Below are 83,793 nucleotides of genomic sequence, written 5' to 3'. Positions count from 1 at the left end.
GGCGCTCGGCTCGTCCATCTCGGAAGAGGTCGACAAGATGACCTGGTCGATCCGCTGGGGCGGCGACACGGTGATGGATCTGTCGACGGGCAAGAACATTCACGAAACCCGCGAGTGGATCATCCGCAATTCGCCGGTGCCGATTGGCACGGTGCCGATCTATCAGGCGCTGGAGAAGGTCGACGGCAAGGCCGAGGATCTGACCTGGGAGATCTTCCGCGACACGCTGATCGAGCAGGCCGAGCAAGGCGTCGATTACTTCACCATCCACGCGGGCGTGCTGCTGCGTTATGTGCCGCTGACCGCCAACCGCATGACGGGCATCGTCTCGCGCGGCGGTTCGATCATGGCCAAGTGGTGTCTGGCGCATCACAAGGAGAGCTTCCTCTACACACACTTTGAGGAAATCTGCGAAATCATGAAGGCCTATGACGTGGCCTTCAGCCTCGGCGATGGGCTGCGCCCCGGTTCGATCTATGACGCCAATGATGAAGCCCAGCTGGGCGAATTGAAGACGCTCGGCGAGCTGACCCAGATTGCCTGGAAGCACGATGTGCAGGTGATGATCGAAGGCCCGGGCCATGTGCCGCTGCACCTGATCCGCGAGAACATGGATCTGCAGCTCGAGCAGTGTCACGAGGCGCCTTTCTACACCCTGGGGCCCCTGACCACCGACATCGCCCCGGGTTACGACCACATCACCAGCGGCATCGGCGCGGCCACCATCGGCTGGTATGGCACGGCCATGCTTTGTTATGTCACGCCCAAAGAGCACCTCGGGCTGCCGAACAAGAACGATGTGAAGGAAGGGATCATCACCTACAAGCTGGCGGCGCATGCGGCCGACTTGGGCAAGGGGCATCCGGGCGCGCAGATCCGCGACAACGCGCTCTCAAAGGCGCGCTTCGAATTCCGCTGGGCCGACCAGTTCAACCTCGGCCTCGATCCGGACAAGGCGCGCGAGTTCCATGACGAGACGCTGCCGAAAGAGTCGGCGAAAGTCGCCCACTTCTGCTCCATGTGCGGGCCGCACTTCTGCTCGATGAAGATCACCCAGGATGTGCGCGACTACGCCGCCAAGCAAGGCATCGGCGAAGTCGAAGCACTCAAGCGCGGTATGGAAACCAAGGCGGTCGAATTTGTGAAGCAAGGCGCCGAGATCTACCGGAAACAGTGACATGAACGCGATCCAGATCGAACTCAACGGCCGGCCGCACCCGGCCGACGCGACCTACACCCTGGCCGACCTCGTGGCCAAACTCGGGCTGGCCGGCAAGAGCCTGGCCATCTCGATCAACCGCGAGGTGGTCAAGCGCGGCGACTGGCCGACGCGCCGCATCGAAGCGGCCGACCGTATCGAAATCGTCCACGCCATTGGCGGCGGCTGAACCGGAGACTCCAGCATGAATCTGAACGACCTGCCCGCGGGCGCTGACACCGACCACCAGCTGACCGTTGCCGGCAAGACCTACAACTCCAAGCTGCTGGTTGGCACCGGCAAGTACAAGGATTTTCAGGAAACCCGCGACGCGGTCGTGGCCAGCGACACCGACATCGTCACCGTGACGGTGCGCCGGGTGAACATCGGCCAGCACCAGAACGAGCCGAATCTGCTCGACTTCGTACCGCCGGGCGAATTCACCATTCTGCCCAACACCGGCGGCTGCTATAACGCCGCCGACGCGGTCTACACGCTGCAGATGGCGCGCGAGATGCTGGGCGGCCATTCGCTGTGCAAGCTCGAAGTGCTGGGCGACGAGAAGACGCTGTTCCCCAACATGCCTGAAACCCTGAAAGCGGCCGAGACGCTGATCAAGGACGGTTTCGACGTGATGGTTTACTGCAGCGACGACCCCATCCAGGCCAAGATGCTCGAAGACATGGGCTGCGTGGCGATCATGCCGCTGGCCAGTCTGATCGGCTCGGGCATGGGCATTCTCAACCCCTGGAACCTGTCGCTGATCATCGAGCAGACGCAGGTGCCCGTGATTGTCGACGCCGGCGTCGGCACCGCGTCTGACGCGGCGATTGCCATGGAGCTGGGCTGCGACGGCGTGCTCATGAACACCGCCATCGCCAAGGCGAACGACCCGATCCGCATGGCACTTGCCATGCGCGACGCGGTGCGTGCCGGCCGCAACGCTTACTTGGCCGGGCGCATGCCCAAGCGCTTTGCCGCCTCGCCCTCCTCGCCGATGGCCGGGCTGATGACCTGAGAACTGCGCTGCGCCTCGCACAAGGGTTTGCCGGCGCAGCGCAAAGCATTACTCTCGGGGCCTGCCCCCACGGAACCGCAAGTCCGAGCCAATGCCATGTCCTTGAAGCCGCACACCACGCAATGGAGCCAGTTCTTTCAGCACTGGGCCAATACCGGCCTCAGCCTGCAAGGGCAGATTCGCCAGATGCTGGTGTCGGTCATTCTCGACGAACAGCATCCGGTGGATGCACCGATTCCCTCCAGTCGCGACATGGCCGTGCAACTCGGCGTCGCGCGCAACACGGTGGTCATCGCTTACCAGCAACTGGTCGATGAAGGCTATCTGGTGTCGCGCGAGCGCAAGGGCTACTTCATCAATACCAATATCCTGGCCGGCCGGGTCGAGCGCACCGCCGGCCCGCGCGAGACGCCGCTGGCGCCGCCGGAGTGGTCGCGCCGCTTCCGTTTTCGCCCCACCGAACAGCGCAACATCCAGAAGCGCGCCGACTGGCAGCGCTTCCCCTACCCCTTTCTGTACGGCCAGTTCGACAGCTCGCTCTTCCCCATCGCCGACTGGCGCGAGTGCTGCATGAAGACCCTGAGCGTGCTCGAAATCAACGAGTGGGCGCAGGACATGATCTTCCGCGACGACGCCTCGCTGGTCGAACAGATCCGCACCCGCGTGCTGCCGCGCCGCGGCGTCTGGGCCACCAACGAAGAGATCATCATCACCGTCGGCGCACAACAGGCGCTGTATCTGCTGGCCGACCTGCTGGTCAGCAGCGATACCCCGGTGGGGCTGGAGTCGCCGGGCTACCCCGACGCGCGCAATATTTTCAGCAGCCGCAGCAAACGCATCGTCAATCTGCCGGTCGACGATGGCGGGCTGCAGGTGAGCGATGCGCTCTACGCCTGCGACTACATTTATGTGACGCCCAGCCATCAGTGCCCAACCACGGTCACCATGCCGATCGAGCGTCGCCACGCCTTGCTGGAGATGGCCGAGAAGGCCGACTTCATCCTGATCGAGGACGACTACGAAAGCGAAAACCGCCTGCATGGCGACCCGCTGCCCACGCTCAAGAGCCTGGATCGCAACGACCGGGTGATCTACGTCGGCAGCCTGTCCAAGAGCATCGCGCCGGGTCTGCGTCTGGGCTATGTGGTTGGCCCGGCGGAGCTGATCACCGAGCTGCGCGGCATCCGCCGGCTCAACCTGCGCCACCCCACCGTTTATATGCAGCGCGCCTTTGCGCTGTTCCTGTCGCTAGGCCACCACGACGCGCTGCTGCGCCGGCTCTCGGCCGCCTACCGTCAACGTGCGCAGCGACTGCTCGACGCGTTGAAGGCGCATCTGCCCGAGGTGAAAGCCACGCCGGTGTCGGGTGGTGCCTCCTGCTGGGTGCGCGGCCCCGACTGGCTGGACGCGGCCGAACTGGCCCGTGCAGCCGCCGAACTCGGTGTGCTGATCGAGCCCGGCAGCGTGTTTTTCAACCAGGACACCCCGCCGACCAACTACTTCCGGCTCGGCTTTTCGTCGATTGATGACGAGCAGGTCGACCCCGGCATTGCCTTGCTGGCCCAAGCGCTTCGCACCCTGGCACCACCCCCAAAAACCTGAAGCGGCGACGCCTACGGCCTTTATCTGTCAATGATTTAGCACAGATCGGCGTAGCGCACGCCGGCCCCCAAAGCGGTGATCGCACCGTATACCGCCATTTGCGGCCATGTCGACCAATCCGCTGGACCAAACGATTCTATCCAACTGGCTCTAAGTGATTGGACCAGCCCCCCGTAGTCTGAACTCCACAACATTTCGGCGATGTCGCCAGAGCGCCCACACAGAAGCGCCCGGCCCATCGCCGCAGCCCAAGGAGACTCAGATGTCGAACCAAGCCCAACCCACCGCCGAATTTCTCGCCGCCTTTGCCGAAGCCTGGAACCGTCACGACCTCGACGCGCTGATGAGCTTCATGGCCGACGACTGCGCCTTCCACGCCACCGCCGGCCCCGACGAACTCGGCCGTAGCTTTGTTGGCCGCGACGCCGTCCGTCAGGGCTTCGAGCTGGCCTGGCAGACCTTCCCTGACGCGGCCTGGCTCGACGGCGACCATTTCGTGGTCGGCGACCGCGGCGTGTCGGAGTCGACCTTCTGCGGCACCAAGGCCGACGGCACCCGCATCGAAGCGCGCATGGTGGATATCTTCACCTTCCGCGACGGCAAGATCGCGGTCAAGAACGCCTTCCGCAAAGACCGTCCGGCAGTCGCCACGGCCAGCCGCTAAGCCTCGCCCTCGACGCACCGCCAAGGACACCACCATGGATGCCACCGCCGTATTGCGCGACGCTGCCACCGGCAACGCCACCGCGCCGTCCCGCCCCTATGACCCGGCCTACGATCCGCTGGTCAGCCCGACGCCGGGCCAGGGCCGCGACTACGCCCCCACCTACTGGATCGGCACCGCCGGCGAGCCGCCGGCCGACGACGGCCCGATCACGCACGACATCGATGTGGATGTCGCGATCATCGGCTCCGGCTTCACCGGCCTGACCACCGCCATCCATCTGGCGCAGGCATACGGCATCAAGGCCACCGTGCTGGAAGCCAACCGCTCCGCCTGGGGCTGCAGCACCCGCAATGGCGGTCAGGCGCAGTGCGCCTCGGGGCGCCTCAAGCGCTCGCAATGGATCGAACGCTACGGTATGGAAGATGCGCTGGCGCTGCACCGCGAATGTGTCGATGGCATGGAGACCTTCAAGGCGCTGATCGCTGACATCGACTGCGATCCGCAGCCCGGCGGCCACCTGTACGTGGCGCACCGCCCGCGCATCATGCCGATTCTCGAAAAAGAAGCGAAGCTGCTTCGCGAGACTTTCAAGTACGATGCGCGCATTTTTGATGCGGCCACGGTCAAGAACGAATGGATTGGCGACACCGAGGCCTGCGGCGCCATGCACGAGCCGGAAGGCATCGGCATCCACGCCGGCAAACTGGCTTTCGGCTATCTCAAGAAAGCCCGCGCGCTCGGCGCCACGGTACACCCCGCCAGCCCGGTGCAAGGCTGGGAGACCCGCAACGGCGTGCATTACCTGAAAACGCCGGGCGGCATCGTCCGGGCCCGTGCGGTCGGCGTATGCACCGGCGGATACACCTCGAACAGCCTGCACCGCGAGCTTAAAAACCGGCTGCTGCCGATCCTCTCCAACTCGATCGTGACCCGTCCGCTGACGGCGGCCGAGATCGAGGCCTGCGGCCTGCGCACCACCCAGGTGATCACCGACACGCGCATCCTGCGCCACTACTACCGCCTGATGCCGGACAACCGGCTGCAGATCGGCAGCCGCAGCGCCATCACCGGCCGCGACGCACCGCAAAAGCAGTATGAGCAGCGCCTGATCGGCGACATGGAGCGCAAGTTCCCGGCGCTCAAAGGCATCCAGATCGACTACTCATGGTGGGGCTGGGTGGATGTCAGCCACGACATGATGCCGCGCATCCATCAGCCGGACCCGAAGGAAACGATCTATTACGCGCTCGGTTACGGCGGCAACGGCGTGATGTATTCGGCCCAGGCCGGCAAGCGCCTGGCGCAATGGATCGCCGGTAAGGGACAAGAGCTGACCCTGCCGATCTTCACCTCGCGCCTGCCCTTCCCGAACGTGCGCGAGATGGTCGAATCGCAGGCCTTTGCGCCTTTCCGCCGCTTCGGCCAGCGTTTTTTGTACCGCTGGTACGCCTACAACGACGAGCGGCCATAAGCCGCCGCGCGCCGGACGGCCGGTTTGCATGGCCGTCCCCGACGCCCCCTCACAAGGAGATCCTGGCACCACCCGAACAAAACTACACCGCGCGGCCACCGCAGCGGAAAAGGCATTCAGACCCCGTAGCGAAGCAACACAAGCACAACGCAACAGACAATACTCAGACCCTTGCAGGAGACAAACATGAACATCAAGAAAACCGTATTGCTGCCCCTGATCACCGCCGGCCTGCTGGCCGCCGCACCGGGCGTGATGGCCGCAAAGTTCAAGATGGCCCTCGGCGATGCCGCGGGCGGCACGCAGTGGGAACTGGGCCAGACCTTCAAAACCCTGTTCGAGAAGAAGGCCGCCGGCAAGCACACCGTAGATCTGTTCCCCAACGGCCAGTTGGGCGATGAGCAGAACACCGTCAACAACGCCGCGCTCGGTACGCTGGATTTCTCGGTGCTGGCCATCAACAACGTCACCCCGTTCTCGCCGACCGTTGGCGTGCTGACCCTGCCCTATGTGATCCAGAGCGCAGAAGACGCGAAGAAACTGACCCAGGGCCCGCTCGGCAAAGAACTGACCGAAAACACCATCCGCGACGCCGGTGTGCGTATCGTTGGCTGGGCGTACTCGGGCTTCCGCGTGCTGACCAACTCGAAGAAGCCGGTGACCACCGTCGCCGACCTGAAAGGCATGGTCATTCGCGTCCCGAAGAACGAGATCATGATCGCCACCTATCAGGCCTGGGGCATCAACCCGACGCCGATGGCCTGGTCCGAAACCTTCACCGCCCTGCAGCAAGGCGTAGTCGATGGTCAGGACAACCCCTACATCACCGTGTCTGCGATGAAGTTCAACGAGGTGCAGAAGTACATCACCAACGTGCGCTACCTGTTCTCGCTCGAGCCGCTGATCGTGAGTGAGTCGGTGTTCCAGGACCAGAAGCCGGAAGTGCAGAAAGCCATTCTGGAAGCCGGCATGGAAGCGACCGAGCACAGCTACAAGTACCTGCTTGAGACCGAAGACAAGATCAAGAAGGACCTGGCCGCCAAAGGCATGCAGATCAGCGATGCCGCCGATGGCGAAAAAGAGTTCATCGAAAAGGCCACCAAGGCCGTCTGGCCGAAGTTCTATGAGAGCATCGGCGGTAAGGCAAAACTCGACCAGGCACTGAAGAGCCTCGGCCGATAAGCATCGATCGCCGGGGCGCCCGCCCCGGCCTGGTTGCCCGCCGGGAGCCAACGCCCCGGCGGCGCCACCGACCGAATCGATCGACGCATTCGCGTATTCACGACCCCGTGGAGCCTGCCATGTCCATCAAGAAATTCATCCTCAATCTGCTTGGCAACATCGAGGAGTATCTGGCAGAAGCCCTGCTGGCTTGCTTCGTGGTCCTGCTGTTCGTGCAGATTCTGCTGCGTCAGTTCTTTCAGTATTCCCTGCCCTGGGGCGAAGAGTTGGCCACCTATATGTTTGTCTGGTTCGCCTACCTGGGCGCCACCGTGGCGGCCAAGATGTCGGCCCACAACCGGGTGACCTTCCAGTTCAACTTCACCCCGCCCATCGTGCGCAAGGTGTGCATGGCCCTGGCCGACCTGCTGTGGGTGTGCTTCAACCTGTACTTCGTCTATCTGAGCTACATCTTCGTGTTCAAGAAGATGAACCTGTTCTGGAAGTCGCAGACCCTCGGGCTGCCGATGAAGTACTTCTACATGATCCTGCCGATCGCTTTCACGCTGATGTCGATCCGCATTCTCTGGAACAACTACCTCACCCTGGTCAAGGGCGTGAATCTGGTGGATCCGGAGACTGAAGAGATCGAGAAGCTCAAGCACAGCGCCACAGCACAACAATAAAGCGGCCCACCGCAGAGAGACAGTCATGGAAGCCTATATCGTAGAGATCCTGTTCGGCAGCTTCTTCTTCCTGATGCTGCTGGGCGCGCCGATCACCATCGCACTCGGCGGCGCAGCGCTGGCCACCTTCATGGTGGTGGAAAAGAACCCGATCGCCTTTGTGCAGATCGCCTTTACCTCGGTCGGCAGCTTTCCGCTCATGGCGCTACCGGCCTTTGTGCTGGCGGGCGCCTTGATGGAAGCGGCCGGCATTTCGAAACGCCTGGTCGACATCGCCGAAAACCTCGCCGGCCCGATCACCGGCGGCCTGGGCGCGGCCACCGTGCTGGCCTGCCTGTTCTTCGGTGCCATCTCGGGCTCGGGACCGGCCACCACCGCCGCGGTCGGCATGCTGATGATCCCGGCCATGACCAAGCGCGGCTATGACCGGCCCTATGCCTCGGCCGTCACAGCCGCCTCGGGCGGCTTGGGCATCATCATCCCGCCCTCGATTCCGATGGTGATTTTCGGCATCGCGGCACTCGGCCTGGCGCCGCCGCCGGAAGCCATCGCCAAGCATGGTGAATTTGCCTCGATCTCGATTCCGAAGCTGTTCATCGCAGGCGTGATTCCGGGCATCGTCATGGCCGGCAGCCTGCTGATCGTCAATTACATGACCTCTAAGAAGCACGGCTACGTCGGGCTGACCGACAAATGGAATTTTGGCGAAGTCCGCACATCGCTTCGTCGAGGCTTCTGGTCTGTGCTTGCACCAATCATCATTCTGGGCGGCATCTACACCGGCATGTTCACACCGACCGAGTCGGCCATCGTCGCCATTTTCTACACGCTGTTCGTCGGCATCGCCCTGCACCGGGAGTTGAAATTCCCGGCGCTGCTCAATTCGCTGAGAACCACCACCTGGATTACCGGCCGCGTGCTGCTGATCCTGTTCACCGCCACGGTGTTCGGCCGGCTGCTGGTCGAGCAACGCATCCCGGCGATCATCGCCGAGTCCATGCTCAGCTTCACCGACAACCTCTACCTGATCTGGGCCATGATCATCGTCTTCCTGATGTTCGTCGGCATGTTCATGGAAACGCTGGCCGCCATCATGATCCTGGTGCCCGTGCTGCTGCCGGTGATGTACACCATTGGCGTCGACCCGACGCATGTGGGCATCGTCGTCATCTGCACCCTGTCGGTCGGCTTCATGACGCCGCCGCTGGGCGAGAACCTGTTTGTCGCGTCCGGCATCGGCGGCTCCAGCATCGAGTCCATTGTCTCGCGCATTCACCCCTTCGTCTTCGTCTCGGTGATCGCGATCTTCCTCATCGCCTATGTCCCGCAGCTGTCCCTCTGGCTACCGAGCCTGGTGGGATATTGACCCGCGTGGCGCGGCCGGGCCTTACCCAGACCTGACCGCGCCATGCACTTATTTCAGTGCGCTCCGGGGGCCCCGCGAGCGCACGTTCAGGGAGAAACACCATGCTCTCAATCGTGCGCCAGTCCCTTCATTCAGCGCTGATGGCCATTAGCTGCGCACTCGCGCTGGGCGCCTCCGCGGCCATGGCCGACACGCCGACACGCGAGGTGCTGCACGGCACCAGCGTCGAGCGACGCGCCATGGCGCTCCTCGACCGCGCCGTCGCCCATATCGAAGCCACCGGCGCAGCCGGCACGGCCGCCTTCAATCACGGGCCGGCATTCATCGACCGTGATCTCTACGCCTATGCGCTGAAAACCGACGGCAGCTTCCTGGCCAGCGGTGGCGGCTCGGCGGCCCTGGTGGGGCAGAATGTGCTGAACGAGGTCGACCTGAACGGCAAACCCTTTTTTCGCGAAATCATCGAACAGGCCAAGGCTTTTGGCGCAGGCCGGGTGGAGTACCGCTGGTTCAATCCGGCCGACGCCCGAGGCGAGCCCAAGGTGGCCGTGTTCCGGGCGGTTGGCGATGTCATCGTCGCCGCGGGCTACTATCCGCCGCGCGCCACCGCCATGCAGGCCAAAGTACTCCTGCGCGACGCGGTGACCGCCATGGCCGCCAATCCGGCGGCCGCGCTGGAACACTTCCAGCGTCTGAACGGCCCCTTCATCCGCGACGACCTGTATGTCTTTGTCGTGCGCCTGGCCGACGGCATCTTTCTCGCCCACGGCGCCACGCCCTCGCTGGTGGGCACCAACAGCTATGAACTGACCGGCCCGGACGGGCATCACATCGTGCGTCGGATGGCCGAGATCGCCAGAAAGGCGCAGGACGGCGAAACGGAATACGCCTGGCGCAACCCGGTCAGTGGCAAGGTGGAAACCAAGCACACCTACTTCAAGACGGTGGGCGACACACTGGTGGCGGTGGGCTACTACCGCCGCTGAGCACCAGGGGCCTCAGCAGGCTCAGTAAAGCAAGTCGTTCAGATACCGGACCGGGATCGCATAGCTGATCCCGGACGGCTTGCTCAACACGTTTTCCTTGGTGTCCTTCACGAAAACCATGTTGAGCACACCCAGCACCGCGCCCGACACGGGGTCGAACAAGGGGCTGCCACTGTTACCCGGATACGCGGTCGCATCCAGTTGATAGACCGAAAACGGATCATTGCCCAGGCTGCGGATCTGCCGCGCGTTGAGCTCGCGGGCATTGCCCCGCGGAATGCTGATCGGCGTGATCGCCGATACAATGCCGCGGTGCGTAGCCGGCTTGAGCCCCAGGGCGCTGCCAATCGGAAAACCGGTAAACGCCACCGACTGCCCCTCTTCGGCCTCGCCCGACGACAGCACCAGCACCGGCAAGGCCGGGCCGACGATCCGCAAGGTCGCCAGATCATGCGCGGGGTCAGAGCGCAGCTTCTCCGCCGAGCGCACGTTCACCTTGTCACCCAGCGGAATAGCCACCGCCAGGGTTTCTCGCCGGTTGGCGTCAACACTCGCGGGCAACACATGCGCATTGGTGGCCACGGTCAGTCCGTCACCGACGACAAAGCCCGTGCCCAAAAAACGGAAGGCCGGACTACGGGTCGGTTCATACGTACCAACAGCAACAATGGACGGCTTGACGCGCGAGACGGTCGCCGGCAAATCGGCGCGTACCGACACGCTGACGAGCATCATCAGCGCCGAAACGGCAAAACAGAGCCAGCGGCTCATGGGCGTGCTCCCTTATCGATCAGCCATGAACAAGGGCGCCATGACTGCAGACGATTCAACCACACTCGCGTCGTATGGGTGCGTCTGTTCGCTGAAATAGGCTTGAATTCGCGTCACGTAAGCCTGAGTCTCAGGGAACGGCGGTACGCCTTGATAGCGCTCGACGGCGCCCTCACCCGCGTTGTAGGCGGCGGCGACCAAGCGCACCTCGCCCCGAAAATAAGCCAGCAACCAACGCAGATAGGCCAGCCCGCCGCGGATGTTCTGTGCCGGATCATAGGCGTTGCGCACATTGAAACGCGCAGCCGTATCGGGGATCAGCTGCATCACGCCCATGGCATTGCGCGGTGACAAGGCCAGTGGATTGAACGCCGACTCGGTCGAAGCAATGGCCAGCGCAAAACGGGCATCCACGCCGAACTCCGGCGCGGTACGCGCGACCTGCAAGATGATGGCGTGGCGGTCAGCAGGCAGGCGGGCCATCAATCGGCCGACCAAGCCCTCGTCCTGCTCCCAGGCGGGGGCATGCAGACACTCGGGTACCGCCCCGGTATAAGGGCCGGTGTAACGCAACATGCGCTCGGCTTGGGGGTGGGACAGCATCGAGGCCATGGCGAACAAGGTGCCGGCATAGGCGTCGTCACGCGCCACACCTCGCCCGTTGGCATACATCCAGCCCAAGGCATACATGCCCTCGGGGTTGCCCTGGCGGGCCGATTCGCAATAACACGCCGCGGCGCGCTCAGGCTCCCGCGGCACGCCTTCGCCATGCTCAAACGCCAGGCCGGCCTCGTGGAGATAGCCCGCGTGCTGACTGAGTGCCGCCAGCTGCGCCGGCGTCAGTGGCGGCTCGCCCGTGGCCGCCTGCACCGCGCTGCTCAGCGATAGCAGGGAACCACACAGAACGAGAGCGCGCCACATCGCCACATGCCTCAGAGGCGCCAGACGCGCAGGCCGGCATCGGCCAGCGCCTTGCGATCGAAGGCCGACTTGACGTCGATGAACACGCCCTTGTCTTCAAGCACGCCGGTCAACGTCGACAGCGGCATCTCCGAGTACTCGCGGTGCGAGACCGTGGCCACCATGGCCTGCGCACGGGGCAGGTCGGCCCAGTCCACCAGCGTGACGCCGTATTCATGCATGGCTTCGGCGGCCTCGGCCACCGGGTCGTGCACCACCACATCGCAGCCAAAACTCTGCAGCTCGCGGATCACGTCGATGACCTTGCTGTTGCGCAGATCGGGGCAGTTCTCCTTGAAGGTCAGCCCCAGCACGATCACCTTGCAACCCTTGATCGAGTGGCCGGCCTGGATCATCTGCTTGACGGCCTGCTCGGCCACATACTTGCCCATACCATCGTTGATGCGCCGCCCGGCCCGGATCACCTCGGGGTGCAGACCGAGCATTTCCGCCTTGTGGGTCAGGTAGTAGGGATCCACGCCAATGCAGTGCCCCCCCACCAGACCGGGACGGAAAGGCAGGAAGTTCCACTTGGTGCCGGCTGCTTCAAGCACGTCGAGCGTGTCGATACCGACCTCATGGAAAATCACGGCCAGTTCGTTGATCAAGGCAATGTTCAGGTCGCGCTGGGTGTTCTCGATGACCTTGGCGGCTTCGGCCACCTTGATGGTGGCGGCCGGATAGACGCCGGCGGTAATCACCGCACCGTAAATTTCCTTCACCTTTTCGAGCGTCTCGGGCGTATCGCCCGACACCACCTTGACGATCTTGGTGACCGTGCGTTCCTTGTCACCCGGGTTGATCCGCTCCGGCGAGTAGCCGACGAAAAAGTCCTGCTTCCACTTGAGCCCCGAGGTCTGCTCGAGAATGGGAATGCAGACCTCTTCGGTGGCGCCCGGATAGACCGTGCTTTCATACACCACGATCGCACCTTTCTTGAGGTACTTGCCGACCGACGCCGATGACTTCTCGAGCGGCGTGAGATCCGGCTGGCGTGCGGCATCGACCGGGGTCGGCACGGCCACGACGATGAAGTCGGCCTCGGCGATCACGGACGGATCAGAATGGCAGCTCAGCTGACTGGCAGCACGCAGATCCTCGGTGCTGACCTCGCCGGTCGGATCGCGGAAGTCGCGATACGCCGCGACTTTCTCCTTGGACAGGTCAAAACCCAGCGTCTTGAACTTCTTGCCAAACTCAACGGCCAGCGGCAATCCGACATAGCCCAGCCCAATCACGGCAACGGTGGTCACGAATGTATTCCTTCAATAGCAAGTATTAAATTATGGCTCAAAGTGTTTTCCGAAGCGTATTCGCCTCTTCGTAGAATCGATTGCCGACCGGGAACTCTCCCGTCAATGCGTTCAACACGGTACGCGCATCTTCCTTGCGCCCCGCCTTGATATACGCTTTGGCGAGATTCAAGGAAATCATCGCCGCCTTCGGCGCGAGCTTGCTGGCCTTCTCAAGCTTCTTGACGCCGGCCTCGACGCTGCCGCTCTCTACTTCGATCATCCCGACGGTATCCAGAATCGCTGGATTCTCCGGTGCCAACTCAAGCGCGCGTCGGCCAAACTCCATCGCTTTCGGGTCTTTGTTCTGACTCGCGATCCACGCCAGATTGTTCAGCACCAAGGGCTTGTCCGGCGCCATCTCGTTGAGTTTTTTGTATAGCGCGTAGGCCGTTACCAAGCGCCCTTGCGTCAGGTCGTGCTCGGCAACATACGCGGTCATCGGCGTATCGTTGGGATTCGCCTTGAGCCAGCTATCGGCCAGCTTGTCGGCCTCCTTGCCGTTCTCTGTGCGCACCAGTGCAGCGTGCAATTTGACGGCCGTCTGCGAATTGGGCGTCAGCGCATGCGCCTTGCGGAACAGCGGCAGAGACGCCTTCCAGTCATTCCTGGAGACGTGAACATCGCCCTCGAAGATGTACCCCAGGCCCGACGCCGGCAGTTGCTTCTGAAGATCGCGCGACATGCTCAGCGCCTCGTCGAAGCGCTTGTCGTCAATCAGAATGGAAATCAGGACGCGCTGCACTTCGTACAAATCCTGGCGCAAGGCCAGTGAGCGCCGCAAGTTCGCTTCAGCACTCTTGGGGTCCTGGTTCATGAACTGCGCGCGCCCGAGATCCATGAACGCCTCGGCATTTTCCGGCTCAAGCGACGCGCGTTTCTGGAATGCCGACACCGCCTGCTGGACGTCGCCATTGGCGATCTGGGTATGTCCGAGCAGCTTGAGCACCGTCGGGTGTTCAGGCGAAAGCGTCGCGGCTTCACGCGCAACAACCAGCGCTTCCGTCTTGCGCTGACTGCGCAGCAGAAAATCGGCAAGTTGCAGTTTGGGCACCAACAAGGTCGGCGCATTGCTCACGGCTTTGCGCAGCAGCGCTTCGATGGTCTCGAAGCTGCCGCCAGCGGCCTTCTCCAGTTCCGCCGACGCGAGGTAAACATCAGCACGTGTCGGTGACTTTTCGATAATCCGCTTGTAAATGGCACGCGCGGCATCGATCTTGCCGTCACGGAAATCGAGCCGCGCCAAGTTGGTGGCGGCTGGCAAAAAGTCCGGCTGAATCGCGAGCGCTTCTTCAAACGCCTTGCGCGCGCCGGGGAGATCGCCCTTGCCCAGCAAAATGCCACCGCGGAGGTTCTTTGCCAGCGGATTGTCCGGCATCTTTTTTTCAAGCGTTGCCTGCGCACTCAAGGCCTCGTCGAACTTGCGCTCACGCAACAGCGCGGTGACGCGTGCGAAGTCGGCATACCCGCCGGTGCTGTCCAGGTCGCTGGCCTTGCCCAGGTCCTTCAAACCTTCCTGCACTTCGCCGCCGGCAAGCCGGCTGATCCCGAGCCGGGTGCGTGCGCGGGCGTCGTCCGGTTGTTTGTCCACCTGTTTGGCGAAATAAGCGGATGAGCGTTCGAAATCGCCGGCGAGCAGGTAGGCCTGCCCGGCCAGGGTCAACACTTCAGAAACATGTCCGTGTGACTCAAGCAAGGGCTGCAAGGCTTCGATGGCCCGCGTGCCATCGCGTTGTGCCAGATAGGACATCACCAGCAGACGCCGGGCGACCGGGTTGGCGTGGTTGGCCGCGAGCACTTTGTTGAGGTTCACCTGGGCCAGGAGCTGATCGTCCAGCCGGTAGAAGATGGAGCCGGCGAGCAGGCGGCCCGGCAGATACTCCGGCGCCAACTTGATCACCTCCTGAATGCCGTCCCGAGCCGCGGGGAGGCGGTCTTCCAGAAAATCGACATAGGCCTGCAGGTAGGTCACCACCGGTGACGCACCGATGGCCGTCTTCATCTCGGCCAGTTGCGCCTTGCCCTCATCTACGCGCTGCGTCTGGAGCAGCGTATTCACCAGGGCGAAGCGATAGTTGGCGTCTTTGGGCTTGAGCGCGATGGCCTTTTTCAGTGCCGCCAGACCCTCATCGAGTTGCCGGCGCGCAAACAGAATCTCGGCCTGTGTCGCATGCGCCTCGGGCACCTCCGGCGCCTTGGCCAGCACGGCTTCGATGGCCTTGAGTGCCTCGTCATACTTGGCGTCCAGGGCGAGCACCCGGACCAGGCCGACGCTGGCCAGCGCGTTATCCGGATTGGCCTTCAGCGCTTCGTTGTAGTCGCGTGCGGCCTCGTCGCGGTTGACGCCAATCCGCGCATCCCCCAAGACCGTCAGCAGATCCGACAGCGCCTTGGGATCTTTCAGCGCCGTGCCGGTGTAGGTTCGGATCACTTCCTCACGCTGCCCCTGGCGCACCAGCGCCCGCGCCAGCATGGGCGCCACCTGTGATTCGTCGTAGCCCAGGCGGAGGGCAAGCTGCAGCTCCTTGACCGCCCCCGCCATGTCGTCCTGCGCGTAGTAGACCTTACCCAGCAAATAGCGCGCCTCGGGAAAATCCGGCTTTTCCTGCAAGGCATTCTTGAGCTGGATGACGGCCGCGCTGGCATCGTTTTTCTCAAGGTAGTCACGCGCCGAAGCGACCATTTCATCGGGATTGCTTCCGCACCCGGCCAACAAGGCAGCGGTCAGCAACAAGGTCATCAACCGGCTGGGCCGGACACGGCGAGACTGGTTAAGCGCTAAAGGCACGATCAGGCCTCCTTCTTGATTCCGTATCGGTTCATCAGGTCGTACAGCGTCGGCCGGCTGACGCCGAGCACCTCTGCTGCACGTGCAATATTTCCATTGACGCGCGACAACACCTTGGTGACCGCCGAACGCTCGGCCGCTTCGCGCACCTGGCGCAAATTCAACACATTCAGGTCATCTTCGACCGCCTCCAGCCCCAGATCATCGGCGGCCACACGATTGCCGTCCGCCATGATCACGGCCCGCTTCACGCAGTTTTCCAGTTCGCGCACATTGCCCGGCCACGGTTGCGCTTCAATCGCTGCGATCGCGTCATCGGTCAGACGCATGCTGCCCCGACCATTTTCTTCGGCAAAGCGCTGGACAAAAGCATGCGCCAGCAAGCTCGCATCGCCCGGACGATCACGCAGCGGCGGAATGTCGATCACGATCTCGGCCAGTCGATAATAGAGATCCTCGCGGAACCGGCCCGCTTCGATCAAGCGTTTGAGGTCCTGGTGCGTCGCACACACAACGCGCACATCCACCGGAATTTCGCTACGCCCGCCGATTCGCTCGATGACGCGCTCCTGCAAGAAACGCAACAACTTTGCCTGCAAGGGCATCGGCAGATCGCCGATTTCATCGAGGAACAGCGTCCCCTTGTCGGCCGTTTCGATCTTGCCCTGCGTTTGCTTGATCGCCCCCGTGAAGGCGCCTTTCTCGTGGCCAAACAACTCGGCTTCGAGCAGGGCATCCGGAATCGCAGCGCAATTGATGGCAACGAAACGCTGCTTGGCGCGCGACGACAAGGCATGCAGGCCCCGGGCAATGACCTCCTTGCCGGTGCCGCTTTCGCCGAACAAGGCCACCGTCACGTTGTTGGCCGACGCCACCTTTTCGACGGTACGGCAAACTTTCAGCATACCGGGGTCGCGTGTGAGCATGCCGCTCAATGCCGAGCCCAGTTCTTCTTGCAGGCGAACATTCTCGCGCTGCAGATCGTAAAGCCGGAACGCCCGATCGATCGTCAGCGTAAGAAACTCCGGCTCAAACGGTTTGGCAAAAAAATCGTAGGCGCCCATGCCAATCGCGCGGACCGCATTTTCGCGGTCATGCTGCCCGGTGAGCACAACAACTTTGGTGTCCGGCGCCAGGGTCAGCATTTCCTGCAGCAACTGAAACCCCTCACTCACGCCGTCCGGATCCGGCGGCAATCCCAGGTCCATGGTCACGACGGGCGGCTCATACCGCCGCAACTGCGCAAGGGCACTTTCACGGTCACTGGCCAGTACGGTTTCATAATCGCCAAACGCCCAGCGCATCTGCTTTTGCAGCGCCGGGTCATCTTCAACCACCATCAGGGTGCGTTGTTTCTCGGTCATGGTTCAGAGTCTGAGTGAGCAAGCGCCACAGCGTCGGCATCTGGCCGCGGCTGTGTCGGGAGTGTGAGTTGCATCGTGGTACCAACGCCGGGCGTACTTTCAACACGGATGTCGCCGCCCAGCTCTCGCACGTATTGTCGCGCCTCGAAAACGCCGATGCCCATGCCGCTCGCCTTGGTGGTCTGGAATGGCCGAAACAGCTGGTCGCGCATGAACTCAGGCGACATGCCGCATCCGGTATCCCTGACCTCGATCAGTGCCTGGGTCTCGTCGAGACGACGAAGACATGCCGTTACCATACCATCGTCGCCGGTCGCGTCGAGGGCATTTTGCACGATATGCCCCACGACACGCTCAAGCCGTTCGGCATTCGCGCGCACCTGAATGGCGGGCGCTTCGACACGGACCGACACGGCCGGCTGAAGATGCGCTCTCTGCTTCCGGATCCGCTCCAGCAGCTGCCCCAGATCAACTTGCCGGTCGCGTTCGATTGCGGTCTTTTTCTGAAGTTGCTGCATCAAGTCGCGCATCTTCTGCTCAACGTGCGCCACGGTTTCGAGCATGTCGGCCTGAAATTCAGGGTTGTCCTTGTGACGCTCGGCGTTCTTGAGCATCAACGACATCTGGGCGACCAGGTTTTTCAGGTCATGCACCACAAACGCCGACATCCGATTGAAGGCATCGAACTTACGCGCCTCGATCAAGGCTTCGGCCGCCTGCATCCGGGCCAGATAGCTCGCCGCCTGACGCTGGGCACTCTTGAGCAAATCGAGCACTTCCCAGTTGATGTCGACGGGCGTACGCGGAGCCAGCAACACAACAAACCCGATCAATGTTTCGCCCGCGGTCAGTGGCACCACAAGCCAGCCGTCATCCAGCTCTGACAGCCAGCGTGGCGGGGTCAGCTCGCCGTAGGTCTTGGGACGCATTCGATACTCTTCGAGATTGAAGACCCAGCCCTCGTCAGCCAGGAAGCGGCACAGCGGCCCGTCGGCCGACTCCTCAATCGAAGACTCACCCATATTGAGCCGGGCCCGCATCACGAACCGCCCCTGCCCGTCGTCAAGCCACAAGCCCCCGCCCGAACTCTCCACCAGATCCGCCAACGCACGAATCGTCGTCTGGCCAAGATCCTGGTGGTCCCCGTGGGTCGATAGGGCACGGGTGAATTTCAGCCACTCAATCCGATAGTCGTAGCGATAGGGAAACAAATGCTTGTTGAGCCAGACCCGCAGCCGTGCGCGCTGCGTGCCCGACACGGCGACGACACCCAACAGCAGCAAGGCGGCAAAAAAGAGCGTGACCTGAAGTGCCCGCCCCCAGTCGCCGCCAAAATAGCGCACGTAGTAGCCCGCCGCGGCCACCAGCAGCAGATACAGACCGGACGCCGCCAGGGCCGTCGAATGAAACACCATCTCCCGCGACACCGACAGCCGGATCGCCCAACCCGGCACCCGCGATGCCGAAATGGCAATCAGTGGCAAGACCAGCGCATGGGCCAGGCCGCGAATACTCCAGATGTCGCGATCAATGGCGCCAAACAGGAAGGCATCGGCATACAGATAGAGGTCGAAGACCGCGGACGCGGCCATGGCCAGGCAAAATGGCTTGAGCCCCCAGCGCGACGCTGACGGCAACAAGCGATAGAGCTGCTCGACCAACACCAGCGCATACACCGCCGCGACAAGGTGGAGGAAAATCAGGGCGCGCTGAGGGTCAATCGGCCAAGACAGGTCCAGCACGGTCATCAGTGCTGTCAGCAGACGCAGCGCGATCACGGCAATGGCCACCCGCGCGGGCCAGGCGCGGCGACTGCCATCGATCTGATGGATCAGCCCGACCACGAACGCGAGCCAGGCGGCGTCGCGTGCCACCGCCAGCAACACGGCGGCGGCGCCCGCAAAGGCGAGGCCGGAAATCATGGCGGCATTGGCAACACACCAGAGCGCACTGACCCCGACCGCCAGCAACAAGCGACCACCCGCCCCCTGCCCACGCCAGGCCGCCGCGAGATACACGCCGAACAGCCCGAACGCCGCGGCAGCGAGGGCATAGCCCCAGACTGCCACGCTCGTCAGTTCAAGCATCTCGAATCACCTTGGCCACAGATCCGGCCGGAAGAGTCAGATGCGCCCTACTGCGCACCTTCGCCGGTAAGCACCACACGCACCGTTTCGGCCAGCACAACAATGTCCAGCAACAGGGTGTGGTTTTTGACGTAATACAGATCGTACTGGAGTTTTTGCACGGCATCATCCACCGATGCGCCGTACTGATAGCGAACCTGGGCCCAGCCGGTCACCCCAGGCTTTACGCAGTGACGCACGGCGTAAAACGGGATCTCTGCGGTGAGCTGATCGACAAAGAACGGCCGCTCGGGGCGGGGTCCGACCAGGCTCATTTCACCCAGAAAAACGTTGAACAACTGCGGCAACTCATCGATACGCAGCTTGCGGATCAGACGGCCGACGCGGGTCACCCGATTGTCGTTCGACTGCGCCCAGCGCGGCTTGCCATCCTTTTCAGCGTCGGTGCCCATGCTGCGAAACTTGATCACCTTGAACTGGCGGCCATTCTGCCCGACGCGCAGCTGGCGATAGAACACCGGCCCGCCGTCTTCGAGCAAAATAAGCAAGGCGGTCAGCAGCATCACCGGCACAGCCAGGATCAACAACACCAGGGATGCGGCCAGATCAAAGCACCGCTTGACCAGCGAGCGAAAAAAGCCCTGACGAAAGCCGTCGCCAAAAATCAGCCAGCTGGCTTTGAGCGCGTCGATACGCACCTGACCGCGCACGCGCTCATAGAAGGTCGACAAGTCGTAGACCTTGACGCCACGCATCTTGCAGTCGAGCAGCTCACGCAGGGGCAGCACGCCGCCGCGACGCTCACGCACCGCAACAATGACCTCATTCACCCCAAGCTGATCAACCACATCGACCACCGCGCCACGATTGCTCAGAATCAGGTCAGGCGCGACCGCCCGATCATCATCATCACCGGTGGGCAAGAAACCCACGAATTTGAGTCCTCGGGACGCCGGATCGCGCAGCACCCGCTCGACCGACTCGGCCTCGCTTCCGGTCCCCAGGACCAACACCCGACGCGACATGAAAGCACCAAGACGCCCACGATTGGCAAACCCGCGCATCACCAAGATCAACCCCAGCAAGAGGATCACAGACACTTCGGCGGCCTCGGAAGCGAATTCGCCCCACGGCAACACGCGAAACACGCCATAGGCCACAGGAATACTCACGATCACGCCGACCAGAACGCGCGCCAACACATCCTTCAACTGCCGACCCGCGACAGGCCGGTAGAAACCGGTGATGGTGTTAAGCACGATCATGGTGATCGCAAAGAGCAGCGCCGACGGCAGAATCATACGCCACGACTCGATGCCGACATCGGGTTGCAACACAATGGCAACAACGACGCCCGCAAACAGCAGGAACGCATCGAAGATGATTTGGTACAAGGTCGTCGCGGGAAAATAGTGGCTGAACACTTTGAGCATGATTCGTCCTCTCCGGTCCACCCTGCCCTCGCATGAGGCGAGGCGCGGAAGAAACCTGATACGGACTGAACAATACCCGAGCCCTGAAAAACAAGGCGTGAATCACATCACACAAGACAGCGCCATGCGAGAATGCCGGCGGGCCAAAGACCGCCGGCAAACCTCAAAAACCTTTTAGCACAAAGACTTGCAAACCATCTCGCTCAGTGGCTTGTCCCTGACGAACGTGTGATTTTGTTGTGGAGGTTGTACTTGCCCACCGGCCGACGGGCCGGCAGCCGCTTGACCTCCTTAAGCGTGACAGCGTCATAGACAATCAAGGCGCCATCGTCTTCCCACAAACTGGCAATGGCGTAACGCCCGTCGCGGGTGAACTCGATGTGCGCCAGCGTCTTGCCGGGTTCCGGCTTGAGTTGCGCGACCACCTCGAGGGTTTCCTTGTCGATCACCTGCAAGGTGTCACGCGCGGTCGGGCTCATCATCGAATCCGTCCAGGCATAGCGCGAATTTTCATGGCTGCGCATGAAGAACCCGGGGCCGAGCGTCTTGATCTCCTTGACCACCGACCAGTCCTTCACGTCGATCACCGTGATCTTCCCGTCCTCCAGGTTGGGAGAGGCCATCACCGTGCGCCCCTGCCACTCCCAGGTGATGCCAGAGCCCAGATGCGGCATGCCCCCCAGATCCAGGTCGGCAATTTTCTTGCGCACGTCGAGATGAACCACCTGCCCCTTTTTGCCCACGCGGGTGGCGCCAATCAGCTCGGAGTAATCCTGCGTGAAGAAAAAGTCGTCCAGGATGTCGGCCAGCGGTGTGCGGCGCGGATTCAGATAGCCGCGCAGGAAAGCGCCTTCCTTGTATTTGAAGTCATGAATCAGGCCGACGGGGATGTCCTCGACGGTCGGGTCGTAGCTGATCTCCCACACCTCGGGCACATCCTTGAGCGCGGCCACGAAGCTCTTGCGCGGCGCGGCGTCATAGACGGCCGACACGCGGGACGACGTCTTTCCTTCCCTGTCGGTCACGTCCATCACCTTGATCATGTTCAGGTCGCTATCGAGCAAGACCAGCGAGTGCGGCAGATAGTTGGCCACCGCCACCACCTTGCCGTCGGACGAGACAGCCAGGTTGCGCGTATTGATCCCGGCGCGCACTTCGGCCACCAGCGTCAGGTTCCAGATGTCGTACTTCGACACCCAGCCATCACGCGAGGCGAAATACACAAACCGCCCCTCGGGGCTGAACTTGGGTCCGCCGTGCAAGGCGAAACGCGAGGGGAAGCGGTGGATGCGCTCGAGCTTGTCGCCATCCAGAATCGACACATGATGGTCGCCCGCCTCGACGACGATGAACAGATTCATCAGGTCGGCGTCGAACTTCGCCTTGGCCGGCAATGCGGCGGCATCGGTGTGCACGATGCGCGAGGCCACGATCTGTTCGACGCCCCACTTGGGCGGGGTCGGGGTCGGCTGGTAGATCAAGGCCACCAGGGCGTCGATCTGTGCATCGTCGAGCGCCGCGCCAAAAGCCGGCATTTGCGTCGCGGTGCGGCCATTGACCACCACCTCGCGCGCCGCCTTCTTGCGCAAGCGCGAGAGATTGTCCGGCAGCAGCGCCGGCCCCATCGCACCGAGGCGGTCCACACCATGACAGCTGGCGCAATGCTGGGCAAACAGGGCCGTCGCATCGGCGGGCGCCGCCGATGCATGGCTGACGAATAGCGACACCCCGAGCAGGATGATTACGTGAATCAAGGTATGCATGGCGAACTCAGGCGCGACGGCGCTCAAAGGGCGTAACGGTCAGCCGCGGGCGAACGGCATCATCCGGATTCACACCGATTTCGGCGTCGTCCAGATAGCAGGCGGGATCCTCTTCCCACGGATCGCCACTCGTTTGCTGGGCGCGCACGCGGGTATTGCCGCCGCAGATATCGAAATGCGTACAGGCGCCGCAACGCCCCTTGACCTGCCGCGGGCGGGCCTTGAGGCCGGCCATGAGCGGGTCGGAGGTGTCGGACCAGATCTCCGAAAACGGCCGCTTGCGCACATTGCCAATGGTGTGGTGCCACCACATGGTGTCGGGGTGCACATTGCCGAGGTTGTCAATGTTGGCCACATTGACGCCACTGGCATTGCCGCCCCACTGCACCAGCTTGGCACGAATGTGCTCGGCCTTGTCGGGGAAGCGACGCGCCACCCATTGGTAAAAGTACACGCCGTCGGCATCGTTGTTGCCCGTAGTGAACTCGCGCACGCGGCCGGTTTTGACGTCGTCCAGGCAGGTCTCGAACAACAGATCCATCGCCCAGCGGGTGAGCTGATGCTGGGCGTCGTCCTTGCGGTTCTTGTTGCCGCGCCCCGCGTAGTTCAGATGGGAAAAATAGAATCGATCGATGCCCTCGTCGGCCACCAGTTGCAGCAAGGCGGGCAGATCGGCCGCATTGTCCTGTGTCATGGTGAAGCGCACGCCAACTTTAAGACCGCGATCGCGGCACAGGCGGATACCCGCCAGCGACGCCTCGAACGCGCCTTTCATGCGGCGGAATTCGTCGTGAGTATCGCGGATGCCATCCAGGCTGACGCCAACGTAGTCGTAATCGATCTCGGCGATCTGATCGATGTTCTCATCCGTAATCAAGGTGCCGTTCGACGACAGCGCGGTATAAAAACCCATCGCCTTGGATCGGCGCGAGATCTCGAAAATATCGGGCCGCAGCAAGGGCTCGCCGCCCGACAAGATCAGCACCGGCACCCGGTAGGCCTTGAGGTTGTCCATGACCGAAAAGACGTCCTGGGTGTTGAGCTCGCCCGGAAAATTGGTGTCGGCGGAGATCGAGTAGCAGTGCTTGCAGGTCAGGTTGCAGCGCCGGATCAGGTTCCAGATCACCACCGGACCGGGCAGGTCACGACGCGGCCCCACGGGCGTGGGGTGCTCAAGTTCATGCATGTATTGCGACAGTCGGAACATCGGTGGGACTCCAATTTCGGGCTTCGGCCATTCTTGCCCGCCCCCCATTCGCCTGCGTTGATTGCGGTCAACCGCATGGTCAGAAGCCCGCATTGGTGCTACCGTGCTGAAAACTCAACAAGACGTATTCGCAACACGGGACTCCCCCCCATCATGGATTCACGGCGCCTGTCGCCCATCGACCACATCGATAGCACGCTGCTTGACGCCTTCGTCCAGAACGCGCTCCCCGATCTGCTCGTGCCGCTGCAGCGCACACTGGTCGAACGCCTGCCTCATCCATGCCGGCTGGCGGTGATCTGGTTGGGCGACAACGCAACCCGCATTACCGCCAGCGTCGACTCGATGGGCCGGCGTAAAACGCCGGGCGAGAACGAGCTCTCGCATGTCATCGACAGCCCCACGCTACACCAGTGCCTGAGCCGCAATGCCCTTGTGCGCTCGCCGGCGATGACCGACCCGCTGGTCCGCTGGATCGCCGAAGACACCTGCAAACCCCTGCTCTGCCTGCCACTGATCCGAAACGCCGAACGCCTTGGCGCGCTGATGATCATGCAGCGCGCGGGCTTCGAGACCCCCGAAGCCAAACTGACCGAGCTGGCCAGCTGGGCGCCTTTGATGGCCAGTTTGCTGGTGCACGAAATCGACGCCATTCACGGCCTCTTTGGCGCCGTGCGTTTCGCGCGCGATTTCACCCTGATGCGAGACACCGAAACCGGCCAGCACCAGCTTCGCATCGGCGGCTACGCCGGCCTGCTGGCCCAAGTGATGGGCAGCGCCAACGGACTGGACGACGGCTTCGCCCAGGAGATCGCGCTTTACGCGCCGCTGCACGACATCGGCAAGATCGGCATCCCGGACGAAATCCTGCTCAAGCCCGGAAAATTTGACGATGCCGAGCGCGAGCGCATGAAAGCGCATGTCACCAATGGCGCGGCACTGATCGACCGACTGGTCGAAGACTTCCGGCTAGAGGGCAACCCACGCGTCAACGCGCTGCGGGCCGTGGTGGCCTGGCATCACGAATACATCGACGGCAGCGGCTACCCGGAGGGCCGCGCGGGCGACCAGATTCCGCTGGAGACGCGGATCATCACGGTGGCCGATATTTTTGACGCGCTCACCAATGTGCGTGCCTACAAGCAGCGCTGGTCGCTCGACGAAGCTTTCGAGCTGCTCCAGTCGATGGCAGGCAAGCAATTGGACAAAGAATGCGTTCAGGCCTTTGTCAGCGAACGCAAGCAAATCACCGAAATATGGGGGCATTACGCCGCTAACGGCGCGTAATGCCCTGCCGTCTCAACCGACGAGACGCAGGCCGGTCTTCTTCAGAATCTTCGAACTGAACAACACGTCCCGCGCGCGCACGGCCGCGCCGAGTCGCTCGGCGATCTGCTCGGCCTGCGCCAGCACCTCGGCCCGATCATGGCCATGCACCATGGCGAACAGGTTGTACGGCCAGTCCGGCATATGACGCGGCCGTTTGTAGCAGTGCGTCACGCATGCCATCTGACCAACGGCCTCGCCCAGCGCATCGATCTGTGCGTCGTCGACATCCCACACCGTCATGCCATTGGCTACATAGCCCAGCGCGTAGTGATTGGGCACGGCGCCCATGCGGCGAATCACGCCGGTCTCGAGCAAGCGCGCCATCCGCGCCTGCACCTCGCTGGCCGGCAAGCCAAGTGTTTCGCCGAGTGCGTCATAGGGGCGACTCACCAGCGGCAAGCCGCCTTGGGTGGCCACAATCAGCGCGCGGTCGATCGAATCAATGACTTCCATTCTCAGGCCTTGAGCTTCATTTCGACGAAGTATTCCTTCAGCTTCGGGAAGGGGTACACCGGCAGTTCGGTCTCGGCCTCGATCCGCGCAATGGCCGCGTCGATGCCGCCGGGCGTTTCAGTTGCCAGCACAAACCACATGTTGAAGGCGTGATCCCGGCGGTAGTTGTGCGCCACCTCGGGCAAGGCATTGACCTGCGCATTGACGGCTTCAAAGCGCGACTCGGGCACTGCCATGGCGGCCAGGACAAAGCGGCCGCCCATGCGCTCGACCTGAAACATCGGGCCGAAACGGGTCAGTACCCGCGTCTCGAGCATCTCCTTCAATCGATCGAGAAGCGCCGCTTCTGAAATACCCAGGGTCGCCGCGACATCCGCATACGGCGTATCGGTCAGCGGAAAGCCGCCCTGCAAGGCGTTGATGATGTTGCGATCCAGATCGGACAGGGCGACAGGAGCCTGGCGTTCAGTCATTCGTCGACTTCTCCGCAACATATCGCGCCCCACACTGCTTGAAGCGGCGGGTCGAAAACAAGACTTCGGACGGGAAATCGGCCAGCTCACATTGCGCGACGATTTTCGCCAACTGCTCGCGCACCTCGGCCTGATCATGGCCGTGAATCATGCAATACAGGTTGAACGGCCAGCCCTCCGCGCGCGCCCGGCGGTAGCACAGATTGACGCCATCGGCGGCCGCCAGGCGTTCGCCCAGTGCATTGGTCTGATCATCCGGCACATCCCAGACGCACATCGCGTTCGCCCGATAGCCCAGTTCGTGGTGGCGCACCACCACGCCAAATCGCTTGACGATGCCACGGGCAACCCAGTCACGCACCGTGCTCAGCACCTCCGACTCGCTCACCCCGGCCGAATTGCCCACACTGGCAAACGGCCGGCTGATCAGCGGCAGCCCGGACTGCAAGACCTGCATGATCGCCACTTCGGAGGGGGTCAGCACCTCCGGCGTCACGGGCCCGTAGCTCACCTGGGTGGTGGTTCGCCCCTTTCCTGCCAGATCGAAGCCGAGGTCGATGTGGTACTCCTCGCGCAGCGGCAGCGCGATGACCGGGCAGCCGGTTTCACGGCGAATCTCACGAAGGACACGGGCCAGCGCGACCGCATCAGGCGCCGCCACCACAAACCACAGGTTCCACTCGTGCTCACGCGCATAGTTGTGGTTGATTTCGGGGTGGGCACTGACGACCGCCGCCGTTTCTTCGAGATGTTCGGGGGGCGCTTTGAGCGCCGCCAGCGTGCTCGCGCCAATGCGTCGCGGCGAAAACACCGGGCCGACCCGGCTCACGGTGCCGCCCTCACGCAGGCTGGTGAGCCGCGACAGCACGCCGGCCTCGGTCACGCCGAGATCATTCGCGATCCGGGCGAATGGCCGGGTCATCAGCGGAAAATCGCGCTGAAAATCGTTCAGCAAGCGGAAGTCGGCCTCATCGGAGAAGACCGGCTTCAAGCTCATGATCGGCGCACGAGGATCTAGCAGCATGGCGGCCCCCCTTAGAACCCGATCCGCGCAGCACGATGGCTGAAGAAGATCCCGGAAGGTGCCGTCGCCGGCAAGGTCTTGCGCACTTCAAACGTATCGGTGTCGAACACCGTCACGCGATTGTCGTCACGCGCCGACACCCAGACGTTGTCACCACGCGGCGTAAACTCCATGTGCAGCACCGCCTTGCCCGGCGCCAGCGTCTTGATCACCTCGCGCGTCGGGGTATCAATCACCTGCACCCAGCCATTGTCGGGGAAGGCGAAATTCACCCACACCTGGCGACCATCCGGCCGCGCCATCACAAACACCGGTTGCCCCTTGACCGGCACGCGCGCGGCCTCGGTCCAGGTCTTGGTATCGACCACCAGCACCTCATGACGCCCGATCGCCGGCAAAAAGGCAAAGCCCCCCGCCATCGCCCAGCCGCGCAGGTGCGGCATTTTGTACACCGGCAGCTTTTCTTCGCCACGGCCGTAGCCATCGAGAATCTTCCGCGCGCCCTTCTCCAGGTGCCACAGATCCAGCAACGCGATGCCATCCTCACCGAACAGCCCGGCCATGAAGTAGCGCCCATCTGGCGTCACCAGGCCGTCGTAGGGTTGCTGTCCGGCCGGAAAGCGCGTGGTCTTGGGGTGCTTGGGATCGGAAAAATCCGTCACCCAGATTTCACCCGCATCGAACAACGCATAAACAAACTTCTGTCCAGGCACATCCGCCAGACCCACCACCTTGGAAAACTTCCCCGGCGCGTACTCTGCGGGCACTTCGGACACCAGTTCCAGCGTATCGGCATCAAAGGCCTTGATGCCGCCCGGCTGATAGTTCTGAGCGACCACCAGGCGGCCATCCTGCGACACCGAGCCGCCAATCGAATTGCCGGCCTGGATGACCCGCTTGACGATGGTCCGGGTCAGCAGATCAACCTTGGTCAGCCCACCGTCCCGGCCAAACACAAAGGCGTAGCGCGCATCGCGCGAGTAGGTCACATGGGCATGCGACAAATCGCCCAGACCCGGCACCGAACCGAGGCTCGTGCGCCCCGAATGCTCAACCACCTGCACCGATCCCGTTGCCCGCTCGATCACCACACCCAGGTCACCCGTGCCGCGCAGCACCGGCGTTTGCGCACATCCTGCCAGCAGCCCCAAAGACAGCAAACTGGCGCCCAACATCCGAACCGTCATTTCGACAACTCCATCTGTGCAGCAACCGGCGGGAAACCCTGCATCAAACGCTGCACGATCCACGCTGCTTCGCTTTCATTCATAAACGGCGCCCAGCCCGGCATCGCCGTGCCTGGGCGTCCCATCATTACCGTGGCAACCAGCGCGTCGGCCGGCTTGTCGCGCAGCGTCTCCGGCAACAAAGCCGGCCCGAGGCCGCCCTTGAGCGTCAGCCCGTGGCAGGACCCACAGTCCTGCCGCACCATATTGACCAGCTCGCGCTGCCGTTCGGTGGCGGGCTCGGCCTGCGCGGACGCGGCCACGGCAGCCACCCCGAGCAACACCAGCACATGCACCCACAGCGATCGATCAAAGCGCATTGACGACTCCTCTCCTTCAATGTCCGCCACCTTAGGCCATGCCCCACCGGCCGCCCTTGACAGTTGTCAAAGCCCCCTCTTTTGCCATGGATATCTGCCACCAAGACCCTGATTGCACAATAAAAAAGGCGCCCGAAGGCGCCTTTTCAACACACTACAGACAGATCGCTCACTGCTTCGCAGCGACGATATCTGCCTTGGCATCAATCCCCAGGGTGTAACCCATCGACACCTGGTGGAAACGACCCTTGGCGTGGTCGTCATGCACCGCGAAGCCGAAGTTGTAGGTCTTGCCCGTGGCCAGGGCGATATCCCCTTCGCCACCACCGGCCAGCTTGCGGGTGAATACCACGGTCCAGGTGTCGCCGTCCTTCTTGCCCTCGGCTTTCACCAGTCCCTTGCCACCGTCCTCAACGCGCTTGTCGGCGACGTAACCGTCGTGGCCTTCGCCCTTGCCGCTGCGCCACTGAATCAGGTCGTAGTACTTGCCGCTGGCCAGATCGCCACCTTTGACATACTTGGTTTTCTTGTCGTCGGCGCCCGGCATGGTGCGGGCATCAGAGTGGCAGGTCTCCCAGCAGCCGGACTGATCTGCACGCTCCACCTTGTTGCCCTCAAGCATGAAGGCCACCTTCACCTGGTTGTCGGCATCCATCTTGGCGGCGCCAGAGGCCTTCGGCTCTTTCCAGTTAAAGCGCAGATAGAGATTTTCACCGTCATGCGCTGCCTGCACGCTGACCGGAATGGATGGGGCCTTGCCGGCGATCGGTGTCGGTTCGATCTTGCTGCCGCTAGCCATTTTCTGGCCCATATCGGCGAGTTCTTCTTCGTGACAGCCGACACAGGTCTCGCCCTTCTTCAACAGGCGGGCACCACCGTGGTCGCTGCCCTTGGTGATCCACTCGATCGGCGACACACCCGGATAGAACACGGTGATCTTCTTGGCAGCGACCTTACTCCAGTCGGCAGGCTCGGCGGCATTGGCCACGCCGGCACCAAAAGACAGTGCGACGCCCAGTGCGATTGCGGAAAACTTCATGCTCATGTTTTGTCCCCTGTAGGTCATTGGGTTTGCTACAAGTCAGCGGTTGCCCGCCATTTAACCTTCATCCTCTTCGGTCATGCCTTCAGGTTTGTTGTGCGCAATCCCTTTATGGCAGTCGATGCAGGTCATGTTGTCTTCGATGGCGAACGTGTGGCTCTTCTGCGCACGCTTGGCCTGCGCTTCCGGATTCATGCCATCAAAACTGTGACAGTTGCGACACTCGCGCGAGTCGGAGGCTTTCATCCGGGCCCACTCGTTACGCGCCAGACGCAAACGATTCTCTTCGAATTTTTCCTTGGTGTCGATGACGCCGGTGATCTTGCCCCATACTTCCTTGGAGGCCTGGATCTTGCGGATCATCTTGTGTGTCCAGTCCTTGGGCACATGACAGTCGGAGCACACGGCACGCACGCCGGTGCGGTTCGAGTAGTGAATGGTCTGTTTGTATTCTTGATACACGTTGTCCTTCATCTCGTGGCACGAGATGCAGAACTCCAGCGTATTGGTTGCTTCCATGGCCGTATTGAATCCGCCCCAGAAGAAGACACCCGAGAAAAACCCGACGACGAGGAGTGTCAGGAGGGAATACTTGGCACTCGGACGGCGCAAGCTCGCCAGAAAGCCCGTTTTCCGGCCCGAGTTGTCGCTGGATTGATCCGTCATTTTCTATCCTTCTTGGGCTGCCCGGAACGGCAACCGTTGCAATCGCTATCAGTGATAAACCGGGGGCCGAAGCCCCCGGGGTCAAACGTCTACCCGATGTTGCTTAGTAGATGTCGTGCTGCGTGTTGTGCAGGTTGAACTTGCCGGTCGGGGTGATGATCTTCGGATCGGTGATCACTTTCTTGAGCTTCAGTGTCACGTCGTCATACACCACGATGGCGGACTGGTCAGCCTTGCCGCCCCACAGGGAGATCCACACCTCGTTACCGTCAGCGTTGTACTCAGGCTGCACGGCACGCTTGATGGCCGAGGTTTCCGGCAGGCCCGAATCCTTGGCAACGTTCAGCATGACCGGCGGCTTGGACAAGTCGGAGATCAGATAAACGGCGACCGATTCAGCCAGTGCCTTCTCCGGGTTCTGCGGCGCATCGGCCCACAGGTGCTTGGACTTCGGGTGGGTCTTGACGAACAGGTTGCCAGCACCAACGTGCTTGATTTCCTGAACGACTTTCCACGCGTTGTCCTTGTGCTTCTCCGGATCGGTACCGATCAGGGTGATCACGTCGGCACCCAGGTGACCGGTGGTCCACACGGGACCATAGGTCGGATGCACGAAGTTGGCGCCACGACCCGGATGGGGGATCTTGGCGGTATCAACCAGTGCGGCCAGCTTGCGCTCGACGGTGTCGACCACGGCGATCTTGTTGGAGGCGTTAGCAGCCACCAGGAAGTAACGCTGAGTGGAGTCCCAACCGCCGTCATGCAGGAACTTGGCGGATTCGAAGGTGGTTTCCTTCAGGTTCTTCAGGTCAGAGTAATCCACCAGACGGATCTGGCCGGTTTCCTTGATGTTGACAACCCATTCCGGCTTGGTCTGCGAAGCCACGATAGAGGCCACGCGCGGCTCGGGGTGGTATTCGCCATCAACGGTCATGCCGCGGGTGCTGACGATCTTGAGCGGCTCAAGCGTTGCGCCGTCCATGATCGAGTACTGCGGCGGCCAGTAACCACCGGCGATCGCGTAGGTGTCCTCGTAGCCCTTGAACTTGGAGGTATCCACCGAACGTGCGTCGAAAGCCACCTTGACTTCAGCCACAACGGCAGGCTGCTCAAGCCACAGGTCGATCAGCGACAGACGACCGTCACGGCCGATCACGTACACATAGCGGCCAGAAGCCGAGATACGCGAAATGTGAACCGCGTAGCCGGTCTTGACGACGCTGACGATGCCTTTGGTGTCGCCATCAATCAGTGCCACTTCGCCGGTATCACGCAGGGTGACCGAGAAGATGTTCTTCAGATTGATCTTGTTCATCTGCTTGGTCGGACGCTTGTCGACCGGCATCATGACTTTCCAGGTGGCCTTCATTTCGGCCATCGAGAACTCAGGCGGGACATCGGGCACGTTCTGGATATAACGGGCCATCAGGTTGATTTCATCCTTGGTCAGGATGTCGTCGAAGTTCACCATGCCGCCTTCGGTACCGTAGGCGATGATCTTCTCAAGACGATTCTGACCCAGCTTCAGCGTACCGCCTTCCAGCTTGGAGCCATCCTTCAGGGTCTTTTCCCAGTGCGGCTCGAGGTTCTTGCCGGTTGCGCCTTTACGCAACACACCGTGACAGCCGGCGCAACGCTCAAAGTAAATTTTCTTGGCGGTTGCCTTCTCGGCATCCGTCATGCTCGGTGCATCAGCTGCAAAGGCACTGCTGATGGCAAACGGCATTGCCGCCATCGCCAGCGCGCTCGCCAGCCAGGTTCCACGGGTCTTCATGCTCGGTCTCCCTTCTAAGAAAACGCAGTTGCGGGTCATTCCGCTGGAGACGAAGGTTGAACCTCACGAACCGCTGCGTCTTTGACTCCAATCAATCTTGATCCGATAGAAGGGTTGTTACAGTCATACCCCATCGAACCCGAGGATGACGAACATGGCCGGCCAAGACACCAGTTTGACCTGTAACAATGGATTGACCGCCCCGGCCCTGTCGTCGCTACTCCAACGCATCGTCGACCGACTCGAAGCCCGCGGCATCAGCGGCCGACCGATTCCGCCGCGAAGCCGAAGCCTCACACCGCCAGACGGCGCCCCGGCACGACAAGGCAAGACGCCCGACGGCGTCGTCAGTCTGGTGGGTGCGGGTCCCGGCGACCCCGAACTGCTGACGCTACGCGCCGCCCGGCTGATCGCGGCAGCCGATGCGGTGGTCTATGATCACCTGGTCGGCGAACACATCCTGACCCTGATCCGCGACGACGCTGAACGCGTCTATGTAGGCAAGGAAGCCGGCAATCACACCCTGCCACAAGGTGAGATCAACACCCTGTTGGTACGCATGGCGCAGGCCGGCAAGCATGTCGTCCGTCTCAAGGGCGGTGACCCGTTCATTTTTGGACGTGGCGGCGAAGAAATTGAAGAGCTGGTGCAATCCGGCGTGCGCTTCGAAGTGGTACCCGGCATCACCGCGGCCTCCGGGGTGTCGGCCTACGCCGGCATTCCGCTCACGCACCGCGACTACGCCCAGTCCTGTACCTTCGCCACCGGTCATCTCCAGGACGGCACCGCCGACCTGGACTGGGCCGCGCTGGCGCGACCGCATCAAACCGTGGTGATCTACATGGGGATCGGCGCGCTGCCGCAGATCTCAAAGCAGCTGATCGCGCATGGTGTACCGGCCGACACGCCGGCGGCCGCGGTACAAAACGGCACCACCGATCATCAGCGCACGGTGGTGGCCACGCTCGGCACGCTGGCCGACGCGCTGGCCGAGGCAGGCCTGCGCCCGCCGGCACTGCTCATCGTCGGGCAGGTGGTCAAGCTGCATCACCGCCTGGACTGGTATCAGCACGCGCTGGCCGAAGAAACCGCTTGATTCGGACGAAACATTCAAGCATTCACGCCGCATCGATGTACGGCGTTTTTAGGTGAGCGACAGCGCCTCGGCCAGATCGGCGGCCACTTGCGCCACCGCGACATTGGCTTGCGGGAAGTAGCCGCCCAGCGTGAAGAAGCCGTGCACCATGCCGTCGTAAGCATGATGGCGCACCGTGACGCCCTCCGCCTGCGCCCGCTCGGCAAACGCGAGACAGTCGTCAGTCAATGGGTCGCAGCCTGCCGTCACCAGCGTCATCGGCGGCAAACCGGCCAAGGACGAGGCGCGCATCGGCGACGCGCGCCAGTCTTCGGACTCGCCATTGGGTAAGTAGCGCTCAAAGAACCACTGCAGGGTTGCGCGATCCAGAAAATAGCCGTCGGCATAGGTCTCGCGACTGGGCCGACTGCTGTGGATTTCGGTGCACGGATAGATCGCAGCCAGATAGCGCAGCGGCGGCACGCCAGCACGGTCGCGCCAGGCCAGTGCCGCGCCCAGCAGCAAGTTGCCACCGGCACTGTCGCCGCCCAAGGCGACGCGGTCAGGATCGATTTCCAGCAAATCGGCCTGCTCGATGGCCCAGTCCGGCGCCAGCAAGGCATCGTCAAAAGCCGCGGGGAAGGGGTGCTCGGGCGCCAGGCGGTACTCCACCGACAACACCGCACAACCTGCGCCATTGGCCAGTTCGCGGCACACCACGTCGTAGGACGGCACATCGCCCACGCACCAGCCGCCGCCGTGATAGAAAACCAACAGGGGCAGCACCTGACCGGACTTAGCCTGCAAAGGGCGGTACAGCCGGGCCATCAACACCGATCCGTCGCGACGGCCGATCGGCACCTCGGTGACCGAAGCGACCGGCGGCGCATCAGGCCGGAAGGCAAACAGCAATTTTTCAGAGGCGCGGCGCGCCTGAGGAACATCCAGCTCGTGAAAGCGCGGCACACCCACACGCTGAACCATGTCGAGCAGTCCCCGGGCTTTGGGGTCGAGCGCCATGAAAGCATTCTCCGCTGGATTCCGTCAGGGCCTGTGCCGCTGTACTTGGCAAGGCCGTCGTGTGACGGATAAGATTCGGGGCTTTTCGCCCACGATTGAAGCGCTGGTGCCGGGAGGGGGACTCGAACCCCCACAGTGTCACCACCGGCGGATTTTGAATCCGCTGCGTCTACCGATTCCGCCATCCCGGCTGGCTAGCCGCGCATTATCACCAAAACATGATCCCGTATCAAGCACATGACACTCACTCTCGACGATTTTGATTACGCGCTGCCCGACGCGCTGATTGCTCAGGCCCCGCTCGCCGAGCGCAGTGCCAGCCGCTTGCTGGTGGTCGGCAGCGACGCGCTCAGCGATCACGGCATCACCGATTTGCCGGAACTGCTCGGCGCCGATGACCTGCTCGTTTTCAACGACACCCGCGTCATTCACGCCCGCCTGTTCGGCCAGAAAGCCACCGGCGGCCAGGTCGAAGTGCTGATCGAGCGCCCGGTGGGCGAGCACGAAGCCATTGCCCAGGTACGCGCCAGCAAGTCGCCCAAGGCAGGCAGCACGCTGCGACTGGCCGATGCCTTCGACGTCGAGGTGCTCGGCCGGGTGGGTGATTTCTTTCATCTGCGCTTTCCGGCCGACGCCACGGTCATCGACTACACCGAGCGCTACGGCGCCCTGCCGCTGCCGCCCTACATTACCCGCGCCGCCGGCGAGGCGGACGAGGCGCGCTACCAGACCGTCTTCGCCCGCCACCCCGGCTCGGTCGCCGCACCGACCGCCGGCCTGCACTTTGACGAGGCCCTGCTGGCGCGCATTCGCGAACGCGGCGTGCGCACCGCGGCGGTGACGCTGCATGTGGGCGCCGGCACTTACCAGCCGGTGCGGGTACAGAATCTGGCCGAACACCAGATGCACCGCGAACAGTACATTGTGCCGGCCGAAACCGTGGCCGCCATCGAAGCCACCCGCGCGCGCGGCGGCCGCGTGGTCGCGGTGGGCACCACCAGCCTGCGCGCACTCGAATCCGCCGCGCAGTCCGGCCTGCTGGTGGCCGGCTCGGGCGAAACCGAGCTGTTCATCATGCCGGGCTACCGATTCCATGTGGTTGATGCGCTGGTCACCAATTTTCATCTGCCCAAATCCACGCTGCTGATGCTGGTGTCGGCGCTGGCGGGCATGGACAGCATCCGCGCCGCCTACGCCCACGCGGTCGCGCAGCAGTACCGTTTCTTCAGCTATGGCGACGCCATGTTTCTTTCCCGGAGGGCGTCATGAGCCTGAATTTTGAATTGCTGGCCACCGATGGCGCCGCGCGGCGCGGCCGGCTCACGCTGAACCACGGCGTGGTCGAAACCCCCGTGTTCATGCCCGTCGGCACCTACGGCACGGTCAAGGCGATGACGCCCCAAGCGCTGAACGACATCGGCGCGCAGATCTGCCTGGGCAACACTTTCCACCTGTGGCTGCGCCCCGGCACCGAGGTGCTCGACACTTTCGGCGGCCTGCACGGCTTTATGGGCTGGAACAAACCGATCCTGACCGACTCGGGCGGTTTTCAGGTCTTCAGTCTGGGCGCGCTGCGCAAGATTACCGAAGAAGGCGTCAAGTTCGCCTCGCCCATCGATGGCAGCAAGCTCTTTCTCACGCCCGAAGAGTCGATGCGCATCCAGCGCTCGCTCAATTCCGACATCGTGATGATTTTCGACGAGTGCACGCCCTACCCGGCCACACTCGACGAAGCCGCCAAGTCCATGCAGCTGTCGATGCGCTGGGCCAAGCGCTCACGTGACGCCTTCGACGCGCAGGAGAACCCCAACGCGCTGTTCGGCATCGTGCAAGGCGGCATGCACGAAACCCTGCGCGACGACTCGCTGGCCGGACTGATGGACATCGGCTTCCACGGCTTCGCCATCGGCGGGCTGTCGGTTGGCGAACCCAAAGAAGATATGCAGCGCATCCTCGCCCACACGGCGCCGCGCCTGCCGCAAGACAAACCGCGCTACCTGATGGGCGTGGGCACCCCCGAAGACCTGGTCGAATCAGTCGCCGCCGGCATCGACATGTTCGACTGCGTCATGCCGACCCGCAACGCCCGCAACGGCTGGCTGTTCACCCGCTTTGGCGATCTGAAAATCAAGAACGCCAAGCATCGCAACGACACCCGCCCGCTCGACCCCAGCTGCAGCTGCTACACCTGCCAGAACTTTTCGCGCGCCTACCTGCACCATTTGCACCGCACCGGCGAGATCCTCGGCGCCATGCTCAACACCACCCACAACCTGCATTACTACCAGGCGCTGATGGCGCAAATGCGCAAAGCACTGGAGGCCGGCAGCTTCGCCGAATTCGTGCGCCGCTTCCAGGATGAGCGCGGGCGCGGTGCCGAGGTGTGAGTTGCCTGCAACTGCTATACTTGCCGCCTTTTCAATGAAATGTGATCGGAGTCCAACGTGCTGATTTCCAATGCCTACGCTCAAGCCGCCGGAGCGGCAGATCCCAGCGGCGGTCTGATGGGCCTGCTGCCCCTGCTGCTGATGTTTGCAGTGCTGTACTTCGTCATGATCCGTCCGCAGATGAAGCGCGCCAAAGAGCACAAGGGCATGGTCGAAGCGCTGGCCAAGGGCGACGAAGTCATCTTCGCCGGCGTCATCGGTCGCATCACCAGCGTGGGTGACACCTACTGCGAGGTCGAGGTCGCTGAAAACGTGAATCTCAAGATTCAGAAACTCGCCGTTGCCAATGTGCTGCCAAAAGGCACCATCAAGAGCATCTAAGTCTTTGTATCGTACGGGCGGCCTGGCCGCCCGCTCCGTTTCTGATTCACGCCAGACCAGGCGACTCGCCCATGAACCGTTATCCCCTCTGGAAAAACCTGCTGATCGCCCTCGTGCTGATCTTCGGGTTCATCTACACCCTGCCCAACTTCTACGGCGAAGTGCCTGCCGTTCAGGTGTCCAGCGGCAAGGCAACCCTCAAGCTCGAACCGGCGCAGGTCGAAGCGCGCGTGGCCGAGATCCTGAGCGCGGCGAAGCTCCCGCACACAGGCATCTTCTCCGACGCCAACAGCGTCCGCGCCCGTTTTGAAACGACCGATCTGCAGTTGCAGGGCAAGGACGCCATTGAGCGCGGCCTGAACCCGAACGCCGCCGACCCGAGCTATGTGGTGGCGCTCAACCTGCTCTCGGCCTCGCCGAACTGGCTGACCTCCATCGGCGCCCTGCCCATGTACCTCGGCCTCGACCTGCGCGGCGGCGTGCACTTCCTGCTCGAAGTCGACATGGACGGCGCGCTCACCAAACGCATGGACGCCACCGCCGGCGACCTGCGCACCCTGCTGCGCGACAAAGACGTGCGCCACTCGGGCATCCGTCGTATCAGCAACGCGGTTGAAATCCGCTTCCGCGATACCGACGTCCGCGAAGCCGGTCGCAAAGCCATTCTGGCCAGCACCGCCGATCTGCTCCTGGTCGATCGCGACGAAGACGGACAGGCCAGTCTGACCGCCACGCTGACCCCGCAAGCGGCCAAGACGCTGCAGGAATTCGCGATCAAGCAAAACATCACCACCTTGCACAACCGGATCAACGAACTCGGCGTGGCCGAACCGGTGATTCAGCAGCAAGGCGCCAACCGTATCGTGGTGCAACTGCCCGGCGTACAGGACGTGGCCAAAGCCAAGGACATCCTCGGCCGTACCGCCACCCTCGAAGTGCGCATGGTCGACGACACCGCCGGCCGCCTCGAAGAAGCCATGGCCGGTCGCGTGCCTTTCGGCACCGAGCTGTACACCGAACGCGGTGGCAGCCCCCTGCTGGTCAAGAAGCAAGTGGTGCTCACCGGCGAGCGCCTCACCGACGCACAGCCCGGCTTTGATGGCCAGACCCAGGAGCCGGCGGTCCACCTGACGCTCGACTCGGCCGGCGCCCGCATCTTCCGCGACGTCACGCGCGAGAACGTCAACAAGCGCATGGCCATCCTGCTGATCGAAAAGGGCAAGGGCGAAGTCATCACCGCGCCGGTCATCCGCGGCGAAATCGCCGGCGGCCGGGTCCAGATTTCGGGCCGCATGAGCACCCAGGAAGCCACCGACGTGGCCCTGCTGCTGCGCGCCGGCTCGCTGGCCGCGCCGATGGAGATCATCGAAGAGCGCACCGTCGGCCCAAGCCTGGGTGCCGAAAACATCGAAAAAGGCTTCAACTCCACCCTGTGGGGCTTCGTCGCCATCGCGGTGTTCATGATCGCCTACTACGCCCTCTTCGGCCTGGTGTCGGTGCTGGCGCTGTCGGCCAACCTGTTGCTGCTGGTCGCGCTGCTGTCACTGCTGCAGGCCACGCTCACCCTGCCGGGCATCGCCGCCATCGCGCTGACCCTGGGCATGGCGATTGACGCCAACGTGCTGATCAACGAGCGCATCCGCGAAGAACTGCGCAATGGCTCCAGCCCGCAAGCGGCCATTACCGCCGGCTACGACCGCGCCTTCGACACCATTCTCGACTCCAACGTCACCACGCTGATCGCGGGTATCGCGCTGCTGGTATTCGGCTCCGGCCCGGTGCGCGGCTTCGCCGTGGTGCATTGCCTGGGCATCATGACCTCGATGTTCAGCGCGATTCTGGTGTCGCGTGCGCTGGTCAACCTGGTCTATGGCCGTCGCCGCAAAGTCGCTGCCCTGTCCATCGGACAAGTGTGGAAGCCGAGCAACAACTGATAACACTGGCCGGCGTTCGCGCCGGCAGCAAGGACTGCGAACATGGAATTCTTCCGCATCAAGAACGACATCCCGTTCATGAAGCACGCGCTGGTGTTCAACATCATCTCGTTCATCACCTTCGCGCTGGCGGTACTGTTTTTGCTCACCCGCGGACTCAACCTGAGCGTTGAGTTCACCGGCGGCACGCTGCTGGAGGTGAACTACGCCGAGGCGCCGCAGGTGCAGCTCATCCGCGACGCGCTGGGCGAAGGCGGCTACCCCGACGCCCAGGTACAGAACTTCGGCAGCGCCCGCGACATCCTGATCCGCCTGCCCAACAAGGACGGCCTGGACAGCAACCGGGTCTCCGAAAAGGTGCTTGGCATGCTGGCGACGGTGGACGGCCCCAAAGGCGAAATGCGCCGGGTCGAATTCGTCGGCCCGCAGGTCGGCAAGGAACTGGCGGCCGACGGCGGCATGGCGCTGCTGCTGGTGGTGATTGGCATCATGATCTACTTGGCATTGCGCTTTGAGTGGCGCTTCGCCATCTCGGCCATCATCGCCAACCTGCACGACGTGATCATCATTCTCGGCTTCTTCGCCTTCTTCCAGTGGGAGTTCTCACTGGCCGTGCTGGCCGCCGTGCTCGCGGTGCTGGGTTACTCGGTCAACGAATCGGTCGTGGTTTTCGACCGGGTACGCGAAACCTTCAAAAAGAAGCGCGCCATGAGCACGCCAGATGTGCTCAACCACGCCATCACCCGCACCATTTCCCGCACCGTCATCACCCACGGCAGTACGCAGGTCATGGTCTTGTCGATGCTGCTCTTCGGGGGCGAAACGCTGTACTACTTCGCCCTGGCGCTGACCATCGGCATCCTGTTCGGCATCTACTCCTCGGTGCTGGTCGCCAGCCCGCTGGTGATGTGGCTGGGCGTGTCGCGCGAGCAATTCATCCAACCGAAAAAGACCAAGGAAGAGGCGGTCGTCTAACAGCACCCGCCCCGGATCTCCGCGACAAGGAAGCGTCCCATGGAAGTCAATTTCTACGTTCTGCCGCTCTATCTCGGCCTGTTTGCGCTCGCCGGCCTGATGCTGTCCCGGGCCTGGCGCATCGGCAAACGCAACCGGCTCGACCTAGTCGCCAACTGGAGCAACGTGCAGCTCGAGAACCCCGAGCGCTACAAGCCGATCTACATCACCATCAACCTGATCGGCGGCGTCTTGCTGATTGCCCTCGCCGCACTGGTGCTGCTGGTGGGTCTGCCCTTCGCTACCTGGGTGTCGCTCGCCGCGTTCATCTTCTGGAGCTACTTCTTTGCCTACCAGTTCCTGTCGTGGAACGCCAAGAAGAACGCGCAGAACGAAGCCAAAGCGGCCGAAGAGGCCAAGAAACAGAAAGCCTGAAGACAAAGCAATACAAAAAATGGGATGCCTCGGCATCCCATTTTTTTCGATTCAAGCTCGCGCAGGCAACGCCGCCATCAAACGGCAAACACCTGCTTGACCCGTAACGTCTCATCCCGCTCGATCAAACCGATCAGTCGATCGATATTCGGATGCTTGCCAGGATTGGCACGGGCGTCGTCCGTATGCTCGGCATACAACTCCAGTCCCTTCTTCGCCGCATCGGGCGAAATTGCGCCGTACAGCTGCGCCAGATGGTTGTAGACCACCAGCGAGCCGGCCTGCCCCGCCTTGTTTTCGATGGTCGCCACCTCACCCCCGTCCGCATCGATCAGCGTCAGCGCTGCCAGATGCGAGACTTTGGGCAGTTGCTTGAGTGTTTCGGAAAAAGACATGCACGCCTCCGTGGCCAGGCCACCCGGCTGGCCAATCGAATGTAGGGCGGGTTTCAACCCGCCAATGGATGAAAAAGGCCGGCTGAAGCCGGCTCTACAGAAACCGAAAAGATCAAATCGCGCGCGCGAGCTGCGCCGCAATACCGATATAACTCGCCGGCGTCATCTCCAGCAAGCGCGTCTTCTCGGCATCCGGAATCGCCAGCGTCTGAATAAACGCGTGCAGGCCTTCCTTGGTGATGCCCTTGCCCCGCGTCAGCGCCTTGAGTTGCTCATAGGGGTTTTCGACGCCATAACGACGCATGACGGTCTGCACCGGCTCGGCCAGCACTTCCCACGCCTGATCCACATCCGCCACCAGCTTGGCCGGATCGGCCTCCAGCTTGCCCAGGCCCTTGAGCAGCGAGTCATAAGCCAGCAAGGTGTGCCCAAAGGCCACGCCCATGTTGCGCAACACCGTCGAGTCCGTCAGGTCGCGCTGCATGCGCGAGATCGGCAGCTTCTCGCTGAAATGGCGCAGCATCGCGTTCGCCACCCCGAGGTTGCCCTCAGCGTTTTCGAAGTCGATCGGGTTGACCTTGTGCGGCATGGTGGACGAACCCACCTCGCCTTCCTTCAGGCGCTGCTTGAAAAAGCCCAGCGAGATGTAGCTCCAGATATCCCGGCAGGCGTCGATCAGCATCGTGTTGCAACGCGCCGTCGCGTCGAACAGTTCAGCCATCGCATCATGCGGCTCGATCTGGATCGTGTAGGGGTTGAAGCTCAGCCCCAGCGACTCGACAAAGCGCTGGTTGAACCCAGCCCAGTCAAAGTCGGGGTAAGCCGACAGATGCGCATTGTAGTTACCCACCGCGCCGTTGAACTTGGCCGTCATCTCGACCTCGGCGATCTGCTTGCGCGCCCGCTTGAGCCGGTAGGCAATATTCGCCATCTCCTTGCCCATCGTCGTCGGACTAGCCGGCTGACCATGCGTGCGCGACAGCATCGGCGCATCCGCCAGCTCATGCGCCAGCGCCACAAAGCGCGCGATCACCCGATCCAGCGTCGGCAGCATCACCTGCTTGCGCGCATCGTTCAACATCAGCGCATGCGAAGTGTTGTTGATGTCCTCGGAGGTGCAGGCAAAGTGAATGAACTCCGACGCCTTCGCCACCTCGGCGTTATCGGCAAAACGCTTCTTCAACCAGTACTCGACCGCCTTGACGTCGTGATTGGTCGTCGCCTCGATCGCTTTGACGGCCTCGCCATCCTGCGGCAGAAAGCTCTCGACGACACCGTCGAGTTTGACTTGGGTGGAGTTCGAGAACGGCGCGACTTCGGCAATCGCCGGCTCGGCAGCCAAGGCCTTCAGCCAGGCGATCTCGACCTTGACGCGACTGCGGATCAGGCCGAATTCGGAGAAATGGTCGCGAAGGTCGGCGACTTTGGCAGCGTAGCGGCCGTCGAGAGGGGAAAGCGCGGACAAAAATGCGAGCATGGCGTCGAATCGATTCCGTGATAAACAGACGTTATTTTACCCATCGATCGCTAAAGAACCCAGCATTTCCAGCAAACAAAAAAGAACGCCCGACATACCATCGGGCGTTCATTCATCAACCAAAGTCAGGCATTACGGCCCGACTTTTTTCGAACATTAGTTATTTTTGGTAATCGCGGCAAGAGCCGCTGCTTGGGAAACCGTCGTGGTATTAGTCCAGCGCAGGTTGGTGTCGCCGGCTGCAACGGTCGGGGTAAAGGTGATGGTCTGACCGTCGACATTAGTACCGATCCCGGTTGCAAGCGTTGCAACGATAACACCATCGACAATCGTTGCCGAAGCAACTTCCTTGGTCGCGGTCAATGCTGCCGGAACGCCGTTGGAACCTGCGTCGCAACCGGTCAGGACACCACCAGCCTCCTGTGCACACAGAGCAACTGCAGTCTTTATGCTATCGACGGCGGTGAGTGCATTACCGACTTTTGCTTTGATCGTGTAGTCCTGATACTGCGGAATCGCGACAGCGGCCAAAATACCGATAATCGCAACCACGATCATCAGTTCGATCAGGGTGAAGCCTTGCTGGGCGCGCTTGATGGTCTTGTTCATGGTCATGCTCCTCAGAGAGAGATTCTGTCAGTCACGGATTGGATCCGCTCGGGAACATATACGCATTGTGCGTGCCAGTTTTCTAAGAAATCAATTTTTCTCAATGTTTACAACAAATTAGAATTTTCAGCCAAATTCCAGCGTGACAATCGTCACGGTCGATTTGGCGCGGGGTGACGATTTTCGTCACCCATGTTGACGTCATACGTCAGCGCACGCAGACCTTGCGGACCTGTTTGATGTCGGTGGTACCGTCCAGCACCTTCTCGATACCGTCCTGGCGCAGCGTGCGCATGCCTTGGTCGAGCGCGAGTACCAGCAACTGGGCGACGCGGGCGTGCTCCTGGATGAGTTTTTTGGCGCCATCCGAGCCGAGCATCAGCTCGTGCAGGCCGACACGGCCGCGATAGCCGTTGGTGCAGTCGTCGCAACCGACAGGCTTGTAGAGCGTGAACTGGCCGCTCTTGTCGGCAAAGTCTTGCTGCCAGCGTCGGGCGACGGTCTTGCGGGCAGCCTCGGCATCGGCGAGAAAGGGCGGGGTGCCTTGCAGATCGATGCAATATTCGTCGAGGAGGTTGGAGAGTTCTTCACCGCTGGGGTGATAGGCGCTCTTGCACTTGACGCACAGCCGCTTGGCGAGGCGCTGGGCCAATACGCCAAGGAGCGCATCGGCAAAGTTGAAGGGGTCCATACCCATGTCGAGCAGGCGGACAATCGACTCGGGCGCGCTGTTGGTGTGCAGGGTGGAAAACACCAGGTGGCCGGTGAGCGAGGCTTCGAGGCCGACGGAGACCGTTTCCCGGTCGCGCATTTCGCCAACCATGATGACGTCGGGGTCGGCGCGAAGAAAGGCGCGCATCATGGTGGCGAAGTCGAGGCCGGCCTTGCGGTTGACCTGCACCTGGCGCAAGCCTTTCTGGGTAATCTCGACCGGGTCTTCGGCGGTCCAGATCTTGGTTTCTGGTGTATTGATGTGGCCGAGGATGGAGTGCAGCGTGGTGGTCTTGCCGGAGCCGGTGGGGCCACACACAAAGAAGATGCCGTAGGGCTGGGCGATGGCGCCTTTGAGGCGCTTGAGGTTATGCGGCGACAGGCCGAGTTTGTCGAGCGGAATCGGTTCGCTGTTGGCGAGGATCCGCATCACCACGTCTTCCATGCCGCCGGCGGTGGGAATGGTGGCAACCCGCAGTTCGATATCGAGCGGGGCGTATTTGCGGAACTTGATCTTGCCGTCCTGCGGCTTGCGACGCTCTGAGATGTCGAGGTCGCACATGATCTTGATACGGGTCACCAGCGGGTTGCGGTAACTGGCCGGCACTTCGATGTAAGGCACCAGCGTGCCATCCTTGCGGAAACGGATGAGCGTCTTGACCTTGCCCGGGCGCGGCTCGATGTGGATGTCGGAGGCGCCCTGCTTGTAGGCGTCGATGATGACTTTGTTGACCAGCTTGACCAGTTCGTTGTCGGCGGCGGCGGAGATATCCTCGGCGACCGAGCCATCCTGCTCTTCTTCGCCGAGATCGAGCAGCAGATCGTCGACCGACCCCAGATCCAGGCTGGCTTCAAAGAACTGATCGATCGTTCGCTTGAAATCCCGGTGCGTGGTGGCTCTAAACGCAATCTTCTTATTCGGAAATACGTTGTGCGCGACACGCGATGCGCGGGTCTGTTCGGGGTCGATCGCCATGACGACGATGCCCTCTTCGGTTTCTTCGAGCGGTAGCCAGTGACTTTGTTCGACAAAATCGCGCTTGATGTTCCGCAGCAGGTCGACCGGTTTGATGCGGTCTCCACGGAAGGGCTCGTAGGGGACGTTGAAGCAGCGCGCAATGGCATTGCCGACATCGGCCAGCGCCAGCCCCATGTCGTCGAGCAGCACATCTTCCGTGTTCACTTTTCGATCGCGCGCCTTTCGTCCGGCGGCGTCCAGCTCCTGGGCCGACAGATGCCCATCGGCGACCAGCAAATCATAGCGGCTGCGGGGCTTTCCCTGAGTGCGCGCACGCTGGGCAAAGGCCACGCCGAGCGTCTGCGCCAGCCCGAGCAAGCCCTCTTCGGCAACCGGCGAGAACGGTTTGCCATCAACGGCGTTGATGAGTTGAAGCACCCCGATCAATTCCCCGTTTTCGCCGGTCAGAATCGGCGCCACAAGCATCTGCTTGCTACGGTAACCGGTGACTTCGTCGACCTCGCTTCGGAACTCCAGGCGCGGCGAAATCGCCTTGAGCGCCGGCGCGTCGTACACGTCCGGCAGATTCAGCATCTTCTTGGTATGTGCCACGTAGCCCGCAACACTGTTTTCGGAGATCGGCAAGCGAATGCTATTGACCGAATGGAGCCCGGTCTTGACCTTGGAAACAATCGCGGTGCGCGACTCGTCGAGCGTGTAGATCGTTAGCCGCTCGGCACCGAAGAGGTCGCACAGGTCAGCCGACAACTCGAAGATGATCTCGTCGATGTTCTGGGTGGCGTGAATGCGATTGGTCGCGGCCTGCAGGCCTTTGAAGAAGGCGAGGCGGCTGCTTACATCTCCGCTCGAAGGGCTTTTGCCAGCAGCTTTCATGGCGCGCGATCCCTGCTCAATGTCGTCGGTCGGCGCAAACGCGCCCGTTTCCGCCATTCTAGCGGCATCCAGCAAATGCGGCAGCGCTCAGAACGTCAGCACCTGACCATTGACCAGCATCGTCGGTCGGAACGCACCGCCCGAAACACCAATCTCGGCCATCGTTCGCTCACCGTGCCCGGGCTTGAGATGGCTGATGTGCACCTCGGGGCGACACGTCAGCGCCTCCAGGAAGCCGGCCAGCAAACTGGGGCACAGATGCCGCGACGCCATGGCCAGCCCATGCTGCGCATCGGAGAAGGCGGTCTCCACCACCAGATGTCGGAGCGCCGGTTGCTGATTGATTGCCGCGATCAACGCCGGACAATACGTGGTGTCGCCCGTGTAGATCAGCTGTCCATCGCCACTATCGAGACAGTAGGCTGCCGCGGGCACGGTATGCAGCGCCGGCAGCGCTGAAATCTTGCGGCCATCGAGTGCTATGGTTTCGCCCACCTTGAGGACCTGAAAGCGCATGAACGGCCGATGGCGGTCCGGGATGGCGCTGAAGTCGGGCCACACCAGCCAGTTGAAGATATGAGAGCGCAGGATCCGGATGGTTTCGACCGTGCCGTACACCGTGATCGGGGAACGACGATCATTCCCGACGGTATCGACCAGCAACGGAATGAAGCCAATGTGATCAAGATGGGCGTGGGTCACAAAGATATGGTCGATACGCAGCAGCGCGTCGTACTCAAGCGCACCCACGCCTGTGCCGCCGTCGATCAGCACATCATCGTCGACCAGAAAGGCGGAGGTCCGCATTTCCTGACCACCGATGCCGCCGCTACACCCCAATACCCTGAATTTCATTGCTGAAGCCCGCGCCCGGCACGTTTGCCGCCCTTCGGGAATACCCCGTAGCTGTCGAGGCTAGCATTGCCACGACACCACGACCGAGAACTACGTCACGGCCAGGCAAGGTCCTTGCCGAAGCCGGTGGGGCTCAGGCGGTGTTGCGCAGGAAGAATTCCATTTTTACGCCCGCGATCTCGATGATGTCGTGATCGCTCAGGTGATGCGCCTGCGCCCCCAGGGGGCTGCCATTGACCACCGGAAAGGTCGAACCTTCCACATGCGTAATGAAATAGCCATGCGGCCGCCGCGTGATGACCGCCACCTGCACACCGGGCTTGCCCAGCGTCGTCAGCGATTTCGTGAGCTCCAGCTCGCGACCGACATTCGGCCCGGACAACACCTGAATCATCCCACCAGCGCCTTCGCCGCTGGGCGCTGGCGCGGCGGCCTTCGCGGGCGACGCAGCCCGCTCTGCGGCTACTCCCGCACCCGCCCGGTCGAGAATCTGCGTGGCTTCAGCGTCAATGGCGGCAATGGCGTCATCTCCGCCCACAACCGTATTGGTGGCACCCACATCAGATTCCGACACATCCACTTCGGGGTCAGCCATCACCGGCTTGAGCGCCGCGGTATCGACAAAGTCAGTCAGAGGGCCGGAGGCCGCCACGGCATCGACAACAAACTTGATGCGATATTTGCCCAGCTCCACCACATCGTTATTCTGGAGCGCGCACTTCTTGACCGGCTGACCATTGACATACGTGCCATTGGTGCTGTTCCGGTCTTCAAGAAAGGCATCGTCGAGAATCGCAGTGATCACCGCATGCTCGCCACTGATCGCCAGATTGTCGATCTGGATGTCATTGTGCGGCTTGCGCCCGATGGTCGTCCGCTCCTTGTTGAGCGGAATTTCCTTGAGCACCAGCCCGTCCATGCTGAGGATCAACTTCGGCATCGTATCGTCCTGTCCCTGTTGTTGCCCTGCTACGTTCTGCGCGCCGGGAAGGGCTGCAGAACCTTGATCAAAACTACGGTGATGTTGTCACGACCACCCCGGTCGTTGGCAAGCTGGATCAGATGATCTGCCGCCAGCGTCAGATTAGCGGACAAGGTCTCGCACACCAGCGCGATGTCTTCGTCATCCAGCATATCGGTCAAACCGTCGGAGCACAGCAGATAGACATCACCCACCCGCGCCTCGTGAAGCGCCACATCGGGCACAACGGCGGGCTCCACACCCAGCGCGCGCGTCAGCAGACTGCGCCCCGGCGCTACCCGCGCTTCATCAGCACTCATCATGCCGCCATCGACCTGCTCCTGCAACAAGGAGTGATCGCGCGTCAGCTGCACGAGTTCGTCGGGCCGATAGCGATACATCCGCGAATCACCGACGTGAGACACCAGCAAGGTGTTGTCATGAAAGCGCGAGGCCACCACGGTCGAGCCCATGCCGTGCAGCTCCCGATCTTTTCTCGCTGCGGCAATCACATCCGTATTGGCACGCATGGTTGCCTGACGCAATTCGGCCAGCATCTGGGAGACCGACGTTGCTTCGCTCCCCCGCAGGCTCGCCGCCAGACTATCGACGACCAGCCGGGAGGCCACATCGCCCCCCTGGTAGCCACCCATGCCGTCGGCCAGCACCGCCCAGCGAGACGCGTCGTCGAATAGACACGCATCTTCGTTGCGCTGACGCATCCTCCCCGTATCGGTGCGCGACGCCATTTGCAAAGCAGACTTCTCCCGATCCAGTGATTCCATCAACACGCCACCTTACCAGCGCGCATGGCGCGTCACGCCTGGCCGCTAACTTGACTCGGCCATCGCCAAAACGGCTTCGACCACGAGGTCTACGGCATCCGACCGCAAGACTTCACCCGCCTTGCTCGACGAGAGTGACACATTTTCACACAACAATTGGCTATCGGGCGGCCAAAAATATAACGAAAGTAGAATATCCAGTCGAAAAAAAACGCCGGCCAAGGCCGGCGCTTTTTCATCTGGCGACGCTCAGAGCATGGCTTTGAGCAGCTTGGCCATTTCCGACGGATTGCGCGTCACGGTGAAGCCGCACTCTTCCATGATGGCGAGCTTGGCATCGGCCGTATCCTCACCACCCGAGATCAGCGCACCGGCATGGCCCATGCGCTTGCCCGCAGGTGCGGTCACGCCAGCGATGAAGCCAACCACCGGCTTCTTCATGTTGTCCTTGCACCAACGCGCCGCCTCGGCTTCGTCCGGACCGCCGATTTCGCCGATCATGATGACCGCATCGGTATCCGGGTCGTCATTGAACATGCGCATCACATCGATGTGCTTGAGGCCATTGATGGGGTCGCCACCAATACCGACTGCGGACGACTGACCCAGACCGATTTCGGTCAGCTGACCCACGGCTTCGTAGGTCAGTGTGCCCGAACGGGACACCACGCCAATCCGACCTTTGCGGTGGATGTGACCCGGCATGATGCCGATCTTGATTTCGTCAGGCGTAATCAGACCCGGGCAGTTGGGACCGAGCAGCAGCGTTTCCTTGCCACCGGCTTCCACTTTCTGGCGCATCTTGTTGCGCACGGCCAGCATGTCGCGAACCGGAATGCCTTCGGTAATGCAGATAGCCAGATCAATGTCTGCCTCGCAGGCTTCCCAGATCGCAGCGGCCGCGCCGGCGGGCGGCACATAGATGACCGAAACGGTCGAACCGGTTTCCGCCGCAGCTTCCTTGACCGACGCGTAGATGGGCACGCCAAAGATGGACTCGCCCGCTTTCTTGGGGTTCACACCGGCGACAAAGCAGTTCTTGCCGTTTGCGTACTCGATGCACTTCTCGGTGTGGAACTGACCGGTCTTGCCCGTGATGCCCTGGGTGATGACCTTGGTGTCTTTGTTGATCAGAATAGACATTCGAAACTCTCCTTACTTGACCGCTTCGACGACTTTCGTCGCGGCTTCGGCCATGCTGTCGGCGGAAATGATGGGCAACCCGGACTCGGCGAGAATCTTCTTGCCGATGTCTTCATTGGTTCCCTTCATGCGCACCACCAGCGGTACGGAGAGATTGACTTCCTTGGCAGCCGCGACCACGCCGGTCGCGATGGTGTCGCAACGCATGATGCCGCCAAAGATGTTCACCAGAATGCCCTTCACCTTGGGGTTCTGAAGCATGATCTTGAAGGCTTCGGTCACCTTCTCGGTGGTGGCACCGCCGCCCACGTCCAGGAAGTTGGCCGGCGAAGCACCGAACAGCTTGATGGTATCCATGGTCGCCATGGCCAGACCGGCGCCGTTGACCAGGCAACCAATGTTGCCGTCCAGGCTGATGTAGGCCAGATCGTACTTGGAGGCTTCCACTTCGTCTGCGTCTTCTTCGTCCAGATCGCGGTACTCAACGATCTCGGGATGACGATACAGCGCGTTGGAGTCAAAGTTGAACTTGGCGTCCAGCGCCTTGATGTTGCCGTTGCCTTCCAGAATCAGCGGGTTGATTTCCGCCAGCGAAGCATCGGTTTCCATGTAGCAGGTGTAGAGCTTCTTCAGCGCATCGACGGCCTTGTCGACGGAACCGGCGGGAACGCCAATGCCGTTGGCCAGTTCGGTCGCCTGCGCGTCGGTCAGGCCGACGAGCGGATCAACGAAGACCTTGATGATCTTCTCCGGCGTTTCTTCGGCCACGACCTCGATGTCCATGCCGCCCTCGGAGGAGGCCATCATGGCGACCTTCTGGGTCGCCCGGTCGGTCAGGGCTGCGACATAGTATTCCTTCTGGATGTCGGCGCCTTCTTCGATCAGCAGGCGGCGGACTTTCTGTCCCTCGGCGCCGGTCTGATGCGTGATCAGCTGCATGCCCAGAATCTCTCCGGCCAGCGCTTTCACTTCGTCGATCGACTTGGCGAGCTTCACACCACCGCCCTTACCACGGCCACCGGCGTGAATCTGTGCCTTGACCACCCAGATCTTGCCGCCCAGCTCTTCGGCCGCTTTGACCGCATCGTCCACCGAGAAGCACGGAATGCCACGCGGGGTGACGACGCCATACTTTCTCAGCAGCTCTTTTGCCTGATACTCATGAATCTTCATGGTTGCCCTTCGATAGAAGCCGCGTCTCCACACAGAGAACACGGACATTAGGTTGAACGGGTCAATTCGGGGCACTCACCCCACGACATCTGCCGATCTCCCTCGTCCGGCATATGCCGTTGCCTCAGCGACAAAGCGCCGATGCGCGACACGCATCCGCAGCGTGCGCGAACCCACGCACGGCGAAAGCCCTGTAATTATAACCGAATTCCGACCGGCCGCGCCCCCTTGCCGCGGCCCGAAATCGAACGCCCGACGCTCACCTCGCGTCCGCGCTTAAACGTCGCCGTCTTCGGCGTCACCCGAACCCGCTGATGGCGGCCGATGCCATGTCGGGTAATACTGGCGGACCGTCTCGCCGTCGGTCGCCAGCGCATGGCAACGGTCCAGCTGAAACGGCTTCTCCCCCGCGCCGGCCGTGTCCTTCATGAACGTTGCAAAGGTCTGCACCGCAGCGGTCGGCAAGCTCAGCAGCAATTCAGAGACATGAGTACACCCCCTGGTGCCGAAGAATTCCGCGCGAATGGCATCGCGAAACCCCTTCATCAGGTTCATTCCGATCAAGGCGTCGTAAGCCGGTCCGATGCGCTCACACCCGCCCGGATACGGCACCCACGCCAGCTCGGCATGGGCGTCCAGAATGGTGAAATCATGATCGATCAACACCGACACATGCATGCGATGCACCGGATCACCCTTTTTACGAACGCCGGCGGCGAGGGGGTAATCGACATCCTTGAGATCGACCAGTGTTGCGTCGAGCTCCACGAGGCCGTCGTCCCGAAAAAAACCTTCAACCTCAATGCGCCGAACCTGTGCGCGCTGGCGACCAACGCCGCCTGACAATTTGGAATTCATAACAACGTACGCAATCGTATGGAAACAACTCCATGATACCCCGTCTTCGCAGCGCGCCCTGCCGCACACAAACACTCCGATGTGTGCAATTTTGTGCACGAACCCATGACAAAGGGCCAAAACGAACGCAAGTTCATTACAATGTGCTTCAAATAATTTCGCGATCGCCCGAATTCATAAGGCTTTTCCGACTGAACGATGAAGTCGTTATCGAGCAAGTCCTCACTGCTGCTTTGCGCCCTCGCGTCGATTCCCGGCGCGTCGTACGCTATCGGGTTTGGCGAAATCCTCAGCCAATCCGCCATCGGGGAGCCCTTTCGCGCCGAGGTCCGGCTCTACGGCGTCGGCCCCAAGGACGACAGCAGCTGCCTGCGGGTCGTCCCGGGCACTGACCCAACGGACGGCATTCCCGCCGTGCGCAATGCGCTGGTCAGCCTCCAGATGCGCGCCGGCAAGCCCGTCGCTGTCGTCACACGGACGCAAGCCGTTCTCGACCCCATCGTCCGGCTCACGCTTGAAGAAACCTGCCAAGCGCGCCTGAAACGCACCTACACCCTGCTACTGCCCTCACCGGTCAGCACCATTGCAACCCCGCAGGCCGCAGCGCCGGCATCTCGCCCAAGCCCGCCCGCAGCGCGCGCACCCGCGTCGCCCGCCTTGTCGGCGAGCGAACTCGGTGGCACCTGGACGCTGCCTGATGGCGCCTCCATCAATCAGCTTGCGCGCCAGCTTTACCCGTCAAGCCGAAAAGACCGGATCGGCTTTATCCGGGCAACACGCAAACTCAACAGCGGTGACCGCAGCATTCGCTCATCGCAACAAACCCTTGGCGCGGGTACCACGCTCGTCCTGCCAGACCGTGAAGCGATCATCGCAGCCCATCCGGCCCCCGCTGCGCCAAAGCCTGTCGCACGCGCACCTGAGCCAGCACCCGCGCCTGTCGAGCCCCCGGCACCGGAGCGTGCCGCGACACCGCCGCCGGAACCTGCGGCCGAGCCGGCCCCGATGCCGACCGAGCCACCCGCAGACAGCGGCGACCGACTGACGCTCTCCGGCGATGCGCCGGACTTCAACGGCTTCAAGCTGTCCCGTCAACTGGGCGACCCGGGCCTGATTGATCGCACCTCCGACGCCGAGCGCGATCTGCTGCGCCGCGAGCAGCAACTGATCATGTTGCTTGACGAGCAGATTACCGCCCGGCTCGAACTCACCGACCGCATCGAACGTATCGAGGCCTTGCAAAAAACGCTGGCCGACGAGGTCGTCAAACGAGACGCCCCGGCGCCGGCGGCACCAGCGAGCACACCTGCCCCAGCCGCCCCCACGGTACAAGCGGCTGCGCCGACGCCCGCACCCGCCGCCTCCGACTGGCTGGCGACTGCCCAATCCTGGCTGCCTGCCGGCCTCGCCGCGCTTATGGCCGCGTGGGTGGCCATCTGGCTGCTCCGCCGACGACGCGCGAGCGATGAAGCAGACGACTTCCTGAACGAAGACAGCGCAACGAACGCCGAGCCCCGCGCCGTCGAGCCCCCCATGACCCAGGCAGCGCCGGGCACCGAGAGCTTTGATTTTTCGCCAATCGACTGGGACGGATCCGCTCCCGCCGAACTGCAGCACAGCGTTGCCCCCATCACGATCGAAGAAGCCGACCTTTCCGAAGAACACGAATCCGCGGTCGAGCTCGCCGACATCATGATGTCTTTCGGCCGCATTCAAGGCGCCGCCGAAACCCTGGCCGAGTTCATCCGCAACAACCCGAAACAGGCGGTCGCGCCGTGGCTGAAGTTGCTGGAGGTCTACCGCACCGCCGACATGCGTGAAGACTTCGAAGTCATCACCCGCCAGCTCAACCAGACCTTCAACGTCAAGGTCGTCGAGTGGGACGACTTCGATCTTGCGCGCCAAACGAGTGAGTCGGTCGAACAAATGGCGCACATCGTCAAGGCGCTCACCAGCAGCTGGATGACCGTCGACTGTCAGGCATATATTCAACGCCTGCTGCGAGACAATCGCGATGGCGCGCGGCAGGGCTTTCCCATCGCCGTGATTGACGATCTGCTGATGCTCATGGCGGTACTCGAAGACCAACTTGGCCCCTACACCGGCGCCGTCGACATCCCGGTGGCAGCTGTCGGCGCCCGGCCCGACGCAGAAACGCCGGAGGTGGCGACGCCAGAATCAGACGCGCCGGAAGCCAACGAGGCGCCAATCGATTTCAGCACACCACTCGACGCGGTCACCGCGGAGCCGATCTTCAGCCTCGACGACGCCGACATCACGCCATCGATGACCGAAACCACACTTCCCGATCTCGACTTTGCACTCGAGTCAGGCGATACACCCTCGCTCGAGGACGACGAAACGACCGTGCCCGAGGACGAAAAAAAGACCAAGGCCGACATTCCGCCCCAGTTGGAATCCGACGAAACACCCCCGCCCGCCAGGCCAAAAGGGCTGGATACCGACGCCAATGCAGACGACGGCTTCACCGCCACCGAACTGCTGGGCGGCTTCAACCGCAAGCGCGACGACTGAGCCAGTCCGCACGCGCATGCGCGGCGATCCCGCGCCTGCCGCCACTCGTGACTTGCGGCGCTCAGACCGGATTGTCAATATCCACAAACTGGCAGTCCAGACCGAATTGCTCGGCCAGATGCTCGCCTAGCGCCTGAATCCCGTAACGCTCGGTGGCATGATGTCCCGCCGCAATATAGGGCACCCCTGACTCCCGCGCCAGGTGCACCGTCGGCTCGGAGATCTCCCCCGACACGAACGCATCGCAACCCGCCGCCACAGCAGATTCAAGAAAAGACTGCGCCGCGCCAGTGCACCACGCCACCCGCCGCACGATCCGGTCGCCATCGCCGACCCACTGCGCCTCACGACCCAGCGTGACGCCAAGCTGCGCTGCGAGTGCGCGGGCGGGCAGCGCCACTGGCACATCACCGATCAGGCCCAGCGACTGCTCACCGAAGCTTCCGGTCACCGTCCAGCCCAGTCGACGGGCCAACTGCGCGTTGTTGCCCAATTCAGGATGCACATCCAGCGGCAGGTGATACGCCAGCAAGCTGATGTCATGACGCAACAGCGTGCCCAGCCGCCGCTTGCGCACACCGACCACCCGCGCGTCTTCACCCCGCCAGAAATAGCCGTGATGCACCAGCACCGCATCGGCCTGCCGTTCGACCGCCGCATCAAGCAAGGCCTGACTGGCTGTGACACCACAAACCACGCGAGCGACCTCAGCCCTTCCTTCCACTTGCAAACCGTTTGGGCAATAATCCTTCATCGCGACCACATTGAGCAGCACATCCAGATAGCGCTGAAGCTCCGTCAATTGCATATGTCCGTCCTCCTTCCCGTCGTTCGCGCGGCCAAACTGGCGCGCCACCCATGATTCATCGACTCTGGCTGACCTTCGCCCAGGCGGTCACCATTGCGGTGGCGGTCGTGTTCGTGCTGTCCACGTTCAAGCCTGACTGGCTCAGACCACAAGCCCCGGTGGTTGTGGTGCAAAACGAGGCGCCAGCCGCCGCGACCCTGGGCGCCGCGACGGACACCCCCGGATCGTATGCCAAAGCCGCCCGCACCGCGCTCCCCTCCGTGGTGCATATCTTTACCAGCAAGGAGATGCAGTCACAGCGCAGCCCCTTCCTTGATGACCCGATTTTCCGTCATTTCTTCGGCGACCGCCTCGGTCCGCGGCAAGAACAACGTACCTCGGGTCTCGGCTCGGGCGTCATTGCCAGCGCCGATGGCTACATTCTGACCAACAACCATGTCATCGAAGCCGCCGATGCCATTGAAGTCGCACTCAACGATGGGCGCAAGTTCGAGGCAAAACTGGTGGGCCGCGACCCCGAAACGGATCTGGCCGTCCTGCGCATCGAAGCCGGCGGCGCACTGCCGGCGGTAAGCTTCGCCCCCACCGAATCGCTGTCCGTCGGCGATGTTGTGCTGGCCATCGGCAATCCGTTTGGCGTTGGCCAAACCGTGACCATGGGCATCGTCTCGGCGCTGCAACGCAGCCACTTGGGCATCAGCACTTTCGAGAATTTCATTCAGACCGATGCGGCGATCAACCCCGGAAACTCGGGCGGCGCGCTGGTCAATAGCGACGGCGCCCTGGTGGGCATCAACGCCGCCATCTACTCCCGCTCGGGCGGCTCACTCGGTATCGGTTTCGCCATACCGGTCACCTTTGCCAAGGATGTCATGGACCAGATCATCCGCACCGGTCGTGTGACGCGCGGCTGGATCGGTGTCGAAATTCAGGACATCACGCCGGAGCTGGCCGAGTCTTTCAATTTACCCGACACCGACGGCGCCTTGATCGCAGGCGTCATGCGTGGCGGCCCCGCCGACAAAGGCGGGATTCAACCCGGCGACGTATTGATTGGCATTGGCACACAGCCCATCGCCAGCCCTCAGCGCATGCTTGAACTGGTGGCCGCGCTCGCACCGGGGGCGGACGCGCGCTTCACGGTCCGCCGCAAAAAAAAGGTGATTGAACTGCCGGTCAAGATCGGCCGCCGGCCGACGATTCCCCGCCCTCAGTAGGGCAAGGCACCCCAATCGACCGATCAGTTCCGGCTCACGTCACTGGCTGGCTCGGCCTCGTCCGGCGCGCCCTCTTCGCGCACCGCAACGAAGCGGGCGCACAAAATACCGACCTCGTACAGCAGCCACATGGGCACCGCCAGCATGAACTGCGAGATCACATCGGGCGGGGTCACAATGGCCGCGATGACAAAGGCGCCGACGATCACGTAAGGGCGGGCCTCTTTCAGTTTGGCCTGATTCACCACGCCAAACTTGGACAACAGCACCACGGCAACCGGCACCTCGAAGGTGAGCCCGAAGGCCATGAACAACGTCATGACAAAAGACAGGTACTGCTCGATATCCGGCGCAGGCGTAATGCTCTTCGGTGCGAATTCGTTGATGAACGCAAACACCATCTTGAACACGAAGAAGTAGCAAAACGCCATACCCGCCAGGAACAACAAGGTACTGGCCAGCACCAGCGGCACGCCGAGACGCTTTTCATGGGCGTAGAGGCCCGGCGCGATGAAAGACCAGGCCTGATACAACACCACCGGCAAGGCGCAAACAAAAGCGACCATCAGGGTCACTTTCACGGGCACGAAGAACGGTGTGACCACGCCGGTGGCGATCATGCGCGTGCCTTCGGGCAGCGCCTGCATCATTGGCAGGGCGAGCAAGTCGTAGATCTGACCGGCCCAGGGCATCAGGCAGAAAAACACCAGCAAGACCGCGCCAACCGCGCGCAAAAGACGGTCGCGCAGCTCGACGAGATGCGCAACAAAGGTTTCCTGGGTCTCGGTCACGCCTTGGACTCCTTGGGCGCGCCGGCGGGCGCAACATTGTCGAGGCCGAGCGCCATCTGGTTGTCGTCGCGCGGTATCGGAGCGTGGCCGGCCGCGATATCGTCGGCAACGGTCTGGGCGATCGCCCGCTCGGCGTCCTTGAGCGCGGCTTCGGCATCGGCGTCGGCGGTGGCCGTATCGATCGCTTTAGGCGCCGCCTCTCCGGTTACCGCGGAATTCACCGATTTGGCAGTGTCGTCGAGATCCGCCTTGACGGCCGCGGCCTGCCCACGCAGCCCGCTTTCGAGATCGCGCGCCGAATCAGTCATTTCTTTCTGAAGTTTCTTGAGGTCTTCCAGGTGCATTTCGCGCTGGATATCCGACTTCACATCGCCGACGTAGCGCTGCAAACGCCCCAGCATGTGACCAACGGTTCGCGCCACTTTCGGCAGGCGTTCGGGACCGATCACCACCAGACCGACGATGGCGATGATCATGAGTTCGGTGAAACCGATATCAAACATGACGTTCCTGCGCAGACGAAAGCAAAAACGAGGGGCCGACCTGCTTCGCCCCTCGTGTCAGACCTGAGGTCCGATCAAGAATTATTGATCTTTTCTTTGGCTTCCGCGTTGATGGTCTTGCCATCGAGCTGCTCGGGCTTGGCCGACTCGCTGGTGTTCTCGGCCTCACGCACGCCGTCCTTGAAACCCTTCACCGCACCGCCCAGATCCTGGCCGATATTGCGCAGCTTCTTGGTGCCGAAAACAAGCATCACGATGACCAGAACGATCAGCCAGTGCCAGATACTGAATGAACCCATTAATAACTCCTCAACGCTTCAACATGGGGGGCAATACGTCCGGCCCGCCAACGAAATGAATGTGCAGATGATACACCTCCTGTCTTCCGACCCGCCCCGTGTTGATCAGCGTCCGGAACCCATCGGTGCAACCCTGCTCGACGGCCAGGCGGGCACCGGTCTGCAGCAGCTTGCCCATCACCAGCGCATCCGCCGGCTCGGCGTCGGCCAGCGACGCGATGTGCTTCTTCGGGATCGCCAGCAGATGCACTGGCGCGACCGGGTTGATATCGTGGAAAACGACCATGTCGTCATCCTCGAAAGCCTTTTTGGCCGGGATGTCACCCGACGCAATTTTGCAGAAGATGCAGTCAGACATAAGCGTGGTTTACCCTGCTGTGCGTGATTTTTTTTCGTCGATGCCCGATACGCCTTCACGACGACGGAGCTCGGCCAGCACATCGTCGACCGTCAGACCGAAGTGCGCCAGCAGCACCATGGTGTGAAACCACACGTCGGTGATCTCCCAGACCAGATGCAGGCGGTTGCCATCCTTGGCCGCCATGATCGTCTCGGCAGCCTCTTCGGCCACTTTCTTGCAGATCGCGTCCGTGCCCTTGGCGTACAGGCTGGATACGTAGGACGCGTCCGGGTCAGCGGCCTTGCGTTCGGCAAGCGTCGCGGCTACGCGGTGCAGCACTTCGATATCGATCATCCGTAAATCTCCTTCGGGTCTTTCAGAACCGGGTCTGCCGCTTCCCACTGCCCGGACTCGCCGAGGCGCTGGAAGAAACAGCTCTTGCGTCCAGTGTGGCAGGCGATGCCGCCCGTCTGCTCGATCTTCAACAGCACCACGTCGTTGTCACAGTCGGTGCGGATCTCGAGCACCTTCTGGGTATGGCCGGACGCTTCGCCCTTGTGCCACAGCTTACGCCGCGAACGTGACCAATAGACTGCCTCGCCCCGCTCCGCCGTCAAGGCCAGCGCCTCGCGGTTCATGAAGGCGAACATCAACACGTCGCCGGTCGTCGCGTCCTGGGCGATGACCGGCACCAGGCCGTGGTCGTCCCAGACAATGTCGTTAAGCCAGCGATTGGGCAGTTCGATCACAGGCGCACCTCGATGCCGCGCTCACGCATATAGGTTTTCGCCTCGTGCACGGTGTGTTGGCCAAAGTGGAAAATGCTGGCGGCCAGGACGGCATCGGCGCGCCCCTCGGACACGCCCTGCGCCAGATGCTCGAGCGTACCGACACCGCCGCTGGCGATGATCGGAATACGCACCGCGTCAGAAATCGCGCGGGTCAGACCGAGGTCGAAGCCGTTTTTGGTGCCGTCGCGATCCATGCTGGTGAGCAGAATCTCGCCCGCGCCCAGCGCTTCGATGCGCTGCGCCCATTCGATCGCGTCCAGTCCGGTGTTGCGGCGCCCCCCGTGGGTGAACACCTCCCACTTGCCCGGCGCCGTCTGCTTGGCATCGATGGCGACCACGATGCACTGGCTGCCGACCTTGCCACTGGCTTCGGCAACGATCTCCGGATTGGTAACCGCCGCTGTGTTGATGCTGACTTTGTCGGCGCCCGCGTTGAGCAAGCGGCGGACATCCCCCACAGTGCGCACGCCCCCGCCGACGGTCAGCGGGATGAACACCTGCTCGGCCACATGTTCGACCATGTGCAGGATGATGTCGCGGTCGTCAGAACTGGCGGTGATGTCGAGAAAGGTGATCTCGTCGGCCCCCTGCTCATCATAGCGACGCGCCACCTCGACCGGATCGCCCGCGTCACGCAGCTCGACAAAGTTCACGCCTTTGACGACGCGACCGGCACTGACGTCCAGACAGGGGATGATCCGTTTGGCGAGCATGCTTAGCCCGCCAGCGCGTCGGCGCGGGCCTGCGCGGCGCGGAAGTCCAGCGTGCCCTCGTAGATGGCCCGACCGGTAATGGCACCGACCACCCCCTCGTGCTCGACCGCGCATAGCGCCTCGATGTCGGTCATCGACGCAATGCCGCCGCTGGCAATCACCGGAATACGCAGCGCCTGCGCAAGCCGCACCGTGGCCTCGACGTTGACGCCGGAGAGCATGCCGTCGCGGCCGATGTCGGTGTAGATCACGCCTTCCACGCCGTAATCTTCAAACTTGAGCGCGAGATCGACCACGTCATGACCGGTCAGCTTCGACCAGCCATCGACCGCCACCTTGCCATCCTTGGCGTCCAGGCCAACGATGATATGACCGGGAAAGGCGCTGCAGGCATCCTGCAGGAAGCCGGGATTCTTGACCGCAGCGGTACCGATGATCACGTAGCTGATGCCGTCGTCGAGGTAGCGCTCGATGGTTTCGAGGTCGCGAATACCGCCGCCGAGTTGCACCGGGATGTCATCGCCCACGGCCTCGACGATCTGCTTGATCGCCTTTTCGTTGACCGGTTTTCCGGCAAACGCACCATTGAGATCCACCAGGTGCAAACGACGTGCGCCCTGGTCGAGCCAATGCCGGGCGGTCGCGCCCGGATCTTCGGAGAACACGGTGGCATCGTCCATCTCGCCCTGTTTGAGGCGGACACAATGACCATCCTTGAGGTCGATAGCAGGTATGAGCAGCATACGAGTAGGGCCGTCTAGACGTGAGAAGAAATCGTGCTGGCGCCCGCTTACGGGTGCCAGTGCATGAAGTTGGTGAGTAGTTGCAAGCCGGCGCGCGCGCTCTTTTCCGGATGGAACTGCACCGCAAAAATGTTATCCCGTGCCACGGCACTGGTAAAGCGCACGCCGTAATCCGTGTGGGCTGCGATCACCGAATCGTCGGCCGAATCGACGTAATAACTGTGCACGAAATAAAACCGGTCACCATCGGGGATGTCGCGCCACAGGGGGTGTTCGCGGTGATGCCACACTTCGTTCCAGCCCATGTGCGGCACTTTCAGGCGCAGCCCGGCGGCGTCCACCATTTTTTCGTCGGGGAAGCGGCGCACCTGGCCCGCAAAAATGCCGAGGCCGGGGACGTCGCCTTCCTGGCTGTGATCGAACAGCATCTGCTGACCGATGCAAATGCCGAGAAACGGCTTTTTTGCCGCGGCCTCGACCACGGCCTGATGCAGACCGCGCCCTTCGAGTTCGGCAATACAGTCGGGCATGGCGCCCTGACCGGGAAACACCACGCGCTCGGCGCGCATGACCACCTCCGGATCGTCGGTCACCCGCACGATCGCGCCACCGGCAACGTGTTCGATTGCCTTCTCTACCGAACGCAGGTTGCCCATGCCGTAGTCGATGACGGCCACATCAGTCATGGTTTTGCTCGCACACAAATAAGGAGGGGCAGGAGATCAGAGCGCGCCCTTGGTTGAAGGCACCACGCCGGCCAGACGCGGGTCCACCTCGGCCGCCGCGCGCAGGGCGCGGCCAAAGGCCTTGAAGATGGTTTCGCACTGATGGTGCGCATTGTCGCCGCGCAGGTTGTCGATATGCAGCGACACGCCGGCGTGATTGACGAAGCCCTGGAAGAACTCGCGCGCCAGATCGACATCGAAATTGCCGATGCGGGCACGGGTGTATTCGACAAAATAATGCAGGCCGGGCCGGCCGGAGAAATCGACCACCACGCGCGACAGTGCTTCGTCGAGCGGTACATAGGCGTGACCGTAGCGGCGAATGCCTTTTTTGTCGCCCAGCGCCTTGGCAAAGGCCTGGCCCAGCGTGATACCGACATCCTCGACCGTGTGATGGTCGTCGATATAGGTATCGCCGTCGCAGTGGATGGCCAGGTCGATCACGCCGTGGCGGGCGATCTGGTCAAGCATGTGATCCAGAAACGGCACGCCGGTGTTCAACTCGGCCGCGCCGGTGCCATCGAGATTGATCCGCACCGAAATCTTGGTTTCGAGGGTATTACGGGTAACGTCGGCTTGCCGCATGATGGTGGCTTCCGGGCGTTGGGACACCCGGCCAATACTGATGATTAAGGCGGCCATGATACCATCGCCTACGCCGAGTTTGTCTCTTTCACTGCCCGCTAAAACCCACGCCATGAGCCGATTCTGGAGCGACACCGCCCGCCGTTTGACCCCTTACGTCCCGGGCGAGCAGCCCAAGCTGGACAAGCTGGTCAAACTCAACACCAATGAAAGCCCCTACGGCCCCTCACCGCGCGCCGTCGAGGCGATCCAGCACGCCGCCAGCGAAGATCTGCGCCGCTACCCCGACCCGAACTCCGACGCGCTCAAAGCCGCGCTGGCGCGCTATCACAGCGTCAGCCCGGCGCAGGTGTTTGTCGGCAATGGCTCGGACGAAGTCCTCGCGCACGCTTTCATCGCGCTGCTCAAGCACGCCGCGCCGCTGCGCTTTCCCGACATCACCTACAGCTTCTACCCGGTGTATTGCGCGCTTTTCGACATTGACTCCGCCCCCATCGCACTGACCGAATCGCTTGAGATCGACCCCGCCGACTACGCAACCGGCGGCCCCATCATCTTCCCGAACCCCAATGCGCCGACCGGCCGTCTGCTGGCGATCGACGCCGTCGAGGCCATCCTCGCGGCGAACCCGGACGTGCCGGTGGTGGTGGACGAGGCCTACATCGACTACGGCGGCGAGTCGGCCATCCCGCTGGTCGATCGCCACCCCAATCTGCTGGTCACCCGCACCTTTTCGAAGTCACGCGCACTCGCCGGACTGCGTGTCGGTTATGCCATCGGCAGCGCCGAGTTGATCGAGGGGCTGGAGCGGGTCAAGAACAGCTTCAATTCCTACCCACTGGGCCGTCCGGCGCAGGCCGGCGCGATCGCCTCGGTCGAAGATGAACCCCATTTTCGCGACAGCTGCGCCCGCGTCATCGCCACCCGCGACTGGCTCGATCAGGCGCTGACCGCGCTCGGCTTCGAGGTGCTGCCCTCGGCGGCAAACTTTGTCTTTGCCCGGCACCCGGCGCACGCGGGCGCCACGCTCGCCGCCGGGCTGCGCGAACAGGCCATCATCGTTCGCCACTTCAAGCTGCCGCGCATCGACGACTACCTACGCATCACCATCGGCACCGACGAGGAATGCGCGGCGCTGGTCGACGCACTCAAAGCGCTGGTGTAAGTTCGCCGGCGTCAACGGCAACAGGCCGCTGTCAGCGGCCTGTTGTTTGATCGGGGCACGCCGAATCAGCGCATCGTAGCCCGGATGCAGGCCGAAGGCCGGAATCCGGGAATGGCGGCTGAGACGGCAAAGCGTCCTGGGTTCGACGTGCGCTGGCGAATCAACCGCTGTCCCCGGATTTCGCTACGCTGCATCCGGGCTACGCTTTCACCCGATAGCGCGCCGACGCCGCGTGCGCCTGTAAGCCTTCGCCGTCGGCGAGCGTCGCCGCGATCGGGCCCAGCGTCTGCGCGCCGGCCTCGGACACCTGAATCAGGCTGGTGCGTTTCTGAAAATCGTACACCCCCAGCGGTGACGAAAAGCGCGCGCTGCGCATGGTCGGCAGCACATGGTTCGGGCCGGCGCAGTAGTCGCCCAGCGCTTCGACCGACCAGTGGCCGACAAAGATCGCGCCGGCATGGCGGATCTTGCTGATCCAGTCTTCCGCGTTTTCCATCGACAGTTCGAGGTGCTCTGGTGCGATGCGGTTGGCGATCGCGCAGGCCTCGTCCAGGTCGCTGACCTTGATCAGCGCACCGCGATTGGCGAGCGAAGTCGCAATCGTCTGGCGACGCGGCATCTCGGGCAGCAGCTTGGCAATCGAGGCGGCCACGGCGTCGATGAAATCGGCGTCGGTGCACAGCAAGATCGACTGCGCCAGATCGTCGTGTTCGGCCTGGGCGAAGAGGTCCATGGCCACCCAATCGGGGTTGCCGCTGCCGTCGGAAATGACCAGCACTTCGGACGGCCCGGCGACCATGTCGATGCCGACCGTGCCAAACACGCGCCGCTTGGCCGAGGCCACATAGGCGTTGCCCGGGCCAACAATCTTGTCCACCTGCGGAATGGTCTGCGTGCCATAGGCCAGCGCGGCAACCGCCTGGGCGCCACCGATGGTGAACACGCGATCGACGCCCGTGATGGCGGCCGCGGCCAGCACCAGCGGATTGCGCTCGCCGTCCGGCGTCGGCACGACCATGATCAGCTCGCCCACCCCGGCCACCTTGGCAGGGATCGCGTTCATCAGCACCGAACTCGGGTAGGACGCCCGACCGCCCGGCACATACAGGCCAACACGGTCCAGCGGCGTGACGATCTGGCCCAGGCGGGTGCCGTCGGCTTCGGTGTAGTCCCAGGATTCGGCGATCTGCCGACGGTGATAGGCCTCGACGCGGCTGGCGGCCACTTCGAGCGCGGCGCGCTGCGCCTCAGGCAACGTGGCCAGGGCATCTTCCAGCGCATGCCGGGGCAGCTCGAGCGCCGACATATGATTCACATCCAGCCGGTCGAAGCGACGGGTGTAGTCGATCACGGCCGGATCGCCGACCGTGCGCACCGCCGCGAGAATGTCGGTGACCGCGTTTTCGATCTGCGAGTCGGTGCCGCTCTCGAAGGCCAGCAAGGCGTCGAGCGTGGCGAGGAAATCGGGGGTGCGGGAATCGAGACGACGGATCTGCGGTGCGTTCATGGTTTGACCGCTCCGGCAAAGGCGTCGATCACCGGCTGCAACAGCTCGCGCTTGACCTTGAGCGCGGCCTGATTGACCACCAGGCGAGAGCTGATCGTGGTGATGTCTTCGACCGCCTCGAGGTTGTTGGCGCGCAGCGTGTTGCCGGTGGAAACCAGGTCGACAATCGCGTCGGACAGCCCGACCAGCGGCGCCAGCTCCATCGAACCGTAGAGCTTGATCAGGTCGACGTGCACGCCCTTGCTGGCGAAGTGCTCCCGCGCGATCTTGGTGTACTTGGTGGCCACGCGGATGCGGCTGCCCGGCTGCGAGGCGGCGGCGTAGTCAAAGCCCTTGCGGACTGCCACGCACACGCGGCAGCGCGCAATGTTCAGGTCCAGCGGCTGATACAGGCCGGCGCCGCCATGCTCGATGAGCACGTCGCGCCCGGCAATGCCGAGGTCGGCTGCGCCGTATTGCACATAGGTCGGCGTATCGCTGGCGCGCACGATGACCAATTGCACATCCGGCCGGTTGGTGCCGATGATCAGCTTGCGGGACTTCTCCGGATCGTCGGTCGGCGTAATACCCGCCGCCGCCAACAGCGGCAGCGTCTCTTCGAAGATGCGACCCTTGGACAGGGCGATCGTGATGCCGGACACAGGAATTCCTCGAGTTCGTACAAAAAAACGGATTTTACCGGAGCCTCAGGCCTGCCGCCTGACCTGCGCGCCCAGCGCGCTGAGTTTCTGCTCCAGATGCTCGTAACCGCGATCGAGGTGGTAGATGCGCTCGATCAGGGTCTCGCCCTCAGCCACCAGGCCGGCCACCACCAGACTGGCGGAAGCGCGCAGATCGGTGGCCATCACGGTCGCGCCATCGAGGCGCGCCACGCCGGTCACCACGGCGGTGTTGCCGTCGATGCGGATCTCGGCGCCGAGGCGCTGCAACTCGACCGCGTGCATGAAGCGGTTTTCGAAAATCGTTTCGCGGATCACCGCGGTGCCCTCGGCCACGCAATTGATGGCCATGAACTGCGCCTGCATGTCGGTCGGGAAGGCGGGGTACGGCGCGGTGCGCAGGCTGACGGCCTTGAGGCGTTGCGGCGCACGCAGGCGGATCTCGTCGCGCTCGACGTCAATCTCGCAACCAGCGTCGAGCAGCTTGTCGACCACGATGTCGAGATAGGCCGAGGAGGTGCCGGTGAGGCGAATATCGCCGCCAGTGGCTGCGGCCGCGCACAGGTAGGTGCCGGTCTCGATGCGATCAGGCATGATCTGGTGGGTCGCGCCATGCAGCGCATCCACGCCCTGCACCCGGATCACATCGGTGCCGGCGCCAGAGATGCGTGCGCCCATGGCCATCAGGCACTTGGCCAGATCGACCACCTCGGGTTCGCGCGCGGCGTTTTCGATCACCGTCTCGCCATCGGCCAGACAAGCCGCCATCATCAGGTTTTCGGTGCCGGTCACGGTCACCATGTCGGTGAACAACCGCGCGCCCTTGAGGCGGGTGACTTCGGCGTGGATGTCACCATGCTCGACCTTGACCTGCGCGCCCATGGCCTGCAGGCCCTTGATGTGCTGATCCACCGGTCGCGCGCCAATGGCGCAACCGCCGGGCAGACTCACCCGCGCCTCGCCAAAGCGGGCCACCAGCGGACCGAGCACCAGAATGGAGGCGCGCATGGTCTTGACCCGCTCGTACGGGGCGACCGGGTTGTCCAGCTCGCCGGCGTCCAGCGTGACCGTGCCGGCCGCTTCATCGCGGTCGATTTTCACGCCCATCTGGGCGATCAGCGCCAGCAAGGTGCGGATGTCCTGCAGCTGCGGCACATTGGTGAAAGTCACCGGCTCGCGCGTGAGCAAGGCGGCGCAGAGGATCGGCAGCGCCGCGTTCTTAGCGCCGGAGATGCGCGCTTCGCCGGTCAGGCGCGTGCCGCCGGTAATCAGCAACTTGTCCATGTGCGCTTACAGCCCCAGTTCCTGACGCACGCTCGCCCACTGCTCGGGGGTGTAGGTCTGCAACTGGAGGGCGTGAATTTCGTTGCCCATCAACGGCCCCAGCGTGGCGTAGACGGCCTGATGCTGGCGCACCTTCGGCTTGCCGGAGAACTCGGCGCTGACCACCACGCCGGTGAAGTGGACGCCGTCATCGCCCTGGATCTGGACGTAGTCACAGGGCAGACCCTGCTGGATCAGGCGGGTAATTTCGGTAGCTTCAAACATGTCAGGTCTTCCTGCTGCGATCGATCAGACCGCGAATGTTAAGGCATCGGACGCTCAGGCGCGCAATTTGTAGCCGCGCGCGAGCATCGACAAGGTAAGGATGGCCAGCACCACGAAACAGGCCGAGACCACGCCCAGGCTGACCCAGGGCGACACATCGGACTGGCCGAAGAAGCCATAGCGGAAACCGTCAATCATGTAGAAAAACGGGTTCAGATGCGACACCGTCTGCCAGACGGGCGGCAAGGAGTGAATCGAGTAGAACACGCCGGAGAGCATGGTCAGCGGCATGATCAGGAAGTTCTGGAAGGCCGAGAGCTGATCGAACTTGTCGGCCCAGATGCCGGCGATCATGCCGAACGACGCCAGAATCGCGCCGCCGAGCAACGCAAACACAATGATCCAGGCCGGCGCGACCACCGGCAACGACACCATCAGCAGCGAGACCAGAATCACGCCCGTGCCGACGAAGGCGCCGCGCACGATCGCAGCCAGCACATAGGCGGCAAAGAACTCGCGATAGCTGATCGGCGGCAGCAGCATGAACACGATGTTGCCGGTGATCTTGCTCTGGATGAGCGACGACGAGGTGTTGGCAAAGGCATTCTGCAGCACCGACATCATCACCAGGCCCGGCACCAGAAAAACGGTGTAGGGCACGTCGCCATAGACCGTGACATGACGGTCGAGCACATGCGAAAAGATCAGCAAATACAGCACCGCGGTGAGCACCGGCGCGCCCACGGTCTGGAAAGACACCTTCCAGAAGCGCAGCACTTCCTTGTACAACAGGGTGCGAAACCCGGCGAAACGCACGGTCTCAGGCTTCATGCATGACCCCCATGAAGACTTTTTCGAGATCCGGCTCGCCGAGCACCATGTCTTCCACCTGCCCACCGGTCAGACGTATGCGCGACAGCATGTCTTCGACTTCGCCGTAGGACTCGAACGGAATCTCGACCCAGCCATGCCCGGCATCACGGGCGCCGGGCAGAAAGTCCAGCCCGACCGGGGCGCTCAGACGCACGCGCAGGACACGCGAAGCAAAGCGCGCGAGCAGGTTGTCGGTGGTGTCGAGTGCCACCACCCGCCCCGCCTTGAGCATGGCGATTCGGTTGCACAGCGTCTGTGCTTCTTCGAGGTAATGCGTGGTCAGCACAATGGTGTGACCATCGCGATTGAGCCGGCGAATGAATTGCCACAACCCCTGGCGCAACTCCACATCGACCCCGGCGGTCGGCTCGTCGAGCACAATCACCGGCGGGCGATGCACCAGCGCCTGCGCCACCAGCACCCGCCGCTTCATGCCGCCCGAGAGCATGCGCATGTTCGCGTCGGCCTTGTGGGTCAGGTCGAGGCTGGCGAGGATTTCATCGATCCAGGTGTCGTTGCGGCGAATACCGAAGTAGCCCGACTGCAAGCGCAGCGCCTCACGCACCGAGAAGAAGGGGTCGAACACCAGCTCCTGCGGCACCACGCCCAGCTTGCGGCGCGCCTGCCGGTAATCGGCGACCACGTCGTGCCCCATCACGGCGAGTTCGCCCTCATCCACACGGGTGAGCCCGGCCAACGCGGAAATGAGCGTGGTTTTGCCGGCGCCATTGGGGCCGAGCAGGCCGAAAAACTCGCCCTGCTGCACCTCAAGATCAATCCCGTCGAGCGCTTTGAGCTGACCGTAGCGCTTGCGCACCCCGGCGATACGAATGGCGGGAGCGCTCATGCCGCGGTCGAGTCGCCCGTCGGGAGCAGTTCGGTCACGCCATACAAATCGGCCAGACTGCGCAGCCCTGCCGGCATGCTGACGATGTCGATAGCCTGATGCCGCACTGCGGCTTCGCGACAGACATCGAGCAGCAACGCAAGCGCGGCCGAATCGGCCTCCGGCACGCCGGAGAGATCGATTCGCAGCGCCCCGTCGGTCAATACGCGGCGCGCGTCTTCGCGCATGGCGGCGGCGGTATCGAAGGTCAGCGCCGTCGTCGGCTGCCAGCAAGACTGTGGCACCGCCTCACTCACTTCGCGTTGCCAGCCAGGCCGGCGTTCTTGGCTTCCAGCGCCTTGATCAGGCCGTCGATGCCGCTACTGCGAATTTCACTACCGAAGGAGCTGCGGTAGTTGGTCACCAGGGACACGCCGGCGACGACCACGTCATAGACCTTCCAGTGATCGCCCTGCTTTTCGAGGGCGTAATCGATCTCGATCGGCTTGGCGCCCGGCTGGCGCACTTCGGTGCGCACCGTCACATCCGTGTCATTGGGCTTGGCGCGCAGCGGTTTGAAGTCGATATGCTGGTCGCGATACTGGGTCAAGGCATTGGAATAGGTCCGTACGAGCAGCGTACGAAAGGCTTCGACCAGGCGATCGCGCTGCGCCGGGGTGGCCTGACGCCAATCGCGGCCGACGGCCAGCGAGGTCATGACCCGGAAGTCGAAATGCGGCAGCACTTTCTCATCGACCAGACCGGCGGCGCGCGAGGCATCACCCGACTGGATGGCCTCGTCCGAGCGCACGATCTCGAGCACCTCGTCCATCACGGTTCGCACCAGCGCATCGGGCGAAGGCGCCGCCCATGCCGTCATGCTGGCCAGACAGATCAGCCCCGCCATCAGGGTATTACGTCCAAACATCTTCATCTCACTTAAGTCCCGCATTTGCTTCAATCAGGGGCGGTTTCCCGTCAGCCCCGCCAATTCCAGACGCATCGCGCCCACTGCCACACCATCGGCTTCGATGGCGTGGATCGCATGATGTTCCGCCGCCGGCGCACGCGCGTCATCAAAACGCTCCCGCGGCGGCTGGCCGTCGTAGACTTCGTAGCGGCGTTGCTGCAAATAGAAGTCACGGATATAGACGTATTTATCGAGGCTGCCCTGCGAGGCCGCCCGATCGGCGCCCAGCAGCGTGGCACGGGTATGCACCAGCTTCAGCCCGGTCGCCGAATTGCGCGCAGCGATATCGGCGGGCTGCGCCCAGCTATTGCCGTAGAGGTCCGCCGGCAGGGCTGCGGCATCGCGCAGCGTGCGCGGGCCGAAGAAGGGCACCACGAAGTAGGGACCGTCACCCACGCCCCAGACCGCCAGCGTTTGTCCGAGATCCTCATCGTGCTTCTCGATGCCCATTTCGGTGGCCACGTCAAAGACGCCAAAAATACCCAGAGTGGAGTTGATCAGCACGCGGCCAAGATCCGACATGCCATCGCCACCCTTGCCTTGCAGCAGGTTGTTTACGCCGGTCCAGACGTCCTCGATGTTGCCGAAGAAATTGCCGATCGTGACCTTGACAGGTAGCGGCGCCACCTCGTCATAGCCAATCGCGAGCGGCTTGAACACGGTCTTGTCCACGCCCTCGTTGAATGAGTACATGGCCCGGTTGTAGCCTTCCCACGGGTCGCGCGGATCATCGTTCGTGGAGGCGCAGCCGCCCAGAACCAGCGCGCCCACCACTGCGAGTAGCGGTTGCCGTAGCGTTTTAGAGATCGTCATTCGTTCACCCGAATTCACTGCTGCGGCGCTTCGGCCGCTTTATTGAACAGAAACTGGCCAATCAGTTTCTCTAGAACGACCGCTGACTGCGTAATCTTGAGCGAATCGCCCGCTTTTAGTGCGCGCTCGTCGCCCCCCGGCTCCAGGCCGATGTACTGCTCCCCGAGCAAACCCGAGGTCAGGATTTCGCCAATCGTGTCGCGCGGAAAACTGTAACGGCTGTCGAGCGTCAGACTCACCACGGCCTCGAAGCGTTCGTTGTCGTAGCGAATATCGGTCACCCGCCCGACCACCACGCCCGCCACCTTGACCGGCGCGCGGACCTTGAGTCCGCCGATGTTGCTGAAGTTGGCCTCGATCGTATAGTTCTCGGCAAAACTCGACGCGGACAAATTGCCCACCTTGAGCGCCAGAAACAAAATGGCGGCACAGCCCATCAAGACAAAGATACCGACCCACAGGTCGATGGTTGAGCGGCTCATGACTAGCCCCGGAACATGAAAGATGTCAGTACAAAATCCAGCGCCAGAATGGCCAGCGCCGAACTCACCACAGTGCGGGTAATCGCCCGCGAAACCCCTTCGGCCGTGGGCACGCAGTCGTAACCCTCGAAGACGGCAATCAGCGACACCGCCACACCGAACACAAAACTCTTGATCACACCATTGATGATGTCATAGCGAATGTCTACCGCCGCCTGCATCTGCGACCAGAACGCGCCGTCATCGACGCCGATGAAGGCCACCCCGATCAGCCAGCCGCCAAGAATCCCCATGGCAGAGAACAGCGCCGCCAGAATGGGCATCGAAATCACCCCACCCCAGAAGCGCGGCGCGGCCACACGGGCGATCGGATTGACCGCCATCATGTCCATCGCCTTGAGCTGCTCGGTGGTTTTCATCAGGCCGATCTCGGCGGTCACCGCCGACCCCGCCCGACTGGCAAACAGCAGCCCGGCCACCACCGGCCCGAGCTCGCGCGTGAGCGACAGCGCCACCAGCACCCCCAGGGCCTCGCTCGAGCCGTAACGCTGCAGCGTTTCGTAGCCCTGCAAGCCCAGCACCAGACCCACAAACAGGCCGGACACCAGAATGATCAACAGCGACAGCACGCCGCTGAAGTAAATCTCGCGCAAGGTCAGGTGCAGGCGCAGAAAGGACTGCCCCGAGTAGCGCAACAGCAAGAACAGAAAACGGGTGGCAAACCCCAGGCGCCAAACGCCGTCAATAGCCATCGCCCCCAGCTTGCGGATCATCGCGCCCCCTTGCCCATCAACATCTCGCCGATCGGCGCGGCCTTCATGTGGAACGGCACCGGACCGTCGGGTTCGGCATGGACAAACTGATGCACGAAATCATCCTTCGAGGCGCGAATCTCGTCCGGCGTCCCTTTGGCCACGATGCGCCCGTCTGACACGAAATAGACGTAGTCGACAATCGACAAGGACTCGGCCACGTCATGGGTCACCATGATCGAGGCCGCGCCCAGCGCGTCATTGAGACGACGAATCAGCTGACCGATGACGCCCAGCGAGATCGGGTCGAGGCCGGCAAAGGGCTCGTCGTACATGATCAGCATCGGGTCCAGCGCAATCGCCCGCGCCAGCGCCACCCGCCGCGCCATGCCGCCGGACAGCTCCGTGGGCATCAGCGCGTGGCCGCCACGCAAGCCAACCGCCTGCAGCTTCATCAAGACCAGATCACGCAGCATCGATTCGGGCAGGCGTGCGTGTTCGCGCAGCGGAAACGCCACGTTGTCGAACACCGACATATCGGTGAACAAGGCCCCGAACTGGAACAACATGCCCATGCGGCGACGCAAGGCATACAGTTGCGCTGTATTCAGCGTACCGATGTCCTGCCTGGCGACCTGCACGCTGCCCGCCGAAGCCTTGAGTTGACCGCCGATCAAACGCAGCAGCGTGGTCTTGCCACAGCCGCTGCCGCCCATGATGGCGACCACTTGCCCGCGATGTACGGTCAGATCAATACCCGACAGGATTTCGCGATCGCCGTACGCGAATCGCACCTGCCGCAGATCGACCAGCGCTTCTTGCCCGCTATTTGCCACCAAACGCTCTGATATCCTTGGAAAAGCGGCATTCTATCAGAGCCCTCCCTGCATGCCGTCAAGATGCGGCAGTGCATCACGACGACAGTGTGTCGATTCCGCTACACTGAATCGTCCGCAGCCCTTGCCCCGGAAAGCCCAAAACCCATGCCGCCGCTGCCTGACCTGCTTATCGTCGACGACGACGCCCTCATCGTTGAAACGCTCAGCGCCTTGCTGGAGTCGGACTTTCACATCCTGGCCGCGCCCACCCGGCGCCAGGCCATCGATCTGGTGCGCGCCCTGCCGGCACCGCCGCCACTGGCGCTGGTCGACCTCGGCCTGCCACCGGTGCCGCATCGCGCCGACGAAGGCTTTGCGCTCATTGGCGACCTCCTCGCCCACGCCCCGCGCATGCAGATCATCGTGCTCTCGGGGCAAAGCGACGATGGCAACGCCCGCCATGCCCGCACCCTGGGCGCGCTCGAATTCGTTGCCAAGCCGGCCGACCCGGCCTATCTGCGAAAAATCCTGCACGACGCGCTCGAGGCCGGCGGCGCCCCCGGCGCCCGAACCACCGACGAAGGCCTGATCGGCTACAGCCCGGCCATGCACACGGTGCTCGACCGGATCCAGCAATTCGCCGACGCGCCCTTTCCGATTCTGATCGAAGGCGAGTCCGGCGCCGGCAAAGAGCGCGTCGCCAAACAGCTGCACGCCGCCAGCACCCGTCGCGAAAATCCCTTTCTGACACTTAACTGCGCCGCCATCGCCCCCACCCTGATCGAAGCGGCGCTGTTCGGGCATGCCCGCGGGGCCTTCACCGGCGCGTCAGGCCAGCGCGCGGGCTATTTTGAAGAGGCCGGCGACGGCTGCCTGCTGCTCGACGAAATCGGCGAGCTCCCACTCGAACTGCAACCCAAGCTGCTGCGGGTGCTCGAAAACGGCGAATTCCAGCGTGTCGGCGAAACCCAGTCCCGATTCAGCCGGGCGCGCGTGCTCGCCGCCACCAATCGCGACCTGCGCGCCGAAGTCCATGCCGGGCGCTTTCGCGCCGACCTCTACCACCGGCTCAGCGTGTTTACGCTGCGTGTGCCTCCGCTGCGCGATCTGGGTCGCGACCGTCTGCTCCTGCTCGACCACTTCCGCGCACGCTTCGCCGCCCAAACCCGCCAGCCCGCCTTTACGCTCAACGAAACCGCCCGCGCGCTGTGGCTCGACTACACCTTTCCCGGCAACGTGCGCGAGCTGAAAAACATCGTCATCCGCCTGCAGACCAAGCACCCAGGCGCCAGCGTCACCCCCTCCCAACTGGCCGACGAACTCGACCAGAGCGGCCACGACAACGCCCCCAGCGCCGCGCCGCTCACCAGCGACTTCGACGCCATCGTGGCCGACGCCATGCAGCAGCTCGAAAACCACGCCGACTTCAGCCTCGACAACGCCTTGCGTGAGCAGGAGCGCGCTTATGTCGAAGCCGCCCTGCGCATGGCCGACGGCAATGTCAGCAAAGCCGCCCGCCTCCTGGGCATCAACCGCACCACCTTGTACAACCGCATGGATTCCCTCGGCCTGCCCCGGCCGCAGGGCACCGTCGTTCAGTAAGCCACCGCCATGTACCTCGACCACTACGGCCTGCGCGAAGCGCCCTTCCGCCTCACCCCGCTCACCGACTTCTTCTTCACCGGCGCCCAACGCGGCGCAACGGTCGATGCTCTGGTCTATGCCGTGCTACACGACGAAGGCATCGTCAAGGTCAGTGGCGAAGTCGGCGCAGGCAAGACCATGGTCTGCCGGGTACTGATCGAGCGCCTGCCCGACACCGTGGATACGGTCTACCTGGCCAACCCCAGCCTGGCCCCCGACGACCTGCTGATCGCCATCGCCACCGAACTCGGCCTGTCGCTGGGCAGCGAGCGCTCGGGCGCGGTGCTCGGCGCCGTGCAAGAAGACCTGGTGCGTCGCCACGCCGACGGCCGGCGCGTGGTGGTGCTGATCGACGAGGCCCACGCCATGCCGGCCGCCTCGCTCGAACAGATCCGCCTGCTGTCCAACCTGGAGACCGGCCGCCACAAACTGATGCAGCTGGTGCTGTTCGGCCAGCCCGAGCTCGACACCCTGCTCGACACCCGCGACATGCGCCCGCTCAAGGACCGCATCACCCATCACTTCCGGCTCAGCCCCCTGGCACCGGACGAAGTCGCCGCCTACCTCGACTTTCGGATGCATGCCGCCGGCTACCGCGGCCCCGCCGTGTTCAGCCCCGCCGCGGCGCGCCAGATCGCCCGCATCGCCGCCGGCCTGACCCGCCGGGTGAACGTGCTGGCCGACAAATCCCTGCTCGCCGCCTTCAGCCAGAACCGCCATGTCATCGCCCCCAGCCATGTCACCGCGGCCGCCCATGACGCCGAGTACGCACCGCCGGCGCAGCGCCGTGCCGTCTGGCCGCTGATCGTTGCCGCCGCCGCGGGCGCGATGGCCGCAGTCGTCATCCCCCGCTGGTTGAACGACACCCCGCTGAGCGCACCGCCAACAACACGCGTCGCGACCAGCGCGCCAGCCGAGGTCGCGCCGCCGCTTGAAACACCGGCCCCCGTCGTTATCGCCACGGCCCCCGAGGCGCCCAGCAAGCCGGCGGTGGTCGTTACGCCACCGGCCGCCAAGCCAGCCACGCCGCAGCGCACACCCGAAGTGGCCGTTGCCCCGCAAGCGCCGGCGCCGGCCGACGCGCCGATCGCCAAGCCACGCCCGGCCGATGCGCCGACCGTACGCGCCGCCACCCCGACCCCGGCGGCAGCGCCCGCAACACCAAAGGAAATCACCCCACCGCCCGCCGCTGAACCAACGCTCACCCTGGCCATGGTCACCGAGCGCTCAACGGCGGCCATGGCGACCGCCGCCCCGGCCCCGGCCCTAACTATCGAGCCCGCAAGCGCGCCTGCTGGGCCTGAATTCGGCCCGCTCGCCCAAGCCGCGCTGGCGGACCAGGCGGCCTGGATGGCCAGCGCACCAGACACACAGTGGTTCATCCAGCTCCATACCAATACCAATCTGGACTACGGCGACCTGGAGCGGCAGCTCGAGGCCGCCCGCAACGCCCTGCCGTCAGAACAGATTCGTATCTACAGCGCGCACCTTGGCGACCGTCACCGTGTCGGCGTCATCATGGGCAGCTACGCCACCGAGCAAGAGGCGTTGGCGGTGATGCGGGCGCTGCCGGGGCGCTATCGCGACAACGCCTACATCCGCCAGGCGCGGCGCCTGCGCTAATGCCAAACGATTGTTTCATTGCCGCACGAAAGGATTGAAGTTCAAGCACAAACGTTTAACATGAGCGGGCTATCCACGACGGCACCTGAATGAAAACACGCACCGCGCTGGCCCTGTTGCTGCCCATTCTGCTTGCCGCGTGCGCGCAGGCTCCCAAGCCCGCGACGCCGCGAGGCCATCTCAAGACCGAAGATGTCCAGGCCGCAGTCACCCCCATCGCCGCGCCGATTCCGGCCCCGGTCCAGCGCAGCTTTACGCTGCCCCCGCCCAAACCCGCCGTCAAAGCCGACACCTATTCGGTGGTGGTGCGCGATGTCGATGTGCGTGAATTGCTGTTCGCTCTGGCGCGCGACGCCAAGCTCAATGTCGATGTCCACGCGGGTCTGGCCGGCCGGGTCACGCTCAACGCCATCAACCAGACGCTGCCGCAACTGCTCGAGCGCATCAGCCATCAGGTCGACATGCGCTACGAGCAAAACGGCCCCAACCTGGTCGTCATGCCCGACACGCCCTTCCTGCGCGCCTACAAGATCGACTATGTGAACATCAGCCGCGCGGTCACCGGCACCGTGGCCACCAACACTCAAATCGCCACCCAGTCGGGCACTGCCTCCACCACCGCGCAAGGCGGCGGCAACATCTCGAGCATCCGGATCGAGAACACCTCGCTCAACCAGTTCTGGGTGTCGATCGAAAAGAACATCCAGGACCTGCTCAAGGAGACCGACAAGGTCCTCCCCGCCACGCCGGCTACCAAAGAAGGCGACACCCCGGGCGGCTTCCGCGAGGCCGCCTCCGTCATCATCAACCGCGAAACCGGCGTCATCAACGCCCGCGCCACGGCCCGCCAGCACGCCCGCGTGCGCGACTTCATCGACCGCGTGGCGGCCTCCGCCCGGCGTCAGGTCATGATCGAAGCGACCATCGTCGAGGTCTCACTCAACGATGGCTACCAGCAAGGCATCGACTGGTCACACCTGGGCGGCACCAACTTCGGCTTCCAGCGCCCCAGCCTGGGCAGCAACGTCGGCAGTTCGACCACGCCGTTCTCGATCACCTATCTGAGCAACAACCTGTCGATCGATATCGACCTGCTCGAAGCCTTCGGCACGGTCAAGGTGCTGTCCAGCCCGCGGCTGTCGGTGCTCAACAACCAGACCGCCATGCTCAAGGTGGTCGACGAATTCGTGTACTTCAACGTCAAGGCCGAGACCGTTTCCACCGCCAATGTCGACAGCCGCACCACCTTCACCACCACGCCGCAGTCGGTGTCGGTCGGGCTGGTGATGTCGATCACCCCGCAGGTGTCCGACACCGGCGAGATCACGCTCAATGTGCGCCCGACCATCTCCAGCATTTCTGACCTCAAAGAAGACCCCAACCCCAATCTGGCCGCCGCCAACATCAAGAACCTGGTGCCGCAGATCCGCACCCGCGAAATCGAATCCGTGCTGCGCCTGCGCAGCGGCCAGGTCGCGGTGCTGGGCGGCCTCATGGAAGACCGCATCGACTACAAGACCGGTCGTGTCCCGCTGGTTGGCTCGGTGCCCCTGTTCGGCGAAGTGTTCACCTCGCGTGACAACGCCACCCAAAAAACCGAGCTCGTGATCTTCCTGCGCCCGATCATGGTCGGCGACGGCCCGCTCCCCGCCAATCTGGCGGAACACCTGCCCGACGCCACTTTCTTCGCCCGCAACCCGGTGCCTGGCAACCGCAATTTCGACAGCGAACCCAGCGCGCCGCTGCCGCTGCGTCCATGAGCCTGCTGATCGACGCCCTGCGCAAGGCAGAACAAGACCGCGCCCAGGCGCGCGACACCGACGCGCAAGCGACGATCGACGAACTCAGCCTCGAACCCATCGCGCCAATTGCCCTGGCCGAGCCCGTCGCGGCCGACGCCCAAGCCAACACCGATCGCGCCGCAGCCGCCAATCTCTTTGCCGTCAAACAGACGAGCAGCGAACACACTCACCTGCGCTGGATCGGCGGCATCGGTCTGCTCGCTGCGCTCGGCATCGTGGGCTATGTGTGGTGGCAATGGCCCAGCCCCCGGCCTGCGCCCGCCCCGATGGCCGCCCGAACGCCGCCGCCGGCGGCACGCGCCATTGCGCCGACACCTCCGCCGGCCGCGGCCGCGCCGCTGCCGGCGCCGCCTGTCGCGGCAGTCGCCACCGCCCCCGCGCCCATTCGCCAGCCGCAGCGTGGCGCCCTGGGGGCCGCCGCCACGCCGCCCCAGGCCACCGCAACCGATAGCGCCACCACGCCGCAGTTTCGTCGCACCCAGGCGGCCGCCCCGGCCGTCCCCGCGGGCCTGTCCAGCGCTTACGAGGCCTACGCCACGGGCGATCTGGCCACGGCACACCGGCGCTATCAGCAGTATCTGAAACAAGACCCCAACAGCACCGACGCCCTCAACGGGCTGGGCGCCATCGCCCTGCACCAAGGCGACAACGACCGGGCAGCGCAATGGTTCCGGCGCGCGCTGGCGGCCAACCCCAACAACGCCCATGCCGTCGCCGGCCTGAGCGCGGCGGGGCAACGCCCGGCCGAAGACCGTGAAGCCAGCCTGCGCCAGGCGCTGGCCAAGCAGCCCGAATCGGGCAGCGCCGCGTTTTCGCTGGGCAATGTGCTGGCCGAACAAGGCCGCTGGGCCGAGGCACAGCAAGCCTATTTTCAAGCCCACACGCTGAACCCCGACAGCCCGGACTACCTGTTCAATCTCGCGGTCAGCCTCGATCAGCTCGGCGAACGCCGGCTGGCGCGGGACTACTACAGCCGCGCACTCGACGCCGCACAGGACCGTCCCACGGTATTCGACCCGGCGCCCGTGCGTGCCCGCCGCGATGCCCTTGCCGAGGCGCTGCAATGAACGCCCCGCAAGCACAGGGCCGCGCGCCGCTGGGCCAGACCCTGATCGCCACCGGGCTGATCAGCGAAGACCAGCTGCGCATTGCCTTGCAGGAACAAAGCCGCATCGACCACCCGCTCGGGCGCTTGCTGATCGAATTGGGTTTTGTCTCCGAAGCCGCCCTGCGCGACGCCCTCTCCGAGAGCCTGGGCAAACAAAGCGTCGATCTGGCCAACACCATCGCCGACCCCGACGCGCTGGCCCTCGTGCCGCAAGAGCTGGCCAAGCGCCATCGCCTGCTGCCGCTGCATTTCAACGCCGCCGAGAACCGCCTGACCGTTGCCATCGGCGACATCAACGACGTGGTCGCGCTGGACACCCTGCGCGGCCTGCTGGCCGAAGACATCATCATCGACACGCTGCTGGCCGGCGACTCGGAAATCTCCCGCGCAATCGATCAGTACTACGGCCACCAGCTGTCGATCGACGGCATCCTGCACGAGATCGAAACCGGCGAGATCGACGTCCGCTCGCTGTCGGCCACCACCGACGAATACAGCCAGCCGGTGGTTCGGCTGATCGACGCGCTGCTGGCCAACGCGGTCAAGCGCGACGCCTCGGACATCCACTTCGAGCCCGAAGCGGCCTTTTTGCGCATCCGCTACCGCATCGACGGTCTGCTGCGCCAGGTGCGCTCGCTGCACAAGTCCTACTGGGCCGCCATGGCGGTGCGGGTCAAGGTGATGGCCGGGCTCAATATTGCCGAAACGCGGGCGCCGCAAGACGGGCGCATCTCGCTCAACATCAGCGGCCGCCCGGTCGATTTCCGGGTCTCGGTGCAACCCACCATCCACGGCGAAAACATTGTCCTGCGCGTACTCGACCGCCACAAAGGTATCGTCCCGCTCGACGGCCTCGGCCTGTCCGACGCCCAGCTCGACCTGCTCAAACTGATGATCGCCCGCCCCGAGGGGCTGATCCTGGTCACCGGCCCCACCGGCAGCGGCAAGACCACCACGCTGTATTCGATCCTCAGCCACATCAACGCCGAGGGAGTCAACATCATGACCCTCGAAGACCCCGTCGAATACCCGATGGGAATGATTCGGCAGACCTCGGTGTCCGAAGCGGTCAAGCTCGACTTTGCCGACGGCATCCGCGCCATGCTGCGCCAGGACCCGGACATCATCCTGGTCGGCGAAATCCGCGACACCGACACCGCAAAGATGGCCTTCCGCGCCGCCATGACCGGCCATCAGGTGTATTCCACCTTGCACACCAACTCGGCCATCGGCGCGGTCGCCCGCCTGATGGACGTGGGCATCTCGCCCGAGCTGCTGGCGGGCAACATCATCGGCATCGTCGCGCAGCGTCTGGTCCGCAAGCTGTGCCCCCATTGCCGCGAAGCCTATGCGCCCGAGGCGTGGGAGAGCCGCCTGATCAACCAGACGCAGGAGCGCGGCCTGCCCACGCTCTACCGCGCCAAGGGCTGCACCCGCTGCGAGTTCCAGGGCTATCGCGGACGCACCGCCATCATGGAGTTGGTGCGCATGGACAGCGACATGGACGATCTGGTCGCCCGCCGCGCCAGCATTCGCGAAATCCGCAATGCGGCGCGCGCCAAGGGCTTTCGCGCGCTGGCCGAAGACGGTATCCGCCGGGTCCTCGACGGCGTCACCTCGCTCGATGAACTTGCCCGCGTGGTCGATCTGACCGAGCGGATGGTCTGAGCGGGCGGGGCCGATGGTGATGTTCGCCTATAAAGCGATCACCCCCGACGGACGCCATGTGCGCGGCGAAATGGACGCGGCCAATCTGGTGGACCTCGAAATGCGCCTCAAGCGCATGGATCTGGATTTCATCAATGGCAACACGCTCAAGGGCGCACGCGCCTGGCACAACGCCCCCATCCCGCGCCGTGAGCTGATCAATTTCTGCTTCCACCTTGAACAGCTGACCCGCGCCGGCGTACCGATTCTCGAAGGCCTGGCCGACCTGCGCGACTCAACCGAACACGCCCGCTTCCGCGAGGTCGTCGCCGGTCTGGTCGAAAGCATCGAAGGCGGCCGCAACCTGTCTGACGCCGCCGAAGACTACCCGCATGTGTTCGACACCGTGTTCTGTGCCCTGCTGCGCGCCGGCGAAACCTCGGGTCAGCTCCCCCGCGTGCTGCGCGAAATCATGGAAAGCATCAAGCGCGAGGACGAACTCGCCGCCTTTGGCCGACGCGTAGTGATCTACCCCATCATCGTGTCCACCATCATCCTCGCCGCACTGGCCGTCGCGCTCTTGTTCCTGGTGCCGCAACTGGGCAGCCTGTTTCGCCTCGCCGGACAAACCCTGCCGCTACAGACCCGCCTGCTGATCGGCGCCTCCGAGCTACTCGCCGACTGGTGGTGGTTGCTGCTGCTCGTCGTTGCCGCCACGGCCACCGGCCTGCGGCTCGCCATTCAGCGCAGCCCGTCAGCAAAGCGCAGCTGGGACGGGCTGATGCTCGCCCTGCCGCTGATTGGCCCCATCCGCAGCAAGATCATCCTGGCCCGCTTCGCCGGCCTGTTTTCCATGATGTACGGTGCCGGCATTCCCATCGTCAACGCGCTCAAATCGGCCGAAACCGTGGCCGGCAACACCCTGGTCGCCGACGCGCTGAGCCGTGTGCGCGATCGCATCGCCGAAGGCCACAGCGTCTCCAGCGCCTTTGCCGCCACACCGCTTTTCCCGCCACTGGTGGTGCGCATGCTGCGCGTCGGCGAAAACACCGGTGCGCTCGACACCGCACTGGCCAATGTCAATTATTTCTACGACCGCGACGTCCGCGAAGCGGTCGACCGCCTGCAAGCAATCATCGAACCCTTGCTGATGGTCGTGCTCGGTGCGATCCTGCTGGGCATCATGATGGCCGTGCTGGGCCCGGTCTACGACATCATCACCCAGCTCCCCCTATAGCTCATGCCAGTTCGCCACCTGCTCTATCTCGACGCCAACGCCCTGCACAGCTTCCGCTGGCAGCACGGCAGTGTGGTGCCGACCGGCCGCTACACCGCCGACGACGAGGGCATCAAGGCCTTTGCCGAGGCCGTGCGACGCGCCGGCTCGGGGCTGTACACCTTGCTGGTCGACGTGGTCGAAGAAGGTTTTCACGCCGACACCCTGCCCAGCGTGCGCGGGCCTGATCGCGCCGCCATGCTCGCGCGCAAGCGAAACCAGACCTTCTTTGGCACCCCGTTGAGCGGCGCACTCTCGCGGGGCATCGATCGCAGCGGCCGACGCCGCGACGAGCGCTTCCTGTTTGTGGCGCTGACCCGGCCAGCCATCGTCGAGCCCTGGCTGCAGGTGCTGCGCGCGGTCAACGCGCCACTGACCGGCATCCATTCGGTCGCGCTGGTCATCGACAGTCTCATCCAGCGCCTGGCCGCCCCGGCCGAACGCTGCCTGCTGGTCACCTATGCCGCCGGCGGCATGCGCCAGACTTTCGTTGACCAAGGCCATCTGAGATTCAGCCGGCTCGCCCCCAATCTGAATGCCATCACACCCGACACCGCGGCGCGCTGCGCGGGCGAGATCCTCAAGACCCACTCTTACCTGATCAGCCAGCGCATGCTGCCGCGCAACGGCCAGCTCCCGGTGTATGTCCTCAGCGACGCGGCCGACCACGCCCACCTGGCACCGATTCTCAACACCTCTGATGAGCGCATCTATCACCGCGCCGACATCGCCGAACTGGGCCGCAAGATCGGCCTGAACGCGCCCGTCAGCGGCAGCGACGCAACTCCCTTGATGCTGCACTGGATCGCCCGCGAGAGCGGTTTGCTGCAGCTGGCGCCCGCCAACGAGCGGCGCTTCTTCCGCGTGTGGCAGGCCCGCCAGGCCATCGTCGGCGCAGGCGTAGCGCTGTTTGCGGCGGCGCTGCTGTTTGCCGGCAAGCTCTGGTTCGACACCGAATCGATCAAGGCAAGCACCGAGCAACTGCGCAGCGCCGCGGCGTCCACACAGTACAACCTCAGCCAGCTTCAGGCCGCCCTGCCCACGCTGCCGGCGCCGCTGGACGATCTGCGCAGCGCCTTTGATGCCCTCGACGCATTCCAGGCCGGCAAGGCCTCGCCGCGCCCGTGGCTGAGCCATCTGTCAGTGGCGCTGGACGCCGCACCCGATCTCGCCCTGCAAAGCATCCAGTGGCAATCCGACGCGGGAGACACACCATCGAAGGGCACCGCCAAACTGAGTCTGCCCCCGCAAATGGCGGTCGACCGGCGCGTCATGGTCGACACCGCCGAGCAGTTTCTGGCTGACCTCGCCCGCCCGCCAGGCATGGCGGCGCGCGTCACGCGCATGCCGGTCGAGTTGCAATCCGATCGCGCCTTCCGCAGCAGCACCGACCCCGCCGGGCAGCCGCAAGCCCCCACGCTCGAGGTGAGCTTTGCGCTGGGAGCCGGCCAATGATCCGCGGGCAGGACATGCGTCTGCTGCGCTGGCCACTGCTGCTGGCCACCGCCCTCATCGCGCTAGGCGGCGCGGCGGTGTGGTACGCCCAGTCTGAATCGCGGCTCGCCACGCGGGCACACGAGCTCGCCCAGCAGCGGCACAGTCTCGCCAATCGCCAGCTCCTGCAAGCGCGCACCGATGAGCACAGCGTGCGCGACACCCTGGCCCGCTACGAGACACTGGCCCGGCGCGGTCTGATCGGGCCGGAGCACCGGCTCGACTGGGTGGAGATGCTCGACGCCACGCGTCGCCAGCTGGGCATCGATGTCATCAGCTACGAAATCCTGCCCCAGCGCAAACTCGACAAGGACGCCCAAGGCGCGCTGCTCTGGATGGAAAGCCGCATGCGCCTGACGCTGCGGGTCCGCCATGCCGACGTGCTGCTCAGCCTGCTCGATCAACTGCGCCGCGTCGATACCGCGCTGGTGCTGCCCATGAGCTGCGATCTCAGTCGTCGCGCCGACAGTACCGATCTCGACGGCGCGTGCGAGCTGCGCTGGCTCACGCTGTTGCCGGAGGTGCCCGCATGAGCACCCGCCACATGCCACTGCTCGCGCTGGCTTTGACGCTGATGGTGGCCGGCAGTGCGCAGGCCGACACGCCGCTGGGCCGGTTATTCTTCACCCCGGCCGAGCGCAGCGCCATGGATCGGCACGAAATCCCGGCCGCGCAGACGCCACCGCCACAGGTCAACGGCATCGTCCGACGCAATGACGGCCGGGCAACGGTATGGGTCAATGGCGAAGCACGTCAGGACGTCCCCGCCAGCGGCCAGCAAGCCCGGGTCATCGACCCGCGTGGCGTGCCCGTGTGGCGAAAGGTGGGAGACCCCCTCGACGACGACGCACCGCCGGCCATGCACATCAAACGGCACCGGTGATGCACTCACGGCAACGCGGCCTCATCCTCCCGGCGCTGCTGGTGCTGCTGCTCATTGGTGGCCTGTCGGTGGTGCTCGGCGGCAACACCCTGTCCGACCGGGTCGCCGCCCAGCGCCAGCAAACCACCACAGCGGCGCTCACCCAGGCCCGCGCCGCGCTGCTGGGTTACGCGCAAAGCTACCACCTCACACACCCCGGCCAGAGCGTTGGCTACCTGCCCTGCCCCGACACCAACTCCGCCGTCAGCGATGGCAATGCCGCGCCGGTGTGCGGCAGCCAGGACAATTTCGCCATCGGCCGCCTGCCCTATCGCACCCTGGGATTGCCGCCGCTGCGCGACGGCTACGGCGAGTGCCTGTGGTACGCCGTGTCAGGTCCCTTCAAGAACAACCCCAAGGGCGCGCGCATGGATTGGGACACCCCCGGCCAGTTCGACATCTCGGACGGCAACCGAACGCTCAACCCCGCGCTGCACGCCGATCAACTCGCCGCGGCGGTCATTTTTTCACCCGGCCGCCCACTCACCGGACAAGCCCGCAGCAGTTCCAGCCGTCGCTGCGGCGGCGACGCCGATGCCGCGACGGCGCTGCTGGCCTACCTTGAAGGCGCCACCGGCACGCCGTCCGCCGCCAACACCACGCTGACCCGAGGGCGCCCGGCCGACACGGCAAACAACGATAGCGCCGCCTGGCTGTCAGCCGATGACATTTTCGACGCAAA

At 63.2% G+C, this 83,793-nt stretch carries 82 protein-coding genes and 1 tRNA gene (1 of these 83 cut by a window edge); 31 read left to right on the top strand and 52 right to left on the bottom strand.

Annotated elements, in window-relative coordinates:
• The 10 genes from thiC to FHP89_RS19050 all read left to right on the top strand — a co-directional run.
• Positions 1-1,177, top strand: a 1,177-nt coding sequence (thiC, locus tag FHP89_RS19095) for a phosphomethylpyrimidine synthase ThiC (protein ID WP_144179392.1), incomplete at its 5' end; no start/stop codon positions are given.
• Between the two features lies 1 nt (position 1,178).
• Positions 1,179-1,388: a sulfur carrier protein ThiS gene (gene thiS / locus FHP89_RS19090; protein ID WP_222105446.1), complete on the top strand. Its 210-nt coding sequence runs from the start codon at positions 1,179-1,181 to the stop codon at positions 1,386-1,388.
• 15 nt (positions 1,389-1,403) lie between these two features.
• Positions 1,404-2,216: a thiazole synthase gene (locus FHP89_RS19085; RefSeq protein WP_144179391.1), complete on the top strand. Its 813-nt coding sequence runs from the start codon at positions 1,404-1,406 to the stop codon at positions 2,214-2,216.
• Between the two features lie 96 nt (positions 2,217-2,312).
• Positions 2,313-3,818 carry a MocR-like pyridoxine biosynthesis transcription factor PdxR gene (gene pdxR, locus FHP89_RS19080; protein ID WP_144179390.1) on the top strand — a complete coding sequence of 502 codons (1,506 nt, stop codon included), beginning with the start codon at positions 2,313-2,315 and terminating at the stop codon, positions 3,816-3,818.
• A 262-nt stretch (positions 3,819-4,080) separates the two neighbouring features.
• Positions 4,081-4,482 (top strand): nuclear transport factor 2 family protein, encoded by a 402-nt coding sequence (locus FHP89_RS19075; RefSeq protein ID WP_144179389.1) that lies wholly within the window; start codon positions 4,081-4,083, stop codon positions 4,480-4,482.
• 34 nt (positions 4,483-4,516) lie between these two features.
• Positions 4,517-5,956, top strand: a complete 1,440-nt coding sequence (locus FHP89_RS19070; RefSeq protein WP_144179388.1) for an NAD(P)/FAD-dependent oxidoreductase — start codon at positions 4,517-4,519, stop codon at positions 5,954-5,956.
• A gap of 186 nt (positions 5,957-6,142) precedes the next feature.
• Entirely contained in the window at positions 6,143-7,138 is a 996-nt protein-coding gene (locus tag FHP89_RS19065) for a TRAP transporter substrate-binding protein (RefSeq protein ID WP_144179387.1), read from the top strand.
• A 119-nt stretch (positions 7,139-7,257) separates the two neighbouring features.
• Positions 7,258-7,803 carry a TRAP transporter small permease gene (locus FHP89_RS19060; protein ID WP_144179386.1) on the top strand — a complete coding sequence of 182 codons (546 nt, stop codon included), beginning with the start codon at positions 7,258-7,260 and terminating at the stop codon, positions 7,801-7,803.
• Between the two features lie 25 nt (positions 7,804-7,828).
• Positions 7,829-9,169, top strand: coding sequence for a TRAP transporter large permease (locus FHP89_RS19055; protein WP_144179385.1), 1,341 nt, complete (start codon positions 7,829-7,831; stop codon positions 9,167-9,169).
• A 101-nt stretch (positions 9,170-9,270) separates the two neighbouring features.
• Positions 9,271-10,155 carry a cache domain-containing protein gene (locus FHP89_RS19050; RefSeq protein ID WP_260851676.1) on the top strand — a complete coding sequence of 295 codons (885 nt, stop codon included), beginning with the start codon at positions 9,271-9,273 and terminating at the stop codon, positions 10,153-10,155.
• Positions 10,156-10,176: 21 nt separating this feature from the next.
• Here FHP89_RS19050 and FHP89_RS19045 read toward each other — a convergent pair whose 3' ends face one another.
• From FHP89_RS19045 to nirJ, 9 genes are all read right to left on the bottom strand, one after another.
• A complete protein-coding gene (locus FHP89_RS19045; RefSeq protein WP_144179384.1) occupies positions 10,177-10,926 on the bottom strand; it encodes a S1 family peptidase in 750 nt (249 codons plus the stop codon).
• A 12-nt stretch (positions 10,927-10,938) separates the two neighbouring features.
• Positions 10,939-11,847 (bottom strand): transglycosylase SLT domain-containing protein, encoded by a 909-nt coding sequence (locus FHP89_RS19040; RefSeq protein ID WP_144179383.1) that lies wholly within the window; start codon positions 11,845-11,847, stop codon positions 10,939-10,941.
• 11 nt (positions 11,848-11,858) lie between these two features.
• Positions 11,859-13,139 carry a nucleotide sugar dehydrogenase gene (locus FHP89_RS19035; protein WP_144179382.1) on the bottom strand — a complete coding sequence of 427 codons (1,281 nt, stop codon included), beginning with the start codon at positions 13,137-13,139 and terminating at the stop codon, positions 11,859-11,861.
• 37 nt (positions 13,140-13,176) lie between these two features.
• Positions 13,177-15,966 carry an XrtA/PEP-CTERM system TPR-repeat protein PrsT gene (gene prsT / locus FHP89_RS19030; protein ID WP_144179381.1) on the bottom strand — a complete coding sequence of 930 codons (2,790 nt, stop codon included), beginning with the start codon at positions 15,964-15,966 and terminating at the stop codon, positions 13,177-13,179.
• Positions 15,967-15,968: 2 nt separating this feature from the next.
• Entirely contained in the window at positions 15,969-17,330 is a 1,362-nt protein-coding gene (gene prsR, locus FHP89_RS19025) for a PEP-CTERM-box response regulator transcription factor (protein ID WP_186300382.1), read from the bottom strand.
• A complete protein-coding gene (prsK, locus tag FHP89_RS19020) occupies positions 17,327-19,417 on the bottom strand; it encodes an XrtA/PEP-CTERM system histidine kinase PrsK (RefSeq protein WP_260851675.1) in 2,091 nt (696 codons plus the stop codon). Before prsK ends, prsR begins: the two co-directional genes overlap by 4 nt.
• A 47-nt stretch (positions 19,418-19,464) precedes the next feature.
• The gene (locus FHP89_RS19015; RefSeq protein ID WP_144179380.1) at positions 19,465-20,850 is read right to left on the bottom strand and encodes a TIGR03013 family XrtA/PEP-CTERM system glycosyltransferase; all 1,386 of its coding nucleotides are present in this window, start codon (positions 20,848-20,850) and stop codon (positions 19,465-19,467) included.
• A 203-nt stretch (positions 20,851-21,053) separates the two neighbouring features.
• Entirely contained in the window at positions 21,054-22,613 is a 1,560-nt protein-coding gene (locus FHP89_RS19010) for a nitrite reductase (protein WP_144179379.1), read from the bottom strand.
• A 7-nt stretch (positions 22,614-22,620) separates the two neighbouring features.
• On the bottom strand, positions 22,621-23,820 hold the full coding sequence (gene nirJ / locus FHP89_RS19005; RefSeq protein WP_144179378.1) for a heme d1 biosynthesis radical SAM protein NirJ: 1,200 nt from the start codon (positions 23,818-23,820) through the stop codon (positions 22,621-22,623).
• Positions 23,821-23,973: 153 nt separating this feature from the next.
• Between nirJ and FHP89_RS19000 the strand changes: the two genes are divergently transcribed.
• Positions 23,974-25,107: an HD-GYP domain-containing protein gene (locus FHP89_RS19000; RefSeq protein ID WP_186300381.1), complete on the top strand. Its 1,134-nt coding sequence runs from the start codon at positions 23,974-23,976 to the stop codon at positions 25,105-25,107.
• 12 nt (positions 25,108-25,119) lie between these two features.
• Here FHP89_RS19000 and ahbB (FHP89_RS18995) read toward each other — a convergent pair whose 3' ends face one another.
• From ahbB (FHP89_RS18995) to FHP89_RS18960, 8 genes are all read right to left on the bottom strand, one after another.
• Positions 25,120-25,602: a siroheme decarboxylase subunit beta gene (ahbB, locus tag FHP89_RS18995; RefSeq protein ID WP_144179376.1), complete on the bottom strand. Its 483-nt coding sequence runs from the start codon at positions 25,600-25,602 to the stop codon at positions 25,120-25,122.
• Between the two features lie 2 nt (positions 25,603-25,604).
• Positions 25,605-26,075, bottom strand: a complete 471-nt coding sequence (locus tag FHP89_RS18990) for an Lrp/AsnC family transcriptional regulator (protein WP_260851674.1) — start codon at positions 26,073-26,075, stop codon at positions 25,605-25,607.
• The gene (ahbB, locus tag FHP89_RS18985; RefSeq protein WP_144179402.1) at positions 26,068-27,072 is read right to left on the bottom strand and encodes a siroheme decarboxylase subunit beta; all 1,005 of its coding nucleotides are present in this window, start codon (positions 27,070-27,072) and stop codon (positions 26,068-26,070) included. The genes FHP89_RS18990 and ahbB (FHP89_RS18985) overlap by 8 nt, the downstream gene beginning before the upstream one ends.
• 38 nt (positions 27,073-27,110) lie before the next feature.
• Positions 27,111-28,286 carry a cytochrome D1 domain-containing protein gene (locus tag FHP89_RS18980; RefSeq protein WP_144179374.1) on the bottom strand — a complete coding sequence of 392 codons (1,176 nt, stop codon included), beginning with the start codon at positions 28,284-28,286 and terminating at the stop codon, positions 27,111-27,113.
• Complete coding sequence (locus tag FHP89_RS18975) at positions 28,283-28,645, bottom strand: c-type cytochrome (protein WP_144179373.1); 363 nt, start codon at positions 28,643-28,645, stop codon at positions 28,283-28,285. The genes FHP89_RS18980 and FHP89_RS18975 overlap by 4 nt, the downstream gene beginning before the upstream one ends.
• A 169-nt stretch (positions 28,646-28,814) precedes the next feature.
• Entirely contained in the window at positions 28,815-29,690 is an 876-nt protein-coding gene (locus tag FHP89_RS18970) for an ethylbenzene dehydrogenase-related protein (protein ID WP_144179372.1), read from the bottom strand.
• A gap of 54 nt (positions 29,691-29,744) precedes the next feature.
• Complete coding sequence (locus FHP89_RS18965; RefSeq protein ID WP_186300380.1) at positions 29,745-30,353, bottom strand: NapC/NirT family cytochrome c; 609 nt, start codon at positions 30,351-30,353, stop codon at positions 29,745-29,747.
• A 103-nt stretch (positions 30,354-30,456) separates the two neighbouring features.
• Complete coding sequence (locus FHP89_RS18960) at positions 30,457-32,127, bottom strand: cytochrome D1 domain-containing protein (protein ID WP_144179371.1); 1,671 nt, start codon at positions 32,125-32,127, stop codon at positions 30,457-30,459.
• A gap of 154 nt (positions 32,128-32,281) precedes the next feature.
• On the opposite strand from FHP89_RS18960, the gene cobA reads away from it, so the two are divergent.
• Complete coding sequence (gene cobA / locus FHP89_RS18955; RefSeq protein ID WP_144179370.1) at positions 32,282-33,223, top strand: uroporphyrinogen-III C-methyltransferase; 942 nt, start codon at positions 32,282-32,284, stop codon at positions 33,221-33,223.
• A gap of 48 nt (positions 33,224-33,271) precedes the next feature.
• On the opposite strand, the gene FHP89_RS18950 is transcribed toward cobA, so the two are convergent.
• Together FHP89_RS18950 and FHP89_RS18945 are read right to left on the bottom strand one after the other, a co-directional pair.
• Complete coding sequence (locus tag FHP89_RS18950; RefSeq protein WP_144179369.1) at positions 33,272-34,222, bottom strand: alpha/beta hydrolase; 951 nt, start codon at positions 34,220-34,222, stop codon at positions 33,272-33,274.
• A gap of 104 nt (positions 34,223-34,326) precedes the next feature.
• A tRNA-Leu gene (locus FHP89_RS18945) sits at positions 34,327-34,413 on the bottom strand.
• 46 nt (positions 34,414-34,459) lie between these two features.
• On the opposite strand from FHP89_RS18945, the gene queA reads away from it, so the two are divergent.
• The 6 genes from queA (at position 34,460) to FHP89_RS18915 (ending at position 40,313) form a co-directional block, all read left to right on the top strand.
• On the top strand, positions 34,460-35,491 hold the full coding sequence (queA, locus tag FHP89_RS18940) for a tRNA preQ1(34) S-adenosylmethionine ribosyltransferase-isomerase QueA (protein ID WP_144179368.1): 1,032 nt from the start codon (positions 34,460-34,462) through the stop codon (positions 35,489-35,491).
• 2 nt (positions 35,492-35,493) lie between these two features.
• Positions 35,494-36,609: a tRNA guanosine(34) transglycosylase Tgt gene (gene tgt, locus FHP89_RS18935; RefSeq protein ID WP_144179400.1), complete on the top strand. Its 1,116-nt coding sequence runs from the start codon at positions 35,494-35,496 to the stop codon at positions 36,607-36,609.
• Between the two features lie 57 nt (positions 36,610-36,666).
• Entirely contained in the window at positions 36,667-36,990 is a 324-nt protein-coding gene (gene yajC / locus FHP89_RS18930; protein WP_144179367.1) for a preprotein translocase subunit YajC, read from the top strand.
• Between the two features lie 71 nt (positions 36,991-37,061).
• Positions 37,062-38,924, top strand: coding sequence for a protein translocase subunit SecD (gene secD, locus FHP89_RS18925; protein WP_144179366.1), 1,863 nt, complete (start codon positions 37,062-37,064; stop codon positions 38,922-38,924).
• Between the two features lie 42 nt (positions 38,925-38,966).
• Positions 38,967-39,899, top strand: coding sequence for a protein translocase subunit SecF (gene secF, locus FHP89_RS18920; protein ID WP_144179365.1), 933 nt, complete (start codon positions 38,967-38,969; stop codon positions 39,897-39,899).
• A 39-nt stretch (positions 39,900-39,938) separates the two neighbouring features.
• Positions 39,939-40,313 carry a hypothetical protein gene (locus FHP89_RS18915; RefSeq protein WP_144179364.1) on the top strand — a complete coding sequence of 125 codons (375 nt, stop codon included), beginning with the start codon at positions 39,939-39,941 and terminating at the stop codon, positions 40,311-40,313.
• A gap of 77 nt (positions 40,314-40,390) precedes the next feature.
• Here FHP89_RS18915 and FHP89_RS18910 read toward each other — a convergent pair whose 3' ends face one another.
• The 10 genes from FHP89_RS18910 to FHP89_RS18865 all read right to left on the bottom strand — a co-directional run bounded on the left by FHP89_RS18910 (position 40,391) and on the right by FHP89_RS18865 (position 51,132).
• Positions 40,391-40,708, bottom strand: a complete 318-nt coding sequence (locus tag FHP89_RS18910; protein ID WP_144179363.1) for a DUF2322 family protein — start codon at positions 40,706-40,708, stop codon at positions 40,391-40,393.
• Between the two features lie 112 nt (positions 40,709-40,820).
• Positions 40,821-42,185, bottom strand: a complete 1,365-nt coding sequence (gene purB, locus FHP89_RS18905; protein WP_144179362.1) for an adenylosuccinate lyase — start codon at positions 42,183-42,185, stop codon at positions 40,821-40,823.
• Between the two features lie 156 nt (positions 42,186-42,341).
• A complete protein-coding gene (locus tag FHP89_RS18900; RefSeq protein WP_186300379.1) occupies positions 42,342-42,794 on the bottom strand; it encodes a pilin in 453 nt (150 codons plus the stop codon).
• A gap of 208 nt (positions 42,795-43,002) precedes the next feature.
• Positions 43,003-45,357 (bottom strand): GspE/PulE family protein, encoded by a 2,355-nt coding sequence (locus FHP89_RS18895; protein WP_144179398.1) that lies wholly within the window; start codon positions 45,355-45,357, stop codon positions 43,003-43,005.
• Between the two features lie 87 nt (positions 45,358-45,444).
• Complete coding sequence (locus FHP89_RS18890) at positions 45,445-46,212, bottom strand: 3',5'-cyclic-nucleotide phosphodiesterase (protein WP_144179361.1); 768 nt, start codon at positions 46,210-46,212, stop codon at positions 45,445-45,447.
• A 133-nt stretch (positions 46,213-46,345) separates the two neighbouring features.
• A complete protein-coding gene (locus FHP89_RS18885; RefSeq protein ID WP_144179360.1) occupies positions 46,346-47,152 on the bottom strand; it encodes an FHA domain-containing protein in 807 nt (268 codons plus the stop codon).
• Between the two features lie 29 nt (positions 47,153-47,181).
• Positions 47,182-47,958, bottom strand: coding sequence for a Stp1/IreP family PP2C-type Ser/Thr phosphatase (locus FHP89_RS18880; protein WP_222105445.1), 777 nt, complete (start codon positions 47,956-47,958; stop codon positions 47,182-47,184).
• A 249-nt stretch (positions 47,959-48,207) separates the two neighbouring features.
• Complete coding sequence (sucD, locus tag FHP89_RS18875; protein ID WP_144179359.1) at positions 48,208-49,101, bottom strand: succinate--CoA ligase subunit alpha; 894 nt, start codon at positions 49,099-49,101, stop codon at positions 48,208-48,210.
• A 12-nt stretch (positions 49,102-49,113) separates the two neighbouring features.
• On the bottom strand, positions 49,114-50,274 hold the full coding sequence (gene sucC, locus FHP89_RS18870; RefSeq protein ID WP_144179358.1) for an ADP-forming succinate--CoA ligase subunit beta: 1,161 nt from the start codon (positions 50,272-50,274) through the stop codon (positions 49,114-49,116).
• Positions 50,275-50,550: 276 nt separating this feature from the next.
• Positions 50,551-51,132 carry a DUF2889 domain-containing protein gene (locus FHP89_RS18865; RefSeq protein WP_144179357.1) on the bottom strand — a complete coding sequence of 194 codons (582 nt, stop codon included), beginning with the start codon at positions 51,130-51,132 and terminating at the stop codon, positions 50,551-50,553.
• Between the two features lie 198 nt (positions 51,133-51,330).
• Here FHP89_RS18865 and FHP89_RS18860 point away from each other — a divergent pair, with 198 nt between their 5' ends.
• Entirely contained in the window at positions 51,331-53,667 is a 2,337-nt protein-coding gene (locus tag FHP89_RS18860) for a type IV pilus assembly protein FimV (RefSeq protein WP_144179356.1), read from the top strand.
• 61 nt (positions 53,668-53,728) lie between these two features.
• Here the strand turns inward: FHP89_RS18860 and FHP89_RS18855 are convergent, their stop codons facing one another.
• Positions 53,729-54,475 (bottom strand): Nif3-like dinuclear metal center hexameric protein, encoded by a 747-nt coding sequence (locus FHP89_RS18855; RefSeq protein WP_144179355.1) that lies wholly within the window; start codon positions 54,473-54,475, stop codon positions 53,729-53,731.
• A 53-nt stretch (positions 54,476-54,528) separates the two neighbouring features.
• Here FHP89_RS18855 and FHP89_RS18850 point away from each other — a divergent pair, with 53 nt between their 5' ends.
• A complete protein-coding gene (locus FHP89_RS18850) occupies positions 54,529-55,692 on the top strand; it encodes a Do family serine endopeptidase (protein ID WP_144179396.1) in 1,164 nt (387 codons plus the stop codon).
• 23 nt (positions 55,693-55,715) lie between these two features.
• On the opposite strand, the gene tatC is transcribed toward FHP89_RS18850, so the two are convergent.
• The 10 genes from tatC to hisB all read right to left on the bottom strand — a co-directional run bounded on the left by tatC (position 55,716) and on the right by hisB (position 61,182).
• Positions 55,716-56,483: a twin-arginine translocase subunit TatC gene (tatC, locus tag FHP89_RS18845; RefSeq protein WP_144179354.1), complete on the bottom strand. Its 768-nt coding sequence runs from the start codon at positions 56,481-56,483 to the stop codon at positions 55,716-55,718.
• Entirely contained in the window at positions 56,480-56,959 is a 480-nt protein-coding gene (tatB, locus tag FHP89_RS18840) for a Sec-independent protein translocase protein TatB (RefSeq protein WP_449240223.1), read from the bottom strand. Before tatB ends, tatC begins: the two co-directional genes overlap by 4 nt.
• A gap of 101 nt (positions 56,960-57,060) precedes the next feature.
• Complete coding sequence (gene tatA, locus FHP89_RS18835) at positions 57,061-57,285, bottom strand: Sec-independent protein translocase subunit TatA (RefSeq protein WP_144179352.1); 225 nt, start codon at positions 57,283-57,285, stop codon at positions 57,061-57,063.
• A 10-nt stretch (positions 57,286-57,295) separates the two neighbouring features.
• Positions 57,296-57,643: a histidine triad nucleotide-binding protein gene (locus tag FHP89_RS18830; RefSeq protein WP_144179351.1), complete on the bottom strand. Its 348-nt coding sequence runs from the start codon at positions 57,641-57,643 to the stop codon at positions 57,296-57,298.
• 9 nt (positions 57,644-57,652) lie between these two features.
• A complete protein-coding gene (locus tag FHP89_RS18825) occupies positions 57,653-57,979 on the bottom strand; it encodes a phosphoribosyl-ATP diphosphatase (RefSeq protein ID WP_144179350.1) in 327 nt (108 codons plus the stop codon).
• Positions 57,976-58,365, bottom strand: a complete 390-nt coding sequence (gene hisI / locus FHP89_RS18820; protein WP_186300383.1) for a phosphoribosyl-AMP cyclohydrolase — start codon at positions 58,363-58,365, stop codon at positions 57,976-57,978. Before hisI ends, FHP89_RS18825 begins: the two co-directional genes overlap by 4 nt.
• A 5-nt stretch (positions 58,366-58,370) precedes the next feature.
• The gene (gene hisF, locus FHP89_RS18815) at positions 58,371-59,129 is read right to left on the bottom strand and encodes an imidazole glycerol phosphate synthase subunit HisF (protein ID WP_144179349.1); all 759 of its coding nucleotides are present in this window, start codon (positions 59,127-59,129) and stop codon (positions 58,371-58,373) included.
• Between the two features lie 2 nt (positions 59,130-59,131).
• A complete protein-coding gene (gene hisA, locus FHP89_RS18810; RefSeq protein ID WP_144179348.1) occupies positions 59,132-59,872 on the bottom strand; it encodes a 1-(5-phosphoribosyl)-5-[(5-phosphoribosylamino)methylideneamino]imidazole-4-carboxamide isomerase in 741 nt (246 codons plus the stop codon).
• Positions 59,873-59,919: 47 nt separating this feature from the next.
• Positions 59,920-60,558: an imidazole glycerol phosphate synthase subunit HisH gene (gene hisH, locus FHP89_RS18805; protein ID WP_144179347.1), complete on the bottom strand. Its 639-nt coding sequence runs from the start codon at positions 60,556-60,558 to the stop codon at positions 59,920-59,922.
• Positions 60,559-60,594: 36 nt separating this feature from the next.
• Entirely contained in the window at positions 60,595-61,182 is a 588-nt protein-coding gene (gene hisB / locus FHP89_RS18800; protein WP_144179394.1) for an imidazoleglycerol-phosphate dehydratase HisB, read from the bottom strand.
• Positions 61,183-61,294: 112 nt separating this feature from the next.
• Between hisB and hisC the strand changes: the two genes are divergently transcribed.
• Positions 61,295-62,347, top strand: coding sequence for a histidinol-phosphate transaminase (gene hisC / locus FHP89_RS18795; protein ID WP_144179346.1), 1,053 nt, complete (start codon positions 61,295-61,297; stop codon positions 62,345-62,347).
• 199 nt (positions 62,348-62,546) lie between these two features.
• Here hisC and hisD read toward each other — a convergent pair whose 3' ends face one another.
• Genes hisD through FHP89_RS18735 form a run of 12 tightly spaced genes read right to left on the bottom strand, consistent with a single transcriptional unit; the run spans position 62,547 to position 71,613 of the window.
• The gene (gene hisD / locus FHP89_RS18790) at positions 62,547-63,854 is read right to left on the bottom strand and encodes a histidinol dehydrogenase (protein ID WP_144179345.1); all 1,308 of its coding nucleotides are present in this window, start codon (positions 63,852-63,854) and stop codon (positions 62,547-62,549) included.
• Positions 63,851-64,495, bottom strand: coding sequence for an ATP phosphoribosyltransferase (hisG, locus tag FHP89_RS18785; protein ID WP_144179344.1), 645 nt, complete (start codon positions 64,493-64,495; stop codon positions 63,851-63,853). The genes hisD and hisG overlap by 4 nt, the downstream gene beginning before the upstream one ends.
• 45 nt (positions 64,496-64,540) lie before the next feature.
• Entirely contained in the window at positions 64,541-65,797 is a 1,257-nt protein-coding gene (gene murA / locus FHP89_RS18780; protein ID WP_144179343.1) for a UDP-N-acetylglucosamine 1-carboxyvinyltransferase, read from the bottom strand.
• Positions 65,798-65,803: 6 nt separating this feature from the next.
• Positions 65,804-66,061: a BolA family protein gene (locus FHP89_RS18775; RefSeq protein ID WP_144179342.1), complete on the bottom strand. Its 258-nt coding sequence runs from the start codon at positions 66,059-66,061 to the stop codon at positions 65,804-65,806.
• Positions 66,062-66,115: 54 nt separating this feature from the next.
• On the bottom strand, positions 66,116-66,892 hold the full coding sequence (locus tag FHP89_RS18770; RefSeq protein ID WP_144179341.1) for an ABC transporter permease: 777 nt from the start codon (positions 66,890-66,892) through the stop codon (positions 66,116-66,118).
• Positions 66,882-67,781 (bottom strand): ABC transporter ATP-binding protein, encoded by a 900-nt coding sequence (locus FHP89_RS18765; RefSeq protein WP_144179340.1) that lies wholly within the window; start codon positions 67,779-67,781, stop codon positions 66,882-66,884. The genes FHP89_RS18770 and FHP89_RS18765 overlap by 11 nt, the downstream gene beginning before the upstream one ends.
• Positions 67,778-68,065: an STAS domain-containing protein gene (locus FHP89_RS18760; protein ID WP_144179339.1), complete on the bottom strand. Its 288-nt coding sequence runs from the start codon at positions 68,063-68,065 to the stop codon at positions 67,778-67,780. Before FHP89_RS18760 ends, FHP89_RS18765 begins: the two co-directional genes overlap by 4 nt.
• Before the next feature lie 8 nt (positions 68,066-68,073).
• Positions 68,074-68,688, bottom strand: a complete 615-nt coding sequence (locus tag FHP89_RS18755) for an MlaC/ttg2D family ABC transporter substrate-binding protein (protein ID WP_260851673.1) — start codon at positions 68,686-68,688, stop codon at positions 68,074-68,076.
• Positions 68,689-68,721: 33 nt separating this feature from the next.
• Complete coding sequence (locus FHP89_RS18750; protein WP_260851672.1) at positions 68,722-69,561, bottom strand: MlaA family lipoprotein; 840 nt, start codon at positions 69,559-69,561, stop codon at positions 68,722-68,724.
• Positions 69,558-70,025, bottom strand: coding sequence for an outer membrane lipid asymmetry maintenance protein MlaD (gene mlaD, locus FHP89_RS18745; protein ID WP_144179337.1), 468 nt, complete (start codon positions 70,023-70,025; stop codon positions 69,558-69,560). Before mlaD ends, FHP89_RS18750 begins: the two co-directional genes overlap by 4 nt.
• Before the next feature lie 2 nt (positions 70,026-70,027).
• Positions 70,028-70,798, bottom strand: coding sequence for a lipid asymmetry maintenance ABC transporter permease subunit MlaE (gene mlaE, locus FHP89_RS18740; RefSeq protein ID WP_144179336.1), 771 nt, complete (start codon positions 70,796-70,798; stop codon positions 70,028-70,030).
• Positions 70,795-71,613, bottom strand: a complete 819-nt coding sequence (locus FHP89_RS18735) for an ABC transporter ATP-binding protein (RefSeq protein WP_186300378.1) — start codon at positions 71,611-71,613, stop codon at positions 70,795-70,797. Before FHP89_RS18735 ends, mlaE begins: the two co-directional genes overlap by 4 nt.
• A 147-nt stretch (positions 71,614-71,760) precedes the next feature.
• Here FHP89_RS18735 and FHP89_RS18730 point away from each other — a divergent pair, with 147 nt between their 5' ends.
• The 10 genes from FHP89_RS18730 to FHP89_RS18685 form a co-directional block, all read left to right on the top strand.
• A complete protein-coding gene (locus FHP89_RS18730) occupies positions 71,761-73,197 on the top strand; it encodes a sigma-54-dependent transcriptional regulator (protein WP_144179334.1) in 1,437 nt (478 codons plus the stop codon).
• A gap of 9 nt (positions 73,198-73,206) precedes the next feature.
• Positions 73,207-74,862 (top strand): ExeA family protein, encoded by a 1,656-nt coding sequence (locus FHP89_RS18725; RefSeq protein ID WP_144179333.1) that lies wholly within the window; start codon positions 73,207-73,209, stop codon positions 74,860-74,862.
• 89 nt (positions 74,863-74,951) lie between these two features.
• Positions 74,952-76,622 carry a pilus (MSHA type) biogenesis protein MshL gene (mshL, locus tag FHP89_RS18720; protein ID WP_144179332.1) on the top strand — a complete coding sequence of 557 codons (1,671 nt, stop codon included), beginning with the start codon at positions 74,952-74,954 and terminating at the stop codon, positions 76,620-76,622.
• The gene (locus FHP89_RS18715) at positions 76,619-77,731 is read left to right on the top strand and encodes a tetratricopeptide repeat protein (protein ID WP_144179331.1); all 1,113 of its coding nucleotides are present in this window, start codon (positions 76,619-76,621) and stop codon (positions 77,729-77,731) included. Before mshL ends, FHP89_RS18715 begins: the two co-directional genes overlap by 4 nt.
• Positions 77,728-79,440: a GspE/PulE family protein gene (locus FHP89_RS18710; protein ID WP_144179330.1), complete on the top strand. Its 1,713-nt coding sequence runs from the start codon at positions 77,728-77,730 to the stop codon at positions 79,438-79,440. The genes FHP89_RS18715 and FHP89_RS18710 overlap by 4 nt, the downstream gene beginning before the upstream one ends.
• 19 nt (positions 79,441-79,459) lie before the next feature.
• Positions 79,460-80,656: a type II secretion system F family protein gene (locus FHP89_RS18705; protein ID WP_246116250.1), complete on the top strand. Its 1,197-nt coding sequence runs from the start codon at positions 79,460-79,462 to the stop codon at positions 80,654-80,656.
• 3 nt (positions 80,657-80,659) lie between these two features.
• Positions 80,660-82,150 carry a hypothetical protein gene (locus FHP89_RS18700; RefSeq protein ID WP_144179328.1) on the top strand — a complete coding sequence of 497 codons (1,491 nt, stop codon included), beginning with the start codon at positions 80,660-80,662 and terminating at the stop codon, positions 82,148-82,150.
• Positions 82,147-82,722, top strand: a complete 576-nt coding sequence (locus FHP89_RS18695; RefSeq protein WP_144179327.1) for a hypothetical protein — start codon at positions 82,147-82,149, stop codon at positions 82,720-82,722. The genes FHP89_RS18700 and FHP89_RS18695 overlap by 4 nt, the downstream gene beginning before the upstream one ends.
• Positions 82,719-83,072, top strand: a complete 354-nt coding sequence (locus FHP89_RS18690) for a hypothetical protein (RefSeq protein WP_144179326.1) — start codon at positions 82,719-82,721, stop codon at positions 83,070-83,072. The genes FHP89_RS18695 and FHP89_RS18690 overlap by 4 nt, the downstream gene beginning before the upstream one ends.
• Positions 83,072-83,793, top strand: the 5' portion of a protein-coding gene (locus FHP89_RS18685) for a hypothetical protein (protein ID WP_144179325.1). Its footprint extends 508 nt past the window's final position; 722 of the gene's 1,230 nt are visible here — the first part of the coding sequence; the start codon lies at positions 83,072-83,074; its stop codon lies off the right edge, out of view. Before FHP89_RS18690 ends, FHP89_RS18685 begins: the two co-directional genes overlap by 1 nt.

The organism is Denitromonas ohlonensis, from assembly GCF_007625205.1.
Lineage (GTDB): Bacteria > Pseudomonadota > Gammaproteobacteria > Burkholderiales > Rhodocyclaceae > Nitrogeniibacter > Nitrogeniibacter ohlonensis.
The sequence above is the reverse complement of the archived record's forward strand: the minus strand, read 5'-3'. Positions and strand labels throughout refer to the sequence as shown.

Bases quoted from the DNA above. Each gene is read 5' to 3' on its own strand.
- thiS (WP_222105446.1), top strand. From the start codon at position 1,179: ATGAACGCGATCCAGATCGAACTCAACGGCCGGCCGCACCCGGCCGAC.
- FHP89_RS19085 (WP_144179391.1), top strand. From the start codon at position 1,404: ATGAATCTGAACGACCTGCCCGCGGGCGCTGACACCGACCACCAGCTG.
- pdxR (WP_144179390.1), top strand. From the start codon at position 2,313: ATGTCCTTGAAGCCGCACACCACGCAATGGAGCCAGTTCTTTCAGCAC.
- FHP89_RS19075 (WP_144179389.1), top strand. From the start codon at position 4,081: ATGTCGAACCAAGCCCAACCCACCGCCGAATTTCTCGCCGCCTTTGCC.
- FHP89_RS19070 (WP_144179388.1), top strand. From the start codon at position 4,517: ATGGATGCCACCGCCGTATTGCGCGACGCTGCCACCGGCAACGCCACC.
- FHP89_RS19065 (WP_144179387.1), top strand. From the start codon at position 6,143: ATGAACATCAAGAAAACCGTATTGCTGCCCCTGATCACCGCCGGCCTG.
- FHP89_RS19060 (WP_144179386.1), top strand. From the start codon at position 7,258: ATGTCCATCAAGAAATTCATCCTCAATCTGCTTGGCAACATCGAGGAG.
- FHP89_RS19055 (WP_144179385.1), top strand. From the start codon at position 7,829: ATGGAAGCCTATATCGTAGAGATCCTGTTCGGCAGCTTCTTCTTCCTG.
- FHP89_RS19050 (WP_260851676.1), top strand. From the start codon at position 9,271: ATGCTCTCAATCGTGCGCCAGTCCCTTCATTCAGCGCTGATGGCCATT.
- FHP89_RS19045 (WP_144179384.1), bottom strand. From the start codon at position 10,926: ATGAGCCGCTGGCTCTGTTTTGCCGTTTCGGCGCTGATGATGCTCGTC.
- FHP89_RS19040 (WP_144179383.1), bottom strand. From the start codon at position 11,847: ATGTGGCGCGCTCTCGTTCTGTGTGGTTCCCTGCTATCGCTGAGCAGC.
- prsR (WP_186300382.1), bottom strand. From the start codon at position 17,330: ATGACCGAGAAACAACGCACCCTGATGGTGGTTGAAGATGACCCGGCG.
- prsK (WP_260851675.1), bottom strand. From the start codon at position 19,417: ATGCTTGAACTGACGAGCGTGGCAGTCTGGGGCTATGCCCTCGCTGCC.
- FHP89_RS19015 (WP_144179380.1), bottom strand. From the start codon at position 20,850: ATGCTCAAAGTGTTCAGCCACTATTTTCCCGCGACGACCTTGTACCAA.
- FHP89_RS19010 (WP_144179379.1), bottom strand. From the start codon at position 22,613: ATGCATACCTTGATTCACGTAATCATCCTGCTCGGGGTGTCGCTATTC.
- nirJ (WP_144179378.1), bottom strand. From the start codon at position 23,820: ATGTTCCGACTGTCGCAATACATGCATGAACTTGAGCACCCCACGCCC.
- FHP89_RS19000 (WP_186300381.1), top strand. From the start codon at position 23,974: ATGGATTCACGGCGCCTGTCGCCCATCGACCACATCGATAGCACGCTG.
- ahbB (WP_144179376.1), bottom strand. From the start codon at position 25,602: ATGGAAGTCATTGATTCGATCGACCGCGCGCTGATTGTGGCCACCCAA.
- FHP89_RS18990 (WP_260851674.1), bottom strand. From the start codon at position 26,075: ATGACTGAACGCCAGGCTCCTGTCGCCCTGTCCGATCTGGATCGCAAC.
- ahbB (WP_144179402.1), bottom strand. From the start codon at position 27,072: ATGAGCTTGAAGCCGGTCTTCTCCGATGAGGCCGACTTCCGCTTGCTG.
- FHP89_RS18980 (WP_144179374.1), bottom strand. From the start codon at position 28,286: ATGACGGTTCGGATGTTGGGCGCCAGTTTGCTGTCTTTGGGGCTGCTG.
- FHP89_RS18975 (WP_144179373.1), bottom strand. From the start codon at position 28,645: ATGCGCTTTGATCGATCGCTGTGGGTGCATGTGCTGGTGTTGCTCGGG.
- FHP89_RS18970 (WP_144179372.1), bottom strand. From the start codon at position 29,690: ATGAGCATGAAGTTTTCCGCAATCGCACTGGGCGTCGCACTGTCTTTT.
- FHP89_RS18965 (WP_186300380.1), bottom strand. From the start codon at position 30,353: ATGACGGATCAATCCAGCGACAACTCGGGCCGGAAAACGGGCTTTCTG.
- FHP89_RS18960 (WP_144179371.1), bottom strand. From the start codon at position 32,127: ATGAAGACCCGTGGAACCTGGCTGGCGAGCGCGCTGGCGATGGCGGCA.
- cobA (WP_144179370.1), top strand. From the start codon at position 32,282: ATGGCCGGCCAAGACACCAGTTTGACCTGTAACAATGGATTGACCGCC.
- FHP89_RS18950 (WP_144179369.1), bottom strand. From the start codon at position 34,222: ATGGCGCTCGACCCCAAAGCCCGGGGACTGCTCGACATGGTTCAGCGT.
- queA (WP_144179368.1), top strand. From the start codon at position 34,460: ATGACACTCACTCTCGACGATTTTGATTACGCGCTGCCCGACGCGCTG.
- secD (WP_144179366.1), top strand. From the start codon at position 37,062: ATGAACCGTTATCCCCTCTGGAAAAACCTGCTGATCGCCCTCGTGCTG.
- secF (WP_144179365.1), top strand. From the start codon at position 38,967: ATGGAATTCTTCCGCATCAAGAACGACATCCCGTTCATGAAGCACGCG.
- FHP89_RS18915 (WP_144179364.1), top strand. From the start codon at position 39,939: ATGGAAGTCAATTTCTACGTTCTGCCGCTCTATCTCGGCCTGTTTGCG.
- FHP89_RS18910 (WP_144179363.1), bottom strand. From the start codon at position 40,708: ATGTCTTTTTCCGAAACACTCAAGCAACTGCCCAAAGTCTCGCATCTG.
- purB (WP_144179362.1), bottom strand. From the start codon at position 42,185: ATGCTCGCATTTTTGTCCGCGCTTTCCCCTCTCGACGGCCGCTACGCT.
- FHP89_RS18900 (WP_186300379.1), bottom strand. From the start codon at position 42,794: ATGAACAAGACCATCAAGCGCGCCCAGCAAGGCTTCACCCTGATCGAA.
- FHP89_RS18895 (WP_144179398.1), bottom strand. From the start codon at position 45,357: ATGAAAGCTGCTGGCAAAAGCCCTTCGAGCGGAGATGTAAGCAGCCGC.
- FHP89_RS18890 (WP_144179361.1), bottom strand. From the start codon at position 46,212: ATGAAATTCAGGGTATTGGGGTGTAGCGGCGGCATCGGTGGTCAGGAA.
- FHP89_RS18885 (WP_144179360.1), bottom strand. From the start codon at position 47,152: ATGCCGAAGTTGATCCTCAGCATGGACGGGCTGGTGCTCAAGGAAATT.
- FHP89_RS18880 (WP_222105445.1), bottom strand. From the start codon at position 47,958: ATGGAATCACTGGATCGGGAGAAGTCTGCTTTGCAAATGGCGTCGCGC.
- sucD (WP_144179359.1), bottom strand. From the start codon at position 49,101: ATGTCTATTCTGATCAACAAAGACACCAAGGTCATCACCCAGGGCATC.
- sucC (WP_144179358.1), bottom strand. From the start codon at position 50,274: ATGAAGATTCATGAGTATCAGGCAAAAGAGCTGCTGAGAAAGTATGGC.
- FHP89_RS18865 (WP_144179357.1), bottom strand. From the start codon at position 51,132: ATGAATTCCAAATTGTCAGGCGGCGTTGGTCGCCAGCGCGCACAGGTT.
- FHP89_RS18860 (WP_144179356.1), top strand. From the start codon at position 51,331: ATGAAGTCGTTATCGAGCAAGTCCTCACTGCTGCTTTGCGCCCTCGCG.
- FHP89_RS18855 (WP_144179355.1), bottom strand. From the start codon at position 54,475: ATGCAATTGACGGAGCTTCAGCGCTATCTGGATGTGCTGCTCAATGTG.
- tatB (WP_449240223.1), bottom strand. From the start codon at position 56,959: ATGATCATCGCCATCGTCGGTCTGGTGGTGATCGGTCCCGAACGCCTG.
- tatA (WP_144179352.1), bottom strand. From the start codon at position 57,285: ATGGGTTCATTCAGTATCTGGCACTGGCTGATCGTTCTGGTCATCGTG.
- FHP89_RS18830 (WP_144179351.1), bottom strand. From the start codon at position 57,643: ATGTCTGACTGCATCTTCTGCAAAATTGCGTCGGGTGACATCCCGGCC.
- FHP89_RS18825 (WP_144179350.1), bottom strand. From the start codon at position 57,979: ATGATCGATATCGAAGTGCTGCACCGCGTAGCCGCGACGCTTGCCGAA.
- hisF (WP_144179349.1), bottom strand. From the start codon at position 59,129: ATGCTCGCCAAACGGATCATCCCCTGTCTGGACGTCAGTGCCGGTCGC.
- hisA (WP_144179348.1), bottom strand. From the start codon at position 59,872: ATGCTGCTCATACCTGCTATCGACCTCAAGGATGGTCATTGTGTCCGC.
- hisH (WP_144179347.1), bottom strand. From the start codon at position 60,558: ATGACTGATGTGGCCGTCATCGACTACGGCATGGGCAACCTGCGTTCG.
- hisB (WP_144179394.1), bottom strand. From the start codon at position 61,182: ATGCGGCAAGCCGACGTTACCCGTAATACCCTCGAAACCAAGATTTCG.
- hisC (WP_144179346.1), top strand. From the start codon at position 61,295: ATGAGCCGATTCTGGAGCGACACCGCCCGCCGTTTGACCCCTTACGTC.
- hisD (WP_144179345.1), bottom strand. From the start codon at position 63,854: ATGAACGCACCGCAGATCCGTCGTCTCGATTCCCGCACCCCCGATTTC.
- murA (WP_144179343.1), bottom strand. From the start codon at position 65,797: ATGGACAAGTTGCTGATTACCGGCGGCACGCGCCTGACCGGCGAAGCG.
- FHP89_RS18775 (WP_144179342.1), bottom strand. From the start codon at position 66,061: ATGTTTGAAGCTACCGAAATTACCCGCCTGATCCAGCAGGGTCTGCCC.
- FHP89_RS18770 (WP_144179341.1), bottom strand. From the start codon at position 66,892: ATGAAGCCTGAGACCGTGCGTTTCGCCGGGTTTCGCACCCTGTTGTAC.
- FHP89_RS18765 (WP_144179340.1), bottom strand. From the start codon at position 67,781: ATGAGCGCTCCCGCCATTCGTATCGCCGGGGTGCGCAAGCGCTACGGT.
- FHP89_RS18755 (WP_260851673.1), bottom strand. From the start codon at position 68,688: ATGTTTGGACGTAATACCCTGATGGCGGGGCTGATCTGTCTGGCCAGC.
- mlaD (WP_144179337.1), bottom strand. From the start codon at position 70,025: ATGAGCCGCTCAACCATCGACCTGTGGGTCGGTATCTTTGTCTTGATG.
- mlaE (WP_144179336.1), bottom strand. From the start codon at position 70,798: ATGATCCGCAAGCTGGGGGCGATGGCTATTGACGGCGTTTGGCGCCTG.
- FHP89_RS18730 (WP_144179334.1), top strand. From the start codon at position 71,761: ATGCCGCCGCTGCCTGACCTGCTTATCGTCGACGACGACGCCCTCATC.
- FHP89_RS18725 (WP_144179333.1), top strand. From the start codon at position 73,207: ATGTACCTCGACCACTACGGCCTGCGCGAAGCGCCCTTCCGCCTCACC.
- mshL (WP_144179332.1), top strand. From the start codon at position 74,952: ATGAAAACACGCACCGCGCTGGCCCTGTTGCTGCCCATTCTGCTTGCC.
- FHP89_RS18715 (WP_144179331.1), top strand. From the start codon at position 76,619: ATGAGCCTGCTGATCGACGCCCTGCGCAAGGCAGAACAAGACCGCGCC.
- FHP89_RS18710 (WP_144179330.1), top strand. From the start codon at position 77,728: ATGAACGCCCCGCAAGCACAGGGCCGCGCGCCGCTGGGCCAGACCCTG.
- FHP89_RS18705 (WP_246116250.1), top strand. From the start codon at position 79,460: ATGTTCGCCTATAAAGCGATCACCCCCGACGGACGCCATGTGCGCGGC.
- FHP89_RS18700 (WP_144179328.1), top strand. From the start codon at position 80,660: ATGCCAGTTCGCCACCTGCTCTATCTCGACGCCAACGCCCTGCACAGC.
- FHP89_RS18695 (WP_144179327.1), top strand. From the start codon at position 82,147: ATGATCCGCGGGCAGGACATGCGTCTGCTGCGCTGGCCACTGCTGCTG.
- FHP89_RS18690 (WP_144179326.1), top strand. From the start codon at position 82,719: ATGAGCACCCGCCACATGCCACTGCTCGCGCTGGCTTTGACGCTGATG.